Origin of the sequence: Brevibacillus dissolubilis (genome assembly GCF_006170445.1) — a bacterium.
Lineage (GTDB): Bacteria > Bacillota > Bacilli > Brevibacillales > Brevibacillaceae > Brevibacillus_B > Brevibacillus_B dissolubilis.
Window position 1 is genome coordinate 229,654 of the sequence record NZ_VCNA01000003.1, and the last position, 114,975, is coordinate 344,628.

Genomic DNA, 114,975 nt, shown 5'->3' on the forward strand with positions numbered 1-114,975 from the left:
CGTTGTACTACAACCATGAGTACCATGATTCGATCCTGATGGCGATCCTCGAAGATGAGTACCGGACCTTACATAAAAAGAAGGTCTAAGAACATAGAAAAAAGACGCCCATGATGATGGCGTCTTTTTTTGGTATATCTTGCGCTGGTGAGCGCTGTATTAATAGAGCTTGGTGTCTGGTCCGATGTTCTCCAACTTTTGTTTGACAGCTTGGAGGAAACGGCCGCAGACGAGACCGTCGAGTACGCGGTGGTCTAAGGAGAGGCAGAGGTTGACCATAGAGCGGACTGCGATCATGTCGTTGATTACCACTGGGCGCTTGACGATGGACTCTACACTGAGGATCGCTGCTTGTGGAGCGTTGATGATCGGCGTGGACATGACAGAGCCGAAAGAGCCCGTGTTGTTAACCGTGAACGTACCGCCTGTCATGTCATCCATAGTGAGCTTGCCTGCACGGGTGCGGGCTGCGAGATCTTCGATAGATTTGGCGATACCGTAGACAGATTTTTGGTCAGCATCTTTGATCACTGGTACATACAGAGCGTCGTCTGTTGCTACCGCGATGGAGATGTTGATGTTTTTCTTCACGATGATTTTATCGCCAGCCCATTGGGAGTTGAGCATTGGGAATTCTTTGAGCGACTCCACCACGGCTTTGATGAAGAACGGCAGGAAGGTGAGGTTGACACCTTCTTTTTTCTTGAACTCGTCTTTGACACTGCTGCGGTAGTTGACGAGGTTGGTTACGTCTACTTCGACCATGGTCCAAGCGTGTGGTGCTTCGTGCTTGGATTGTACCATGCGGTTGGCGATGGTTTTGCGGATTGGTGTCACTGGGATCACCTGGTCGCCTGTTGCCACTGGGATGTCGTAGGATACGTTGGCTGCCGGAGTGCTTGTAGGCACTTGTGCCGCCGTTACGGTTGGAGTCTGGGTCACTTGAGCAGCTGCTGGTGCTGCTTGTGGTGCTGGTGCTTCCGCCACTGGTGCAGGAGCCGCTGCCGGAGCCTGACCGCCTGCATCAATGATTGCCTGCACGTCTTTACGGGTCACACGGCCTTCTGCGCCGGTACCTGCTACACGGGACAGGTCGATGTTGTGCTCTTGTGCGAGGCGCATAACAGCTGGGGAATAGCGTTGTTTTGGTGCATCGCCCGCTGCTGGTGCAGGGGTGCTTGGAGCTGCTGCTTGTGGAACTGCGGCTGCTGGAGTTGCCGCTGGTGCAGGAGCTGCCTGTGGTGCTGGCGCTGCTGCCGGAGCAGGTGCGGATGCGCCGCCTTCTTCTTCGATATACAGAATCAGGGTGCCGACTGCTACTGTCTCCCCTTCTGCGACCACGATTTGGGATACGCGTCCGGATACAGTGGAAGGCACTTCTGCGTTTACTTTATCGGTGGTGACTTCTGCGAGTGGATCGTACTTTTTCACGACATCGCCTACGTTGACGAGCCATTTGGAGATGGTACCCTCGGTCACACTCTCCCCGAGTTGGGGCATAAGCACTTGTGTTGCCATGATTATATCCTCCTAGCTAGTGATTAAAAGAGTGCGAGTTCACGCATTGCTTCCAGAACTTTTTCCGGAGTGATCATGAAGAATTTTTCCATTGGCGGGCTGTATGGCATCGCTGGTACGTCCGGACCGCAAAGACGTCTTACTGGAGCGTCGAGGTCGAACAGGCAGTTTTCTGCTACGATTGCTGCTACTTCACCGCCGATACCGCCTTCTTTGTTGTCTTCATGGATGACCAGCACTTTTCCTGTTTTGGAAGCGGCTTGGATGATCGCATCCTTGTCGAGCGGATACAGGGTGCGCAGGTCGAGGACGTGTGCGCTGATGCCTTCTGCAGCGAGCTTCTCTGCTGCCTGCAGGGCGAAGTGCAGGGTCAGACCATAGGAGATGACAGTGATGTCTGTACCTTCGCGCTTCACGTCCGCTTTGCCGATTGGCAGGACGTAATCGGTATCAGGTACTTCGCCTTTGATCAGACGGTAGCAACGCTTGTGCTCGAAGAACAGCACCGGGTCGTTGTCGCGGATCGCCGCTTTGAGCAGACCTTTGGCATCGTATGGTGTAGATGGTGCTACGATCTTGAGACCTGGTGTGCTGTTAAACATTGCCTCCACAGATTGGGAGTGATACAGCGCACCGTGTACACCGCCGCCAAAAGGAGCACGGATGGTAATTGGGCAATTCCAGTCGCCTGCAGAACGGTAGCGCATTTTCGCTGCTTCGGAGACGATCTGGTTGACTGCTGGCATGATAAAGTCCGCAAACTGCATCTCTGCGATTGGACGCATCCCTACAGCTGCTGCACCGATTGCCACACCCGCGATCGCGGATTCAGCCAGTGGTGTATCGATAACGCGTTCTTCGCCGAATTCTTCAATCAAACCCATGGAGGCACGGAATACGCCCCCGCGTATCCCTACGTCTTCCCCTAAAAGGAAAACGCTCGGATCGCGGCGCATCTCTTCACGCATCGCCAAGGTAACTGCTTCGATAAAGGTCATGACTGCCATGTTCTCTTACCCCCTAAGAACCGTATACGTGATCTAAAGTAGACTCTGGTGTTGGATATGGAGCATTCTCCGCGTAATCGGTAGCTTCATCCACTTCCGCCTGTACTTTTTGGAGTACTTCTTGCTCAGAAGCATCGTCCATCAAGCCGACAGATTTGAGATAGTTCGCAAACTGGATGATTGGGTCTTTCTTCTTCGCTTCTTCCACTTCTTCACGGGAACGGTACACACGGTCATCGTCGTCGGAAGAGTGTGGAACAAGACGGTACATGACCGCTTCGATCAGGGTTGGGCCTTCGCCGTTACGGCCGCGCTCAACCGCTTCTTTGACGACACGGTACACTTCGATAGGGTCGTTCCCGTCGATGCTCACGCCTTTGAAGCCATAACCGATGGCACGGTCTGCCACGGATTCACACGCCAGCTGCTTGCTGAGTGGGACGGAGATCGCGTATTTGTTGTTTTCGCAGAAGAAGATAACCGGGAGCTTGTGTACACCCGCGAAGTTTGCGCCTTCATGGAAGTCACCTTGGTTGGAGGAACCTTCACCAAAGGAGGTGTAGACCACTGGGTTCTTCCCTGTCATACGGCCTGCAAGCGCGATCCCTACTGCGTGTGGAACCTGCGTGGTAACCGGGCTGGAGCCTGTGAGGATATTGAATTTTTTACCGCCGAAGTGACCAGGCATCTGGCGTCCGCCGCTGTTCGGATCTTCTGCTTTGGCAAAAGCGGTCAGCATGGTATCGCGCGCTGACTGTCCTGCTACGAGAACGATTCCGAGGTCACGGTAGTATGGGCAGAAGTAGTCTCTGCCGATTTCAAATGCGAAGGCAGCGCCGACTTGAGCAGCTTCCTGACCTTGGCAGGAGATGACGAACGGTACCTTGCCCGCACGGTTCAGCAGCCATTGGCGCTCGTCAAGCTTGCGTGCCAACAGCATGTAGTAATACATATCCAACACTTGCTGATCGGTAAGTCCGACCGCTTCATGACGTTTGGTTGACATGGGGTAGCCTCCTTAGTGGACGTGTGTTTTAGGCATGAATCGCGAGGCCGTCTACCGCGAGAGCAGCTTCGCCGATTGCTTCTGAGAGGGTTGGATGCGGGTGGATGGTGTGGCCGATCTCCCATGGAGTCGCATCCAGCACCTTCGCGAGTGCCGCTTCGGAAATCATGTCGGTCACGTGTGGGCCAATCATGTGGACACCGAGGACATCGTTTGTTTTTGCATCTGCGACAATTTTGACAAAACCGTCATTTTCACCGGCAACGAGTGCTTTACCAAGTGCCTTGAAGCTGAATTTGCCGACTTTGACATCAAAGCCTTTGTCTTTGGCCTCTGCCTCGGACAGACCGATGCTTGCGATCTCTGGGCGGCTGTAGGTGCAGCGTGCCACTTTGGTGTTGTCGAGCGGGTGAATATTCTGACCTGCCATATGTTCAACAGCAAGGATTCCTTCGTGAGCAGCGACGTGGGCCAGCTGCATGCCGCCGATGACGTCACCAATCGCGTAGATGTGGCCTTCTGCCGTTTGGTAATTCTCGTTGACGACGACGAATCCGCGGTCGACTTTCACCTCTGTACCTTCGAGACCGAGGTTTTCGGTGTTTGGCACACGGCCTACGGATACGAGCATTTTTTCAGCGGTGAAGGTCTGCTCAGCATCGCCTACTTTTGCCTTGACGGTTACTTGACCGCCTTCGGTAGAGACGGTGTCAGCCAGTACGCCTGCACCTGTGACGATTTTGACGCCGCGTTTTTTGAGCAGGCGGGTCATTTCTTTGCTGATCTCTTCGTCTTCGGTCACGAGGATGCGGTCTGCATACTCTACCACTGTTACTTCTACGCCAAAATCGTTAAACATAGAAGCCCATTCGATCCCGATTACACCGCCGCCGACGATGATGATCGATTTTGGCACCTCGGTCAATTCAAGTGCTTCGTCGCTGGTCATGACATATTGACCGTCGACTTTAAGCCCTGGAAGAGTGCGTGGACGGGAACCCGTCGCAATCATGAGAAAACGTGGAACGATGATTTCTTGCTCACCGTCTGGAGTCTCGATGCGGACAGCACCAGCCTGCGGGGAGAAGATGGATGGACCCATGACACGGCCAAAACCTTGGAAAATCTTGATTTTGCCCTTGTTCATCAGGTATTGCACGCCTTTGTGCAGAGTGTCGATGATGCCTTGCTTACGCTGTTGCACGCGGGAGAAGTCAAGACGTACGTTTTCAGTGAGTACGCCGAATTTTTCGCTTTCCAGAGTCGTTGCATATACTTCTGCACTGCGCAGAAGCGCCTTGGAAGGGACGCAACCGCGGTGCAGGCAAGTTCCGCCTAATTTATCTTTTTCGACGATCGCTACAGACATGCCGAGTTGGGCTGCGCGAATCGCTGCCACATAGCCGCCTGTACCTCCGCCGAGAACAACGAGGTCAAATTCTTGGGACATGATAGACATCTCCTTGTTTTACGATTTGCTAAGATAGTTCCACGATTGAAAGCGCATTTTCAATGATTCGGGTCTGTTCCGTGTGGATTGGATAGCCGCCCACATCATGAAACGGGATGTGAAGAGACTCTGCAATATCATAACCCAGCTTGACGGCCGTCTGATTGTGGCAGAACTCTCCATCCTCGTAGCAAAAAGCGATCACCGCATCCAGCTTGCAGAGGTTGATCCCTGTGTTGTGAAGGAGATCGAGGAGTAGGTTTTTTCCTGTAGAAATATCAACCTTCTCCTCGATCAACACCCTGGCATCGTCTGAGACGATCACATCCAAGTGGGTGCGGGCCGCTGTTATGAGCAGGAGGCGAATATGTTTGCGCATCACCATAACTCCTCCCTCCTCATCCGTTCAAACGTTGGTTAACAGCTTATCTGGAAAGAGCAGATTTTGGGTTGAGCAAGAATTTATTGCGGGATTTCGCTACGCGGGCAATACGTTCTTCTGCCATGCGGTCAGCCGCTACATAAGAAGGAACGCCGTCACGCTCGGAAATCTCATACACCTTCAAAATGGAATCGTAGATGGTATCTACTTTTTTCAGAGCGCGTTCGCGGTTGTAGCCTTGGAGCTCGTCGGCTACGTTGATCAGACCGCCTGCGTTGATTACATAGTCTGGTGCGTAGATGATGCCTTTTTCATGGATGATATCGCCGTGGCGCTCTTCTTTGAGCTGGTTGTTCGCTGCACCGGCGATAACGCGTGCTTTGAGGAGCGGAATGGTGTCGTCGTTGATGATCGCACCTAGCGCGCATGGAGCAAAGATGTCGCAATCTACGCTGAAGATTTCATTGACGCCCACAGCTTTTGCACCGAAGTCTTCGACAGCGCGGTTCACGTTGTCTTGGTTGATGTCGGTGACGATCAGGTGTGCGCCTTCTTCGTGGAGGTGTTTGCACAGGTTGTAGGCTACGTTACCTACGCCTTGCACCGCTACCACTTTACCGGACAGATCATCTGTACCGTATTGCAGTTTTGCTGCGGCTTTCATCCCTTTGTACACGCCATATGCAGTGACTGGAGATGGGTTGCCGGAGGAGCCGAATGCCGGGGATACGCCTGTGACGAAATCGGTCTCCATATGGATGAGGTCCATATCTGCTACAGTGGTTCCTACGTCTTCTGCTGTGATGTAACGACCATTGAGGCCTTGAATGAAACGGCCAAATGCGCGGAACAATTCTTCGCTCTTGTCTTTTTTCGGATCACCGATGATTACGGTTTTACCTCCACCAAGATTCAAGCCGGCTGCTGCTGCTTTATAGGTCATGCCGCGCGCGAGGCGCAGAGCATCAATAATCGCGTCTTCTTCGGAAGCATACGTCCACATGCGGGTACCACCCAATGCTGGACCCAGCGTTGTATCGTGAATGGCGATAATGGCTTTGAGGCCGGAAGTTTCATCTTGGCAGAATACCACTTGTTCGTAATCGTATTTTTGCAGGTAATCGAAAATTTTCATGAGAAAACCCTCCCGTAACAAAAGCTTAGTTGAAATTGTCAGCGTCCAGTGATCTATCTTGCCTAGTTTTTACTGGAGTACCACTGCCTATGTACATATGCAAAAGCCGTGCCAACTCGAAAAAATGATGAAAGCGCTTTATTCCCTTTACCCCGGCAACGTATTTCACGAAAAATGCGTGCAAGTTTTTGCATGGGTACGCAAAAGTTTGCACGCAAGAATTTGCACGCTACGAAATGCCGGTTTGCTGATCTATCCCTAGTTTATCCATTTTATAATATAAATTACGCAACGAGATTCCGAGTTTTTTGGCGGCATCTGTCCGATTGCCCTTGGCTGCGGTCAGTTCACGGATGATGTGTGCACGCTCTGCTTCCTCCACTACTTCCTTGAGCGAGCGGCCCGGTTCGCCTGGTGCCTCCTGATGTGTTGTCGCCTGCGGTGTGACTGACTTGGCTGTCAGCGGTGGCAGATGGCTTGGGAGAATGACTTTTTCGGTATATTTCATATGAATGATGGCTCGGCCCAGCACATTCTCCAGCTCACGTACGTTGCCCGGCCATTGGTAATCACACAGGATTTTCAGTGTATCTGGCGACAGCTCGTCAACACTTCGGCCATACTCGAGATTATACTTGCGCACGAGGTGCAGGGAGAGTGCACGGATGTCCTCGCTGCGCTGGCGAAGCGGCGGGATGTGGATGGGTACTACATTGAGACGGTAGTACAGGTCTTCGCGGAACTGACCGGATTGAATCGCCGACTCCAGATTGACGTGAGTAGCCGCAATGACACGGACATCGATTGGGATTGCCTTGGTGCCGCCGACGCGGAGGATTTCTTTTTCCTGCAGGACGCGCAGAAGCTTGACCTGCATGCCCATCGACAGCTCCCCGATCTCATCGAGGAAAATCGTACCGCCGCTAGCCTCTTCGAACAGACCCCGCTTCCCACCGCGCTTGGCTCCGGTAAAGGCCCCTTCCTCGTAGCCGAACAGCTCACTCTCAAGCAATGTCTCTGAGAGGGCGGCACAGTTGACGCGGATAAACTGGTTGTACTTGCGGGTGCTTGCATTGTGAATCGCATGGGCGAACAGCTCTTTTCCTGTGCCGGATTCTCCGCGCAACAGGACGGTTGCTGGCGTGAGCGCCGCTTTTTTCGCTTGCTCGGCGGCTACCTTCATCGGTTCGCTCTCGCCGATGATTTCGTCAAACGTATATTTGGCCTCAAGGGTACGGATGATCCGTCTGGCCTTCTCCAGCTCCTCGGACAGCATCTTGAACTCAGAGATATCGTGGATAACCCCGACACTCCCTTTCAGCTCGCCGTTGACAAGGACAGGCGCTACATTGACCACGACGTCTTTTTTCATCGGGCCCAGCTTCATGCGGACACCGCGTACCGGCTTTTTGGTATGCAGGACCTGCATGTGCATACTCTCGCCTTCACTGATGTCAACGGTGGCAGGCTTGCCGATCACATCCTCGGGGCTAAGTCCGGTAATCCGTGTATAGGCCGGGTTGATCAAAAGACCGATCCCGTTGCCGTCCACGACCGAGATCGCTTCATCTGATGATTGCAAAATCCCCTGCAGCATGGACTGCAATTCGTTGAGGTCTGTCACTTGATCGACCAGTGCCATGATCTCGGTGATATCGCGGAAAATGGCAACCGCTCCGATCACATCGCCCATTTCGCTGATAATCGGGACTCGGTTGGTGATGATACGGGTTTTGTTGGGGAGTTCCTGCTCTTGGTTGAGTTCGGGCTGTCCTGTCTGAAGTACGATGTGCAGGCGGGTGTTGGCGATGCAATTGGCTGCTTCTTGGCCAAGCACATCTTGGGCTTTGACACCCATCAGGCGTTCTGCTGATTTATTAAAAAGTGTGACGATCCCCTCCTGATTGACCGCGATCATCGCGTCATGGGTGGAGTTGAGCATCGTGTCGTATTCGTGCTTGCTCCGGCTCAGCGTGTTGATCAGTTGGTCGCGCTCGGCAATCAGCTTCATCACCAGGCTGGTAAACGTACCTGGGATCAGCACCGTCTTATCCGCTTTGCGTGCCATGATATCATCGTAAGTCTCCCAATGTCCGGTCGCTTCTAAGATGATATCGATGTCTTGGGTCAAGTAAGGCGCATAGTCGCTCCCCACTTCAATCCCCATCAAACGGGCAAGCCGGATCCCCGGAGCATCCGGGTTATGATCGATCACGGCAACGACTTGAATTCCGTCGAGATTGTGCATCACTTCAAGCAGCGTCGAGCCACCCTTCCCCGCTCCGACAATCAGCAGTCTGTGCATGTATGTCTTATCCCCCTTACGTGCGGCATGTCGAAAGTCTCTCCCCATCCTTTTTATTGTATCGGAATTTCGCGGTTGGACAAGAGTGTCGCTATGCTTTATGATGAATGGGGAGTTTTTGCAAAAGGACGTGACATACAAATGTTAGGACAAAAGATTGTGGCCTTGCTGATCATGGTGATCCCTGCCGCGATTGCGATGTATGGGGTGAAGCTGATCCGCGATGCCTTTTACGCCTATTTTAATCCGGACGTGCAGACGATTTTATATGGAGATATCATGCTGGGTCTTGTGCTGTTCATCGTACCTGTGCTGTTCATCGGGGGGTTCGTGCTGCATCACGACCGCAAACGGAACCGGGTACAGCCACGGTTTATGAAGCGTGATCCGGAAGATGATGATGACGAAGACTAGATATTTGTGATAATGGTCGATTTACTCTCTTCATGAATTTAACAATAAGAAGAGTAAATGAAGGTGATCTCTCATGCAAAGGCGTTGCAGATGTTGTGAGTACCGCATGTCTCGAATGCCACAGATGCGACAAAGACCCGATCACTCGACAGAGTGTATGTCGTTGTTGTTCATGGTTTTGTCCGAGACCAATCGAAGAATAACTTACTTGAAAAGCCACCCGATTCGTCTGGGTGGCTTTTACATGTTATCCCGTGCCCTCCCCCACTCATCCAGACGATTCAGCCATGCCGTCGATCGGATCACACGCGAGAATGAGACCTTTTCCGCGACGAGATGCAGGAGGACAAACAAAGCGACAACCGTGAGTTTAATCGGGAGCGTACAGCTTATAACCAACGTGTACCCCGTCAAAAACCCAAGCGCATTGGCCCCTGTGTCACCCAGCATCACCTGCCCCCGTGCATCGTAGGGAAAATAGAGCAGGGTGGCGATCATAACCGGCAGGAAGAATCCCCAAACCATCGGGTAAAAAAAGAGAGGGGTGGTGAACAGCACCGCGACCATAATTAACCAAAAGACTTTGATCGCACGGGTGGGACGCAGGTCGAACAAGTTGATCAGGTTGGTGGATAAAGCGATCAGGGCTGCATTGGTGAGAAGCTGGAGCAATAAGTGGATATTCGAATCTGTAGCCCCCGAGCCTGTGTCGGTCTTCATTTCGGGATAGGTCAAGACTCCCCCCACTGTCAATGCCACCACTCCCACCCCGACTGCTTTGACCAGTCCACTCGTCAGGCGTTTATCCCGGAAAAAGATACCGAAGTGTCCGCGAAAGCCTTTGACTGCCTTATCCGTGGAGAGGTCATCGTACCATCCGATCAGAGCGGTGCAGAGGAGTCCGGGCAGGAGCGTGAATAGGACTGACGACATCATCATGTTCCCTATCAAGTTGACCACTAAAGCCACCATCAGCACCGACACCGCCATATTCCCCACCAGCAACAATCCCGCCGCTGTCGGAATCCGCTCCCCTCGGTAATTTTCCCGCACCATGCCGATGTGTACCAGCTTTTTCATCCCCAAATGGAATGTGAAACGATGCACCAGAACAGGGACCGCAACCGCGACCACCAACAGCGGTAACGTGTGTACCAGATTCACCGGCTCAAGCATCTCCAACACCCCGCCATCTGAGATTCTACCACTCATCCGCTCCTCACCAGCTCTCCCGCCATTTCCGCGACAAGGCTCGTCCGATCGCCACGAACTCTTTTCCCCGATGCATAAAGCCGTGCAGGTCATTGCCTGTCTGGCGATGCGAGAATTCAACGGGAACCTCCTGCACCTTGTACCCCGCGCGCAATACATCCACCGTCAGCCCCACTTCGATCCCGAAGCCATGATCCAGCGTCCCCACCTGTGCCAGCACTTCACGGCGAATTGCGCGTTGACCGGAGAGCGGTGCAGACGGTGTGAAGCCGGTCAGCATTTTGATCCCGTGGCGGGCGAGTCCTTTGGCCAAGCCGAAGCCAGTCCTCTGCTTAGGACGCGGAAAAGCAGCGATCGCCATGTCGCAATGCCCTTCCAGCACGGGAGTTACCAACCGATGGGCTTCTGCCGCCGTCTCTTTGAGATCACCGTCTAACAACAGCAAGACTTCCCCGCGTGCGAGCCGCCAGCCGATCTGAAGCGCTGTCCCTTTGCCGTAATTCTGCGGCAGAGAGCAGACATGGTCTGCATAGCGCTTGGCGAGTCTGACGGTATCATCCTGGCTGCCGTCATCGACCACGATCAGCTCGTCACACGGCACCGCACGCCGCACTGCCTGCAGAGTCGCTTCGATGTTGGCTGCTTCATTGTATGCAGGGATGATCACACTAACTTTTTTCATGCTCCCACCTCGTTTCTTTGATCAAGAGCTGCACATTCTCCAGCAGCTTCCACTGTTGGGAGGGTGAGTTGGGGACCGTCTCAATATGCACCCATTTGGATTCGTCCGGGAGCATCCCCAGCCACTCCGGCTTTTGCCTGCCAAAAATCAAAAGCGGCATCCCCGCCTTAGGTGGTTGATCCGTAACTGTCTGCATGGTGATCCCGATGGTGTCAAACAGCCGCTCCACCTTGCCCAGCTTCACCCCTTCGGCACGCCAGACCGCGACACTCTGTCCGTGCAGATCGTCTGCATAGCGCGTGGTCATCAGGTGCAGCACTTCGTTGTTGTTCTGCTCTACTTCCACAATCAGCTGATTGATCTGTTGCTTCAGCTCGCTGTTGCTTTTGAGCGCTTTGTCATATTTTTGTTCCATGCTAAGCAAAAATTCCTGCTGCGTACCGGCAAGCCATGACTGCCCGGCTGTACCCCCGAGCAGAATCCCGACCCCCAGCGCCAGAAAAATCGCTGCGATGGTGAGCAAATGATAGCGAAAATGAATCATCGTCTCCCCCTGATCCGCTAGAATGGAAAGCTTTTGAACTGCATCCACAGCATCTGCATGACATGACGCGTGACCGGATTCACCGCAATGATCGCGATGATCGGAGCCAGCATCGCCGAGGTGAGCATCGCCCAGATGTTCCACGTAAGACGCGGCTGATAAAGCTGGCTGACCCCTTTGGCATCGATCAGCTTAAGCCCGATCTTCGTTCGGACCAACAGCGTACTCGCCATCCCCTTGCGCCCTTTTTCGAGAAAATCAATCATATTGGTGTGCGTCCCAATCGTTACGATCAGCTGGGCCTCCTGCTCATACGCAAGCAGCATCGCCACATCCTCACTCGTTCCCGGGGCAGGCAATAAATGATAGGGGAGTCCCAGCTCCTCCATCCGCAACTGTCCCGGCGCCCGTCCATCCGGGAAGGCATGCACCACAATCTCTCCACCGCACTGAAGCGCCCAGTCTGAGATACTGTCCATATCCCCAATAATCACATCCGGCACATAACCAAACTCCAAAAGCGCATCCGCTCCCCCGTCCACCGCAATCAGCACGGGTCGGTACTCACGGATATAAGAGTGCAAGGTCTTCAAATCCTCACGGTAATGCCTGCCGCGCACGACCACGACGACATGCCTGTCCCGCATGCTCGTCCTAAACTTGAGCGGAGGCATCGGACGCAAGAACAGATCCTTCTCCTGTCCTGCGTAATGAAGCGTATTATCAATAAACTCTGATAGCGTCGCATCCAGTGTAGCGCAGGCCATCTGCCATTTGCGGTCAGCTTCTGCCTGGCCGAGCAGGGACAACCGGGCGATTGGCTGCCAGCCCTCCGTCGTTTTCATCAAGAGCGAGTTATCTGTGATCATCACCTCGATGCCATCTGAGAGACTCATCAGCGCATCTGGTTCTGCACTCACCACCTCGTAGAGCGGCACGCCTGCCTGCAGCAGCTTTTTTGCGCCCATCGCCGGATACGCCCCACTCAAAAAAGGCACCGTATTAATCACCGCACCCACCCGTGCCTCCAGAAGGGAATCAGCCGCCACTTCATCTACATCAGCATGGGCCAGCACGGCAATCTGTCCGGGGCGCAGACGCTTGCAGAGTTGTTTGGTCTTGCGGTCTACGACAATCACAGCCTGATGGGATGCACCAGTGTCGGCACGTTTTCGTTTGAACAGCAACAATCCCACCTCCATCTGCTAGTATGGCAATTGTTGGCGGGAAACATGCGGGTTTTTTGCATACGAAAAAGAGACTGCGCCCCAAAGTGGCACAGTCTCTTGATTGCATCCGTTATCAAATTGATGACTTATTTCCCGGTCAGACCAAATACAAACAGAATCAGGTAGTCAGCAAACAGGAAAATAGCCAATGATACTGCACTGAATCCGACAGCAAATGTATTTTTCACCTTCATGGAACGGACGAGGCCCCAAGCGATGAATACTGTACAAAGCAGCATGATAATGTTCATAACAACCATCTCGCACAACTCCTTTCCTTACATAAGAACTCTCTTACTAGGATAACTATGGCACTTTTCATTATATAGCCTACCCAAATGTGAAACAAGTCATAAAACAAATGTGACAACCGAATTCACAATTGGGCATATTACACCGCAGCCGACTCTTCTGGAACCGGGTCTGGCCGGACGAGAATCTTCTTCTCCCAAGCCCGACTCTTCCAACGCCAGTACATGAGAATCCCGCGCAGCCACTCATCTGTCGCAAAGGCAATCCAGAAGCCGAGCAGTCCCATATTCATATGAATCCCGAGGAAATAGCCAAGCGGCACACTGACGCCCCACATCGAGAGAATCCCCATCACGACCGGGAATTGCGCGTCACCTGCCGCACGCAGCGAAGCGATCACCACGATATTAAACGTCCGTCCCGGCTCCAAGATGATACAGAACAAAAGCAGGCTGACACCCGCCTCGATAATCGCCTGATCGCTCGTGAAGATCCCCAACAGATCACGGGCAAAGAATGCCATCACACAGACACACACGACGGTGACCATGAAGCTGATCCGCAGGCTTCGCATCAGCTGCTGATAGGCTTCTTCTATTTTCCCAGCCCCGATCAGCTGTCCGACCATAATCTGCGTCCCGACACCCAACGAGAGTCCGCACAGCATGACGAAGTACATAATATTGAGCGAATAAATGCGGGTCGCTAAAGCAGACGTACCCAAGAGCGCAATCATCGTCGTACACATCAACTGGCTGAGCTGATACGACAGGTTTTCCCCGGCACCTGGTACGCCGATTTTGAGAATGTCTTTGACATACTTGATTTGAATCCGGAAATAATCCTTTACTTCTACCGTAAAATTGACGCGACGGTACATAATAAACAGCATCACGCCAAAAGCCAGCGCACGGCTGACCGCAGTCGAGATAGCCACACCTGTCACACCAAGCTGCGGCACTCCCATCACGCCAAAAATAAACAAATAGTTCCCGACGACGTGAATCACGTTCATCCCAAGCGACACCAGCATCGCATCACGCGTAAATCCAACAGAGCGTACCACCGCCCCTGCTGTATTTAAGAGCGCTTGGAAAAACAAGGTCGAGCCTACAATCAACAGGTACGCACTGGCATACTCCATCAGCTCCGGCTTGACGTTCATCATGCCCAACAGATCTTCGCGGAACAGCACCATACTCAAGCTGATCAACAGGCCGAAGAGCAAGTTCATTGAAAGTGAAATCGCTGTGATCTGCCCTGATTCGGCATACTTGCGGGCACCTGTATACTGTGCGACCAACACTCCCGTCCCTTGGCTGACAAAGGCAAAAATCATCAGACAGGCCGCCACCAGCTGATTCGCCACCCCGACAGCAGCTACCGCCTCGTCTGAGATATGGGCCAGCATGAACGTATCGGCTGTCCCCATCAGCATATGGAGGAAAAACTCAATCGCAATTGGCCAGGTCAGCGCAAACAGACTCATTCGTTTGACCGCTTGATCAGCATCAGCTTGGGTCAACTCAACCATCTCCCTCGTTCTATCTGAATCTTTCTTTTTATTCGGCTATTGTATACCTCTGTCTGTAAAAGTTCAACAACCGCCAAAAGCATATGCACATCGGACACCTTGCATACCGTACATACCAGCTCACAAGCGCTCTGATGTAATATCTGCCATCCGTTCCCCGATAAAAAAACCTGTTGTTCAGCCACAGGAGCACTGAACAACAGGTTCTGATGCATATCACACGTCCCCGATACCGGACGGTGTATATAATTTTTGCAAAAGCAGCGTAAATCCTCCGATGGCTACGGCATTAGGTCCCAATGTGGAGACAACGATCGTCAGCTTCTCAAGCGCTTGTCCAAAAGCCTTCGCTTCGACGGTATCGATAAGCGATGAGACGACGTGCTCCCCATGCCGGATCACCGAACCACACAGAATAATCCGCTGCGGACTCAGCATATGAATCAGATTGGTGAGCGCCGTGCCGAGATAGCCCCCTGTCGCCTTCAAGATATCCAAGGCCAACGGGTCACCGGCATCGGCCGCCGAGTAGATGAGTTCATAGGTCAGGTCAGCCGCCTTGCCGTTTTCCAGCCATTCGGTGAGAACGCTTACGCGACCTTCTTCGATGGCCTGCCTCGTGCGTCTGATGACCGCCTGTTTCGAGACGAACATATCCAGACAACCACGGTTGCCGCATTTGCACTGAGGCCCGTCATAATCGATGGTGACATGCCCAAGCTCCCCTGCAGTGAAAAAAGAGCCGTGGTACACCTTTTGATCCAGTACGATTCCTGCACCGATCCCTGTCCCTACACTGATGCAGACAAAATTAGGGATATTTTGTCCCTGACCAAACCAGCTCTCTGCCAGCGCCAAGGCCCGTACATCATTTTCCAGTTCGACCGGAATACCAAACCGGGCTTCCAAAGCCGCCTTGATCGGAACATCACGGAAGTTCAGCTTCAGCCCGTAGACCAGAACACCCCGGTCTCTGTCGATTAAACCCGCCATCCCGACTCCAATCCCGAGATATGACCTGGCTTCTGATTTCGCTTTGACCGCTTCCACTGCCTGAACCAGTAATTCGATATAATCATCGGCGGTGACCTGCGGCGGTACTTGAATCTGTGCTTCTCCGGTTATCTTTCCATCCAGTGTGGCTGTGACCGCAGAGATTTGGGTAATCCCCGCATTCAGGCCGATCAGATGATAGGCACCGGGATTAATGGTTAACAGGATTGGCTTGCGCCCCCCTGTCGAGTCCCCCCGTTTACTTTCTACTACCAACTTCGCCTCCAGTAATTCCCCGACAATATTGGTCACTGTCGGAGGTGTCAGCTTGGTCAGCTTGGCAATTTCTGCCCGCGAAATAGGCTCGTGCAGACGGATGACATTAAGTATGGTTGATTTATTGACTGACTTCATCCATTGAAAATTACCGATTTGCATCAATCGGACTCCTCCCTGTACTGCCCCAATTTCTCTTTACCTCTATCTCTACTTTATCTCTTATCTCTCTTTATCTCTATCTGTCTTTTTTTATTTTGTTATTTTTTTTTATTTTTCTCTGATCAAAATATCTGGACGTAAGTAATCCTTCCCATTTTTGCTGATCAAAATCGACGGCCATTCACCGGTATGGGTCAAGATCTCATTCTCCCCATCGCCTACCAGCATCGTATCCTCGGTCTTCACTCCATATACTGCTGGATTCCACGCAAAGGCCTGATTCACCTGCACGCGGCCTGTCGATTGGTAGTTGGCATGGAACTCACGGGCGGCATAGCCCGTCGGCCCGCCTTGGTTCAGATAGCGCCAGTCGTATGGATAGCCCGCCTCCCGGTATGCTTGAATCCCCTTGGCAAACACATCACGGATCAACCGGCCCGGACTGGTCGCCGCGAGAAAACCGACCTCAATCTCCGCCAGCTTCTTCCTGTTGACCAACAGCTCCGGCGACAATGGCCCGAAATGAACCAACCGCGTCACATTCGCGTGTAATCCTGCCTTTTCAGCACTGAGGGAAAGCATGGCATATGTATCGAGTTGCTTGTCCGTTGCTACCGGATTGCGGTAGCGGTAGATCCGCTCATCTGTAGCGATCTGCATAACACGCGGCGTGATACCGAGCCGCCAGACCTTTTCAGCCAGACGTGCCTGTATCTCATATTCGGTCATGCCTGGCTCCAACTCACGGCAGACATCCTCCACCGTCTTGGCCACCATCTGGCATAAATCCCGGTATCGGTTCACCTCATCAGGTGATAGCACATAAGTAGTCTCAGCCAGCTCCGTACCCAAATCCACCGTATCTTCCAAATCGATCAACGATGTCGGCAGATCCAGACCGATACTTTTTCCCTTGCACAACTGCTGGATGGCTGCATCATTGCCTTCATACCACTCCGGCGTGATCAGGGTGCAACTCACACTACCGTCATAAAACACCTCCCTCTCCATTCTGACTGCATCCATCCTATTGCTGATACAATACACCTCTTCCGGCAAAATTAAAAGATCTGCCACACCAAATTCAGTCGATTTTCCGTCTTGATTGTCCAATCCCCCCGTCAACCAAGAGAAGCTGCGCCGTCTACGCAATAAGATTCCGTCCAGCCCATGCATCTCCATGAGATCGCGTATAATGGTAACCCGCTCCTTAAAAAACTTCCCTTCTCTCATCCAACCTTTATCTCCTTTTCAACAAAACTTCATACTAATGTAAATATTTCGTTATTAACATATTAAATCACTTTTTTAACATGGTAAAGGGAGACAGCCTGCGCTATCTCCCTTTTTTTCAAAAAAATCACTTTTTTCTGCTATCCACATCGTCCAACGGTCTTTCCTGACGATTGGTTCCCCCTTGGACAGATGATCCCCGATACAGCTTAGCATATGCTTCCATTTCGCGTCACTTCGCTCATGCAGGTCCGAGCTTCCAGTCCGCCCGCGCAGATCATCAGTCAGCAGGTCAACCACTGAATATCGCTGCCAAAATTCCCAAACAGCACATTCTACAATGTTAGAAAATCTAGTGCTTCTAGTACATAACAAAGCCGTTGTACCTCCTCTGACTTCGGTCTGCGCAAAAATCCCCACGTCCAGCAAGCGTAGAAACACTCAAACAGATCGCCGAACCGCTCCTATTCGTCCCACTCCATGAATTCGAGACGGTTGCCCCACGGATCATCGGCAAAAAAGCGCTTTCTTCCTTCAATTGCATTGTCTTCTTTTACCTTCACACCATTCTTGACCAGCCGCTCCATCAGTGCAGTCAGATCGTTGACCACGAAGGCTGGGTGAGCTTTTTTCGCTGGCTGGAACATATCTTCCACCCCGATATGTATTTCTTGCTTACCTGCCTGGAACCAGCAGCCACCGCGCTTGCGCAGCTCCTCCGGTTTGGGGATCTCCTCCATCCCGAGCAGGCTGCCGTAAAAAGCACGTGCCTGTTCTTCACAGCCAACAGGGGCCGCTACTTGCACATGATCTATACCAACAAATGTATGGCTCATTTGTCTGACCTCCTATAATTAGACTATACTTTACCATTATAAGATGGACTAGTGTATAAATGTAAAGAAAGTTAGCTCAGGACGACAATAAAATCGCACAGGAAGATGCGTCGTGCCCAAACCTCTGGTGGTATAGACCATCATCTGCGTCTCCTGCACCCGTTGCAAGCCGTCAGGAAACCGATCCGCATTCGGGGGCAGCACCAGATGACCGATCAACGGCAGACGCACCTGCCCGCCATGACTATGCCCGGAGAGCTGCAGATCAATCTTGTGCTCCAGTGTCTCCAATGCGAAGTTCGGCGCATGGGAGAGCAGGATTTTGCAGCCGTCTAGAGGCACACCCTCGGCCGCCCTGACGATATCAGGCGTGCTCATCGTCATATCCTCTACACCGAGCATGTAGAGCACATCACTGCCCCGCCGCACCACGGCATGCTGGTTCCGCAGTACCTGAAATCCGGCCTTCGTCAGATGAGCCGCCACCAGCTCATCATCCCTGTAATAATCATGATTGCCAAGCACCGCAAACTTCCCCAGTGGAGCATGGAGCTTACGGAGCAGCTCCACGGTCTCGTCCATATGATCCAGTTCGTTATCAACCAAATCCCCCGTAAAACAAATGATGTCAGGCTTAAAATGATTGATTTTTTCCATTTCACGCGAAAAATGTTGCGGTTCATAAAAAAATCCCATGTGTAAATCGCTGAAATGAGCTAATTTTAGCCCCTTATATTCCTTTGGCAGACGCGGAAGGGCCAGCTTGATCTCGTTGATCTCCACCCAAAACCGTTCCTTCGTAAAGCCGTAGGAGCCGGCCAACACCGATGAGACAGATGCCATCGCTGTTCCCAAGATCCCTTTTTTGAGGAATTTTCTGCGGCTCATTCTGGTCTTCCAATGCTCTTCCCGCATGCCCCTACACCCCGATTCGCTCCGTTTGTCTTTTTTTACCTTCCCTAATAAATACACCATCACACAGCAAAAAAGCAAGTCACGGCACACTATGCTGTGACTTGCTTCTGACTGTATTCTGACTTGCTTTCTTGGCTGGTACATCTTCCCTTTTTGCTATTTTATCGTATAATGGGGATAGGAGTTCCGTATGGGGTCTCCACCATTTTTTGTGAGGAGCGTTCCTGTGGCTTGGCGGTTGGAGGAACGTTCTTTTTTTCTTTTTCAAGCATGCGACGACAATATTCATCATATTCATCAGGAGCGAACTCATCTGGCCAGATTAGCATCATCTATCACCTCCTTTAGTGACCTATGTGTATTACCGCTGTTTTTACTTTATATGCGATTTAGAAAATTTTGCTGAAAAAATAAACTTAAATTAATGGAAATCGGTGGGTGGCGCCGGAGAGTTGCCGTCTGTCCCGGTTTGGTGGAATAATGATAAAGGATAGTTCGAAGAAGCTTTTATTACGGGCTTAGCTATGAAGTTAAGTACTACCGAACCCAACTATCCTTGACTCACCCTAACTCATCCAACGCCACCGCTCCTCCTGCCACCCCACCATATTCCTACCAACAACATTTTTTGAATATACAGAAAAAAACGATGTCGAGATGACATCGTTTTTTCGTTCTTCCCTATGTTGTTTCAAGCAGATCGCTTCTTACCGCAGGCCATGCAGCGGCTTCCTACCAGCTTTCACCAAAAATGTCTTGTTTCACAGTTGGTGCATTAACAGAAATACCACCGCTGATGACGGATACGATCAGCGCGAAAGTAAGCACGAACTTTTTCATCATGATTCCTCCCATCCTATGATTTCGTGACAAAATATCACAGAATAATTGCCAGAACTTATCTTAACACATCTGGCACATTTTTCAATACAGCTAACATTAATATTCATCGAGTTAACAAATGAAACGGGGCATGATATAAAAGCAATTCATTTTCAAGGAAGGTGGGATTCGCATGTCCAAGCAAAATGGCGTGAAAAACGAAATGGGCCGCGAGGAGAACCCTTCGCAAACCCGTGCTTCTACGACCCTGAGCAAAGAAGATGCAGCGCTGTCCAAGATGGAGCGCAAGGAACGTAATAAAGAATACTAATTCATTTCGGGGAGGCGATTCTTTTGCAAGGTTATGACCCAAGGTTCGCCCAATACCAAGAGCAGTTCCGCATGCACCATCAACAGGCGGAGGCTCACCGCAGACAGGCAGAATCACATCGTCAACAGGCCGACATCCACGAACGTCAGGCACAGGTACATGAGCAGCAGGCCCTGATCCTCAAGCAAGCCTGCGAGCAGCGCCCGATCTCTGCAGCACGCGCTCAGGCGATTGTGGTGCAGCCACAAGTGGCGACGATTGTACCATCTGTCACAGTGACAACACCGATGATGGTGTCTCGCTCTGTCGAGGAGTACCATCCATACGACACCCAGCACGTTGCCAATGAAGGGTATGTATCAGACGCTGCACTTGCTTTCCGTGGCCGCGTCCTGAAATAACCAGTTGCTCCAGACAAAAAAATACCCCGCCAGTCTGCGTAGTTTTGGGCGGGGGTGCAAGATTCTCGGGCTGTTTCATTGTCGTATGTTAGGGTTCTAAAAAAATTCCCTACCCCCAACCGAACCATCTTCGGGGGAGGGAAAGCATTTCGTCCGTGACGTACTGTGTGCAAACACGCTGTACAGGAACGAGCTTCTGTGATTATCATACTTGTTTTTGTCCGAAAAGTATGTAGGGGGTTACAGGGTCTGTTACCAAGGATTCTGTTTCCATTCGATGAGGACAAAAAAATTCCCCGCCAGTCTGCGAATTTTGGGCGGGGAAGGTGCAATGGATATCGGACTATCCGTGATTAAATATACTCATTTTCGACACAAAGCACAAACGTAATTACTGGTTCAACTCGGAGACCAGTGGAAAAAAGAAAGGTGGTCGATCCAACATGGAGAGCACAGAAAAATTCGTAGATAAAATTCAAGACTGGCAAGCACAGGATAAGAAAAACAAGCAGCACCAAGGCAGTGGCAACCAATCCCACGCGCTCCCAAGCAAAGGCAAATAAACAACGTAATAGCAATAGCCCCGCGCTCACGGCTCAGACAGCCGGCAGGCGGGGCTATTTTTCACGTTTTATCCGGTCGCTCCGACATAAACTGGAGCAGACGATGCCTGCAGATCCATCAGTTCCTCACGCAGTCGCATCGGATAGAGCCTCACCTTCATGAGATCCGCGAGCGGCAGCCATTCCACCCCAACCATGTTCGGGTCGGGGACATTGCCTGTCGTTGCCTCCTGCCCTTCCTTGAGCGTGCAGAGGAAAAAGATCTCGATCTGGTGCAGCTCGCTTAATTCACCCGTCTCGTAATGCTGGTTGCCGATGAACTCGCGCACGAAGCGCAGCTCACCTACCTCCACCTCGATCCCCGCTTCCTCCAGGCACTCACGCCGAACGGTGTCAGCCAGATTTTCTCCAGGTGCTTGTCCTCCACCAGGCACCGTATAGAAGACTTCATTTCCATCGTTATATGTAGACACAAGAATATGATTGTTCTGAATCACAATCGCTCTCGCTGCCGTCCGAAGCTTCACAGCAAAAACCCCCTCATTCTTGACTGGTCTCGTTATTATAGATGAATCGCTCCAAAGAAAAAAGAGCGGAAATCCCGCTCCTTTTGTTGCATGCTCTATCTCTCTCCCTGACCTTGGTCTTGAGAGTTGTTGTCAAGTTCCATTTGGGTGAGCATCTGTTTCAGTTTCTCTGTCTGCACCTGATAGTCCTTGACCACCTCGGTGAGTGCGCTGACCGATTCATGCATGTTCTGATCATTGCTGATGTGGTCAATCGCCTTATGCAAATGTTGCATTTTGTCTTCTGTTATGCGTAACATATCGACGAGTTGCATACCATTCATATCAATCACCTCTGGACTTTTTCTTTAGTTTGTCCGGGATCAGGGGTAGATTATTCTTGTGGGTAAACTGGATTTCCCCCTCTTCATCTTATAAAATGAATTTGTGATGTCCAATCACGTTTTATCGGACGTTCCCTGTATCTTGGCGGATGGGGGAACGTCTTTGTTTTTGGCGAGTCGCTTGATTCCAACCCGCAATAGCCGGATCGCCTGCTCTGCTTGGCGCTCCAGACGGGTCAGATTCCCGTAATGACTCGCTTGTGAAGCCAGTTGTTTCATGTCTGCAAGTGCAAGCTGGAGCTCTCCTTTGGCAAAATAATAACGGGAGCGCGCCTCAATATAGCGCATGGCATACGGCTGCCGCTCAAGCCCAGAGGCCCCTGCAAGGCCGTCCAACTCCACCTGATGGGTCTGGATGAACGCATCAGCCTCCGCGGTCCGTTCGTCCCGCAGAAGGCACTCCAGAGCGGCTGGGTACATCTCGTCCTTCTCCTCCATGCTCTCGGCCCAGACAAGCCCTTTCTCGATGTACGGGTACTGTCCCTTGGAGATCAAGGCAAACCACTTCTTGCCCTCCGCGATCCGCCCCCACTGCTCCCCGAGGATCGACAATTGCTCGATAATCTGCAGACTCTTGAGATAGTCCCCTTTAGCCACAAGCGCATCAATCTGGTAGGTCATCGCCTCACCCAATGCATCCTGCCGGTTGGTCTTTCGTGCGAGGTGTTCATATGCATAGGCGAAATCCAGCAACCGCCCCCACTCTTCAAACACCAAAAACATCTTCAATGCCTGCCGATACCCTTCAAACCGTAAATTGACCGGCTCCCTCCTGCTGGTCTCAACCAAATCCCCCTCAAATTCATACTCCTCTGGCAACTGATTCAGATACTCCAACAGCTGATACAAGGCTTCCCGCCCCTGCTCTCTGACATTCTTATCACGCACGATCATAAACCTGCGGTAATGCGCGATCGCCAAGCGAGCTGATCGGCGGTTGTCGAGCGAGATGATCTTCTCATAATAAGCCAAGGAGTAATCGAGAAACCTAGAATGGTACAGTGTCTCTGCTATGTCGAACAGGATCGTCAAAATTTTGCTTGATTCTTTGTCTTCGAGCAATAGATTCATCAGTCTCCCAATGGTCGCATTTTTGCCGATCTCCAGGCATCTGTGTACGAACTCGCCCAATTTGCCCGGCCGAAGCCGCCCAAGATCATTGCAGCACTCCGCGATAAAATAGTCGTAAAAGTGCCCGATCGGCAGTTCCAGCGCGGCTGTGATGACGTCTAATTGATGGAGTCGAAAAGTCTGCTTATTATTGAGAATATTGCTGATGGTGACACGGTCTATTCCGCTCATCTCGGCCAAATCCTTGCGTCTCAACCCCCTAAGGCTAAGCAGGTTCTGTATGTGCTGGCGCATCTCGATTCGGACGGGTTGGGGATCAAATATCGCAATCAATTCGGTCATCCCTCCTTTACAAGTATTGTAAAGGCAGTTGCGAATAATCGGATGACTGAGTTTTATAACGAAATATGCTTTCTGTTGTAAATAGTTAAAAAAATAAGAGCACTCTGTTTGATCAGAGTGCTCTCGTTTGGTGGGGCTTTTGGGTGGTTTACTTGGTTCTACCAGCCTGGACCGAAATCATCAGGAGACACGGTGGACACTACAACCAATAAAGTTAGTACCCAATACATAAATTTACTTTTCATAATGGAAAGTCACCTCCTTTTACGTGCAACTTCACCACTTCTTGTTGCTCTGTTGTAGTAAATTGTCTGTTTTCTAAGAAAAGATACAAACATTTTTTCATTAGGTTATAGTCATTTAACTTCTCAGCAATTTCTATCGCCTGTAATAAGTCGCTAACCGCTTGTGTTCTCTCATCAATTCGTAAAAGGTAAACAGCTTTAAGATAATAAAAATGTAAATACTGTTTTAGTAAAATGAGATCGTTTTGATTAAAAGGACTCATGTATTCACTGATGTCTGCTAAAAATTCCCCTGCTTCTTTCAGCATATTTGCATTAAGATAGCTACTCATGATTGGCCTAACTGCATTTTGTCCAACTTTTAGTCTCTTTGCGTAAGCGATTAGTTCCGGGACATAATGTGTTTCCCCACGGTCAATCAAATAAATTAAACGGTTGCCAATAGCATAGTCTCTAAACTCAAGATTAATATTTTCATATTGATAAGTTAATCGAATAGCCTCATCGAAATCCTTTTTCCTATGAACTGCGAAACCCAGATATAAAAGGCCGTAACCGTACATTTCCTCGTTGTAACCATACGTGACCTCAATCAGACCCCTTGCCATCCTTCTTAGACGATCCCAATCTTCTGTCACATAAGAATATTTAGCCAACCAAAAATAAGCCTCGATCTTCCATTCCCTCGTCGGCAATTGCTCTACATGCCGTTCCAAGTCAATAGAAGGCTCGTACGCTTCGCGGATGTTGCTTTTCATGATCAAAAAATATTTGAAACAGCTTAGGGAGTAATGATCAGCCAGCAGATTCGTCTCCTCCTGAATTACCCTCCGATACAACACCTTCGCCGCCTCAAATTTCTGTTTTTCATAAAGCTCTTCAGCTATGTCGTATATGATTCGAATATTCTTTTTAGAAATATCAAGCAATTCAGACAATAGAGGATTTGCGAGTTCCATATAGCCCTTCGAATAGCTTGTGATGACAAACTCCCTCGCCCTGTCCAGCTTCAGCTTGCGGGTATCTGCATCAGCCTGGTAGCACTCCCCTATATAATGACGGTAGAAATCCTCTTCCGGCAGCTCCAGAGTACCGATGAGAGCATCAAGTTCCTTTAACCGGATGGATTGTTTATTATTCAAGATCTTGCTGAATGTCGGCTCCGTAAGCTGAATCCGACCCGCAACTGCCTTCGACGATAGCCCCGATCCGGCAATACACTCTTGAATCCGCTGCCTCAGCTCCACCCTGGCCTTTCTGTAATCAAACTCTCCCATACAACTATCACCTTCAATATACACCTTTTTCTTTTATTTTACATCACTTAAATCATTTTTCGTTATAAAAAATCACAAAACTTTTCATAAAGTGAAAATCCTTAGTAGAACCTGATGCTTGATCAAACAAAAAACATCCCCCTGCCCGATGCCGATAACAACGGCGCAAGGCAAAAGGATGTTCCGTTTCAAAGAGGCTTCATTTAAAAGGATCGTCCGTTCAAAAGCACGATAAGCTTTTCATCCGTCCGCTTTTGCACTGTTCTCAACCATTACTCCGTCAGGATAAAATCAGGCCGCACCATATAATCATGCGGGTACAAATCCTGATTGGCGGTCAGAAAGGCTTTGATCATGCCCGTCCGGTACTTCTCATCCACCTGCACAATCACAAAAGAATCGTGCTCATCGGTCAGCGGATAGATCACATTCTGGTGGTCAAACACAGCCCGTGCCTCGTCAAACGTATACATCTGAAGCAGCTTGGAATGCCAGAGAAGCTTATAATATCGAAACACATCATCATGAATGATACGCAGCAGACGGTCTTTGCTCAGGTCCAGTTCGATCCCGATCAGATAACCATGCTCATCCATATCATTTTCATACTCCGCATCAATCTCCCCGATGTCCAGTGCCTTCGCGTAGGTGATGTCGGATTGCCTCATCTTTTCCAGATAGGAGACCACACCCACCGTCCTGAGCGGCTCGATCCGGAGCAGATGAGGATCAGCGATGTAGGTGAGGAGATCGTTCTGTTTTTTATGGTACTTGTCCGTGGTCTGCTCGGATGGCGGCTGCAGATAGATATAACCCATGTCACTACTCGCATCGCAGGTAATCAGAATGGTCGACACCCCCTTCATCCCCAGATCAAAAAACAAAAAACGCCCCGATACCAGTAGTATGAGCGTCCTAGTGTGACTTTATTGGTCTATGTAGGTAAAATGGTTGCGCTGGAGATGAAAATATAAACGAGAATGGCAAACGCTACCGACAGCATCATCATGCCGGCGACTACTCCGTAAAGGGATTTGGAGAGGTGGGTAGAGCGCTGGCCGTTGCCGAGCAGGGCCAAGCTGAAAAGCACCCAAATGACGCCAGAGAGGACTTTTACAGCAACTGTGAAGAAGAGATCCTCGGCTTCTGGATCGATGAAGAAGATATAGAAGGCATCGAGGAAAAAGAAAATGGAGATCAGTAGGGTGATGACGCCTAGAATGCGGCGCTTTTTGGGGGTTGAGGGGTTTGGCATGGTTCTAAAAGCTCCTGATAGGTCATTTGTATTAGGTACATAGTCATAATTATATCAGGTAATATTTGTGATTAATAGTTATAAATTATGATGAATGGGCAATTTGATCTACTAAAAGTATATTTTGTAAGTTATTAGGAATATCAGCTCAATCCATCTAATACTATATACCCGCTCCATCGAAAGAAAAACCCTTCTGATCCAATTATCTTTACACCGTCGGATCAGAAGGGTTCATTCGTATTCAAATGCCACTCCTCATGCTTCCGGTTAGAGGAGATCAGATCTCCACTACTAGTAACTACGATCTGTCTATATGCCGTTTGTTCTTCATCAGTTTCAAAGTACCATGTTTTCAGGTCCGAACCGCTAGTGAGATCAAATCTAAGATATTTCAATTTTTGTCCCCCCTATTCCTTGATAAATGTTGCCTTGTTGCCAAGTTCAACATCTGCTGTTTTCCATCCGACAAACTGACAGGATCGTGTAAAAACACAAATGAAAAGGTAAACCTTTGTTCCGCTTATTCGTAGATATCTAATAAATAGAATAATGTGGAGGAGGATAAAATGAAAGCAATCGTATACACCAAGTACGGTCCCCCCGATGTTCTTCAGCTGCAAGAGGTAGAAAAACCTGCTCCAAAGGCCAATGAAATACTCGTAAAAATAAAAGCGACCACCGTCACAGCAGGAGATATCCGGTCACGTAGTTTTACCGTTCCCCGCTCGGTTTGGCTGCCGGCCCGAATCACACTTGGTTTTCGACAACCCAAAAAAGCAATCTTGGGGATGGAGTTAGCCGGGGAGGTTGAGTCAGTAGGTAAAGATGTCAAACGGTTTAAGAAGGGTGATCAGGTGTTTGCCGCATCCTTGGTCGGTTTTGGTGCATATGCCGAGTATAAGTGTCTGCCTGAAGATGGACCCGTATCGATTAAAGCCTCCAATATGACCTATGAGGAAGCCGCTGCCATTCCCATTGGAGCACGCACGGCCTTGTTTTTTCTTCAAAAAGCTAATATTCAGAGTGGGCAAAAGGTACTTGTCTACGGGGCTTCAGGGAGCGTAGGAACTTATGCCGTACAGATTGCAAAGTACTTCGGCGCAGACGTCACAGGGGTATGCAGCACCGCAAATGTTGAGTTGGTTAAATCTCTGGGCGCCGATCAGGTCATTGATTACACTGTAGAAGATTTTTCGAGTACAGGCGAGACTTATGATGTGATCTTTGAAGCGGTCAACAAGAGTTCGTTTTTAGCTTGTATGAAATCGTTAAAGCAGGACGGTACCTATATCAATGTCACTGAGCCGTTACCAAGTCTTCAAATGCTCTGGATCCAATTGACAAGCAGCAGGAAAATCATTTTGTCCCGCAATTCACCTGAAACTGCCGAAGCCTTGCATTTCCTCAAAGAACTTGTTGAGGCTGGGAAGTTAAAGGTTGTCATAGACCGAGCCTATGCGTTGGAAGAGATCGTGGAAGCTCATCGATATGTGGAGAAAGGACACAAGAAGGGAAATGTCGTCATAACGGTGGAACATCACAACTAAATCCTAGCCCTCATCCACAAAAACAAACACACGGTAAACGAAATGTTTATCGGGTGTTTGCTTTATAGCTATTATTGATTTGAAAATCGTTTTATCGGCTTTCCGTAACGTATACGAATATAATTCCAATTCGAGAAAACCTTACTGCCCCTACTCTCAGCTAATATTCGCCTCAGTCCGTAACTGACCTGTCCCTATCAAATTCCGGGGATTCTTTTTTTGAATAGAACTTTCCTGTTTCATTGCCCTTTTTTTGTAGTTAGGTCTTTACACCTGTCATGCATTTCTTATCATGAATACCATATGACCATATGACCAAACCCCCAAAGGGAGGTATTCCATTGTGAACAAAAACGAGAAACCGCTCGACTTGGTTGACCTGCAAGTTTCTTTGTACAGCCAACAGATTGAAAGAGCCATGCAAGATGTTGAACAGGCCATTGAGCTTTTGCAAAAACTGAATGTAACGAATAGTCTGCAAACCCTTCAAGCAAAACTGAAAGAACTGGAAGCCCTGAAACCAAATTTGAATCCACCTGTGGATGAACAAGAAAAGGAATCTAAAACCGAAACCGAGTAATTGGTATCCACCCAAAAGGAGTGAGAATATATGTCTGACGCTCACCCGCATGAATCGTTACGAGGAACAGATGACGTTGGTGAACATGTTTGTGGAACGGAAGCCCGTGGCAGCGAACCTACAAATTCCACATCAATAGATGGTGAACATGGTTCAGATGGTCTTCCCGGTCAACCTGCCACGCTTGCTTCACAGCTTGGCCCTACTCTCCCAGATTCCATCGGTGGAGAAAGTATGGACCTGACGATCAAACATTTGCTCCAACGAATTTTCAAATCATAGTTTTCAAATAGATCCTACGGGGTGAAAAGAGATGACTTATTCAGATCATCATTATTATTCGTATAAGAAACCATGTTGTGATAAGGATAAGCACAAAGACAAAGATAAATGCGTGGAACAAGAAATCGAGGATAACCAAATAGGTGGCAATGGTGCCTTTGGGGGTGAAGGCGGCGAGGGCGGAGATGCTCAGGGCGGGATTGCTCACGGTGACCCAGGTTTCGGTGCCCCTGCTACTGCGGGTGATTCTGGCTCTGGGGGCGAGGGCGGCGTTGCCACCAGCGGTGATGCGAATGGTGCATCCGGTTTCGGTGCCCCCGCTACTGGGGGAGGATCTGGCTCTGGGGGTGAGGGTGGAGTTGCCACTGCTGGTAATGCGACTGGTGCATCCGGTAGTGGTGCCCCTGCTACTGGCGGGGCTGGCGGTAACGGTGGAAATGGCGGAAGTGGTGCCGTTGCTGTTAATACGTCTTCAGCGGTTGCCACAGGAGTAGGTTCGGATGCAACAGCAAGCGACAACTCTTCACAAGGTGGTAATGGTGGTAACGGCGGGAATGGCGGCAACGGCGGAAGCACCGGCAATGGTGGGAATGGCACCAGCCATACAGGCAACGGTGGAACAGCTACTGGTGGGAATGGTGGCAATAGCGGTAACGGTGGCAGCACTGGCGATGGTGGTGATGGCACCAGCAACACAGGCAGTGGCGGCGAAGCTACTGGCGGGGCTGGCGGCGACACTGGTGCCGGTGGAAGCACCGGCAATGGCGGTAACGGAACAAGTAATACCACCAATCATGGCGATGCAACCGGCGGCGATGTTGGCAATTCCGGTGATGGCGGTGACGGCGGCGACGGTGAGGCAGAAAACGATAACTAGGGTATCTCGTTCATACTGGGAGGGATCGAGTTGGATCAGCCATTTGAATCAGATAAAATAAGAGGCTCCTCAACCGCTCATTCAACAGCTTTTGGTGGAACTGGCGGACAGGGTGGAGCTGGCGGTCATGGCGGTCATGCACTAAATATCACTTATACGGATAACTACTCCCTGCTCATGCTGGCCTATACCTATCTTTTATATCAGGAGAAAAAGAAGTACGATCAAGCTTCTGCATCAACAGACCTTCTCATGCATCTGGAAGCTCTTATCCAGGAAGAAAGAAGTTATCGGCAGGAGTTTTTAAAAACGATACGATCTGTGCAGAGAATTTCTAATAATGAATAGGCAAAAACCCCTTGAGTTTCTCCGCTCAAGGGGTTTTCTATTGTTACATTTGAGTTTAGATAATCCGCCTAAATCCGCAGCTTATCCGCCACCATCGCGATAAATTCACTGTTCGTCGACTTTGCCTTGGTATTGCTCACCGTATACCCAAACAGGCGGATCAGTCATATCAAGGGTTTTGAGCTTCTTGGAAATTTTACCACCAAGACCAGACAGGTGATACTTATCGGTTTCTGATTCAAAAGTTAGTTGGTAAAATTGTTTTCGATACTTAGTATAACACCTTACGTCCTCGATTCAATACCTTGAAGTAGTGCCACATCTGAATCAGGTTTCTCGATAAAATGAATTCAATAACTTTCGTCATAGCTGGCTAATGTTTTTTAGATAGATTATTGGAAGCTGAGTACAGCATGAAGTTTTCAATCTGAAATGCAAAATTGGTCATAAAAAAACACTCCTTATCCATCGGTCTTTTCCAAAACCGATAAATAAGAAGTGTCAGTTGGTATCAATCATCAAAATTTATCGCTAGGCAATAGAAGTTTATTGCTAAAATCGTATGATTGTATATCATTCCCAAGATGTCTTAGCCCTTGATACGCCTACTCTCAGCTAATCTTCGCCTCAATCCGCAGCTTATCCGCTACCATCGCGATGAACTCACTGTTCGTCGGCTTCGCCTTGGTATTGCTCACCGTATACCCAAACAGGCTGGAGATCGAGTCCAGATTCCCGCGCGACCAGGCCACTTCAATGGCATGACGAATCGCACGCTCGACGCGTGACGCTGTGGTATTAAATTTCTTCGCGATATCCGGGTACAATACCTTCGTGATCGATCCGAGCAGCTCTACATCGTTATAGACCATCGTGATCGCCTCACGCAGATACAGGTAGCCCTTGATGTGCGCCGGTACGCCGATTTCGTGGATGATGTTGGTGATGCTTGCGTCCAGATTGCGTCCTTTGATCGCCATACTTGGCTGAGACGGAGCCTTGATGATCGGGGTGAATTGGGTACGGGAACCGATGATCTGGCGGATGCGCTGGGCCAGGACGTCCATGTCAAATGGTTTCAGAATATAGTAAGAAGCACCGAGCTCTTGTGCTTTTTTCGTTACATCTTCTTGACCGAAGGCGGTCAGCATAATAATTTTCGGTTGCGGGCTGAGACGCATTGCTTGGATTTGCTCGAGGACAGCCAAACCGTCTAGATGTGGCATGATGATATCGAGAATAATGACATCAGGAACACTCTCTTCCAGTATGCGCAATACGTCATTACCGTTGTAAGCAACACCAATCACCTGCATATCGTTCTGGGTGTTGATATACTCCTCTAAAAGGGTGACAAATTCACGATTATCATCTGCTAATACAACACTAATTTGACTCAATTCCGCTCCTCCTTACGAACCTGCTTCTTATGTTATTCAAGCTTCGACCAATTTGCTGTATCTTCTCAGGTGTAAACATCAACTTTTTCTTATGTGAAAATAATTCGACAAGCAGAATGTAACTCCTGCCAATGGCGAAACATTGAACGTTAGAACCGTTATTTCGACAAAAAAAATCTCAAGGGAGCATCAGCTCGCCTTGAGATCGTTTTTCTTGACATCGACACCGGCATCTTGGAGCATCCATTCAATGAAGCATCCGTAGCCAGAGGTCGGGTCATTGACGAAAACGTGGGTGACCGCACCTACAACCTTCCCATCCTGGATGATCGGGCTGCCGCTCATCCCCTGTACGATTCCGCCTGTCTTCTCCAGCAGACGCTTGTCCGTGATCTTGATGATCATTCCTTTTGTCGCTGGGAAGTGCTGCTTGACCACATTGACGATCTCGATGTCAAATTGCTCTACCTTCTGTCCGTCGACGACGGTGAAGATTTTGGCCGGGCCTTCTTTGACTTGTTCGGCCAGGGCGATCGGCATCGGTTTTTGGGTGAAGTTGAGCTTGGGGTTCTCCTTCATTCTGCCGAAGATGCCAAACGGGGTATTCTTTGAGATCGAGCCGAGGGTTTCACTTTCGTTATAAAAGCGGGCAAATTTTTCTCCCGGATTGCCGCTTTCTCCTTTTTCAATCGAGGTGACACTGGCTTGGACGATCTGACCATCGCCTACCACGATGGCTTGTCCTGTATCTACGTCGGAGATGACGTGCCCCAGTGCGCCGTATGCCCCGGAATCCGGCTCGTAAAAGGTCAAGGTGCCGACACCTGCTGCGGAATCCCGTATGTAGAGACCCATGCGGTACTGCTGATCCTTGGTATCCTTCGCCGGAGAAAGCGTAAGAGACATTTTTTCTTTGCCACGTACGACGAGAAGCTGAATCGGTTCTTTCTTGGTACCCGCTTCGTTCACCATTTTCTTCACATCGTTCATGTCATTGATATAAAGATCGTTCATCTTGATGATCATATCACCGACATGGACTCCTGCGGTTTCGCCTGGTGATGTCTTTTCCTTGCCCGTATCCACCAAATGATGACCCACTACCAAAACGCCAGCCGTCTGCAGCTTGACACCGATGGATTGCCCACCCGGAATCACGCGAAGGTCGGGGAGAACATTCACTTTCATCTCTTTAATAGGAATGCCTGCCCATTTGACGGCCAGATGCGCCTCCCCTGCACGACGGGGCTCCACCGAGACAGGCTGGCTCAAATCGACGTTCACTTCGCGGGCTTCTGTGCCGTTGACGTGCAGAATGTCCGGGTTACTGTTGACCAATGTCCCCATAACCGGCATGGACAGGTTGAGTTGTTGCAGGGACCCTTCGAAAATACGGAGTTCCTTTGGAATTGAGGCTAATTCGTGAAAGGGGGTCGAACTGACTGTTAACGCTGTGATGAGTAATAGCAGACATCCTATCCACTTTCTGATTTGTTGACGGATCATGCAACCACTCCTACATTCCCTACCTACACCTACGGCTACACCTCCACTTACTGTATCTATAGAGTTACCTGAGATGCTATGGATTATAACTGAAATGTACCGATTGGATGAGTTTCCCGCCCATTTTCCCGAGAAACAGAAAAAAAGAGAGGAATCATCCCCTCCTCCGCTTCGCTTGCAAAGCATTAATGAACACCAAACAAACTGATCGTGTATATAAATGCCTATAAAGTTCCTAATGTAAAGAGGCGAATCATATTATGGCTGTCAATATTGATTACACATCTCCATCCGCTCAATACGCATTTGACGTAAATACCAGCACGTTGTTTAAAAAGGATAACAATAACTACATTAATGTTTTAGGTGTTCAGCAATTAAATACATTAGACAATGTGTCTCTGTTGGACATTTTCCTCAGTAATCATAATATTGTAGAACCACACTATCACCAAAATGCTGCTGAGCTGGTCTATTGTATTTCGGGTGCTGTCACGGTATCGATCCTAAACCCTTTTACGAAATGTATTTTGAATTACTCAATTACTCCCGGTCAAGTGGTTAACGTTCCACAAGGTTGGTGGCATTATGAAATGGCTACTGCTGACAATACTCATCTTTTAGCCATTTTTAATGCGCCAACACCAGAGGTGATTCTAGGTTCAGATATTTTAAAATTTACTCCCGCGAATATTATGGCATATACGTACTGCATGGATGAACATACATGGAAGCAAGCAATTGCACAAGTAAAACCGTCAACCTATATAGGTCCCTACGCTGACTGCCATCGGATCAATCAGCATTTCGCTCAGCAGTATTCGAATCAAGTTTATCAACAACGATACATGCAACCATATGTTCAGCCATATTTTCAGCCATACCAACAGATTCCTTACATGCCTCAGTATCCGCAATATTGAGGTTATGCACATGTTTACTCCCTTTTCCACATTTATTAGGGAATAGTTATCCCTTTCATGGACATAAGGAAATTCATAACTTACAGTGTCGAAAAAAGAGGGGGTGAGGATAGAAGTCCACTATTCTCTTTCGGTCTTGTTACATCCATTACCGCAACCTGTCCACAAAGCGAAGAACCAAGAATTTGTACAGGCGGAGTTTCAGGTACTTTTTTCTTCTGCATCTGTTGTGATGACAATTTTAAGAAGTGACAATGAATTGCCGTCGGAAAATACAACAAAACTCCCTCCGTTGCGTAAACAGGAGGGAGTTTGTGTTTAGTCTGATGAGGAAGGCTACCCCTCCTCATGTGTGAAGCATGTGTGATGCACGTCTAGGCACTGATATCTTTTCGCTCGCGGCCCAGCATAATCATCTCACGGGCATGCTCGCGTGTCTTCTCAGTCACTTCTGCACCGCCCAGCATACGAGCCAGCTCGTTGACGCGTTCGTCTTCGTTCATCAGGGTGATGCTGGTCATGGTCTCGTCGCCATGCACTTGCTTTTGGATGTAAAAATGCGCGTCAGCCATGGAAGCCACCTGCGGCAAGTGCGTGATGCAGAGCACTTGGCGGTGTTTGCCGACGGCGGCCAGCTTCTCCGCGATGGCTTGAGCCGCCCGTCCACTGACACCGGTGTCCACCTCGTCGAAGATCAACGTGTTGACCTGCTCCGTCGTGGCGAGGATCGTCTTGATCGCCAACATCACACGGGACAGCTCACCACCAGACGCGATCTTGGTGAGGGGACGCATCGGCTCCCCTGGGTTTGGGGCGATCATGAACTCGATGGTGTCGATCCCGGATGAGTCGACATGGGTCTTCACGCCGTCCACCTCGATACCGCGCTCATCTGGTGTCTGATTGACCGCGATGGCAAAGCGGGCCCGCTCCATGTGCAGATCTTTTAGCTGCTCTTCGATTGCCTGTGCGAGCTGTAAGGCCAAGTCGCGGCGCTTCATGCTCAGCTCCAAGGCTTCGATGGCAAGATCGGCGGCGATTTCCTGACGCTTTTTATCTAATTGTTGGAGACGGTCGTCATAGTGCTGGATTTCGTCCAGCTCGTCTTGGATCGTCGCCGCATACTCTAAGATTTCGTCAACGGTTTTGCCGTATTTACGCTTCAGGCTTTGGATCAGGTCGAGACGGCGCTCGGTTTCTGCCAGTTCAATCGGGTCGAAATCGAGTGAATCTTTCATCTGACGCAGGCGGGATACGACCTCTTCGGTGTGATAGTAGGCGGTCTCGACCGCTTCTACAATCGGCGCTAAGTTTTCGTCGTATTGCAGGGCCCGCTCCAGCTCGCCCATGGCATGACCAAGCCAGTCCAAGCCGCGCTGATCTCCATACAGAGCTTTGTAGGCGTCTTGGACAGAAGAGAATACCTTTTCGATATTGTTCCACTTTTTCCGTTGGGCGAACAGCTTCTCATCTTCCCCCGGCTGCAGGGCTGCATTCTCGATTTCGTTGAGCTGGTAGCTTAACAGGTCGAGGCGCTGTACGAGTTCACGCTCGTTTTTCGCCATGCGGGCAAGGTCTTGGCTGATTTTGCGGTAAGAGGTGTAGAGTGTGCCGAATTCGCGCTTGGTCTCCTCCAGCTGCTTCTCGCCGTACGCATCCAGCCAGCGGATATGCTTGTCCGACTGCATCAGGGCGGCGGCGTCATGCTGTCCGTGGATGGTGACAAGCCATGGGCCTAATTCACGCAGCATAGCGAGCGTGACCAGCTGTCCGTTGATGCGGATGATGCTTTTGCCCTGCTGGGTGATATCGCGGCGCACGACGATCATGCCGTCCTCTACCTGAATCCCGAAGGTCTCCAAGATCGAGACGGCTGGATGACCGGATTTGACTTCGAACAATCCTTCCACCTCTGCCCGCTTTTCTCCATAGCGGACAAAATCAGTCGAGGCCCTATCCCCTAACAAGAGACCCAGTGCATCGATCAAGATGGATTTCCCCGCGCCGGTCTCCCCGGTCAAGATATTGAGTCCTTGGCGAAACGAGACGGTCGTCTGCTTGATGATAGCAAAATTCCGGATGGTAAGTTCAAGCAGCATCCTGTTTTCCTCCTCTACAGCATATCCAAGAAACGTTCTGTCACTTCCGTGGTCACGTCTCTGGAACGGCAGATGATGAGGATGGTGTCGTCACCGCAGATGGTACCCAGCACCTCTTGCCACTGCAATTTATCCACGAGCGCACCGACAGCATTGGCGTTGCCCGGCAGAGTCTTTAAGATGATGAAATTCTCAGCATGGTCGATGCCGACAAACGAGTCAACGAGCACGCGGCGAAGCTTTTGCGTCGGGTTGAACTTCTGGTCGGTTGGAATCGAATACTTGTAGCGGCCATCCGCCATCGGAACTTTAATCAGATGAAGCTCTTTGATATCACGGGATACGGTCGCTTGTGTAACACTGTAGCCTGCTTCGCGCAGTCGGTCTACCAGTTCGTCTTGTGTCTCGATATCGTTATTGGTAATAATCTCACGGATTTTGATATGGCGTTGCCCTTTATTCATTTCGTTACTCCCATTCACCTTGAAGTTTGGTTCTGATTAGTTCAAAAAAATTGCCTTGCTTCCACTTGATCAGTGGTGTCACATGCTTCGATTTGCTGACGAAAATCTCATCGCCGCCTTCCAGACGATACCCGAACTGTCCGTCAATGGAGAGACCGATTTCCTGATGAACGGCATCCACCTCGATGCGGATCACCTGATCAGCCGAGAATACCATCGGACGGGCTGTCAACGAGTGCGGGGCGATGGGTGTCAGCAGGTTCATATTCACATTGGGAGCTACAATCGGGCCGCCCGCAGACAAGGAATACGCTGTAGACCCGGTCGGACTGGAGACGATCACACCATCTCCGCTGAACGTGGCTACATAATGATCATCCAGATAGACCATGCATTGAATAATCCGGCAAAAAGACCCTTTGGTGATGCCGATATCATTCATCGCGGTGTAGGTCGCAAGCAGCTCGCCTTTTCTCACCAGTCTGGTCTCCAGCATGCTTCGTTCTTCGATATGATACTCACCCGACAACAGATTATCGACGGCTTGTTCCAGGTTATCCGGTTCTGCCTCCGACAAAAAGCCGAGTGTGCCTACATTGATCCCCAAAATCGGCAGAGAATTACCCGCGAGCTGTCTGGCGATCCCAAGTAAGGTACCGTCACCGCCCAACACGCAGACGAGATCCACCTGCTCCTGGAACTGCGCAATCGCACAGGCCAGATCATTTCTGCCAAAGGTAGGCGCCAATGCTTCATCCAGCACGACGTTGGCCCCTTTTTCTTCTAACAGATGCAAAAGTTCACGAGCCACAATGCGTGCTTCCGGCTTCCCTTTGTTCGCTACGATTCCTATCGTTTTCAAAGCGCGCCACCCCCAGAATGGTTCTGGTTAAAATCATTGATTATACAATTATACAGCTTTCCTTGCATAGAAAAAAGCTTCAAGAGGCGGAAATTTTGCCCTTGAAGCTTATTTTTGTCCTACATATCGGATTACTTGAGAGATTGGTGGGCTTGTCCGACGATTTCATTCACCCATGGAAGCCACTCCGGTTCATCTGAGGTTAACGCAGGGGCTTCTTTTTTCAAGTGCATCAAAAATTCGATATTGCCCTCGCCACCTGTAATCGGGGAGAAGCTGATCCCTGCAACCGTGAATCCAAGTGTGGACGAGAAGCTGGCAATCTGGGTAAGCACCTGCTTGTGAATCTCTGGATCGCGGACGATGCCGTTTTTACCGACGTTTTCTTTTCCTGCTTCAAACTGTGGCTTCACGAGTGCCAGTACGTCTCCGCCGTCCTTGAGGAAGCGGTAGAGGACTGGCAGAATCAGCTTGAGCGAGATGAAGGAGACATCGATCGAAGCGACATCCGGTTTTTCATGGGTAAAAGCATCCGGGTCGAGATGGCGGAAGTTGGTGCGCTCCATGACGACGACGCGCTCATCCTGGCGCAGCGTCCAAGCCAACTGGCCGTAGCCCACATCAATCGCGTAGACCTTGGTTGCCCCATGCTGGAGAGCGCAATCGGTGAAGCCACCGGTCGATGCGCCGATATCCATCATGATGCGTCCGTTCATGTCGATGCCAAAGGTCTTGAGTGCTTTCTCCAGCTTAAGACCGCCACGGCTGACATACGGGTGGATGTCGCCCTTGACCGTGATCGCTACATCCTCTGGAAACTTGGTTCCCGGCTTGTCGCACCGGTCACCTGCCACCAAGACAAGACCTGCCATGATCGCACCTTGCGCCTTGGCACGAGTCTCGAAGTGGCCTTTTTCTACAAGCAGAACATCTAATCGTTCTTTCTTCATATGGTTATGCCCTCTGTTTGTTTGCTGGGTAAAATGCGCGGGCGTGAGAAGCGATCATCTCGGCGGTGAGGCCGATCTCTTGACGCTGTTCGTTCACGCTGCCGTGCTCGACGAAATAGTCTGGTACGCCGACCATCTGGACGTTGACGTTGTATCCGGCCTGTGCGTAGAATTCCAACACCGCACTGCCGAAGCCGCCCATGATGGAGCCTTCCTCGACGGTGATGATGTCGTAGCCTTCTTTTGCCAGACGGGTGAGCAGCTCTTCATCCAATGGCTTACAGAAGCGGGCGTTGACGAGCATCGGTTGGTACCCTTCCGCTTTGAGCAGGTCAACCGCTGCTTCTGATACATCCATAATATGTCCAAATGAAAGGATCGCCACGCCTTTGCCTTCTTGGACAATTTCGGATTTACCGATTGGGAGCACTTGCAGCTCAGCATCCATCGGTACACCGCGTCCGTTGCCGCGTGGATAGCGGTAGGCGATTGGGCCGTCATTGTAGGCGGCGGCGGTTTTCATCATATGCTGCATTTCGTTTTCGTCTTTTGGAGCCATGATGACCATGTTCGGGATGCAACGCATGAAGGAGATGTCATAGACACCTTGGTGGGTCTCCCCGTCTGCACCAACCAAGCCTCCGCGGTCAACGGCAAATACGACATTGAGCTTTTGACGGGCGACGTCGTGGATCAGCTGGTCATAGGCACGCTGCAGGAAGGTCGAGTAGATCGCGAGCACCGGCTTAAAGCCTTGTGTGGCTAGACCTGCGGCGAACGTACAGGCATGCTGCTCGGCAATCCCTACGTCAAACATACGCTCTGGGAATGCTTTTGCATATTTAATGAGACCAGAACCGTCCGGCATGGCAGGTGTAATCGCTACGATGCGGTTATTTTCCTCGGTCAGGCGAATCATCGTGTCCGCAAAAACCGATTTGTAGGCAGGTGCCGTGCTCGCTTTTACTTTGAGCGGCTCACCTGTTTCGATTTTGTAGGTGTCGATGCCGTGCCACTTCATCGAGTTCTTCTCGGCTGGCTCGTAGCCCTTACCCTTCGTGGTGATGACATGTACCAGTACTGGGCCTTTGGTGTGGGAAGCCGTACGGAATGCTTCGAGCACCAGTTCCATGTTGTGACCGTCAATCGGTCCGATATAGGTGAAGCCCAGCTCTTCAAAAAGAACACCGGAGACGAGCATATACTTCATGCTGTCTTTGAAGCGGTCTGCCAAGTGGAGGAGCTTTTCACCCACGCCTGGGATGGCTTTGAGGATATGCTCGATCTCGTCCTTGGCGCGGTTGTAGGTGCTGTCGGTACGCAGCTTGCCCAGATAGTTGTGCAGAGCGCCGACGTTCGGTGCGATCGACATCTCGTTGTCATTGAGGACAACGATGACGTTTTTCTTTTCGTGACCGATGTGGTTCAGCGCTTCCAGCGCCATCCCGCCAGTCAGTGCACCGTCCCCGATAATTGGGATGACGTGGTTTTTTTCTCCCTTGAGATCGCGGGCTGCTGCCATCCCCATCGCGCCGGACAGGGATGTGGAGCTGTGACCGGTCTCCCAGACATCGTGCGGGCTCTCTACCATTTTCGGGAAGCCGCAGAGTCCTTTATATTGTCGCAGTGTCGGAAATTGTTCTTTTCGCCCAGTCAGGATCTTATGTACATACGCCTGATGTCCCACATCCCAAAGAAGCTTGTCTGTTGGGCTTTCAAACAAATAGTGCAACGCAATCGTCAATTCAACAACTCCAAGATTGGAGGCAAGATGTCCGCCTGTTTGTGACAGATTTTCTATGAGGAATTGGCGAATTTCATTGGCCAGTTGTGGAAGCTCGCTCGGTTGTAGCTTTTTGAGGTCTTCTGGGCTATTAATGTTTGTAAGTAACACACTAACCCCTCGCTTTCGGTAAGCCATCTGCTGTATAACAGATCGCTTATAAAAAAATGCATGTAAACGCATTATATACGACTTGCGTAAAAAACTCCACTTTCATTGTGAAAAATGCTTCACTCGGACTCGTTAGTATAAAAAGCTTCCCTATTTTCATGCTTTCGTGAGAAAGCGAGAGGGACACCTGTTTTCCAGTCGCCTTTCCCCCTCTTGCGAGGGGCCGGTCTCCTTCCAAACAGATGTCCCTCTCGCTTTACGCGGTGGTTGTGGGTAGCGGGAACGCTTTTTACCAGATGAGTGCTCATTCGTGATGGGTAAAGAAAAAAGAAAGTGAAAAGCGTTGTGATTCCAGCTTTTAGGAACTCCGTTACTGTTACTTATTCCGTGCCATCACATAATCCGCAAGCGGGATCAAAGCCGAATTCCCCATCCCCGCCTCGGTGATCAGCGTTTTCGCGTCTTCAATCAGTTGTCTGAGCAGCTTTTTGGATTGCTCCAAGCCGAGAAGAGACGGATAGGTAGCTTTTTGACGTTCGCCGTCGCTGCCTACGGCTTTGCCGAGGAGGGCTGCGTCGCCTTCGACGTTGAGGATGTCGTCTTGGATTTGGAAGGCTAGGCCGATCTTGACGGCATAGTCGTGGAGGGCGCGGAGCTGGTCTTCGCTGGCCTCGGCTAAGTAGCCGCCGCCGAGTAAGGAGGCGACGAGGAGGTCCCCGGTTTTGTGGAGATGGATGTATTCGAGCTGTTCAAGGGAGAGGGCTTGGCCTTCGCCTTCGATGTCAGCCATTTGGCCGCCTACCATGCCGGGAGCACCTGCTCTTTTGCTCAGTTCGGTGATCAGGTTGACGATGGTGGCTGGTTTGACGTCAGGGTGCTGCTGGTAGCTCTCCGCGATATAGCCGAACGCGCGGGTCAACAGGGCGTCACCTGCGAGGATTGCGGTCGCTTCGCCATAGACTTTATGGTTGGTCGGCTTGCCCCGGCGCAGATCATCATCGTCCATGGCAGGCAGATCGTCGTGGATCAAGGAGTAGGTATGGATCATCTCCAACGCAACAGCGTATGGGATGCCGCGCTCGATTGGCTGTCCGAGCGCTTCCAAGGTAGCCAGAACGAGGACGGGACGGAGGCGTTTACCGCCAGCCAACAGAGAGTATTTCATCGATTCGTACAAATTCACAGGCACGCCCTCTTTTTCGAGGCCGGCCACCAAGTGTGATTCGACGAATGCTACTTTTTCTTCTAAATAGGCTTGAAAGGTCATGCTCATGCTTCGTCTTCCTCCAAGCGGAAAGGCTGTTCCACCATTTTGCCCTCTTCTTCCAAGAGCTGGGTGACCTGCGCTTCGATGGCGTCAAGCTTCTTGCCACAGTAGCGGGACAGCTTGATACCTTCTTGGTACAGCGCGATGGACGCCTCGAGTGGAATATCTCCTTCTTCGAGTTGGCGCAAGACCTCCTCCAAGCGTTGCATGGCTTCTTCAAATGGAAGCTCCAGTTCTTGCTCTGTTTTCCTACGAGCCATCTTGGTTTTCCTCCCGTATCACTTCTTTTACATGGGTACGGACTTGTCCGTCTGTTAATCGTATCATGAGCTCATCGCCTGGGACAATCTGCTCCGTGCTTTTGATCAGCGTATCGTCCAGGTAGGTCAGCGAAAAGCCGCGCTGCATCACCTTGAGCGGGCTTAGGGCGTCTAATTGGGCGATCAGGCTGAGCCACTCTTTGCGCGTGGATTCGGTGCGGCGCTTCATGACCTGTGTGAGGTCTGCGGTCAGACGCGTGAGCTGGCCACGTCCTTCGCTTACTTTTTGCTTGATCCGATAGCGTGTCAGGCGGTTGGTCAAATCTTCGGTACGCTGTTGTTTGCGCGTCACGACCTGCTTCATCGCTTGGCGCAGACGGCTATGCAGGTCATCGAGACGCTGCTGCTTCTCTTCGATACGGCGGGTCGGCTGGCGCAAACCATATGATTGCTTCAGTCGCTCTAAACGTCTGCGCTGCTCGCTGATGTTGCCATGCAGGGCACGATGCAGACGGTGCTCCAGCTGCTTGGTGCGCTCCACCCACTCCAGATAGTGTGGGACGGCAAGCTCTGCTGCTGCCGTCGGAGTGGCCGCGCGTACATCTGCGACGAAATCGGCAATCGTATAGTCGGTTTCGTGACCAACAGCCGAGATCACCGGGATGGTAGATGCAGCGATGGCACGGGCCACCTGCTCTTCATTGAACGCCCAGAGCTCTTCGATGGAGCCTCCGCCGCGCCCGACGATCAGCACGTCGATGTCCACCACCATATTCATCCGGCGAATTGCGCGGACGATAGAGGTCGGAGCCTCTACACCTTGCACGACAGCCGGGTGGATGATGATCTGGGTCTGTGGGTAGCGTCGCTTGATGGTTGTGATAATATCGCGGACGGCTGCACCAGTAGGCGAGGTAATCACCCCGACTTTTTTCGGAAAGACAGGCAGTGGACGCTTACGCTCAGGGGCGAACAGCCCTTCTTGCGCCAACTGTGCTTTCAACTGCTCAAAAGCAAGGTACAGAGATCCGACACCGTCTGGCTGCATCTCCTTCGCGTACATCTGATACGCACCGTCCCTCTCAAACACAGAAATGGAACCACGCACGAGTGCCTTGGTTCCATCCTTTGGGATGAATTTGAGGAAACGGTTATAGGAGGCAAACATCACGATTTTGATCCGTGAATCCTTGTCCTTGAGCGTGAAGTACATATGCCCGCTCGTGTGGTGCGTAAAGTTGGAAATCTCGCCGCGAATCCACACGTCCTCAAGCACACTGTCCCGCTCGAGCACACGCTTGATATAGCGTGTCAGCTCTCCTACGGACATTACCTCAGTAGGTTTCATCGATTATCCCTTCATTCCGTTTAGGATCGGTGAGTTACGTTTTTTGGCTGATTCGATTGTGTTAGCCAGAAGCATCGTGATCGTCAGCGGGCCGACACCGCCCGGTACTGGTGTGATGTAGCTGGCCACTTCTTTTACTTCGTCAAATACGACATCGCCCACTAATTTTCCTGTCGGCAGTCGGTTGACACCTACGTCGATAACAACGGCACCCGGCTTCACATGCTCTTTGTTGATCACATGCGGCTTACCGATTGCTACGACAAGGATGTCGGCCTGACGGGTCATCTCAGCCAGATCAGGTGTGCGGGAGTGGCAGATCGTCACCGTCGCATTTTCCTGGAGCAGGAGCATCGCGACAGGCTTGCCGACGATATTGCTTCGACCGATCACCACGGCATGCTTGCCCTCGATCTGGGTGCCGGTACGCTTGATCATCTCGATAATCCCATGTGGGGTACAAGGTAAAAAAGCATCCTCACCAATCAGCATGTTGCCGACATTGACCGGAGTGAAGCCGTCCACATCTTTTTCAACGGCAATCGTATCGATCACGGCGCTTTCACTGATATGTTTTGGTAAAGGTAATTGCACCAAAATCCCATCAATGTTCGGTTTTTGATTCAGTTCGCGTACGATTTGGAGCAATTCCTCCTGTGTGATAGAGGCATCCTTGCGAATTAACTCTGAATAGATCCCGACCTCTTCACAGCCTTTGACCTTGCCTTTTACATACGACTCTGAGGCAGGGTCTTCCCCGACCAAAACAACGGCCAAACCAGGCTCAATCCCTTGTTGTTTCAAGCTTTCAGCCTCTTGCTTGAGTTCCTTGCGAATAGTGGCAGCAAGTGCCTTACCGTCGATAATGTGTGCAGTCATGAAAGTAATCCCCCTCGTTCCGATTCCTGTTACCATTAGTTTATCGGAAAAATAGGTATGCTGTAAAGCCGAAATTTCATCTAGCCCATACTTTTTAATGTTCGGGTTTTGTGTTGCATCCAGCCCAACATCGCCACTCCATAGGCATTATCACCGGTATAAGCCAGTTCACAGAAGTAGAGCTTGGCACGTACAGCCGGATGTTCCAGGCGTTTGATCAGACGTTCACGTATGTATTGATTGGCTGCGACGCCGCCGACGATCAGGATTTCCTTGCCTACTCCTGCTTCGACTGCGTTGCGCAACGCTTTTTCCAGCGTATTGGCGATGCATTGCTCGGTGGCGCGGGCGATCTCGCTGTGCGGGACTTTGCCTTGTGCGATGGCACGCAGGAGCTGTGCTTCCGGGCCTGAAAAGCTGAAGGTCAGACCGTTGACAGATGACGGCACACGGAATTCCTCGCCGCTCCCCTGCTTAGCCAACTCCTCCAGATACGGCCCTGCCGGAAATTGCATCCCCAGCGCCACACCGATGCGATCGACCAGTTGACCCGCGTGCAGGTCGATGGTTCCGCCGATTTTTTCAATATAATAGCCATGCTCGTGCCGCTTGCAGGTGAGGATTTCGCTTGTGCCGCCGGATAGGTGCACCGCGAGGAACTCATCTGCCTGTGGCCGCTCTTCTGCCGTATATTCCCCAGAGGCGATATGCATCTCCTGATGTGTCGTCAGGTAATACGGCACTTTGAGAAACACGGATAAAGATTTGGCCAATCCTTCGCCCACTTTAAAGACAGGCATGTAGGATTGATCCACCGGACGCGGTTTTTCCGAGGCGCAGATGCCTACGACCTCCCACTCGTCCATGCGGAGTTGATCGCTTAATTCCGGCAGGTTCATCACATGCTGAAAGACGGCTTCCGATTGCTGCAAGCCTCGTTTGCCCTCTTTCACTTTCAAGAGACGCTTGGCTTCCGCAACAATCTCGCCGTCTTCCCCCACTAGACAAAGCGATGTACGGTAATTGCTTGTATCGATGCCTAACATGACCTTTTTCATCGGATCACCTTATTTTTCACAGAACGGCTTAGCTTTCGGTTGTGGTGGCCCCTGCTTGCAGGTAGGCGGAAAGCACTCCGTTGATGAATTTGTAGGATTGCTCGTCACTAAACAGTTTAGCCAATTCTACGGCTTCATTTAACACGACGCGATCCGGAGTTGCTTCATCAAACATCAATTCGTAAAAAGCGAGACGCAGTACAGAGCGGTCTACGTTGGCAATGCGGTCCAGCTTCCAATTGCGCAGATACTTCTGGATCTCCGCGTCGATGGCCGGCAGATTCTCCAGGGTACCATGAACCAGAGAGAGCAAAAACTCCGTGGACTCACCCGTGCTGTCTTCCATCACCATGTCAATCGCATCCGGCAGCTGAACTTCTGCCACATCCAATTGAAAAAGAATTTGTACTGCTTTTTCTCGTGCAATTCTGCGTTTCATCACTCGTCACCTACTATTTAAATTTACCTGGTAAAATGCGGTCTAGGATTTCAGTTAAATCCTCTTTGTGATCCAGTTTACGACCGATGTAGCAGCCCGTCCCAACAAAGACGACAAACACCAGTGTATCCCAAAATCCAGCAAAAAGATAGATCAGCCCGAACAAAAAACCTGCGAGCCCTCCTAGTAGTTTACCCTTATGTTCCCTCATTATCTCCCACTTCATTGATTTCTCACCCTTTAGTCAAGACGTCTGTTCGCCCGTACAACCGGCTGCTCATGTCCAGTGACGACTTCAGAGACAACCACGGTGACTTCTGCGATATCTACACCAGTGATGGCCTCTACCTGGTTTTTCACCTCGTATTGAAGGGCTTGCGTCATTTGAGGGATGGAAGTCTCACCGTCCGTGGTGACGCGGAGAATGATCGTATTGCGAGTCTGATCACTTTTTACTTTGGTAACCAGGCCTTTGACGCCGTTTACTTTTTTGGCGGTACGCTCAGCGATGGCGCGGATCGTCTCCAGACTGATGTTGACCACACCGTATTCATTGCGCTGATAAATCCCCTTCTCTTCACGAGAGCGGCGGAAAGAGAACGCACTCAGGAAGAAACGGAGACTGATGATCAAAAAGATAATCGCCACTGCCAGATACGGGATATTGACACCTGTGTTGTATAAAAGATTTTCCAACGTGGACAGGACATATTCAGCCGGAATCAGATAGACCATCACTCCGATGACATAGCCAGAGATTACGATCAAGGCCAAGCTGTAAATGGTCAAGATAAAGCGGTCAAACAGATTCACAGTTTCACTCTCCTTTATGTGGAAAAATGCCCCCAAAATATCGGGGGCATCTTTGTTACGTTTTATCGAACCCGTTGGAATTCTTCCGTAATCGCAATCGGAGCCGTCTGTGGCTGCGGAGCTTTCTCTTCCGCTTTGAGCTCTACGTCCACGATATGTACGTTGACCTCCACAACAGACAGACCTGTCATGGTTTCGATCGCATTGCGTACACTATCTTGAATATTGCGGGCAACTTCTGGAATTCGATGTCCGTATTTCACGATGATGGAAACATCAACCGCTGCTTCACGAGAACCCACTTCAACGCGCACACCACGTGCTACGTTTTTGCGTCCCAGTCGTTCTGCGATATCACCGACGATCCCGCCGCTCATGTGGGCTACACCCTCCACTTCGGCTGCGGCCATACCAGCAATCACTTCTAAGACTTCGGGAGCGATCTGGACTTTCCCAAGCTCTGTTTTTTCCGCTTCTGGTCCAAGTTTTTCCACTATTCGCACCTCCCACTAGGATTTACACCTCATTATAGCAATACGGCTGGTGTTTTTCAAACATCTTCCTACTCACCAAGCTTGAGATCGTAGGTTTCGAGGAATTTGGTGTCAAAGTTACCGGAGAGGAATACCTCATGCTCCAAAAGTTTCAAGTGGAACGGGATGGTGGTATGGATCCCCTCGATGGTGAACTCGGACAGGGCACGCTTCATCCGCTCGACGGCCTCGGTACGATCCTTACCCCACACGATGATTTTGGCGATCATGGAATCGTAGTGTGGTGGGATGGTGTAGCCTGGGTATGCCGCAGAGTCGATGCGGACACCGTAGCCGCCCGGTGCGAGGTAGTTTTGGATTTTGCCTGGAGACGGCATGAAGTTCTTGACCGGATTCTCCGCATTGACACGGCACTCGATGGCCCAGCCGTTGAGTACGATATCCTCTTGGCTAAAGGACAGGCGCTCGCCTGCTGCTACGCGGAGCTGTTCCTTGATCAAGTCGATGCCAGTTACAAGCTCTGTCACCGGATGCTCTACCTGGATACGGGTGTTCATCTCCATGAAGTAGAACTTGCCGTGCTTGTCGAGCAGGAATTCGACTGTACCTGCACCATGGTAGTTAACCGCTTTAGCGGCTGCTACTGCTGCTTCCCCCATCGCGCGGCGGGTCTCTTCGGAGAGAGCCGGTGATGGGGCTTCTTCTACGAGCTTTTGGTGACGGCGCTGAATGGAGCAGTCACGTTCCCCTAGATATACTGTATTCCCGAATTTGTCCGCCATGATTTGAATTTCTACGTGGCGTGGGCCTTCGACGAATTTTTCGAGGTAGACACCAGCGTTGCCGAATGCGGTTTTCGCTTCGTTCTGCGCTTGACGAATCGCTTTTTCGAGGTCGGCATCGTCTACTGCGACACGCATCCCGCGTCCGCCGCCGCCCGCTGTCGCTTTTACCATAACCGGATAACCGATATCGTGTGCGACTGCGATGGCGTCTTGGATATCATCGATCAGACCTTCTGTACCCGGTACACAAGGAACACCTGCTGTTTTCATGGTGTCCTTCGCAGTGGACTTATCACCCATCTTAATGATGGATTCTGGGTCTGGACCGATGAAGGTGATGTTGCAAGCGGCACAGATTTCGGCGAAGTCAGCATTTTCCGCCAAGAAACCATAGCCTGGGTGAATCGCGTCAGCACCTGTTTTGGCTGCGACGCTCACAATATTTGCCATGTTGAGATAGCTGTCTTTGGAAGCAGTCGGCCCGATGCAGTACGCTTCATCCGCCAGCTTGACGTGCAAGGCGTCGCGGTCTGCTTCGGAAAATACCGCTACCGTCTGAATCCCTAATTCGCGGCAAGCGCGAATGACACGTACGGCAATCTCTCCACGGTTGGCGATGAGAACCTTATGGAACATCTCGATACCCTCCCGTATGATTAGACTCTAACAAGGAAAAGAGGTTGGCCGTACTCTACCAATTGGCCGTTCTGAACCAACACCTCAACGATTTCACCGTTTACTTCTGCTTCGATTTCGTTGAAGAGCTTCATAGCTTCTACGATACATACCACTTTGTTCGCAGTTACGCGATCACCTGGCTTCACGTAAACAGGTGCGCTTGGTTCTGGAGAAGAGTAGAAGGTTCCCACCATCGGGGAAACAATCTTATGTAAAGACGGGTCATCAATCGCTGGTTTTGCTGCTGGTGCCGCTACTTCTGCTGCAGCAACTTGTACCACTGGAGCCGGAGCCGCAACTGGCGCTGGTGCTGCAACTGCTGCCGGTGCCGCAACTGCTTGTACCACTGGTTCAACTGGCAGGGCGATTCCTGTCTCCACGACAGCGCCGCCGTTTTTCTTGATGGACATTTTGGCACCATCGACTTCGAGTTCGAATTCTTTGATGGTAGATTGGTCAATGAGCTTAATCAGTTCACGAACTTCATGGATCTTGAACACAATTGAGCACTCCTTCGCGTTATGTTTTTTTCTCTTTTTTTTAAAAAAATACACTGGCAAGGTTACGAAGTATGAGAGCGTTTCCTTACAGGCAACATTTTCATGGTAGCCTTTTTTCCCTGAACACGTCAAGTTAAGGATTTCTTTTTGATCTTCATTATAGTAGGAAAATGATTCCTTTTTCAACAATTTACGATATATTCTGCGAAAACATTTTTGGGTTATATATATAGTGTTTATGTTTAAATCATATTGAAAAGAATGAGGCCCCCGAACCTGTTTTTCGAGGGCCTTTATTGCTATAGTCTTACGGATTGGGCTTAAGGCTTGAAGCGGACTGTGACATCTTTACCAGAAACACCCATGTGTTGCTTCGTGAGTGCGATGATGTCTACGACTTCTTTGGAAGTGAGTTTGTCTTTTTGTACGACAACATCTACCTTGCTGTCCTGCATGTAAACGACACAATCTTTGTAGCCGTTTGCTTTGATCAACTCTTCGAGCGCAAGCGTTTTGGTTTCCACTTGGGAGAGCTCTTCATGCTTCGCTTTTGCTTCGGCTACCGCTTGCGGAGTAGCTTCGCCGCTGGTCATGATCTGCATTTGCTCGTCTTTTTGCTGTTGGGTCATCGCTTCACGCTTGAGCTTGTAGCCTTGGAAGTAGTCAGCAGATGGAGTTGGTGCGTTGACCGCTGCGGCTTCTTCGGTAGTGGTTGCGTCTTTTGCGCCAGTGTTCTGGCCTTCGACTGGAGTCGCTTCTGGTGTCGGCTGGTCGGTCTGCTTGGAGTCTACCTCGATGCCCATGAGCGGTTCGAGAGTTTTGGATTCTTCGCTGACGGCTGGCATCTGCTCGTTCGGGCCTTTTACCATGTAGTAGCCGGAGAGTACCACCATCACAGCAAGCATTGTGAGAAGCCATACGGTTTGTTTACGCAACATCATTGTCATTACCTCCTATTTTTTCGGTAAGATTGAGATTTTATAGGCTGGGACTTCCAGCACTTTTTGTACAGCGTCGGTGATCCATGCTTTGACTTGTATGTTCTCAGCCCCCTTCGCCACGATCAGAACCCCTCGTACCTTGGGTTTCATCGTTTTTACCACCACCGGCTGTTGGCTTTTGCCTCCATCGATGACGACTACCTTTTCATTGCGGGATTGATCGTTCTGATCGCGGGTCGCCTGGTTTTTGTCCACCTCTTTGGTGGTTGCCTGACGGCTGTCGCGGTCTTTTTCAACGACAATCTCCGGTGTGGAATCCAGATTGACCATCACCTCCACCTGACCTACACCAATCACGCTTTCGAGGATTTCGGCGAGCTGGGTTTCGTAGGTGTTTTCGTATTCGCGCATGGTATCTTTGCTGATGGAGCCGCCGAGGACCGGTGCTACGTTGGCCGTGCCGTTGCCTGGGTCTTGCTGATTTTCGGCGGCGGGTGGTGTGAAGTCGCTGCCTAAGGTCTGATCAGGCTTGACGGTGAGGAAATCGGTGAAGATCATCAGGGCAAGCCCGATGCCCAGTGCGAGGATGAGATAATGCATGGGCCGAAGCTTCGGGGGCTCTCCCCCTGATCCACCTGAGCCTGATCCTGCGGTTGCACCTTTTGAACCACTGCTTTTCGCTGATTTGCTGAGAATGTTTTCTAACCATTTCGTCAACATGCTCTACCTCCTTTCCACGTGTTATTGGCGTGCCATTGATCCGTCGTCATGGGTGACACGAATCTGGCTGGGTGACAGCTGCCACTCCCGGGCGATGTGGTCGGCAATCTGGCGGTGGAGCGGGTCTGTCGGCTGGGTCTGGGCGGGGATGGCTTTCGGTTCTTTGTCCGTACTGGACGAATCTGGGTTGATCTCGATGGTGACAGGCTCGATTGGCTTGATCGGGGCTTGGGTGGATTCTTGGGTGGTTGTGGCTGCTTCGTCCTGTGGGCTGACGGTGAGGGTGATCGCTTGGATCGGGTTTTGACCGGGGTCTGGTGGTACTCCCTCTTTGGGCTGGTTCAGGCTGATCTGGACATCGGCGAGTTCGACGCCGAAGTTCTGCTGGACCATCACGCGGAGTTCTTTTTCCATCTGCCGGGTGACGTAATCGTTCATCTGGGTGTCTTGCTGGGCGATCAGCCTGTTGGCCAGGTCGTTCCACTTGAAAGGCTCTGGCTGCTTGACCGAGGAGTCGTCGAACTGGTACTGGCTGATCTTGGCTGCCATCTCGTCCGGCGAGATGCTGAATACGGCAAAAGCAGGACTGATGATGGTCAGCAGGATGATGAGGCCCATCACCATTTTGACGTAGCGTTGCAGGCTGGTATTGGGCAGGATGAGGTCGAGAAATGCGGCGAGGAGGACGAGTAAGATGATTTTTTTCAACCATAAGATAAGCCATTCCATCTGTTATTCACCTACCGAACCATAAGCGATATATTGCCTGCGGCGATGATGATGGTGATCGCCAGAAAGAACATCAGACCGACCGTTGCCAGGGCAGCGAAGACGAACAGTAGGCTTTTGCCGATGGTGCCAAGCGCGGAGATGATCGGGCTTGACCCGAGCGGCTGGAGAATTGCGGACGAGAGATTATAGATCATGGCAAGCACGAGGATTTTGATGGCGGGAAAGGCGCAGAGGATCAGGAGGATGATCACGCCTGCGAGACCGACCGCGTTTTTGACTAAAACAGAGGCGCTGACGACGGTATCGGCGGCATCGGAGAACATCCGGCCCACCACAGGGACGAAGTTGCCGGTGACGTACTTGGCGGTGCGCAGTGTCACCCCGTCGGCCAGTGCCGTCGTCGTGCCCTGAATGCTGATCACCGCCAAAAAGATCGTCAGAAAGGAGCCGAGTGCGCCCATCGCCACATTGCGCAGCAGGTTGGCAAGCTGTGTCACCTTGTACCGCTCGGAGAACAGGCTTGCGATGGAGAGCATGGCGGAGAGGAACAGCATCGGGAAAATCACGGTGGAGATGACGATGCCGCTGATGTGGATCATGAACACGATCATCGGGTGAAACATCGCCGCTGATGCGATACTGCCCGTGGAGGCAAGTAATGCCAGCACCAGCGGAATCATCGCCAGCATGAAGTCTGACATGTCGGTGATCGCATCTTTGGCATAGGTGATGGCGACATGAAAGCTGTTCATCGCAAGCACCATCAGCACCAGATAGGTGATCGAGTATGCGACGACGGAGACGGTGTTGCGTTCAAATGCGTTTTGCATCGTCTCCAGGATCATCGCAAACACGGTGATGACGATGATCGAGCTCAGCAGCTTGCCGTTCATCAGGATCTCGTGCAGGAAGAACTGGAGCAAGCCTTTGAGCATTCCAGAGAGTGTGAACTGTCCGTCCTGCATCAGCAGCTGGATAAAACCGGGCTGCTGAAGGTCGGGCAGGTAGCCTTTGTACTCGCGGAGTGTTTTCTGCCAGAACTCTTCGATATGATCGAGCTGCAGATTCTCCGCCTGCATCTGGACCAACTCGTCCATCGGGTGAAACGTGGACGTCGGTTCGGCTGTGGTTACGGTGACGGGTTCGGCGGCCAGACTGGCATCGGCGGCAGTCGTAAGCGTGAAGATGAGCACGATCAGGGTGAGGATGCGTGCCACGTTTCGTCCCCCCTTTGGAACCTTTTACGCAGGTAATAGGTTGATCACAGTTTCGATGATGATTTGGATGATCGGTACGGCCATAACGAGGATGAGGACTTTGCCCGCCAGCTCGATTTTGGATGCGATGGCTCCTTGTCCGGCGTCGCGGGTGATCTGTGCACCGAATTCGGCGATGTAAGCGATCCCGATGATTTTGAGGATCGTTTCGAGAAAGACCATGTTGAGGTCAGCTTGTACGGCTAATTTTTCTAAGACACGGATGACGTCAGAGATTTTGCCTATCAGAAAGTAAAAGATCAGGATGCCGCTGACAATCGCAATGAGGAACGCAAACAGCGGCTTTTGTTCCTTAATGACCAAGGCGAGGATGGTTGCAACGATCCCAAGTCCGACGATTTGGACGATTTCGTTCATATCCGCTACCCCTCCTAGTTAAAAAGGAACACTCGTTTAACCTCTGTGAACAAATCGCCCAGGTAATGTGCCACCATGTAGAGGACAAGAATAAAGCCGACCAGCGTCATCCACTGTGCGACATCCTCTTTGCCCGCCGCTTTGAGTACGGTGTGCATGATCGCTACGATAAACCCGACCCCGGCGATTTGAAAAACGGGAGTCAAGTCAAAATCCACGTTTTACACCTCGCTTTTAGAACATCAGAATGACAACCAACAGACCGCTTAAAAACCCTAAGCTTCGATACATCCGCTCGTAGCGGCCTTGCTCGTCCCGCGCTTCCGTCTCCAAACTTCGCAAGTGGCTCATCGCCAGCTGCAAATGCTTTTTCTGGTCCTCCCGGTCGGAGTTGCCGAGCACGTATCCAAGGCTCATCAGCACCTCCTTTTCCGATGGCTTCATCGCGGTCCCTGACCAGTGACGGTCGATCGCAGCCTGTATGGAGGATTGGGTGGATTGTCCATTCGGAGAGGCCAGATTCTCGCTTGCGGTGTTAAAAATGCGGCCCAGCTCTGGCGGAAGGCGCCGACCCAGCTTGTCGAAGGCTTGCTTCAAGGGAGTGGCTCCGTACAGGATTTCGGTTTCGAGCAGCTGAAGGGCTAAAAGCAGACCACGGATTTGCAGGGTGCGCTGATTAAGCTGACGACCCATATAGAAACCGGCCATGGTAGCGGACAAAAGGACGATGACAGCACCGATCAGCTTCAGCATGGGAGCTGCTCCTTTTGGGACATTTGCGTCTGGGGCTTATCAGGAGGTTGGTTCCTGCTTTGATCCAGCGGTTTTTGCATCAGGTTGTAACGCTCATCGTAGATGCCGTGGATCGTCCCCACTCCCCTGCTTCGTCCCATCACGATATAGCGTTGAAAAGCTCCCTGCTGGATCAGCTTCCCAAGACCTGGGCGGCGGGAGATGTCAGCGAGATCGATGCCGTGCGCGGAGCAGATGACCGATACCCCCGCATGAATCGCTTCCCAGATCGCTTCGCTGTCCTCTGGCCGTCCGATCTCGTCCACAATGATCACATCAGGTGACATCGAGCGGATCATCATCATCATTCCGACCGCTTTGGGGCAGGCGTCCAGCACATCGGTGCGCGGTCCGACATCCCGCTGCGGCACCCCGTTGAGACACCCTGCTAACTCGGAGCGTTCGTCCACAATTGCTACTTTGCGGCTGGATGAGCATTCATTGCCATAGCTGATCGAGCGGGCCATATCGCGAAGGAGCGTCGTCTTTCCACACTGCGGCGGTGAGATGATCAGGGTGTTGAGTATCCTCCCCCGCTCGTACAAGTAAGACAGCACGGGTTTCGCGACGCCTCTCTTTTCTTTGGCGATACGTATATTAAAGCTGGTGATATCGCGGATTCCTTTGACCTCGCCTCGCTCCATCACGACCTTTCCAGAGATGCCGATTCGATGGCCTCCCACGATGGTGATGTACCCCCGCTTCAGCTCTTCTTCTAAGGCGTAGAGGGAGTGCTGGCTGATCTGGTTGAGCAGCTGACCCGACAGTTCTTCGCGGAACACATAGCCTAGGCGAAAATTCGTTGTGATCTGACCAGCCTCCGTCAAAAAATGATTCTGCTGACCAAACCGGATCTCCACCGGAAGATTCTGCCTAAGCCTGATCTCCTCCACGTTCTCTCTAATATGAATTGGCAAGGCGGACAGGACGCGGCGCAATGCTTGCGGCAAGATTGAGTCGATTTCGTTCATTGACTTCCCCCACTTTGTCCTACTCAGACTTCAGACTTACATCATCCTATGCGGACAAGGGGGTGGATTATGACAAGCAGTTTTTGCGGGGTTGGAAAAGAGCCGGGGGCAAGCTGCTCCGCCTCCTTACAATCCCGCAAGTGTGTGGTGACTGCCCGCCAGAGAAGAGAAAAGGACTTGATCGGGTCAAAAATTCCAAAGAAGCCGATCCAAGCGTAGCGTTTGCCCCTTAGCGGCTCGAAGAGGCGTGTTGTCCTTTTCTCTTCTCTGACTGGGTCGGATTGTAAAAAGGCTCACAGCTTGCCCCCGGCTCTTTTCCAGCCAACTGTTGTTTCATATGAGGAAAAAAGAATTAAGTGAGAGCTGAATCAGTGAAGCGAAACATATCAAGAAGCGTTGTCTAATGAATAAATGTTGGTTGTCAACAGTTATTTGGCCCTTACTTATACGTTTCGATTTCGAATCTTCCGAAGCTACGAATAATTACACATCATTATTTCTTTATATTTATATAGAAGAGACGGACAGCTGCACCAAGAGAGTGGGGATGATCTGTTTGTAAGGAGACCGGCTGAACGAAGTGAGGGAAAGGCGACTGGAAAACAGATCATCCCCGCTCTCTTGCGCCCCCCTCCAAGCTCCTACCGGAGCCACAAAAATAAAAAAAGCTGCCGACAGTAATCATCGGCAGCCTGCAAAACGATTCAAAGAATATTCTACGTCGGATTAATCGGCTCCGTCCCACCATGATTCGGCTCAATCACATAGTGATGATACCCCTCTTGATCGGTCCCCTCATGCAGGAACACCACTTCACGGCAGGTCGGGCATTCGATCTCATAAGAACGGTCGAACGACACGTCATCACGGCTGTCTCGTCCGCGAACATGACGGGACTCATACACATAAGCGTCCTCGCTGTCGTCGAGATCATAGTAATGCTCACCATCTTCATCGACGAGATAATACTCTTCACAATCATCATCTACATCTTCGTAGAGATCATCATCCTCGTCATCGTAGAGGAGATACTCCATGTCGCTGAGGTCCTCGTCAACCGCCTCTACATAATCCTCTACCTCATCTACACGGGTATGTACCGATTTCAACTCAGTGCTCACCTCGTCGAGCAGATCGATTAAATCGACGAGAATTCGGTTTTCCATGCTGGTTTGATCCAAGTCCATACCGTCGATTACGCCACGCAAATACGAAATTCGCTTATCCAGATGTTCCATCAGTACCCCTCCTCGCAGATTTACAAAAGTATTTTGCCCACGAAGAGACATCTTACAAATGGAAAACCCATCCAAGTGAACAAAACATCTGTTCACCCGGACAGGCTCTCATCCAAAAAGCTTAAAATCCACGCTGATATTGTACCGGAACGCTTTCCTTGTTATTCTCCAACGCAATCTGGGCATGCAACGCCCAGTATGGATCACGTAGCAGGACACGGGCGAGGCTGATCAGGTCGGCCCGGCGGTTCTGCAGAATTTCTTCTGCCTGCTCCGGCGTTGTGATTTTGCCCACTGCTGCGGTTGGAATATCAGCCCCATAGCGGATTTTTTCAGCGAGCGGCACTTGGTAGCCCGGATAGTCGGTGATCGGATACGGTACGACCGCCCCAGAGGAGACATGGATCAGATCGACGCCCAGCTCTTTTAACAACGCGGAGAAAAAGACATACGCCTCAATGTGGTTGCCCCCGTCGGCATACTCCTCAGCAGATACTCGGACGAACAGCGGCCCGTCCCAGACTTCCTTTACAGCGAGTACTACTTCTTTTAACAGACGGAACCGGTTCTCATGCCCACCGCCGTATTCATCTGTGCGCTGGTTCGCAAGCGGAGATAAGAACTGGTTGATCAGATAGCCGTGTGCGGCATGGATTTCGATACAGTCAAAGCCTGCTTGCTTGGCACGCTCGGCTGCTTTGGCGAAGCTTCTCACGACACCGTGAATCTCATCGCGGCTAAGCTCCTTCGGCACGCGGTAACGATCAGAAAAAGCAATCGGGGACGGTGCAACCGGTGTACCCTCAGCCTCTGATTTGCGTCCGGCATGGGCCAGCTGAATACCGATTTGGGTACCATGCGGCTTTACCAGCTTGACCACCTCGGAGAGTCCTGCTACATGCTCATCATCCCAGATCCCCAAGTCATGATCGGAGATACGCCCGTGAGCTTCCACCGCTGTCGCCTCGACGATGATCAGACCGACACCACCCACTGCACGGGTCGCATAATGTACCTTGTGCCAGTCATTGACACGGCCCTGCTTGTCTGCTGAATACATACACATCGGTGCCATTACGACACGGTTTTTCAGTGTCATACCGTTTATCTTAACTGGTTCAAACAGCTTGCTCATCTCTTACTACCTCCCCATCCTATGTAAAACTTTGGTACTCTCCTCATTGTATCCAATCTCTCGATCAAATGAAAAGTGCACAAGTATAGCGAAGTGTAGGACAAAAAAAAGAAAAGACACCCGATTTTAAGCTTTCGGGCGCCATTTCTTTGACTCGTCCCAGTGACCATTTCAGCTGATTGTTTCAGCTGAAATTTCATCCGACCCTCACTGCTGCGAGTCACATCTTCCAGCCTTATTTTCACAAGCCTTCCCCTACTTCCCCCTGACACCGATGAAAATACACGCGATCCCCGCGAAAATCCAGAACATTTTCCCCATACTCAGGCGATCCGACATACCCAAGAGACCGATGGTGGTCGTCGTCAACAGCACGAGCGGTCCCACCAGCGCTAGACCCGAGTTGATCACCAATGCCTTCTCCACCGAATTGAACCTAAGGATCAGAAGTGCCGCGAGAATCTCTATGGTCCCTGACATGATGCGCAATGACGCCATGCCGATAATGGCTTTTTCAAACATGCGTGTCCCCTCCCCCTACACTTTATGCCAGGTCTTGTCTAAATAGTCTCGTCCTGACACAAAGTAAGATGGGCTTTTCCATCAAAAGCGTCCGGCGAACTCCGCGCATACCCTATAGCAAATGCCTAGGAAATGGGGAGAAACAGATGATTCCTACTGACACCTCTTTTTGGCCGTCGAATTGGCTCGACCCTTCATGGGAACGTACCGATAAGCCTCGGACGCAAGGGATTACGATGGTCATTGACAAGGGCCTCGGCATCCGTGCTTTTGATGACTTACTCGCTACTGCCGCTTCTTATATAGATGTCTATAAACTTGGCTTTGGCACCTGTGTGCTCTATCCACTCGATATCCTGCAGCAAAAAATCAGCATGGCCCGCGAAAACGGGATCAAGATCATGCCGGGCGGTACTTTTTTTGAAGTGGCCCACACCCAGTCACCATTAGAGACGTATTTCGCCCGCCTCAAGGCACTGGGCTTCAATGCCATTGAAATCTCTGACGGGACCCTGCCGATCAGCAAGGAAGAACGGCTCCGTGCGATTTCCCTCGCAGCCGAAGCGGGCTTTCACGTCTTCTCCGAATATGGCAAAAAGGCTAGTGATTTCTCCGCCGACAAGGAACTCCTGCTCGAAACCCTGCATGAAGATATCGACGCCGGTTCCGAATACGTCATCGTCGAAGCCCGCGAAAGCGGCAATGTCGGCATCTACAACAAGCAAGGCCAGGTGGATGACACCTTCCTCCTTGAAGTCACCAGAGAAGCAGGAGAGCTAGCCAGCCGTCTGATCTGGGAAGCTCCGCAAAAGGAACAGCAGGTCGCCATGCTCAACACGCTGGGATACTCGACCAATCTGGGCAATATTGCCCCAGCGGATCTCATCTCGCTTGAAGCCCTACGCCGTGGTCTGCGGGGAGACACCGCCGCGCTGATCATCTTGGATCGGGGAAAATCCACATGCGAATAGAGCTGGTTCCCACCGTCGAAGAAATCCTGCACGAACAAATCTTTAACCGCACGGTCGTCGTCATTGATGTGCTGCGGGCTTCCAGCACGATTGTAACGGCACTCGGCCACGGATTTTCCCACGTGATTCCGGTAGAGACCATCGGCCAGGCCAATGCGCTTCGTAACGCTGACAGCCTGCTTGCCGGTGAGCGCCACTGCAAAAAAATCCCGGAGTTCGACTTCAACAACTCACCGACCACGATCATGAAAGGCGACTACACCAACAAGCACCTGATCCTCACCACCACCAACGGCACACGCGCGATCCAAAAAGCAGAGCGGGCCAACCACCTGATGATCGGCAGCTTCCTCAACGCCACCGCCTGTATCAAACACGCGCTTACCCAAAAGCTCGACATCACCCTCTATTGTGCCGGCACACGCCAGGAATTCGCCTTAGAAGACGGTCTTGCCGCCGGTTACATGGTACACAAAGCCAAGCAGCTTAACCCGCACATCCACACCTGCGACCTCGCCGAAGCACTGGAAAAAAGCTATCTCTACCTCGCTGACAGAATGCCTGACCAGCTGATGCTGACCACCACAGGCAGACGGCTCGTGCAGCATAATTTTGTAGAGGATATCCTGCATTGCGGCAAGATCGATCTGTATAATCTTGTCCCCGTGATCAAGGAAAAACGCATACTCCCCCACCTTGTCTCATAAAACTGAAAGGAAGACACTGGGACAGGGGTTCGATCGATCATGAATATGATGTCTGGAGAGGTCATGCTGGTCATTCTGATTGTGGTGGGTCTTGTCGGACGCTCCCCGATCATCGCGACCGCGGCCAGCATGCTCCTCGTATTGAAGCTAACGTCATTGGAGCGTTTTTTTCCTACTGTAGAGCGTCGGGGTCTGGAGTTGGGTCTGTTGTTTTTGACCATCTCCGTACTGGTTCCGTTCGCCAATGAAAAAGTCTCGATGAAAGACATCACCCCCCTTTTCACCACATTGGTCGGTGTACTTGCGCTGACAGGCGGGGCTTTGGCCACCTGGATGAACGGAAAAGGCTTAGACATTCTTCGCACAGAGCCTCACCTGATTGTCGGCTTAGTGATTGGCTCCATCATCGGGATCGTCTTCCTGCGCGGTGTTCCTGTAGGGCCTCTGATGGCAGCTGGCATTACCGCTTTTCTGATGAAAGTGATCGAGTTATTCACGAAATCTAACTGATTTTGTCAACCAGTGTAATTTTTGGTTGACTTATTTTTTTATAAGAAGGTAGTATCATATCAAGGAGGGAAAATAGCCCCATGATGAAAATGATGCTATCCAGTCTAAGCCGTAAAGAACAGGCCCACGTCACCCGTCTTACCAGACATTTGACTGCTTACATGTTGGAGCATTACCGTCATCAACCAGAGTTTGACCCCAGCCGTTTTCCCAGTATCGCTCTGTGCTGCGCGGTTGAAAATCCGGAACTTCCTCTTTCAATGTTAGAAGATTTCGTCAAAATCGGGGTCTGGATTTTTGATTTCGATTCAGCACTTGACCAGCGGCGCTTCAGCAAGAGCGAATTGGCTAAGCGTCTCAAGCAGTTCGAGCAGATAGTCCGTGGCAATCCGTCAGCAGGCATACCCGCAGACCCTTACGGACGGGCGCTTGCCGATCTCACCCTCAATCTTCGCAATAAGCCCCTCTTTACCTCCTTGGAATACATATGGCAACATACCTACCTCCGCATGATTGATGCGATGCTGTTTGAGATCGCCGAGGACGGCAAGCCGCTGACGTTGGAGACGTACCTTGACCGGAGCACCTTCAGTATCGGGCTCCCGTTCTATGTGATCAGTACATGGATTTTGCGTGATGATGCCACCGCTCTCCTCTGCCAAAGTGATCTCTTGGAGATGCTGACGGCGGCCAGCACCTGTATCCGCCTCGCTAATGACCTGCAATCCGCCGATCGGGAACGTCTCGAAGGCAAGATGAATTCGCTTTTTATAGAAGAATCCAAAATGCTTGCAGCCGGTCTTGACCCGGATTCCGCCCGTGAGCAAAGCCGGCTGAAGATCCAAACCCTCTTGGATCAACACATGGTGAACTTTCAACAATTCTGCGACGACCGCATCCCGCATAAAAAATCACTGCGCCGCCTGACACAGTTCGTTGTCGGTTTTTACCGGCATTATGATTTTCACTCCGCCCCTGCGATCCATGAGCAAAAGCAGGACGGCAACTCGGAACAGGAGCCGGAGCCGAGACGGAACCATAAGGATCATTGTATCGCACCCATTCCATAACAAAAAGACATGCCACCTGATGCGGGGCATGTCTTTTTACTTGGATACTTATACCTACGTATGTTGACGCTGTTACGCGCGGGACACGTATGCTTGGGTACGGGTGTCGATGATGAGTTTGTCGCCTTCGTTTACGAAGAGCGGTACGTTTACGATGAAGCCGGTTTCGAGGGTAGCTTTTTTGGTTGCACCAGTAGCGGTGTCACCTTTGATACCTGGTTCGGTTTCGGTAACAGTCAGCTCAACAGAGTTAGGAAGCTGAATTCCGATGGTTTCACCGTTGTATTGCATGATTTGCACGTTCATGTTCTCTTTCAAGAAGTTGAGCTCGTGCTTGATTTGATCATACGTGAAGGTGAGTTGCTCGTAAGTTTCGGTGTTCATGAAGGTATAGTCATCACCTGTCGCATAGAGGTATTGCATGGTGCTGGTCTCGATGCGGGCAGGGTTTACTTTTTCACCACCGCGGAAAGTCATCTCGGTTACGTTTCCGTTACGCAGATTGCGAAGTTTGGAGCGTACGAACGCAGCGCCTTTCCCTGGTTTTACGTGTTGGAATTCAAGTACTGTAAAGATGTTGCCATCTACTTCGATTGTTAAACCCGTACGGAAATCGTTTACTGAAATCATGATAAGCCTCCTAATCAATTAACCATGTAACATAGCCATAAATTAGTATAAATTAGACTGACAAAATGAGCAACTCTTTCGTTGACTTGGTCAGAATCTCGATACCATTCTCCGTGATCACCACGTCGTCTTCGATACGCACACCACCGAGGCCGCTTACATAGATCCCCGGCTCAACGGTTACAACCATACCCGGTTCGAGGGTGACTGGTACCGCTGTTGCAGAGAGATTTGGCAGCTCATGGACATCGACACCCAGACCGTGGCCGGTAGAGTGACCGTATTCTGCACCATAGCCTGCATCCGTAATGATATCACGGGTCAGCGCGTCTGCGTCTTTGGTATTCACGCCTGGCTTGAGGTTGTTGACACAATTCAGCTGTGCTTGGAGGACGATATTGTAGATCTCTACCATTTTCGGATCTGGCTCACCCACTGCAAAGGTACGGGTAAGGTCTGAGTTGTAGCCCTTGTAGGCTGCACCAAAGTCCAAGGTAACCATGTCGCCTTTTTCAATCACTTTTTCACTGGCGCGGCCATGTGGCAGTGCGCCGCGATGACCGGAGGCAACGATGATATCGAAGGCTGCTCCGGTCGCCCCTTGCTTGCGCATGAAGAATTCCAGTTCCATCGCGACATCCAACTCGCGCATGCCCGGCTTTATGTAGGTAAGGATATGGGAATACGCTTCATCAGCGATACGAGCTGCTTCACGCATGATCGCCAGCTCTGCTTCATCTTTATAAGTACGGAGGGTTTCGATCAGGCCAGTGGTTGGAACCAGCTCGATGCCGTCGAAGGCGTTGCGCCAGGTTTCATAGGAAGCCAGTGAGATGTGGCTTGCTTCTACGGCCAGCTTTTTCACACCCATGCGCTTTAATTCTTCATAGAGGGTAGGTACGTTGCGGCGGTCGTTGTTGACTACTTTGAAGCCTTTTGCTTCATCCGCAGCTTGATCGGTATAACGGAAATCGGTGACAAACACCGCTTCATCCGCTGTGATCAGCACAGAACCTGTAGAGCCGGTAAAACCGCTGACATAAGTACGGTTGACGGGATGCTCGGTGAGGAAGGCGTCAGCGCCCTGCTCACGGAATGCGTTTCTCAGCTTATCGATACGTGGATTCATGATAGACCTCTCCCTTATTCTCTCGTCTGTTTACGATTGAGCTTTGGCGGTACTAAGACGGCGGACCAGTGTGCGCAGGGCCCATTCATAGCCATCAGCGCCAAGACCTGTGATCTGACCGACTGCAATCGGAGCGATCACAGAGATCTGGCGGAATTCTTCGCGGGCATGGACGTTGGAGATATGCACCTCAATCGTCGGAATCCCAGTCGATGCGATCGCATCACGAATTGCATAGCTGTAATGCGTAAAGGCGGCCGGATTGATCACCAGACCATCGTGGACGCCCATCGCCTGCTGAATCGTCTCGACCAATTCACCTTCAAAGTTGGATTGCTTATGCTCGATCTTAACACCGAGCTCCTGTGCGACGTTTTCCAACTTGGCTGTGATATCTGCCAGCGTCTGACTACCATAGATGTGCGGTTCCCGTTTTCCCAGCATGTTTAGGTTAGGACCGTTCAGCACCAGAATGGAGATCATGCTTTCCCCTCCAGAAAATGAGTCTTCTCCTCATTCTACCACAGGAAGCAAACGCCTGCACAGGTCAACCAATCAGGACAGCTACTCTTCGCCGTACGCCTCTGCCGAGATCGTCATCGCGATGAACATCCCAAGCGTGATGAACCACAACAGCTCGGTGCTGAGTGTATCATAGCTCCACATCCCCATCCGAAAAAACAGACCAAACGGCACAAACAGCACGAGGCCGTACAGGATACCGATCCACCACATTTTCACTTTGGACAGAAGCAGTTTATACACAGCCGCCGCTACGAGAATCACCCCGAACAGCATAATCGCCCCAATCGCGACACCGGCTCTGGTATCTTCCCCAGCCATCCCCAGCAACGGACGTGAGAAGACACGCACCCCGTACGGCGTAAAACTAAAGAAAAATGAGATCAGTCTAAGGAACCCCCAGATGACTGTCCCCCAGAATGCGATCTGAAACACGGTATTCCAGCTGACTTCTTGGGGCTGTACTTCACCTTTGTCCCCAAAACGATGCCTTACATCTGTCGTCATCATTGATCACCTCCTCCGTAGTATGCACGGATGATGAAAAAGTAATGTCGCCCATGATCTACTTGTAGCAGGAGAATTGCCTTTTGCGTTAAAATAGTAAGATATAAGGAGTGTGATCAAAATGACGCAAAAAGTTCCAAGCTATGGTGGACAAGCCGTCATCGAGGGCGTCATGTTTGGCGGCTCTAAAGTTACGGTGACCGCCATTCGCAAAAAAGACCAAGAGATTGAATACTTCGAAGAATTGCGCAAGGAGCGCAAATGGGTGAATAACTTAAAGAAAATCCCGTTTTTACGCGGTCTCGTCGGATTGGTGGAGGCGAGTGCGAACGGAGCGAAGCATTTGAATTTTGCCTCTGAGCAATACAGTCAGGAAGCAGGAGAAGAGTCTGCAGGCCCGTCCAAGCTGACACTGGTGCTGGGTGTGGCAGTCGTCGGTGTGCTCTCCTTCATCTTCGGGAAGCTGATGTTTACCGTGCTGCCTGCGGTGATAACAGATGCATTCTTTAACCAGTGGGTTCCGCGCGGTTTCGCTTCCAACCTGCTGGAGGGTGGGATCAAGACGATCCTGCTGTTGGGTTATATCTATGCGATTGCCCAAGCGCCATTGATCAAACGTCTGTTTCAATACCATGGTGCTGAGCATAAAGTGATTAACGCGTTTGAAGCTGGGGTAGAATTAACAGTAAAGAATGTGCAAAAATTTTCCACCCTGCATTACCGCTGTGGTTCCAGCTTCCTGATTTTCACTGTGCTGGTTGGTGTTGTGGTCTACTCCCTGTTTGATTACAACACCATGTGGGAACGTGTCGTTCAGCGTATTATCCTGTTGCCTCTGGTCATCGGCTTATCATATGAGGTGCTTCAGTTCACCAACAAGCTGCGCGATATTCCGGTGTTGCGTTTCCTCGGTTATCCGGGCTTGTGGCTGCAAAGAGTCACCACCCGTGAGCCGGATGATACCCAAGTGGAAGTAGCGATCGCCTCTTTTAACAAGATGCGTGAGCGCGACGATGAGCTCAAGCTCCAACCCACTTTGAATGCGACTGGATAACGCCTGGTTTTTGCACTCCATCCAAATGAGGTGAGGTCCGATGAAAACCCGCATTCATCCTCTCGTTCTTGCCGTGATCATTCTTGGGGCGATCGGTTTTATCGTATCGCTTGTGAACAATCCGGTGTACGTGATTCTGACGATTGCGCTGACTGTTCTTGTTGTGTATCTGATCAGCAACTATCTGCGTACGGGCCGCCTGCTGCCACGGTTCTCTGCCCCCTCTTCCTCTACAGCCAGACCGAACAAGACCCAGACGAAGAAAAGCAGCTCTGCCACCCGCAAAAACATTCCGTTCACGGTCATCGAGGGCAGCAAAGGCAAATCAGGCAAATCCAATGACAAAGATTCCAAACCCAAAATCTATCACTGACATACAAAAAACGGTTGCCCCACGAAATTGGCGGGCAGCCGTTTTTTGTTAGGATGGTCACTTCACTTTACATCTATGTTGCCGGACGTTTGGTGCTGGTCTGCTCTTCAACCAGGTGTACCCATCCATTACTCCATCTGGCGGTACTCTTTGACATACGCCTCAAAATCCCAATGGTCTAAAAACTTCCCCGCTGCTTCCCTGCCAGATTTCCAGAGAGCATCACGGGCAGCTTTATCCAGTCCAAAGTCCACCAGCTTCACGCCCAGCGTCGGAATGAAGATCGTCCGGATCGCACTTGATTTTTTGATAAAAAAGCGGTCGTGGGCCTCCAGCAGCGTGGTAATCAACTCACGGGTATAGCTGTACATCCCAAGTATCTTCGCCGGTGGCTTCGTGTACCCCTCCCCGCTCAGCCGAAACCCAAAGGTGGGCCAGCGCGGTGTGGTCGGCACATCAAACAGCCAGACCGGGAAGTTGCTTAACAAGGCCCCATCGACGATCATATACGGAGTCTTTTTGTCGTAGATCAAGGTCGGTTGAAAATAGTAAGGAATCGACGCACTCATCCGCACCGCTCTGGCAATCGGAAAATAGTTAGGATCGATCCCGAAGTCCTTCAGATCATCTGGCAGGATCAGCATGCGCCCTCCTGTAATATCAGAGGCAATGAGTTTGAGCTTGTCAGCGGGCAGATCGCCGAACGTACGGATTCCTTTTTTCCGCAAAAACTCGTCGATCATCCACTCCACCGGATCGCTCGGATAGACTCCTTTATAAAGCAGCACGCTGGCCATATGACCGATCAGGGGCAGCTTGCCTACACCCGTGCGTTTGATTAGATTCGTGAAATCATACTCATAAAAAACATCCCACAATTCCTTCCCCGTATACCCTGCCGCCAACAGACTTGCCGTGATGGCCCCTGCAGACGTACCCGCGAGCCGCTGCCACTCATACCCGCGCTCCTCCATCTCCATCACAGCCCCTGCAAACGCAAGCCCCTTAATCCCGCCACCTTCAAAGACAGCATCCGCTTTCACGGTCCCTCCCCCTCTCCCCTTTTCCCCCATAGTAGAATGTAGAGAATAGGCAGGATGTCTTATGACAAAAAGAGCTTTATGCCTGTCATATCATGGTGAATACAGGATCGAGGAACCTCTGATTGATTTAGAAAGGCAGGTGGCTGAAAATGCGGATAACTGGAGTGTAGCCATGGGTGACAAGGCAGCATTACGGGGATTGAGAGTCGTACGGTTCGTTTTCGGTTTGTGTGTATCATTTTTTGTTTTTTGTGGATGTTCGGCTGCTGGCAGAGTGAGAGGATGATCTGTTTGTAAGGAGACCGGCTGAACAAAGTGAGGGAAAGGCGACTGGAAAACAGATCATCCTCTCACTCCTCCCGGAGTGTGATCCAAAGCTAATGCCAAAATAAAAAGCAGACACCTCAATGTGCCTGCTTCCGGTCTATACCTCTGGGTTGGTCTCCAGTTCTTGTTCTTCTTTTTGCTCCAGTTCATCCTTGATCCGGTGAAGGTCTTCGATCCGGGCAGCATCTGCTTTGAAATACTGCACCAGGTATTCGATGCTGGTCAAAGACTCCCAACTCAGATGATGCTCGATTCCCTCTACGTCTCTATAGATGTGTTCTTCATCGACACCGATGATGCGCAGGAAATCCTCCAATAAAGCGTGGCGGCGAACCAGCCGCTTGCCTACTTTTTTGCCCTTCGGTGTGAGTACCAGACCGCGGTACTTCTCGTACACCAAGTAGTTGTCCTTATCCAATTTTTGTACCATTTTGGTGACAGAGGAAGGATGGACTTCCAGAGCCTCGGCGATATCGGAGACGCGTGCATATCCTTTTTCATCGATCAGGCTATAGATTCGTTCGAGATAGTCTTCCATACTCGGAGTTGGCACTGTCATCCCTCGTTTCCAGCATAAAATTCCCCGTAAAAAAAGCACGTGAAACCATCATACCTCGGAACAAGGGTAAGTTTCAAGCCCGGGAGTGATAAAGTTTATCATTGCTGCACTTGTTATGTCAATCGCTTCACAAAGTCGACCAAATCAGTGCCGAGCGCCTCAAAACGGGCTTGCAGCTTTTCGTCTTTGAGCTTTCCTGTCTCATCAAACGCCATGTAGGAGCTTGACACAGACGGGCTGGATGGGAGCGGCCATGCGTGCAGATTGCGCATGATCATCTGCAGGGTGTTGGTCGTGTTGGTGGCGCCCATAGAGCCTCCGGCGACACCGAGGATGGCGACCGCTTTGCCTTGGAGGATACGGCCGGAGAGGAAGTCAATGGCGTTTTTCACAGCGCCGGTCATGTTGCCGTGGTACTCAGGAGAGCCGATCACCAGACCGTCTGCTTCTGTTACTTTGCGTATGAATTCATGTACTTGCTCAGGATATGTGGTTGCATCTTCGCGGTCATCGTAGATGGGCAGGTTGATGTCACCCAGATGAATCAATTCAGTCTGTGCGCCTGCACGCTTCGCTGCTTCGAGGACGATGTTGACTGCTTGTTTGGTGGTGGAGCCTTGACTCATGCTTCCGGAAATTCCGACTACTTTCATACCATTCACCCCATGGAGTTATTTGTTAGTGATGCTGTTGATGCTATTATATCCCATTATTTATACTTAGTAAACAAAAATGTTTCGTATATTTTCTTCGCACCCTTAGTTCTGAACTCCTGTGCCAAGCTCATACACTTGTACCATGATGGAAAAAGGATGATGAACCATGAAACACGAGACCTTGCGTGCCGCTGCCCTCTTTGCCTTTTCCATGCTGGGGCCTGCTTATCTGAGCGGGTTTGAGTGGTTGCGGTTCTTTTCTTACTTCGGCACCTGGGGCTCAATCGGACTGATCGTTGCGGTCGCGGCGCTGGTCTGGATGCAGCTGGGCCTGGCCCGGATTATGGCACAGCATCATCTGCGCTCCCTGCGAGACCTGTTCGGCGTCCTGATCGGGCCGCTGTCCGCCTCCAGCATGCATCTGCTCTATATCATTCTGCTGCTTGGCATGAGCGGGCTGATCATCGCACAGGAGGCCGTGCTGCTCAGTCAGATGACACCGCTGTCGATCACGGTATCGGTCTGTATCGTGGCTCCACTGGTCTTTTTGGCAGCCGGGCAGACTTGGGGCCGGTTGGGCATACTCGCTATGGGCGTATTGGGACTGGGGAGTCTCTATCTGCTGCTGCAATTCTTCTCGCAGTCACATGTACCGATGCCAAGCCTCCTCTATCAGATGAACGCCAAATGGCTGTGGCATGCGCTCTTATTTATCGCCCTGCACGGTTTTCTCAGCCTGCCGGTACTGGTGTCCATCGTCTCCAAAACCACTGATCAGGCTTTGGTACCGCGCGGGATTGTGCTTGGCGGGGCTGTGTTTGGTGTCATTGCACTTGCCGTTCATTTTTCCATCCTCTCCCATTGGCATGATGTCCACAACAGCAATCAGCCTTTGATGCAGATTCTCACCCAGATGTTTCCCTTTGGCACCTATACCTACGGGGTGACGGCTTTGTTGACCGGGCTGCTTGGTGTGGGATTGTGGCATTATGGCTTGGCGGCACCGATTGTCGAAGAGTTCGAGCTGCGCCAAAGCGCGGTACTCTTGGTGCTGATGCTCGGCAGTCTGCTCTTTACCGCTGTGGTTCTGTGGAGCCCGTGGCTATCTATGGTCATCTACTCGTCGCTTACGTACACAGGTCTCGCCCTTCTTGGGATGTTCCTCCTCTATCTGTATCGCGGCAGACAAAAACCCTCGGACTAACTCCCTGTTTTGGGAGTGTCGAGGGTTTTTCCTTGTCTTGCAGCCTATTCTGCAATCGGCAGGGTGATGTGGACGGTCGTGCCGATGCCCACTTCGCTGTCGATTTTGATCGTGCCGTTGTGGTTTTCGATAATCTTGTAGCTGACCATCAGGCCAAGACCTGTCCCTTTTTCCTTGGTCGTGTAAAACGGTTCGCCCAGCTTCTGCACCCGCTCACTGGAAATCCCACAGCCCTGGTCGATGAAGCGGATCTTCACGCGTCTGGTCGACTCCGCTCCGATGCAGATGCGGATATCACCGCCGTCCGGCATGGCTTCGATCGCATTTTTGAGAATATTGATAAATACTTGCTTGAGCTGGTTCTCTTCGCAGACGATGGACGGCAGGCTGCCTTCCCCGTGCTCCAGCAAGATATGTACATTATTCATCAAGGCCTGTGACTCCAGCAAGGTGATGACACTGCCCAGCAGGCTGCCAAGCTCCCGTTTTTGAAAATGAATCGCCTGCGGCTTCGCCAGAACAAGCAGTTCACTGACGATAAAATTAATCCGGTCCAGCTCTGAGAGCATAATGTCACAGTACATCGAGTTGCTGACGTTCTGGGTATGCAACAGCTGGATGAAGCCGCGCAGGGCAGTCAGCGGATTGCGGATCTCATGGGCGATCCCGGCTGCCAGCTGTCCGAGCATCGAGAGCTTATCGGAATTGCGCAACAGCTCTTCGGTACGCTTGCGCTCGGTGATGTCACGCCCGACCAGCACGAAGCTCTCCACCTCGCCGACAGCATTGGTGATCGGCATGCCCAATGCTTCGAGCAGAATCCAGTTACCGTTACAATGCTGATAACGCAGCTCGATTAAAGCGGGTGAGTTTTCCACTACCATCTGCCCGAAACGCGCCTTGACCGGCTCCACATCGTCCGGATGCACGTAGCTAAAGGTGGACTGGCCCTCGAATACCTCTGGTGTAAACCCGAGCAGCTGCTTGTGAGACGGTGACGCATAATGCACCGTTCCATCCAGTGCGACCAGACGGATCAAGTCAGACATATTATCAGCAATCAGACGGTATTTGGCTTCGCTCTCATGCAGTGCCTCTGCCAATCGGCGGTACCGCTCCTCGCTCTCCTGCAATGCCTGCATGGAGCGCTTCTGATCCGAGATATCGCGGATGATACCCGATATGGCCACCACTTCCCCGACGGCATTGCGGATGGGCGACATGGTGAGCGAGATATCGATACGGGTGCCGTCTTTTTTCAGCTTGGTCGTCTCATATCCCCTGACCTGGCCCCCGTTGATCACCACCTCGTGCAGCTCGCTGATCATCCGTTTGGACTGCTCACTCTGTAGAGGCAGCTCTTTGCCCAGCAACTCTCCGGTGGTATAACCAAAAATCTGCTCGAATGCATCATTGACCGCCCTGATCTTGCCGTCCAGATCAACGACGACGATGCCATCTGCGTTGTTTTTGAATAAGGATTCCAGCTGCTCCTTGGCCATCATCAATTCTTCCTGTGCCCGGTGCTGCTCGGTCTCATCATAGCCCAAGATGGCAATTCCCTTGCGCCGGCCGTCTGGATAGTAGGTTGGGATTTTGGTGACGGCTAAGTGACGGAAGGAGCCGTCCGGCATGATGAGGGTCTCGTTGAACTGGCAGACCTGGCCTTTTTCCCATGTCTGTTCGTCGCTGGCCGCGCAGGTGAGGAGCGCCTTTTTGAACGGAATCATCTGTACCAGCTGGCTGTCAGTCTTCCCCCGGTAGGGGACGCCATCGAGCTGGAACAGCTGCTCGGCAGCCCGGTTAGCCTCCAGCCATCTGCCGTCTGCATCTTTAAACGAGATGACATTGGGCATCGCATCGATCAAGGCGCGCAGCTGCGCTTCCGTCTGTGTAAGCGATTGTTTCGATTGGATCAGCTCTGCCAGATCCTGCCGAATGTAGCGGTACAGCATCATCACCATGGACAAGAGCAATAACATCTCCACCGTCCAATGGATAAAATCAGCCGCACGTCCCTCCCCCAAGTGTTCCCGGAGCAACAGATGGGTTGTCCACAGCGCGACAGTCGTGATCCCTATAAAAACAGTGGGCACTCTCCAGAAGTTCCACTTTCTCTTGACCTTTTGCACGTTTGCTTCTGTATTCATATAACGCCTCCCCAACAGCCGACGGATCATCTGATCAAATCATCAAAATCTCTTACCTATAAAGTAAAATAGTTCCACAACTTTATCATTTTAACAGAAAACCCCCGGCTGATGGAAGATCAACCAGGGGTTTGCGAGAAGATATCGATCCAAATTTTGATGGTGACGCTAAAAATTAAGACAGCGAGCAGGCTTCTGAGCAGCCGGGCATTGAGTTGACGACCTACCTTGGTGCCAAGCGGTGCTGCGATGATGCTTGTGCCAATCAGAATCAGAGCGTGTAACAGCAGCACGTCACCGCCGATCAGCTTGCCCACCCCGGCACCCACCGAGGATAAAAAGGTGATGGCAAGCGACGAGGCAATCGTGATCCGCGTCGGAATGCGCAGGACAGACAGCATGACCGGAACCAGCAAAAATGCACCTCCGGCTCCGACCACCCCGGAAGCAAGCCCGACGGTAAGAGCCGATCCAACCGCCAAGCCCCTGTTGAAGGTCACCTCGGACAGTGGCAGATCATCCACCCCTTTTTTGGGGATGACCATCATGACAGAGGCGATGCTGGCAAGGATGGCGTACATCAGATTGACGGCCGCAGACGACATCAGACTGCCGCCGAATGCCCCGGTAAAGCTACCGATCAAGACCGCAGAGCCCATCGTGAGCACCAGCCCCGGATGGATCAACCGTTCCCGACGCAGGGACAAGACCCCTGATAATGTGGCGGCAAACACCTGCAGAGCAATCATCCCTGACACCTGATGCGGCGTATAGTGGATCACGCCAAGCGCCGCTGGAATATACAGAAGCATCGGGTAGGTGATGATTGCACCGCCAATCCCTAATAGACCGGACAGAAACGCACCGATGAATCCAATCGCGATTAATGTGAAAAATAATCCTGTTGTCATAGCTCCTCCTCTTCCCGTGAAGAGTGGCTTCTTGTGGGTACGGGACATATGATGAATCAAAAGCAAATATGCATGGACCATTGCAATCTCCATGGTATCAATATGAATCAACTTTTTCTATAGACAGTACTGGACTTTTGCAAAAAATATGTTAATCTTATATCCAAGTAAATGCATAGGAATTATGCGGTTATGAAGGCGGTGACCATTCAGATGCTCCATAAGCTCTTCTCCTTTTTCAAGGAACAATGCCCGCACTGCAAGGCAGAGCTGGTTCTGACAGATGATACGATGACCTGCTGCAAGGAGTGTCCCCATGGGCATTATCGGATTGAGACCCACCCGCATCTGGACGTCCAGATCGAAACTCATCATTACAAAGATGGAGGGTGCTAAATCCGTGAATCCGGACATACCAACAGACCATCCGTGAACAACGATAAGCTGATGATGTGACAGCTTGCGGTGATCCATGGATGGTCTGTTTTTTTATGTGGAGATAAGGAAAGCGCCACCCCCGTTCGGAGGCAGCGCTGGTCAGTGTACCTTACTCAAGAGACTGGTTCGGATCTTCCGCCATATGCTTTTCGGCATACGCGATCATCTTCTTCACCATGTTGCCACCAATCTTCCCCACTTCGCGTGTGGTCATCTCGCCCCAACCCCGCTGCTCGATATCGTCATCGAGACCAAGCTCGTGCGCCGTTTCCATCTTCAGACGGTTCATCGCGTCCTCTGCTTGTGGTACGACCAGGTGGTTTCTGCTCAAGTGGTAACACCTCCTGTGGCTAGTATGAGGATAACTGTCGGGTTTCATGAAAAAGAATCATGATGACGGTTTGGTAAGACCCCGCAGCAGCAGATCGATATGATGATTCATTAATCTTTCTTTGTTGGTGCCGTCCAATTTTTCAAAACTGGTGATTAGCGACGTGACACCATGGATCGAAGCCCATAGGGACTGACTGATAATATACGGATCTTCCTGCACGAAAACACCTTGCTCCACGCCACCGCGGATCGCTACTACCAGCTGGTCGAAGATCTTCAGTCCGCTGTCATCTTCCTTGAGCGCGATATTGATCCGTTGCAGATTTTCCACAAAAATCAGTTTGTAGTAATCAGGCGAATCCAGCCCGAACTGCATGTAAGCCCGGAGTCCTGCCCGAATCTTCCCTATAACATCTGCTCCCTCGTGCTCCGCAATCGCATCGGTGATCGCGGTCATGAATTGAGAGAAGCCTTTTTGCAGGAGATGGCTGAGGATTTCATCTTTATTGGCAAAGTAGAGATAGATGGTCGTGGGCGAATAGTCGATCTGCTGTGCGATTTTACGCATGGATACTTTTTCGTATCCCTCTTCGAGAAAAAGTTGTGTCGCGGCATCAATGATTTTCTTCTTGATCTCCTCAGTTTCTCTTCGCCGTCTTTCAACGTGTCCCATAATGCGTCTCCTTTGTTTCAATAAGGGTGATAATATCTAGTCTCGACTAAATTACCCGTAATAAACCAAAAGAAAACGCTTTTGAGCCTACTCGTCCTTGTTGCGGTCGATAAATTCTTGAATTTTTTTATCCTCCCAATCTTTTGAGAACAGGGAGAAGGTGTTAAATACGCCCATACCGTGGAAAAACAGACCGATAAACCAGCCGCCAAGCGGGTAGATGAACCAGATTTTGTCCGTATCCTGCAGCATATTAACCGTAAACAGCAAGGCATTGACCAGCAAAAAGACGAGCAGGTGGCTGTAGAAGCCTTTTAATTTTTTGACACGGCGCCGGGCTTCTTCGTACTGCGGGTGTTCCTTCATGGACATGGTGGTCTGCACACTCCTTTTTTGGGTGAAATGCTCCTTGTACAACCTATGAGGCAAGCGTCAATTTAGCCCCGTTTTCTTTCATTTCGCTGGGAGTGGTACTATAATCAAATGATCTGCCTTACGCACAAGAGGCGAAATCGTACAGGAATGCGGTGATTTGGTTTGGATTTGGAACTGACGGGAGAGCGAATCATTCCCAACTTAATGAAGCCCTCCAACGGGATGTTGTTGGAGCATCTGGCCCGCTATTATTTTTCTACTCCTTATGTATATGGTCGTGTCCTTGATATTGCCTGTGGGGTTGGCTATGGAACCCAAATGATCGCGAAAAACTGCCGCCTCGAAGCGACCGAGATCATCGGCGTCGACCTGGACCCGGCAAGCATCCGCTACGCGCAGAGCTACTATTATCATCCGATGGTGACCTACCAGGTGGAGGATGCGCTTGACCCACTTTTGCCAGAAAAATTGGGCCAATTCGATACGATCGTCAGCTTCGAGACCATCGAGCATGTCCCCGATGACCGACTGTTTATGAAAAATATTTATGACATGCTCAAGCCAGGCGGCATGCTGGTGCTCTCCTCCCCTTTTGGGCGTGGGCGTGGAATGCAGACGAGTGAGAAGTTTCATGTGCATCAGCTGACACCGGAGGAATTTGCGGAGCTATTTGTCGAGTTTCCGTTCTCTGAAGTGGAGATCTACTACCAGCGGGGCGTGACGATCGAGCCGCCTAGGAAGGATGTACGTTATTTTATAGGCGTAGCCGTATGTAAAAAGTAGACCTGACTCAGAGGAGTGGTGAGGAGGAGATGACCTGTTTGTAAGGAGACCGGCTGAACGAAGTGAGGGAAAGGCGACTGGAAAACAGGTCATCTCCTCCTCATCACTCCGGGTACGCAATCTGCTAATTCTTCATCATGTATAAAAGCACCCACCCCGAGTGAAGACTGATCCTATTTGCTGACTTATCGATTTCTACGTTTCCATATAGGAGGTTCACTTTATGAAACTGTCAGGCAACACCATCCTCATCACAGGCGGTTCCACCGGGATCGGACTGGCCTTCACCGAGCGGCTGCTTCGAGCGGGGAATGAAGTGATTATCTGCGGGCGCCGTGAAGAAAAATTGCGGGAAGTCCAAGACAAATATCCACAAGTCCACATACGAGTATGTGACGTGGCAGAAGAATCCGATCGTCTGGCTCTGTATGAGTGGATCAAAAGCGAGCACCCCAAGACCAATATCTTGTTCAACAATGCAGGGATTCAGCGCCGGATGAAGTTTCTGGAGGATCAGGAGGAATGGAGTGTTAGCCGCCAAGAGATCGTGATCAATCTGGAAGCGCCGATCCACCTCTCCACCCTGTTTCTTTCGCATCTGCTGGAGCAGGAGAATCCAGCGATCATCAATGTGACATCAGGACTCTCCTTTGCCCCGTTGGCGATTGCGGCGATCTACAGTGCGACCAAGGCTGCCCTGCACTCGTTCACCATGTCTCTGCGCCACCAACTGGCAAAGACCAACATACGCGTGATCGAGATCGTGCCTCCTGCGGTCAATACCGACTTGGGCGGTGCGGGGCTTCATACATGGGGTGCCGATGTCAATGAGTTCGCAGATTCGATCATGGCGAGACTGGAAAAAGGAGAGACAGAAATCGGGTTCGGTACCTCCGAAGCAGGCCGACTTGCTTCCCGAACGGAAAATGACGAGCGGTTTGAGCGGATGAATTCTCAATTCGTGTAACGGGAACAGGTACTCCTGATATGGTGTGGATATTCACAACCTCCCGTCAGAGAGCAATAGAAAAAACGGACCCCTTCCGAGCGGAGTCCGTTTTTTTATACCTGCTTGTATTCAAAAAGCCTCTTTTCTGCATATCTGACACAGAACATCGCCAGAAAAAAGATGATCATGCTCAATACAAAATCCATCAGCAGATTCTCTGTCCGTACAATCCCGATGTAGATGAGAAACCGGTTATAGGCGATAAACCAGCCGACAGCAAAATAGGACCATAGCTTACTCAACCGAAACGTACCAATCCCCGCAAGAATCACTCCAAAAAACAATGCCGTCAACGTATTAAACGCACTGCTGTCCCGCCCCATCTGCTCGATCCAATGCACATGAAAGCTCCTGATCTGAAGCACTCCATACAGGCCAATGTTCAACGGAACAAATACCCCATAAAAGACCGACAGCAATGTGCCAAACATCACCCATTTTTCAGGTGACCTCCCAAGACGCTCCCACCAGTGACGGACCACCGGAAAATAAAAAATGAGAATAGGAAACGTATACCAAGGTCTCCACCACATCGGCCTGTAGATATCGGTACTGATAAAAAACACTTCTATCCCGGCAAAACAGGCAGCCAGAACCACACTCCACACCCATTTGCCGCGATACACAATGTACAAAAGAGCGGCACCAGGCAATACCAGCCCATTGACAATGGCTCCGATATGGGAATCATATTTGCCTTTGATGATCCCTGGATCGTATTGGTACGCCTCTCCCCAGACATAGATCATATAATCGAAAAACAGCGTGACACCTGAAACCGCGATGAAGAATACCAGCAAACGGGAATCTCTGGTTTTCCGATAAGCGATGCCTGCATTCACCAGCGTCAGGAGAATCAGAGCGAGATAACACCAGATCCCAAGACTCAGAACGACCACCTCAAAAAGGGATTTGGACTTATTATCCCCTCTTCATCAGGATTTCATCTGCGATCAGCTGATAGGAACGAAGACGCGCCTCATAGCTGTGGGTAATCGTGACCAGCATGAGTTCATCTGCCTGGTACAAGGCTTGGAGCTCTCTTAGCTGTTGTGCCACTTCTTTGGGATTGCCAACCACCATTTTCTTTTTCCGCTCAAGGGTCACGGCTGCATCCTCTGGGGTAAAAGGATACTGCTTGGCTTCTTCTATAGATGGGATACCTGTAGTTGCCTCCCCTTTTGCCAGCTGGATCTGCCAGAGATTAGCGCTTAGAGCCAGCTCCTCTGCTTGCTCCGTTGTCTCGGCACAGATCACGGAGACAGCGACAATGGTTGCTGGTTGCTGCTGTCTCGTACTGGCTTGATACTTCTTCCGGTAGCTCTGCAGGATGGCTGGTCCCTCCCGATCGCTCATGAAATGACCGAAGGCGTATGCCATGCCATTCTCTGCTGCCAGCACCGCACTCTTTTCGCTCGTGCCGAGTATCCAAGGCACTGGCGGCACAGCAGGTACAGGAGAGGCGGACAGGCTGGCATACATATGATCCGCCGGAGTGTCGTTATGTAAAAAATGAAGCAGCTCCTGCACAGACTCAGGCATTTTGCGGACTTGTCCCAAAAAGTTGTCGGTCAGAGCAAGCGAAGCCTCAGCTGAACCGCCCGGCGCTCGGCCAATCCCCAGATCGATACGGCCCGGGAACAGCGTCGCCAGCAGGTTGTAGGTCTCGGCTACTTTATAGGGCTTGTAATTCGGGAGCAGGACCGCGCCAGAGCCGATCCGGATCGTCTTCGTATGTGCTCCGATGTAGCCGAGCATGACCTCGGGGGCGGAACAGGAAAGCCCTGCGATATCATGATGCTCGGCGATCCAGTAGCGGGTATAGCCCAGCGCCTCCCCCAGCTGTGCGAGCTTCATCGACTCTTGCAGGGCCTCTCCCGCTGTATGACCGGACGATACGGGTGATTGATCCAGGATACTCAGCCGCATCTCCTACACCTCGTTAAAACGATCCAGCATCGAAATCGTATCAATCAAATGATTATTAAAGATCTGACGGGCCACCGCCAACAGCTCTATGATCATCGGGTCACGCAGCGAGTAGGTAACCTTGTTGCCGTCCTTGGTTCCCACCACGATGTTTTTGTTGCGCAGGATGGCGAGCTGTTGGGAGATTGCCGAGCCTTCACTGCCGATCAAGGCTTGCAGCTCATTGACATTCTTATCTCCCTCTGCCAGCAGTTCGAGGATACGAATCCGTAACGGATGACCTAATGCTTTGAAAAAATCTGCTTTGAATTGCTGCAACTCCAGATTCAATCAGATATCCCCCATTCTTTCTTTATGATTGTTGTTGGGCGCTTTGCGTGCCTTGATCAGACAGAGCCGTACATTCGCGGAAAGCAAAATGCCTGCACCCTGCACATGTGGTCAAGTCCATCTGGGTGAGGGCAAAATTAATCGCTTCTCCGGTACTGTCGAAAAAGTGCTTACTCCCGATGGTTTCATATAGGCCGGTACGTTGCAAGACTTCCTTGGGCTGGGGTTGAATGCCTGAGATCAAGACGATCCCGCCGTGTTGGTGGACATCCTCTATCACATGCGCCAAATTGGCCTCTCCTGTGGTATCCATAAACGGCACCCGGCTCATCCGCAACAAAAGCATGTGGGGCCGATAGCCGATCGTACTCATGATCGACTGTTCAAACATCGCCGCCGCTCCGAAAAACAGGGCACCCTCCACTGTAAAAATGCTGAGCTGCGGGCAATCACGCCCCTCGGTAACCCGATGAGGTGTGACCTTTTCATGCTTGACAGCAGGATCGGGAAGCACCTTGGCGACGGTCAGAATATCACTCATCTGTTTAACGAACAAAATTACCGCCAGAATCAGTCCGACCTCGACTGCTGTGGTCAGATCGGTAAAGACCGTCAGCAGGAAGGTTAGGAGCAGTACGGCAGAATCGCTTGTTTTCGTTTTGAGGATATGCGCAAATTCTTTGCGTTCACTCATATTCCAGGCGACCAGCATCAGGATCGGAGCCATGCTGGCCAGCGGTATGTGCGAGGCATACGGAGCCAGCAGGATCAATACCAAAAAAACCGTAATCCCATGTATGATACCAGATAATGGCGATCTTGCGCCATTTTTTATGTTTGTTGCCGTACGGGCAATCGCACCTGTGGCGGGAATTCCGCCGAACAGTGGTGTGATCATATTGGCAATCCCCTGCCCGATCAACTCCCGGTTGCTGTTGTGCCTGCTCCCCGTCATCCCGTCGGCCACCACCGCGGACAACAGCGACTCAATCCCGCCCAGCATCGCGATGACAAAAGCAGGGCCCAAGAGCGGCTCCATCCTCTCCCATGTCATGTCTGGGAAATGAAAGCCCGGCAGAGCGCTTGGAATCGGGCCGAACGTAGAGCCGATCGTTGCGACGTTTCCCTCTAACAAAAGGGCTGCGACCACGCTAGACACCACCAGTCCCACGAGCGAACCCGGAATCTTCGGAAAAAGGCGCGGAGTCAGCAGGATCATCCCTAAGCAGATCAAAGCCGTACTCACACTGTAAAGATTCAACGTAGAAATGTGCATCACGATCTCCTGCATATTGGAGAGGAAATCCTCATGCTTCTCAATATCACGAAGTCCGAGGAAGTTGACAATCTGCCCCGAGAAAATAATGACGGCGATTCCGGCGGTAAAGCCAATAGTCACCGGACGGGGGATGAATTTGATGAGGACACCCAGCCTGAGCACGCCCATGAGTACGAGCATCACCCCTGCCATGAAGCCCGCGATCAGCAGATTTTCATAGCCGAATTGCATGACGATGGCGAACAGGATCGGAACAAAAGCACCAGTAGGCCCGCCAATCTGATACCTCGACCCGCCAAACAGAGAAATCAGGATGCCTGCGATAATGGTCGTGTAGATCCCGTACTTCGGATCAACCCCGGATGCAATGGCAAAAGCCATCCCCAACGGAATGGCAATAATCCCCACAATCAGCCCCGAGATGCAGTCCTTTTGGAAAGATTCCATGTTGTATCCTTCAAATCGTCCCGTCCACTTCATGTCGTAACCCTTCTTTTTTCGTATATTTGATTATTTGAATATACGAAAAATGATACATCCATACTTTGTCCAAAGTCAATCGGTAAAGGGTGGAGCCGAACTCATCACGGTTGTATATACCCATACTTTTTCATTGACAAAAATTTATTTATGTGGTATGATTGAATATTTTGCTTTTGACTTTTTCTTTTACAAATAATAGCATATGGAATAGGACATACAGATTTCATCCACTTTTAGGAAAAAGAACTCGGAGGGATAACATGATCGCAACCATAGGGATAAAAATGCTGGAGATTACCGCTACACACTGGAATGGCACGAATACCATCCATCCTACGCTGATCTGGGATGAAAACGAGGCCGTCCTCATCGACGCGGGATATCCAGGGCAGCTGCCATTGATCCGCGAAGCGATGGAGCAGGCGGGTGTGCCTTTTGAGAAGCTGACCCATCTCATCATCACCCATCAGGACCTCGACCATATCGGCAGCATGCCCAACATCATCATCGAAGCCTCCCAGCCGATCCAAGTGCTTGCCAATGAACTGGAAAAACCGTACATACAAGGTGAAAAGCGACTGATCAAGCTGACAGATCAGGCGATTGCCTCCCTGGATTCATTGCCGGATGAATGGCGTGAAGGTGTCCGGCGCCTGTTTATGAATCCACCACGCGCTGATGTGGACCGTGTCGTGACAGATGGGGAACAGCTCCCGTTCGGCGGCGGACTTACGATCATCAACACCCCTGGTCACACGCCCGGTCATATCAGCCTGTACTACCATGCCAGCAAGACCCTGATCGCTGCCGATGCGATGAATGTGGTGGATGGCAAATTGACAGGGCCAGCGCCACAGTATACCTATGATCTCGTGCAAGCAAGAGCCTCACTGAAAAAGCTGGCTGCATACGACATCGAGACGGTGATCTGTTATCACGGCGGAATGTATACAGGTGATGCGAATAAGCGGATTGCAGAGCTGGCAGACGAAGAGTAGGTATACTCCTAGGCCAGTTCAGATATCTAGGAAAAACACGCACCAAAAAGGGGCCTTCGCCTCATTGGTGCGTGTTTTTTTACCGAAATCACGGCATGAGAAAGATTTCCTGCAACAGATCGCTGTGCAGATTGATCAGAGAATTGAATTCTTTCGGCTCCTTCTTGTTCTCTAGATTGGGAAGCTCAATGGTCAGCGTCGTAATACCAGCCCGTCCAGCCGTATCGACAGGCGCCCAATCCCCTAACGAATTACCTTGGACACGTTGCTTCGAGAAGTAACGAACAGTCGTTTTGTTCGTATCCTTGAAGCAGCCCATGTTGCCTCCGAATGGCTGAAGCGACGTTGGAATTTTGAGTGCAGGGAGACGCTTGAGTGCCTCTGCTAGCATGCGGTTGGTCAGCTTGTCATCGAAATCAACCTTATTCTGATCGGTCACCCTCTTGGTCGCAGGATCAATCCCGCGTGGATCAACAAAGATACCTGGCCCCTCGCCTCCACATCCTGTTACTTGATCGGTACCGCAGGGGTGACATGCACTCATGATCTGGTGGGCGTGAATGCTTGCCAGGCGCTCCGGTTGAAAGCGCTCTATGAGCTGGATGAGAATCCGATTCTCCGGCACCATTCGCGTGCTCGTCAAGGAACCACTGGAGATGGTCAACCCCCCCGCCTCCCGAATCATCAGCTCTGGTGCCAGCGTTCCTGTCTGTCCGCGCTTACGTGCCTGACTATAATTCTCGCCAGGCAGCGGGAAGTTTCGGTTGGGTTCGATTTCCCGGCAGACCAAGGAAACATTCGTTTGCTGATTGACTGTTACCTTTTGCAGGCCAAGTCCGCCTGAGACATTGCGGCTTTTGGTGGCTAATGTCCTTGGAAAGAGAACGGGAACAAGGATGGTCGTGAAAAAAGGCGGATTTCCCTTGATAGAGGCGTTCGTGAGTGCTTCCCGAAGGCGTTGGACCACCCGGACTCCCGCAGGCTCACTGCCATGGACTCCACCGATGATTAACGCACGACGCGACGACCTGCCTGGGAAAAAGTAAGCCTTCACAGGGAATTTTTCAAGCTGCTGTTCCGCTGCCATATAGCACTTCACCAGTGGTTTCAAAGCCGCATCTTGGAATGCTACTTCAGGATCAGGATTCGTCAGGATGGCCTCGATATTCCCAAATTCAGGGCACCAGCGGCTTACCGTTGCGCGCTTGACCCTCTCCTCAATCTCCTTCACCGGCCATAACGGTTCCGGACCGAATTTGGCAATGGTTTTGGCCAGCCAGAGGTCATCTGGGAAATTCCCAAATATGCCGGTAAGAAAGGTGTCTACAGCTGAATCGAGCGGATACAGACTGGTTTTTTGCTGACGCAGGAGATCAAAAACCTCTCCCTTGTTCCTACGTTTTTGCCACGTATTTTTCAGCTCCTCAACCAATCGGCTGCTGCTCGGGGGCTGTCCTAATGCTCCTGTGTAGCGAATGTACAAATGACCACTCCCTCACTAAATCAACCGTATGTATTGTTATACCAGTATCGGCCCATCAGCCGCCCGCCCACTCGGGACAGATTCCCATCCTCCTTGATACAACGAATCACAAATTGCACATCGTTGTCTCCATTGAGGCGGATATGGATAGGAAACCCATGAATGCCCCAGGGATTCACAATGTGATCGAGAGCGGCGTAAGGGGATAAGCGTCTCCCGTCGATTCGGATGGACCATTCATAATCAGGCGTGTGAAAGGGATCACCAGCCCGGCTGTTCGTGAAGGCGTACTGGCTGAAGTACACAAGCTGACCACAGTACTCCCGGGGCACTCTGTAACTGGCAAGCACGACTTCCTCATGAAGACGACGGGGGGCCTCTTGGATCGAGGAGTTGTCAAACCAACCCGCATCAGCAGGAATTCCGCAGATGGTACAAGGATTCATGCCAGAATTTTGTACCCCTGTAGGACGAACCATAGCTCAGCCTCCTTGTACAGATTGGCCTGTATGATCTCCTCCACCTCGATCCGCACCGTGGAACGCGGGAGGAACAGCATCGGCTGGGGAAACTCCCGGAACGGGCGGAGACCGTCTCCACGTCCAATCGTTGCGATTTGCAGCAGCTTGTCACTTTGCAGCTCGCGCCCTGTGCCACTGTCGACCAAGGTGTAAAAGAAGAGGAAGTTTTCAGCCGCTTCACTCAGCATTTTGATCTGTTTGATTTCTTCCTCGGGTGTGACAATATGACTGTCAACACCGGATTCGAGATCCTGCCAGAGGGTCGCGTACGCCTTTAAGACAAGACCAAAGCTCATATGGGTAGCAACGAAGGGACCTTCCGTACTAATGTTGATCACTTGCTGCACCCTGGTACCGGGCTTGCCGGTTAAGTTGAATTTGACGATATGGTCAAATGGGATCTCACGCGACATCTGCGCCCCTGTCCCGCGGGTCGGTTCTCTAAATCGGTTCATCTGTACTCACCTCTTTACCAGTGGGGCTTCCAAATATCCGGGGTAGTGACTGGTGTGCGAAACATCGGTGTCGTGGACGGGCGGGTCGGTTCATATCCCAAGAGACCGTTTTTGCGTATCACATAGCCTTCCAGTCCATGTACAGATTCTGCTTCCAATCCGTACATCGGGTCAGCCTCCAAGCCATGCACCGGCTCGGACTCTAATCCATACATCGGATCAGCCTCCAATCCGTGGATCGGGTCGGCTTCCAGTCCATGCACCTGATCGGCCTCTAATCCGTGCATCGGGTCAGCTCCAAATCCATGTACCAGATCGGCTTCTAATCCGTGCATCGGCTCAGCCCCAAATCCATGCATCGGATCAGCTTCTAATCCGTGGATCGGGTCAGCTCCAAATCCATGCATCGGATCGGCTTCCAATCCGTGAATCGGGTCAGCTCCAAATCCATGCATCGGATCGACTTCCAATCCGTGAATCGGATCAGCTCCAAATCCATGCATCGGATCGGCTTCCAATCCGTGAATCGGATCAGCTCCAAATCCATGCATCGGGTCAGCTTCCAATCCGTGAATCGGATCAGCTCCAAATCCATGGATCGGATCAGCCTCCAGCCCATGGATCAGGTCGGCTTCCAGTCCGTGGATCAAGTCGACGTCCAGTCCGTGGATCGGATCGGCGGCAAGTCCGTGCATCGAATCAGCGGCAAGTCCGTGCATCGGGTCGGCTCCTTCCACGCCGTAGATATACCCGTCCAGCCCCAGATAGATCGGTGTTCCGGTTTGGGCAATACCCAGTAATCCAGCACCACGGGCTACATTAATCGCAGTGGCTGCCGCCGGACCTACACCGGGTATGAAAGGAAGCAGTTTGGTTGCTATGGGCAACAGCTTCGGCGCTACATTTTTGGCGACGAACTTCAGCCCTCGCTTCGCCAGCCGCTTCAGCTTACTCCAGAATCCAAGACCATTCCCCAAGCCATCATAGCCTGAAATCCATCCGTAGAGATGTCCACCTGGCCCTTGAACGATCGCTCCCGGATAGCCCACTCCCAGTAACCCTTGGACTTCTGCCGGAGCACCCAGCCCACGCAGTGCAACGGCATCTGGGCGCAGAACGCGCGGCATGGAGGTTACGGCGGGTCTTACGTTTCGTGTATAGAGAGGACGAATCTGTGTGGATGGAGCCGCCGGACGGATCAGAGGCCGCTTCCCACGCCCATAGTGTCTCGGAAATGTATAGGCGCACAGGCGATAGACTCGGCGGCGCAGACGAGAATACGGTGTCCAAGCACCCTTGCGTCTTCCGACAGCGTCAAGACCCTCCACCCAGCCGTAGACACGTCCATCTGGTCCGCTGCGAAGCTCACCTGGTGTGCCAAGACCCATGATTTGTGTGAGATGGTTCATGCTACAACACTCCTTTTTATTGCACATCTCGAGTTAAGTATCCGTCCAGAATCACCCAGATACGAATATCTGTCCGAAACCCGCAGCCACCACTCCAGTTCAGTGCATCCGTCCACGCTTTCGGCCATCCGTACGGCAGATTCAGCTCCACTCTAAAATTCTGCTGGCGATCGATGATGACTGGCTCGGCCAAGCGGAAGGTCGCCACCGGGGTTGGCTCACCGTGCGAAGCCATCGGGAAAACACCCGCACCAGACGGAAACAGGAAGCTCGGAGCTTGAAGCATGGTCTTTTCTCCGACGATCAGGGAGAGGACCGAACTGTATACTAGACTAGACATGAGTTGACGCATCATCGTATCTAGCTGATCAATCGCACAAGACTTGTAATACGAGTTATATCCTCCTTTTTGGTAGGCGCCCGCTTTTTCCTCTTTGCCCGTCTCCTCTGTGAATGGATCTGGCTCATTGACGAGAAAATTCGACTCCGGCACGGTTCCAAACCCAGGTGCCACGATCAGACGCAGGGAGCGTACTTCATAGGTGTTCGTGGAAGGCAGCACAGAGGCCTGATCCATGTTCGTATCCAATTTGGTCTTTCCTTGGATGTCTGTAAAGAAGCGTTTGGGCAGGGGATTGCTAAGCTCCTTTTCCGTAATCGGGTATTTGAAAAGGATGGAGTCATATAAGGGCCAGTGAAGCTTCTCTTGATAATTTTGGACTCTTGACACGAGCAAGTTCCTCCTTTTTGGTGCGTGGATTGTTATCAGTCACATCACGTTGTACATGCAAGAAACGGAGGTTAGGTGAGCATCCATCCTGACTGACTGCGCTCTCTCATTCTGTGATGATCGATCGTCCCTCTCAACGTCGGCGCTACCCTATCATAGTTGTGAATCGGCATCGTCGCCCGTACCACCCATGGTGCCTGCCAGCCCATCGGATATGACATCGTCGGGTCTAGCGCAATCCAGTGGCCCCGTATATACACTTCTAAGTAGACATGGGAAAACAGGTTGGGATTGTTGCGATTGTACCCGGCAACGACGAGCCGTACTGGATGTCCGATTGACTCTAGCATCGAGCCCAGAAGGACTGTCATGTCGTCACAATCACCGATTCGAAGCTGTAAAATACGCAAGGCACTTGTCAGCAATTCCAACCGATAAGGGTCCTTGGTGTATCGAATCTTTCGTTGCACCCATCGGAATAACGTTTCGATTTCTTGCAGATAGGCCTTGGCGGGCACTGCCGCCTGCAACAGAATATCGATGGCGGCTTGTCGCACGTAAAAGTCCCGTGCCCCCTCCCGAATCAAGTGAACCATCAGTTCTAAGGTACGCCGGGTTCCCGCTATTCCGTCGGGCAGCATACCTCGTCGTATGCGCGGGCGGCTGAGAGGAGCTGGAAGGTAACGTTGGGACTTGTTATCATTCATGGTAAAATCAACCTCCAAGTCAAGTTATGCCCATCCAGAAATTCCCGTATTCATTCCCTGGCTTCCCCTTGTGCCCTTCTTGCTTCCAGACAGCTAACTCAATTTGCCCGTAACGACAAAAAGCACCCCCTCAAGCAACATCGGATCAACCAAATGGTTTTTCCGATGTCCACGTAGGGAGTGCTTTTATTATTGAAGAGATCCGTTTTCCGTTAAAACAAAGTGTCCGTTAGTATGGACGATTAGTTGGCTGAATGGATCCCAATGAACTGGTACGAATCTTTTGGATAGAGAGTCCATTGAGAGGTACGGTACATCGTTGTGCCTGCTTTGTATTCCGGTTTGCGAACCATCGTGCCACCGGCAGACAAAAGTTCAGTCGTAGAGGTCGGGTCACCGAGTACATCGATCACTTGTCCATTTTTCTTGATCACATACGCCACCGTACGTTTGCCTGATACATACAAGGGGAGCTCGAAGTTATAGTACCAAGCATTGCTGGCCAGATCAAAGTAATCATAGAAGGTAGACTCAATCGTAACGACAGGCGTGTTAGGATAAATCACGCCTAAATCCTGTGTGATGATACTGACCGATTGAGTAGCTTCCACGTATTGATGCACTTCCAACGTATAGCCACTGATACTGTCCCCTGTACCATTGCCCGCGTAGAAAATCTCAACGGCGATCCGTCCATTCGACCCCACTAGATATTCGGAGAAGAGCGGTGCAGGAGGCGGAACAACCACGGTCGCGGTAAATGTCATGGAAGCCGTACCGCCTTTGCCATCCGATGCCGTAACAGTGACGGTTGTCGTACCGGCAGCACCCGGAGTAAGCACCAGGTTCGAGCCATTCACGACAGCAGATGCCACAGATGGATTGCTGAAGCTAACCGTGTAGGTCAGGGTATCTTGGTCTTCATCCGTGAATCGGCCGGTCAGGTTCAGCAGACGGTCAGCACCACCGAAATTCATCGTTTGTGCAGCAAATGCGGAATTCATCACAGGTGCATGGTTCACAGGCAGTGGATTCACCTGCACAGCAAATGTCGAAGAGACGCTTCCACCCTTACCATCGTCAGCGGTAACGGTAATGTTCGTCGTACCTGCTGCAAGCGGGTTCACACTCAGCGTAGTACCACTCAGTACTGCGGTTGCCACAGACCCATCATCTGCTACTGCGGAATACGTCAAGATGTCACCATCCTGATCGGAGAAGGTGCTGGAGATATCAATCGTAAATTCCCCAGAGCCCTCTGTCACCGTATAGCCGCTGATCCCACTGATGACTTGTGGATCATGGTTAACCGGAGCCGGAGAAGTAATCGTTACGTCAAAGGTTGTAGAGGCTGTTCCTCCGTTGCCGTCATCTGCGGTCAGGGTCACGGTCGTCGTTCCAACCGAGAAGATATCGATGAGGATGAGAGTCCCGGACATGCTCGCTCGAGCTACGATGGTATCACTAGACGTCGCGCTATAGGTGAGGGTGTCCCCATCTTCATCAGCAAACGTATTCGAAATATCTACGCTCATCCCCAAATTAGCAGTGGTCGAGGTCTTGTTGCCAATCGGATTGGCGACCGTCGGCTGATGATTCACCACAGGCGGTATTGGATTATTCACTGTCAAGTCAAACGTCATAGAGATCGGCGGATTGTTGCCGTCATCAGCTGTCAACGTAACCGTCGTCGTTCCGGCAGCTACCGGCTGAATCACCAGACTGTTGCCCGTGATCGTAGCCGTAGCCACGGATGGATCTGCTGTAACGACGGAGTACGTGAGGGCGTCTCCCTCTGCATCGCTAAATGTGTTGGAGATATCGAGCGTAAGATCATTGGCACCGACTGTTGTGGATTGTGCTCCAATCACATTCGCTGCAACAGGCTGTTGGTTCGGCTGAAGGACGGTGGCATTAAAAGTAGTAAATACAGACCCGCCGTTTCCATCATCGGCTGTCACGGTGATCGTGGAGGTACCGACTGCCAACGCGTTCAGCTTCAGTTCGCCTCCAGTGACAGTGACAGCTGCTACCGCTGAATCGCTGGATACTGCTGTGTACGTCAGGCTATCCCCATCCTGGTCTGCAAAACGGTTCGTCAGATCGATGGTCGGGCCTGCTGTTCCGAGCGTCCAGCTCTGTGCTCCGATTACATCTGCCACGGTTGGATCATGGTTCACAGGTGTCGGTACGGTGACCTGGGTCACGGTTACGTCAAATGTCATAGTTGCGGTTCCCCCGCGTCCATCATTAACGGTCACGGTGATTGTGGAGGTACCGACAGCTACTGGTGTGATGTCCAGTTGGCTGCCATTGACAGTGACGGAGGCTACCGCTGAATCGCTCGACACTGCCGTATACGTCAGGCTGTCCCCGTCTTGATCTGCAAAACGGTTGGCAAGATCGATAGATGGCCCAGTGGCTCCAAGCGTCACACTCTGAGAACCGATGGATGCTGTCACCGTTGGATCATGGTTGACTGGAACAGGTACAGGTATGGTGATCTGGGTCACAGTTACGTCAAAGGTCACAGATTCGCTTCCTCCGTGTCCATCATTGGCTGTCACCGTAACCGTAGCAGTACCGACACCCACTGGTGTGATGTCTAGTTGACTGCCATTGACTGTGACGGAAGCTACCGCTGAATCGCTCGACACTGCCGTATACGTCAGGCTGTCCCCGTCTTGATCTGCAAAACGGTTGGCCAGATCGATAGATGGCCCAGTGGTTCCAAGCGTCACACTCTGGGAACCGATGGATGCTGTCACCGTTGGATCATGGTTCTCCGGAACAGGTACAGGTATGGTGATCTGGGTCACAGTTACGTCAAAGGTCACAGATTCGCTTCCTCCGTGTCCATCATTGGCTGTCACCGTAACCGTAGCAGTACCGACACCCACTGGTGTGATGTCTAGTTGACTGCCATTGACTGTGACGGAAGCTACCGCTGAATCGCTCGACACTGCCGTATACGTCAGGCTGTCCCCGTCTTGATCTGCAAAACGGTTGGCCAGATCGATAGATGGCCCAGTGGTTCCAAGCGTCACACTCTGGGAACCGATGGATGCTGTCACCGTTGGATCATGGTTCTCCGGAACAGGTACAGGTATGGTGATCTGGGTCACGGTTACGTCAAATGTCGCAGACACGTCTCCTCCGCGTCCATCATTGGCTGTTACAGTAACCGTAGCAGTACCGACAGCCACTGGTGTGATGTCCAGTTGGCTGCCATTGACAGTGACAGAGGCTACCGCAGAATCGCTGGACACGGCCGTGTACGTCAGGCTATCCCCGTCTTGATCCGCAAAACGGTTGGCAAGATCAATCGATGGTCCAGTGGTCCCAAGCGTCACGCTCTGGGAACCGATGGATACTGACACTGTTGGATCATGGTTCACCGGAACAGGTACAGGTACGGTGATCTGGGTCACGGTTACGTCAAACGATACAGAGATCGTCCCGCCTTTTCCATCAGTAGCTGTCAGTGTAATCGCAGAAGAACCGGCACTTACCGGTGTCAGCTGCAATAGGGAGCCTGTCATCGATGCGGATACCACATTGGCATTACTGGATGCAGCTGTGACTGTCAAAGCATCATTGTCCTGATCGGCAAATACGGCAGAAGTGTCAATCGCTGTGCCAGATGTTCCCACCACCAGTGTCTGATCAGAAGGGCTGGAAGCAACTGTCGGGCTATGGTTCTCTACTTCCACAACCGTTACCGCAAACGTAGAAACAATCGAACCTTTCCCGTCCCGTACAATCATCCGCACATTAGCCGTTCCGATTGCACGTGGAGTCAGTGTGATGATTTTTCCCAAAAGAGTTGCGGTCACTTTGGTCGAGTCGGTGGAGCTGACTGTGATCGTCAGTGGATCACCGTCATTGTCGGAGAAGGTGTTCGTAATGTCGATAGTAACCGGAGTCCCCAGATTCAGGGTTTGTGCCGGAACTGGATTCACTGCAACAGGCAACGAGTTCGCTTTAGCCTTGACCGTCACGGTAAAACTGGTCGAGACGACTCCACCCTTGCCGTCATCTGCTGTGACCGTTACCGTCGCAGTACCTGCTGCTACAGGAGTAATGCTCAGCGTATCACCGCTGATGCCTGCCGACACTTTGCTTGGATCAGATACGGACACCTGAAGGGCAAGCGCATCATTGTCCTCATCGGTAAACAGTGACGACACGGAGACGGATTTCGCACTATCCCCTACTGTTAACGTGAGGTTAGCCAATGCTCCCGCCACGACTGGGGCATGATTGACCGCCGGGGTAACCGGATCGTTATCATCTGACGAACCTCCACCAGTTCCGCCAGACCCGCCCGAATCAGAAGAGCCTGAATCAGATGAACCAGAATCGGTAGAGCCCGTATCGCTAGAACCTCCCGTTGAACCTGAATCCGTGCCAGTCGTCGAACCCGTACCGGTAGAAGGTGTTACCGTGTCCGTGGTTGTTGGCACTGTCCCTGTACTTGGAGTAGTTGTTTGAGTATTTTCAATCGTCTGTTTCTCTACGATAAAATTATCGGCTACCAATGCAACCTGCTGACGGTCTGCCAATCCAGTCGGAGCAAAGCTGCCGTCTGAATTTCCAGACATCAGACCCAATTGATAAGCAACAGCGACAGAATCCCGCGCATACTCGGCGATGGTCGCATAATCCGTAAAGGGCGGAGTGGTCGGAGCTTCCGGCATTTTATAGCCACTTTTCTCCAAGGCACGTACGAAGATCACCGCCATATCTTGACGGGTCATGTCACTTCCCTGCCCGAATACGCCATTACCCATCCCCGCGAAAATACCTGCTTGGGCTGCCGCCTCTACATACGCATAAGCATAGTGCATCGGGGAGACATCCGAAAACGTAGGTGTGCTCGGAGGCTGACTGACATCCAAGTTAAGTGCTTTGGCCATGATAATCGCAAAATCTTCCCGCTTAATACTGCCAGTCGGATCAAACGTCGTATCTGTCTTCCCTTTCAGGATGCCTTGTGAGGCCAACTTAAGAATCGCATCCTTGGCAAAAGAATCCTCTACGTCCGTAAACGCCGTCTGTGCTGACAGATAGGCAGGTGTTGTCCCATAAACAGTTAATCCGGCCAAAAAGCTCAGCAAAAGTCTCCTTGCATTCAACGCTTCTACCCCTTTTCACTTAAATATCTTTGTTTATTATTAAGTAGCCAATTTTATAGTAATTCTAAACCTCATTTTTATCAAATATATTCACTTTTCTTTATCTAGGGATAATTTGGTAAAAATATGAATATTGGAAGAAATGGGTAATCCGAACAAGGATCACTCTTCCAGAAAAATAAAAAAAGACCGAATGAGAGCATCCCTCATCCGGTCTGTAGTCCAATCCCTATGCGGCGTCCGACAGTATTTCTTCCCACCATCACGACGGTTCCTTCGCCTTCTTCACCCGCCGATATTCCTCCTGCAGCTGGCGGGTTTCTTTTTTCTTCGATACAAGCTTGGCAAAACGTGTGCTCTCCTCGGCTTCATGGAGCGAGATGGTATAGAGCGGCATCAGCTTCTTTTTGATCGTCTGAATCATGCTCTGTTGTTCGTCCGTCAAATGCAAAGCCGCCTGCTCGGCTAGAAGCAGGGTCAGGTCGGTGAGCAGATCAAGCTGTGTCTCTAGCGCGTCTAGTATGCGGGCCTGCCGCTTCGGATGCGCTGCAAGGTCTTGGTAGAAGGATTCGACTTCCTCCGGGGTTTGGAAAAATTCGGTCAGCTCCTCCTCCACCTCTTCTCCTGCTTGCTTCTTCTGCAAAAGCTCCTGGCGTCTGGCTTCTCGGCTCTGACGGTTTTCCTCAGCTCGCAGGTGGGCGAGGTCGGTTGTCTTCAATGATCTCATCGGGGTTGATTCACCTCCGTGTCTTTTATTCGAATGAGAATCCGAAGCCGTCGAGTTCAATCGGACTGTGTGAGCCGTTGCCTGACAGCGTGATGCGGATGTTGAGTCCCCATGCGGTTGCTTTTTTGGCTTGGTTGACGAAGGTGTAGTATCCACCGTTTTGGACAACTGAGGTGATATCTTCCCAAGCAGGTGTAGGGTCGAAGAAGTTATTGCAGGCTTCTACTTTTAACGTGGCGGGTTTCTCATCTGTGAACACGACAAAAGGCATCAGATACATATAGTTGGTGCCCTGACTGGACGGGTGCTTGTCCGCGACGGCTTTGAGCCTAAGCTTATGCTTGCCGTAGACGAGATTGCGATATTCGAACACATTGGTAGACCATTGCTGGCTAGAATGATACAGATCGACTTGAGCGATATATTCATTGTCGATGAACACCTGAAACATTCGCTGCTTATTATCTTTGACGCTTGCCACAACGATCGAAGTCCCGGTAAATTCCACTTCGGCTGTGGCACCGTCTTGGTTCGTCCATCTGACTGCTTCTTCCAAGTAGCTCCATGTTCCCGTATACGTTACCTTTGAAGATGCGGGGCTGATCTCCTCCATTCTCCGGGTCACCTTGGGGTAGTTGGTCACGGCATTCATGACCAGACGCTTGGCTGCAGCGCTCGTTTTGATCGGTGGGTTGAGGGTACAGATGAGCTGATCCCCGATGCGCAGCGGCTGTGGATTTTGCCGATTGGAGTTGTACTCTGCGTATGGATATTTACGCCTGAGGTAGTAGCCCGTCCAGTTCGGATCGACATCGATGCGTTCGTATTCTGCCCTGGGGATTTCGATCATGCGGATTTGGGAGTATTGCGTTTTTTGGTTGGCGTACGTCTGGGAGAGATGAAAGATAGCATTGCCGTACGTTCTTCTTCCATTTATCTTGAGCCACAGGGTCTCCCAGCAGTTAGCTCGTTGTAGCGGCCCTCCTTTGACACCGGAGTATTCGATGCAGACATCAGTATGGGTGGATTTGACCTCCGCGAGAATCAGATAATACTTGTCAAAATCCAGCTCCAGCTCTTTTTGCAAGGAATTCTGGGTATTGGAAATGCTGCTTGTGTACTCAATGGTGAATGTGCTATCCGGATGTGCCTTGCTAGAAGTGATAGTATAGCCCGTCTCTGACCCGTACAGCTCAAATCCATAGGCTATATACGGTAGATTGAAATCGTTTGGGTCTGCGATAAAAAGTGTATGGAAGGGTTGCGCATGAGAGTAACCCTTGGGAAGCTGGCTTGCCAGATCCAAAGAACCGACCCGCCAGTACTGTGTGGTCTGGGTGGGCAAGTCGCTCTGCATGGTGTAGCGTACCTTTTCATAGATAGGTACATGGAGGATTTCGGCTGTAATCGATGCGATATCATAGTCCGTGACTTCGTTCTGGGCGGCTCCCTCATCAAACAGAACGACTCTGAGGTCAGAGGTATAGTGCTCGGGAATGACGATATCAATGAAATAATCCATAAAAAACGGTGTGACGAGGATCGGATCGTCCGGGACGATGATGATCGGATCTTCTGGTCTGATGATAATCGGATCGGAGACGACTGGAGGCTCAACGGCTGAGGGAGCCACGATCGATGTTTCCCAGCCTTCCCCCCTCCCGCCATGGATGATGGCTTCAACGGAAGAAAAGTGATCTGGTGTATCCCCCTGTAATCCAAGCATGATCCGTTTGCCTGTCATCAAGCTGTTGACCCGGATGGATGCGGTGATGCGGATGACATCTCCCGGTTGCCAGCCCTTGATGATTTGCCACAGCCCTGTCAGTTCCCCTGTTGTATTTTTGATGTTAATGAAATACTGACCCAGATCCTCCCCCATGCTGTACGATGTCTGATTGTACTCTCTTGTGGACCAGAATGATGCCCAGCCCCCTCCGTCCCGTTCTTCCAAATGAGGGTTCTCCGCCAACTGCTTTCTTCGTCTCACACCCTTGGCTGGAAATGCCGTCCATGTACTGCCGTCATACGCTTCCCAGCCAGCCTGAGTGCTGCGGGAATTGAACTTACGGACTGTGCCTTCAAATCCGTTATTTTCGGCCACCTCCACTTGGAAGTGTTGGTAGTGTCCTTCCGGCTCATGATTGACACTAAACTCAAAAGTAGGTCTTGGACTGACACGACTGTTGGGGACAGGCCCGATCGGAGTGGGAATCTCCGGGCGTGACCCTGTCGTGAACTCCACGGCCGAAGGAGTTGACGTACCATTATACGAATCGGTGGCGATCACCTGCCATGAATACACCTTGCCTGCTTCCAATACACCTGCCGGCACGTCGTAGTAGGAAGGAATGGGAGCGGAGAATGTCTGATCAACCACCGTCACATTGTCCGCTACTCGTCTCACCTTGATCTGGACTTTGGCGATAGAATCCCCGTCCGGATCAACCACCTTGAATAACAGGCGGGGCGTTAACCCCATGAAGCAGGAACCTTGGCCGTATTCTTTCCCGCTGAGATAACAGACCCTCGCCCCCCGGTTGATCGAAAAATAGTACATATCCGTATACGGCGATTCGTAGCCGTATGTATCCCAGACTTTCAGCCGCCATTTGTAGGTTTTGTGAGGCTGAAGTTCAGTGGCTGGATTGGAGTAATATTGGTTCTGACTGATTACTTTGCCCGTGGTAGTGACCAACGAGTTCGTCGCCGCATCATAGATCTCCACCTGATAGGCTTGCTGGCGGTCTCCTGCATCGGGATCAGAGAATGACCATGACATATAGATCGGAATCCAATCTACATTGGTGGGGCTGGTGGATGTTCCGTTCGGACGGAAGATGACTGGTTTATTCGGGGCTACAGCCATCGTCGTGACGGTATTGGCTGCAGAGGTGTTGAGCGTGGCTGCCTGGAGATTCTCTGTATCATCTTGGGTTGTCTCGATCATCACTTGATAGAGCCGGAATTGAATGTGCTGCCCGTCTGCTATCGTGAAAGTAATGTCAGCAACCACAGCACCCATCTCCTGAACCGGATGGAAGGTCACGCTTGGATAGCTGCAGCTCCCGTCGTCCAATAGAGTCGGTGCATGGTTTTGGCTTCGTACGCTTAGCGTGCCGTCAGCGATCTTGAACTCTGCCAGATTGCCGCTCTCCTCCATCAGATAGAGAGATTCGCCAAAAACCACTCCCCCCATCGGCCCTGTCCTGATCATATCCGTGGGTGAGATTGTGCTTACATATTCCCTGCTTTGGCTCCCGCTCCCATCGAGGTATGTCCTGTACAGCTTGCCGCTCTCTTGTTCCAATAGATAGAGCGCGGATGGCTCATACAGACTGGTGATCATCACGTCATGCCCGGATAAATCGGTGATGGCAAAGCGGCTGGTGATCTCCTCTCGTGTATAGGTTCCGACTAACTTCACCGATATCGCCATTGGTCTGTTTTCCCCCCTATCTCAACAAGGCCTTTCCCGTGGCGGTGTCCAGCATCCCTGCTGTAATACTGACCCCGCCTAAATCACGGAAGGTTTCTACATAGATATTGGCGTTGACCCCTGTCAACTCTGCCTTTTTCATCGTCTCCAGCTCCAGTAAGGCGTCGATCAGATTGCGTTCGGTGTTGGCGAGGCGCAAGGTGAGGCTGTTGATCTCGGCGGTCTGACGGTTGATGACGGTCTGCTGCTGTGTCAGCGTGGTTGTGTGGCTGTCGAGCGTGGTCTGATGGCTGGTCAAGCTGGTCGCGTGAGTACTGAGCGTAGTCTGGTGGCTGCTCAAGCTGGCTGCGTGATTATCAAGTGTAGTCTGGTGGCTGGTCAGCTTGGTTTGATGATCGTTCAGGGAGTCCTGGTGGCTCGACAGTTGCGTGGTGTGTCGGCCCAGTTCGCTCTGGTGACTCGCAAGCTGGGTAGCGTGTTGACCCAGTTCGGTCTGGTGACTCGCAAGCTGGGTAGTGTGTTGACCCAGTTCGGTCTGATGGCTCGCAAGCTGCGCAGCGTGTTTCGCAAGCTCAGCCTGATGCCCGTCCAACAGCTGCTGATCGGCATCCAGCTCAGATTGCAGGCGGATGCATTCAGCATTGATCAGGTCAAAATTAGCATTGATCTTCAGTGCCCCACTCATCAGGCTGTCCGGAGCCTGATGGTCGACAGAAATCCGTGCGCGGGTGACTGTCATCCGCCTACACCCCCGTCGCTGTGTAGGATGTGTGCACCATCAGATTGCGTGCTTTTGGCGTGATCATCGGCTCTTGGCTGCTCTGATTGATCCGGATGCGGAGCGTTACGGCTGTGTCCGTCAGATTCTGGGTCACCTTCACCTGCTGGAACTGGCTGTCCACCACCCCTACAATCGTGGGGTCTGCCATCCTGACCCAGATGTCATCACCATCCTCGTCTTTTTTTACGGAATATTCAAACACATGACCCGTACTGGTCGGCGCGTGCAAATCCACATAGATCGTGATCCGGTTAAAAGGCTCACGGTAGGTCATCTGCCTGCTGATATACACCCCATTGGTTTTGCGGGCCATGGAGATCGCACTGAGACTGTTCTGTACAGCCGGAGAGGAACCTGTGGAGAGCAGGGTGGCCCGTATGTGGATGTCGTCGGCGGGCTTGACCAGTTGGGTCACATCCTGCCCGGCCAGCGGGAACCAGGTATTACCGTCCGCCGAGTATTCCCAGCGGATTTCGGAGCGGTGCGGAACCAGTTGATTGGCGGCGAGGATCAGGTGGGTAGCGCTTGTAGCCGTTATTTTATGGAAGACAACGGTGGAGCTTGGATGGAATCTGGCTCCATACAGGCGGAACTTCAGATCCATGTCTTGGTGTGCGGTCCAGGCCGAGCCGTTGGAGGAGGAGAACAAGACACCGATATCGTATGGCTGGCGGGCCACCTGTTTTTTGGTGACGAGATCGGTAGTCGCCATCCGTGCGACGTAGAGCCGGTATTGGCTGGAGGTGGTCAGGACGACGATCGCGTATTCGGTGTTGGCGGCAAGCAAGACCGGGTCAGGAAAAGTGATCTTGGTCGGTACAGGCGTCACGGTCGTCTCGGTCACCTGGGCGAGATTCACCTGCTCGGTCTTGAGTACCTTGGAGGTGAGGACGTTCATCGATGGATAGCCATTGACTACTTGGCGGATCTGCACGGTCACGTCTGCCACCGGGTCTTTGTTGACGAAAAACAGGTCGAGTGCGGTGATATACCGCTCATCGGTGAGCATAAAGGTCTGGGCGAGCGGGTCAATCGGACGGCCCCAGGGGATCTGCCAGAAGGTCTGCTCGATGATCTGTCTGCGCCCGACCCCCACATAGGAAGCCCTTGCTTCATTTTGAATCGTCATGGCGACATGCCTCCTTCTAGGATTCGTTCCAGAATCGGACCTCGCGCGTACCTGCCCGGATGCCGGCTGGAATCGTGAATTTGCAGGTGAGACGGCCCAACCCGTCTGCCCTCACCGTGCCCTTCTGTGTACCTGCTGTGGTTCCCGCGTCAAGCGGTGTGAGGACGACCGGCTTGCCGTCAAAGGTTGCCATGATATTGTCGCTGAACGGCTCAAAGCCCTCGCCAATCACCGCCACATCACGCACACGGATGAACGGAATCTGCTCGTCGAGGATCATCCGGGTCACCGTGCGGCCATTGTTCCACCATTCCAGCCACCAGCCCCAGATGACCTGTGTCACGAAGAACTGCTCCACCCAGATATCGTGGCTTGGAATCAGCCGGATGGTCGCCAGATTGCCGAACACCTGATACGGGTTGATATTCATCGCCTCGGTCGCAAATGGCTGGTCGATCAGCACCTCTTCCTCGTAGCCGATCGTCATCAGCCGCTCGTGGATGCGAACCGTGCTTTTCTCCCCGTCGACCGTAAGCTCGCTCAGCTTCTGTGTCATCGGCAACTGCAAGGTCTTCTCCACCGGGTCAAACATCGCATCAAATCCGGGATGGGTCACATCGGAGCGCTCAAAGTTGGTGAAGTTGTCGGTAAAGATGCCTTTTTTCTGAACGGTCGGATCGGTGTATTGGGCGGCGCGGTCCAAATCGCTTAGGGCTTGGTTGTATTCGGCCCGCTCCAGACGGTCAAGTAGCGAGCGCAGCTCCAGCATGGTGAGGCGCTTTGGCTTGCGGTTGGTCACGATGGCATGATCACTGTTGGCTGGCAAAAAAATCTCGCCCAGCTCTAAGACGTCAGGCGGTGAGGCTGGGGTCGGCGGGTACAGTCCGCTTTGGCCTTGGATCACCTTGATCTCCCCATCTGCGGTCAGGTAGTAGACATCCTTGCGCGGCAGGTAAAAGTCGTAGTCGACGGTGATCGTACAGCCGTGGACTGGCTTTTTTTCACCCAGATCTAAAAATGTCAGCATGCCATTCTCCAGTGTAATGTCGCGTCCGAATACCAGCAGCTTGTTATAGCGGTAGGTCACCTGATAGCTGGTGTTCGCTATCGGTTCCATACTTCCCGTATCCGCAGGAGTCCAGTCCACGTGGTTGCTGGTCAGCTTGTAATCGCGGTTCTTGACGTAGACGGTCGATCCTGTTGTGACGCTGACGATCTCCAGCACCGGGTTTTTGGGCAGCAGATCCATCAGAGAACCCATGCCACGCATGACATTCTCCGTCACTTCGACCAGAGCAGAGACTTGGCCCAGCCTGCTGACTGGTTGGAAGCTTAGTTCGTACTTGCTTACGTCCTTGTCGTAGGTTTTCGGTTCGTTGATGACAGATTGTGTGTCCAAAGCCTTCTCGATCTGGATCCGCATCGGAACCAGCTTGTTGATCTCGAAGCCCTGCACATAGGCACGGCCTGCATCCACCACCAATGTGACATGCTCCTCGTCCTGACCGGCACCGTGCTCGATGAAGCCATCCATGCCCGATACGAGAAAATTACCGCTGGTGTCATAGGTGCGGCGTGCAAGCACAGGAGTGAAGCCTTCCAGTTCAGGCGGCAGCTTGGAGGTGACGAGGATGCCGTCTTCAAGCCGGTACATCATCGTCGCATCGGGATCATTGACAAGCCATTTGGGATCGGCCACCATCCGGTCTGCCCCCGGCATCCCATGGTTGTCATAGCCGACAGCCGGATCATAGAGGGTCGGATCATCCTCGAAGCTGATGTTGCGATACTCGACCGTAAGCCCGATCACCTCTGCCCCGTGTCCGGTGATCGTGAGGGTCGTCTCGGGAATCTCGTGGATGATCCCCTCCAGATAGACGCGCGCGGGGGAGATTTTCAGGCTGGTTTTGGTCGTGTTGATATAGAGCTGACCGCCCTCGATTATATGCCCCGAGCCAAAAATCACGTCGCCCAGCTGCTTGTCCCGATACAGCGAGAGAGACTGCATCTCATTGAGCTCTGCCGACTGCAATCGTCTGCCCCCGACCGCCTGTACCGACACCCAGCGCTTCTTGGGATCAAAACGGTTGTAATAGGTCGCCATGGCATTGCCTCCTTCCTTAAAACTCGATGATAAAATCAACCGATTCCTTTTGCGTGGCTTCACGGGAAATCGGTGTACGGTTATTCATTATGATTAAAAATCCGGGATGGACCACATCGTCCGGGTACAGCACCTGCTTGTTGACGGGAACCTCTGCTTTTTGGGTGAGGCTCACGAAGACACCTGTCTGACGGAAGGTAATAACGGGAAATGTGTCAAAAGAAAGCCAGGCCTGCACATACACCCAGCGGCAGTTCTGCTCGATGCCTTCCTCTTGGCTGATCGGGCGCCACTTCTGTCCGCGCTGCTCAATCGTGCCGTTGTCATCCGGCATGATGAAGGTCAGCTGATCCGCTCGTTTGTAGGCGGCGACCTCCTCGATCTGTGAGCCGAAGTGGACGGCCGGCACCTCCTCCTGTTCGTTCCACGGAGAGGTTTTTCCGACGGCGATGAAGACGCTTCTGTCCCGGATCAGCTGGAGAGCCTCGAAGGTGCGCAGCCCTTTTACATCACAGGTATAACTAGCCATGCTTAGACACCTCCGTCTGTTGGGTGGGATTGGATGGTAGACTGTTGAATCGTAAGCGACTCATCCTCATAGGTGAGCGCATCTGTAAAAAAGAGATTGGGCGACCACCAAGGGTTCCGCCTGTTGGTGTGGCGCTGCAACAGATAATACGTATCGTTGGTCTGGCGGATCACTTGGCGTCCGCTCAGCTCTTCGTGGGTCTTCGCGGGCAGCACGATGCCTGTGAGGACGGTTCGGGTATCGGTTGCGGGACGCCGCTCTACTTCCAGCTTTTCCTGGATCAAGAGGGCGAACAGATAGCGAAACCCGGCCAAGCCCATCAGTCTGACCAAGCCTTTTGCCATCAAAAGGGTCTCGGGTGTGGTGTAGATCAGCGTGGTCAGCGGCATGAATTCACGGCCGTCCGCCATCACACCCGATGCCGAGAGTATGACGCCTTCTTCGGGCATAGAGCGGTAGGTCTCATCGATGCGAATCCCCTGCGCCTGCAGCGTCTCCAGATTCATCGTGCCGGATGAGCGAAGCCGGGCCACCAGCTCTTCGTCGCTCTCGACGCCGAACTCCTCCCGCCACAGATCAATCGATTTATCGCTTAACAGACTGACGAAAAAAGTCTTCCACAGATCGGCATCGACATCCGGCATCTGGGCGCTGACCACGTCCATGATCGCACGAATCTGACGGCTTTCCTGATAATAGACAGGCAGATAGCCCATCAGCTGATCGGTTGAGATCATACGAGGATCACCACCGGATCGATGATGCTGTCATGCTCCAGCTCGATGTTGATGGCAGGCTCGCTGACCGTAGCGTCGGTAGCCCCAGCCTGCACCAGTGCCGAGACGAGCTTGGAGCGGTAGAGGGTCCCCCCTACCTCGATGGTACGGGTGTAGCCCAATACCGCACTGGTCGCTTCAGATGGGCTGAGTCCGATTACACTGATGCGGATCTCGACGCGCTGGTGCTTGAGCTTGCGGACTTTGACATCAACACCGGTCGGTTTTTTCTGATCCATCAGGGTCTGGGCCTGCATCACAAGCTCGTTGAGATGGGTCTCATTACCGCCGATGATCAGATCGACCGTGCCGATTCCTCTGGGTTTATCCAAGGTTTTGGCGTACGTGATCCCCGTGATCGTGAGGGCCCAGCGTACATAGTCAGAGCTGGTACCGCCGTGCTCGGGATTTCGCTTTTGATAGAGAATCCGGTTGCGCAGGCTGGCGTCGCTCTCTTCATCTGTCCCATAGCGCCCCGGCTCTGGATTGGTCACACGGACGACATCTGGATTGGGGTCGAACAGCAGGGTGATTTTGTGCACAGGCACGTTCCCCTCATCCCCTGCCAGCTTGCAGGTCGCCATCACCCGGCCCAGCCCGATGGTAACCTTCGAGCCATTCTCTTCACGGGTGACGCTCGAAAGCGGGCAGTCCAGATCGGTTACATAGGACAGATCGGAGTTGAGCACCCCGACGGTTGTACCTTTGGGCACGGTTTTGCCGGGGGTTCCCGTGAATTCAAGCAGAACCCGGGCGCGGTTGGCCGGGGTACGCTCCAGGCCGTGGTCTTTGGCGATCAGATCGAGGTAGTAGCCCTCTGCCTTAACCGCAAAAGCCTGCTCCAGAATCTCACGGAACTTGCTCTCCTCCATCCACAGCTGCAGGGCGATTGGAGCCAACGCATCATAGATGATCGAGCCTTCCCGCTTGTCGAGTTCATCTGGGACGCGGTCGAGCATCTGCTGTAATTTTTCTTCAAAGGTCTCCAGTCGTTGGAGGGCCATCTAGATCACCTCCTTGTAATGAATAACACCTTCCACGGTATCGACCCGAAAGCTGAGATAGACCTCATCAGCCTCAGCCTTCACCTCAAAATCAGAGACTCGCTCGATCCGGTCATCATAGATCAGGGCCTCTGTCACCATCCGCACGATCTCCGCCCGGATGAACCGCTCCGAAAACCCTCTGCCAAACAGCGACTGAATCTCGCAACCATAATCTGGCGAATAGATCGGGACGTGAAAGCGGATCGTATGAATCGCCTTGGTGATGAACTGCTCGATCGCCTGCCGCCCGTCAATCCGAGCGGTGATCTCCCCCGTCTCGATGTCGAGCTGATAGGTCTTGGATGGCTGCCGTACATTTTCGATGATCTGCGGGAAGACCAGATCCGGCTCCAATGCCATGGTCTAGTCCCCCTTTGCATAGGAGACGACGCGGTCCATGATGAAAAATTTCTGCCCGCCTTCAAATGTGATGACCATCACCTTGTCCCCTTTTTTCAGCTCGTTGGTGTATTCGATCTTGCCTGTGCCTTCTATGAATTCGAAATCCGCTTTGGTCATCGAGATTTCTGTTACATCATGGACATGCGGTACATAGCCGTTGGGTAGCATCCCTACCTTGGGCGAAGCGGTGAGCGGGGCCGAGATCGTGCTCTTCCCCTTCCCCTCCACCTTCATCTCCCGCTTGAACTCCTTGGTCAGATGCTCCGCGACCACAATCAGCTCCTTGGGGATGATCAGCTTGTCATTGCCCTTGAGCTTGATCTTGAGCTCCGGCGGGTCTGACACCACCTCGGCTTCCATCAGGGTGGTTACCTTCATCGTCTGCATCGCCTTGAGGCTGTGCTGTCTGATCATATGGCCAAGTGACATAGACTACTCCCCCTTTCCCTTTGGATTTGTTAGCCTTTCGATTCCTTGGCCTTCACCTGTACTTCGTCCGTCTCTGACAAAGTGAGCGACATCATATGTTTACGCCCGGTGAACGAATGGCTGTCTTCCTCCACGTAGTAGGCTTTCTGGATGTCCAGTTCTTTGACCATCACATAGACAGCCGTCCCTGAGATGACATCCGGTATGCCAAAAATATTGTTAATCGAAAAAGTCCGCTTCTCCCGCCCTTCCTTGGCGAGAATCTGCTTGGCCCGCTCTTGCAGGGTGGCGCGAATGACCTTTTCCTTCACTTTTTCATAGTGTTGCAGGACGCCGAACTTCTTCTGCAATTCGGCGTCCTCTGCGGTAGCGGTGATCGTCTTGGATTCCTCACCAGCCTGCAGCTTGACTTTGGTGACGGTCTCCTCGATCGAGGTCTGGTAGGAGTAATCGACCAGATTGACCCCGTCCTCGATTACCCATTGGATGGTGTTTTTTTCGCGCGGGATCAGGTGTACCTTGCCATCCCGCGAGTAGAAGGCATAGCGCTTGCCTGTCTGCCTGTAGGTGATCTCCAGCGCCTTGAGCGCCATGTCGTACAGGGTATCTCCGTCGAAGATCAGGTACGGAATCACGAACTTGGTATCGTCAATCGTGCCCGCCGGGATGGAAAAGTCACTGCACAGCTTTTGGATGATCTCGGACGCTTTTTTCCCAGTGAACAGCAGGGAGTCGGTGTTCTTGGTCAGGTAGATCATCTGGTCATATGCCGTGATGGCGAGCTTGTCTTTGGAATAATCACAGGTAAAAATGATGCCGCGGAACAGCTCCTGATCACCGAGGCGCAGAATCAGACCATTGCCGTTCTCAGCGGTGATTTTCTGGTGGCTGCCCCGTTCCGTGTTGACCAACTGGACAGCCAGCGTACGTGGAGCCTTGGTGCGTCCGCCCGACCAGTCGACACTCTCAATCAGGTCGGTGATATCGAACGTTTTATCCTTGGTGACGAGGTAGACGGATAACGGTTGGGTTTGGTTCATGGAATCACCAGCACTTGGTTGGGATAGATCGTGTAGGGAGCCTTGATGTTGTTGGCTTGAGCGATTTTCATATGATCGACATTGAGGATGCGCCCGATGACGTAGAGGCTGTCCCCTTTTTTCACGGTATAGGAGCTGGGCTTGGGCCTTTCATTGGGGCGCTGGCCGACCTTGCTCGCGATGACCGTCTTCGTCTCACCGGCGTTCTTCTTCTCCACGACTTGGCGGACTTGGATGTACTTATACTCGCGCAGGGTGATGTCATAGTAGAGACTGCCCACGTCTCCTGCCTGCTCCTTGATATCAAACGTCTCGATGGTGACCGCTATATTGATGTCCATCCCATGGTCGTTGCTGACGATAAAACGGCAGGGCTGGCCGCTTTGTCTCCATTTGGTGATCACGGCGACGGCTGCTTTGGGGTCAGGAATCTCTACATATTTGCAATAAGGCCCGTAATGCTTGGGAAAATGCGAGGAAAAGGAATAGACGGTCAGCACATCGTTTTGGATGATGGAGACCTCACCCAAGCCCTGCACCGATACCGTCTCATTGGCCGAACCATTCTGGATGGACAGCTCACCCGGATTGACGGGGAGCATGATCCATTCGTCGTTATTGTTGTAGGTGATCCAGATATCAACACTCATAGGAACCATCCGCCTCCGTATTGAGATCTTGCTCCAGCCTGCGCACCATCTCATCCATCACTTTCTGGACATCGACGCCTTCGTGGACATGCATCTCCCCGACAAGCTGGGCGATCTGCACGGATTTGGTGTGATTCACCTGTGAGGAGGTGCTTCCTGCACTGCTTAGCATCTGCTGGGTCTCCCCTTGCGAAAACGGGGTGACATCGAGCTTGGATGGCTGTTTGCGTGGGTTGAGCAGTGGATTTACTTCGGTACGGTCTCCGGCGAGAATGGTCGGGATGCCCTGGCGTTTTGGCTGTAGTTTTCGCTGCAGCTGTGGCTCCAATTTTGGCTCCAGTGGCGGATTGACCGAAGCAGATGGAGCGACAGAATATAACGCCGGGGTATAAAGGAGTTCTTGTTGAGCCGTCTGCGTCTGCGTCTGCGTTTGCACTTGCGGAATCGTAAACAGGCTGCCCGTTCCTTTGCCGCTGATGTCCGCGATCTTCTTCTGCAGGGTTTCCTGCGGGCCGGGAGTAGCCGATGCCTGGATGATATCCGCCTCCAGCTTCGCTTTTTTCTCTGCATCCATCTTCTTGCGCATCTCTTCGCCCTTGGGCTTGGCTTTTTGATAATCGAGAATGCCTTCGAAAAGACCTCCGACCAGATTGTCGAGGAACTCATAGATCGACATCGCGATATCGGTCACCAATTCCCAGACAGAGCCCAGCACGCTTGCAAACAGGTTATAGAACGTCTCACCCAGCTTGATTGCCGCGCTGGCAAATCCCTCCTCAAACAGCAGGATGAACGCCTCCACCACACCGACCAACGCATCGAAGACCGCCGTCCCGATTCCCCAGATCGCCTCGAACACGCCAGAGACAATACCCCAGATCCCACCAAAAGTCGCTTTTACCGCTTCCCACAGGAAAGACAGCGCCCCGACAGCGATCGGCATGATATACGTCCATGCGCGGGAGAAGACCTCCATCGCTTTGGGGATTCGGTCTTGGAACCAAGCGGAGACGATTGCGAATTTTTCTTGGAAAAAGGCGACCATCTGATCGAAGTACGGCATCAGATAGTCGATGACCGCCGCTGTTTTCTCGCGGATGCCCCCCCAGTTGTTGACCCATGCTGCCGCCAGCAATCCGATGGCAGCGACGATCCACATGATCGGATTGGTCAGTGCCATGATCACAGCCCCGCCTTTGCCGAAGGCGCCGATCAGCGTCGTGACCAGCCCCACCACCTTGAGGATGACGAACAGGCTGGAGAACGCGGCTGCCACTCCGACGATGATCGGCTTGAGCATGTCGAAGTTGTCGATCAGCCATTTGAAGACATCTCCCACCCGATCCAGCACGGGCATGGCATAGTCTAGGATCACCGCAAAAGCTTGGATCATAAAATCACGCAGCTTCTCGAACCCGCCACCTGACTCGGTCAGCCACTTTTGCAGCTTTTGCAGATGGGGCTTGAGCCGCTCCAAGGCTTTGACACCGGAGTCCTGCAAGGCGACGGACATCCCTTCGTTGATCGATTCCCAGAGCTTCAGACTGGACTGCCCCACTTGCTCTGCTGAGCCTCCAAACTCTATGCTCTCTTTGTCGATTAAGCCTTGGAACCCGATGCCCTTGAAGACATCCTCACTCATTTTCACGCCAAAAGGTTTGAGCTTATCAAACTTCTTGCCGTCTTTCGCTTCTTCGAGAGCGGACAATGCATCCTTGAGCTTTCCGCCTATCGCGGCAGCCATATCTGCGGCGAGCTGCATAATCTTCTTCGCCTGTCCCATATCCCCCTCAGCGAGCGACCATGCACTTAGGCCTCCCTCGGTCATGTCATTGACGCTAAAAGGATTCTTGACCGCCTCTTGCCGCAGCCAACCCATGAATTCCTGAGCGTTCTGCTCGATCTGAACCCCCGCGATCTGCTTGCTCGGGTCCAGACTTTGGTTGGTCTCCTTCATTCGGGAGGCCATCCGGCTGGTCTGCTCCTCCAAAACAGCCGCCGCCTTGATCGTTTTGTCAAACAGTTGGGAAGGTGCGGCACCCAGCGACTTCAGCCACCCCATCATCGAGGTGAGATGTCCGGTCGCCTCCTCCATCATGGTTTTGGGCTTTTTATCCGGTTTGTCCGGGGGTTTGCAGGCACAGGCCGCGGCTACCGCTTTTCCCGCTTCTGTCGGAGCTGCTGCTTTCTTCGCCCTCTCCCCGCCTCGAAGCGTAAAGATCTTTTCACTGAGCCTCCCAGTGAAGCCTGATTTGCCCGTTAGTCCCATCCTGTCTGTCCGCTTGCTGACCGCCCGCGATACCCGACTGAAAAAGCCCATCTGCTTGCCTGCCTGATCCTTTCTCGGTCGGGTTACATCGCGAAAAAATGATCTCGTCTTCGTGATCATCCCGTCTCTGCCTGTAACCCCCATCTGCTCCAGCATTCCGCCTTTACGCGCCAGGTTCTGCGGGCCGAGGATGCCCCAGTTATAGGCTTTGCGAGTGAGGAAGCCTCGCGGGCCCACCAGCTTGGACTTCATCCGTTGGAGTCGGGAGGGCTTTGCATTGGGATTAGGCGGTGCAGTTAATTTGGCTTTCATCCGCTGAAACCACGTCGGTTCGGCATTCGGGTCGAGTGGATCAAGCTTGTCGGGTATGGGTTTTAGGTCAGGTAGCTTGACTTTCGGCTCCCACTTTTTCCACAGCTTAGGAGCAGGCAAGAAGTTTTTTTGAGCATACTCCTTCTCAAAAAAGTTGCGGAAATCAATCAGCGAGTTGACACCCTTGGCGACCAGATCGATGGCTCCTTGACCTGCTTTGACCGCGAGATTATGCCCCCCTGCTTTGGCTTGCTTGGCGAGCAGCTTGGTTTGGTCAACCGCCTTTTTCGCCAGTTCGACCGAGCCTGTCTTGAGCCGTCCTGCTTTATCTTTTGCCAGTACCTTGGCGTAGTTCATGCCTTGGTTGAGGCGTTGGCCTGGCTCGTACATGGTGGTGGCAAAGGTACGGCGCTTTCGTCTCGATGGATTGATGGTTTGGGCCTGCTGGGCTTGTTGGACGGTCTGGGCTGTTGCTTCACCCGCTTTTTGTATAGCGGTTGGGTCTGCCACCGGCTTCATCTCGACGGTTACCGTCAGTGTCCGCTCCAGTTTGGTAAGCTCTCTGAGCATCCGTTTCATGCTGCGTTCCCGCTCTTTAGCGGTAGTGGAGACGCCCGCGGTCAGGATTCGGTTGAACTGATCCGCATACCCCAGTGAGCTTTTCAAGCTTTTTTCGATATTGGACATGTCGAGGGCTTTCAGAGTTGCCATGATTTCACCCCCTTGATCGTAGGGTCAAGAGCGCTGACGCCGTTGCGCCGCCCGCTCAGCCCGTTTCTCCGCCTCGATCTCGACGAACTCGGAGGCGTAGATGAATGCTTTGTGGTAATCGTCCATGGCCCAGAGGTCTTGCGGCAGGACATGGTGCTTCTGCCAGACCCGGTGAGAGATGACAGCATGGTAATCACCACTGTGGATTAGTTTTTTGCGTCATCCACCAGCTCTTCAAAATCGGTGTCAAAGCCGTTGACACGCTGCACCGCCTGCACCAGCTCCGCGTACTCGCCGCCGACACAGAGGATTTCCTTGAGCAGGTCACACGGGTCCACCACACCGTAGCTGGCTAACAGCTCGGCATCCTTGAAGTTGGGAAATACGGTGGATTCGACCGCCAGACGTGCCGCGAAACGTTTCCAGTCGACGGTTTCGCCTACTTTTTTGCCTTTTTTCACCTGTGGGATGGTGCACTCATCTTGCAGATCCTCGATCCGCTTGGTGTCGATCGCCTTCAAGACAAATGGAATCGGATTGCCCTCCTCGTCCACATAGCGCTTGGAGACGATCACTTCCTCGGTAATCACTTGCTTGGCTTTGCCTTTCATGAACATATCCATCGAACGGGTAACAGTCGTCATAACGCAATACCTCCTTAGGAATCATCACAACATCATGAAATCAATCATCAGGGAAAAGAAACGGCACCACATCATCCGTACAAACGGTTACGTGGTGCCTCATCCATCATCGTGCCTGCCGCATCAGCTTGCATCAAAAATCGTCCTTGAGCGACTCTGGAATCTCCGCGCCTTCGAAGGAAAAAGGCAGCTCCTCCTCCAGCGCCTCTCCGTCCACACTGAACTGACCGATCTTGACAGAGTCGATATTGCAGTTGAGCAGGGTGACACGCTCAGTGCCGCGCCCGCTCCCCGGATCATCCAGCACGCCTTGCAGGGTGAAGTAGACTTCTTTTCCACTGTTGGCATACTCCAGCACCATCCGGGTAAAACGGGAGGTGACCTTATACAGCGTGATCGTCCCGGTCCCAGCTAAGCTGGTCGTCTTCTTGCCTGTCCAGCGGTTGCCGAGGATATGCACGTCCACCTTGTTTTTCTCGATCGTCGCCTCGAACGACTTCGCGTAGGCAATCTCTTCCCCATCGAGGAACAGGCGGGCTTCTCGACCGTTAATCGTATTTTCTGCGCGGAATTTGGCCATGGATTATCGCACCTCCACGTTGAAATAGAATTTTTCCATGCTGTCGACCGGCTGTACACCCAGCGTGGCATATACCTCATCGCCGACTGATTTTTCGGTATGGATCGTGAAATCCTTCACAAAATCGACGTTCTGGATCGCTCCGGCATCCTGCAGACTGCGCAGGTATCCGTTGGCCGCCTCTTTGAGCAGGGCTTGTCCGTCGCGGTTGTTGTCCAGCTTGCCGATGTAGTTTTGGTTAACGACACGGGAGAAATCATTGGCGATCGCATCGAGCACGCGGAGGACACGGTTTTTGCTGAAGCGTCCGTTTTTGGTCATGCCATAGGTGACGAGCGAGTTGATATCCTTCTCCACCTTGACCTTGACCCCGTCATGCATAAAAAGAAAGCGTCCACGGCGGAGCGCATCGACGATCTCGCTGTTTTTCATGCGCGGGTTGACGTCGATCGCACCTTCGTACTCACTGTAGGTGTTGGACTGGATGATCGACGCCCCTGCGGTTGCACCTGCCACCCATGCCACCGCATCCTTCGCCGCCAGTGCCACATTGCCGCCAAGGATCACCCCGTTAGCTACATTGACGATTCCTTCGTAGTCGGCATCGTAGTTCGCCATGACGCCTTGGATTTTTTTGCCCTCCTGCTCGCGCATCCGCTTGATGAAGCTGACAAACGAGGTCTTGAGGCTGGCGATATCCGTGTCGTCCTTGTCTGTGCCCGGATCGTTGTCGAACGGATAGGCGATCACGTCAAAATGCTGGGTCTCTGTCGCCGTCAGATACTCGGTGTGATCTAGGACAAGCACGCTGCCATTCGCCGTCTCCCCCGCTCCCAACGTGAAGGTAAGCTTCAGCTCGTCCGTCTCCGGCACAATCCCCGTCCCGGTGAAGGTCACCCAGGCATTGCTTTTCAGCTCAGAGACATTGGTCACCTTTTGCTCATCGACGACACGGCCTTTGAGCAGAGTGCGGACAAAGCGGGGGCCTTTTGCCGATGGGCTCTCGACAGGCGGGGTAAAATCCGGATCAGCCTCTACCTCAATCGCCAGATCTCCGCCGCGTGAACCGCCATAGCGCGCCGTGACGGTTAGAGTGCCGGAAGAATCTGACGCGGTTTTGGTCACCGCTGCCTTTTTCCCTTCGTTGAGCCGATAGATCAGCAGGGTTTTGGCGCGTTTCTTCGCTTCGCGGACAAGCAGCATCTCCGGTTCATTGATGTCATAGCCCAGCTTGTCGTACACATCTGCATCCGTGTCAATCCGCAAAAACGTTTTCGATTCCCCCCAGTTCAAAACCAGTGGCATCGTGACCGTACCGCGCTCACCTGATTTAATGCGTTCAAGCGCTTTTGCCTTAAAATTGATATATAAACCGGCCCGTACCTGCTCTACCCCTTCGATCCAAGTTCCACCTGCCATATGCGTTATACCTCCCTTGTAAGGAATTGTTGAATGAGCGCCCGTGCCTCACTCTTGCTCAGACGCTTTTGTGCCATACCATAGACCGCTCCGTCAAACACCTCAACAGGCACACCGAACAGGTTTTGGCTGGATCGGCGCAGGCTGTCCAAAGTGTAGGTCGGCTCGTCTGCGGCTTGGGCATTTTGCTTGGGGGCTTCGGTCTGCTTCTGCATCGCTTCTTCCTCCTGACGTTGCTTGCGTGGCATCTTACTTCACCTGCTCTTCCACATGTAATGTTTTGATTTTTTCATAGGTCGCGCGTTGGTAGTAGTAACGGTTGCGCCACTTGAGTGTCAACTGGGCAACCCCCTCCTCCACGACCGCGAACTCACTGCCCTCCAGACGCAACACCTCACCCGTGGGCACCTCCCCATCATCCACCAGCGGAATCTGATAACGCGCCGAAGCGATCCGCTCTGCCAGCTCATCTGCAACGGCAAATGCCGTAAGACTGTCCACATGATAGATTCGCAGGGTCAGCGTGACCACCCGCATATAAGTCTGGGTTGTGTCAGGCCGGTCTGAGATCATCGGGGTCGGCACATACAACGCCGGAATCAGCTTGTCTGCCGGAAGGGGGTCCCGGTACAGCGCAGCCTCAAAATGCTGCCTACAAAAATGTACGATCGAAGGTATCTCTTGCACCTGCATCACCTCCCTTTCCCCGTACCTGTCGAATCAAAAAAGCACCACGGCCACCATCCTCTCTTCGGGCCTCACCCCCTCTCAACAGCCCAAGCCACAGCAGGCATAAAAAAACCTCCCGACTCTCTCTGGAGCGAAAGGTTTTTTGCGAATCTTTACTTTTTGAATCTTCACTCTTTTTCCAGTAAAAAACTCCCCCGTTATTGCCTGTTGATAACGCTTTCGTTTTCCTTTTTGTGGAATAGTATCATGATACTAAGGAAAAACCCAAGTTAGGTTCTAGTGAGGCATCATTTGCGTCTATCCACGGTACAAAATTTGCCCAATGAGCGTGAGTAGATGGTAGTGCAACTAACAGCTAAATGATGTGTGCCGCTTTGAGGATGTAAGCCACCGTGTCTACCGCATTCTTTTTGTAGTAATCATAGGTGCTCTTCGGGATGTTCATGATGATTTCGTAGATCAGCTTGTCCTTTTTTTGCTCCAGAAAACACTTGGTCAAAATCGTGCGTCCTTCATCTGAGAGCGCCTTAAGTGCCATATCAATCGCCTTGCAACGGCGTTCGTACTCGGCGATCATCACAGGACGTTCTTCGCGCAGCAGAACGGTATTACCCACGATGTCTCCCTTGTTCCCCCGTCCGTCCAAGTCACTACGGGTTCCCCTGCCTTCCGCATTGGCCCGGTCAAATTCATTGTACTCATCAGCAGGTCGTATCTTTTTGTCCAGAGAAAAAATATCAACGGCCGCTTTCATCATGGGATACGCCTTGAGCAAGTCTCTTGTCCTGGCCCGCTCCTCATCGCTAATCATCAGGTTCATTGCCTGGTTTATCATTGTTTTATCCTCTCCTTTGCGGCGATCCTTTCGTAATCCTCCTCGCTATACTCATTTCGATGCTTCAGACATGTAAACCTTTTCCTTTTATTTATTTTTGTACTATCATCACCTAAGATAACTCCAAAAATAGTACAAGAATCTTTTATCCAATATAAACGCATACAGGTAAAAAATGTATGCGTAATTAGATGCAAAAACACCTCTTGTGACCTAGTTCATTTTTCGTAGAATCAAAAAAACCTTCGTCCAGTGTTGTGTGGGCGAAGGTTTTGCCGGTTGTTACGATTTTTCTATGGGATCTGACTATGCTGACGGAAACACGATCTCTTCGATTTTTTCATCAAAGTCGATTTTGACATCTTGCTCTTCTAGGTACCACATATCATCTTTTTCAATGAAAAAACGGATGTTGTCCAACGTGACCTCCAGTCCGATCTCCTGGGGCTCGTCTTTGCGGATGCCAAGCGAAAAAGCGTTTTTTCCCAAGCCACCATAGCGGGGAAAGATGCGGACAGTATCTCCTGAGCGGAAATTCCAGTCAGATTGAAAATGTTGCAGTGCGGGTTTGGTAATCGTTATATTCATGGTCCGATGACCTCCTGTCAGGCTTGTCGTGAATAGGTAGTGGAGTCACAAATCGATCACCTGTTATTATAGCTTTTGCCTGTTCATTGTCAAACGGGTACGTCCAAACATAATCTATTAGAATAATCCCCGAACATCTCAACCTCCAAATGGAATTTGAGTCGAGCGAAACATGTATGAACAGGAGCAATACTCACTGCCTTCGTGGTGAATGCAGAGAGAATAGCAAGACTGATAAGTGGAGCCACTCTCAGTTTTCACTTTTCGATATAGGTAACACTGTGGAATACTTTACTTCTCTTAATGATAAGTTAGTTTGAATTCGTGATATGCCGAGCCTATTTAATTTTCTTATAAACTTATCCAATTCCTTCCGATCTCTAACAACAACCTTTAAAAGATAATCATATTCTCCTGTTAAACAATGACATTCTAATATTTCTGGCATAGCTTTTAAGGCATTTTCCAAAACTTCCAATTGTTCAGCTTGATGAATATTCGTGCTCATGAAAACGTAGCAAAGTAAATCGAACCCAAGCTTTTCTTGATTTAAGATTGCGACTTCCCTATCGATAAACCCTTCGCTTTCCAATCGTTTTATCCTTGTGTGTGTGGCTGGTGGGGACAAATTTACACGTCTTGCAAGTTCAGCATTACTTAACTGAGCTTCCTTTTGCAATATATCTAAAATTTGAATATCAACATCATCTAAAATTCTGCTTACAAAAGATTCCACGCATGATTCTCCTTTTATCATTATTCGAAATACAGGTTTTATTTCATGCAAACTCTTAATTTTATTCTATAACATTTCACTTTTTGTTTCTATTATTTCAAGTTTTATCGATAACACAAAACGTTATTCTGTAAAACAAATAAAGGTGCTATCATTATTTGTGAATCGACATTCAATATTCTAAATGTCATTGTGCACAATGGCTTCTATCTTTTTCACTCCAACAGTGAAAAATCAAAGGAGCTAAATGATATGGTGAATTTCTATGTTTTATTGCTACTTGTAGCAAGCTTGCTATGGGGAGGAAATTTTGTAGTTGGAAAATCTCTTGTCGGTCATGCTTCTCCGTTGACGTTGACGAGCTTACGATGGATGATTGCTATTGTTTTCCTTCTACCAATGGTATGGTGGAGCGAAAAAAGGGTACTGCCCTCACGAGATGCCATTCTTCCCTTATTTTGCATGGGAATCACAGGTGTTGTTTTATTTAATGTCTTTCAATTTTTAGCATTAGAACGAACAACATCGACTAATGTTGGATTCATTTCTACATTAAATACAATCTCCATTTCCATTTTTTCATTTATTTTTTTACGAGAACGAATCAATAGATTCCAAGTATTTTCAATGATGATTTCGCTTTTTGGAGTGCTTCTTGTTCTTTCGAAAGGAAAGATGAACCTATTACTGTCACTACACTTTAATACGGGTGATTTATGGATGATCGTAGCTGTATTCGTGTGGGGAATATACTCCGTTTGCAGCAGGTGGGCAATGAGAACGACATCACCGTTGATGTGTACATTGTACTCTGGAATATTTGGACTTCTCGTTCTTCTTCCGTTTAACCTCTTTGATTTTACTTTATCCAATATCAATCAATCTTTCATTGAATCTATTTTATATACAGGTGTGATCTCTACTGTCGTTTGTATGGTGTTTTGGAATATTGGCATACAGAAATTAGGTACTACAACATCCGGTATTTTCTTGAATTTCAATCCAGTTTTCACTGCAATTTTAGCGTTTTTATTTATAGGAGAACAACTGTCATGGATACAAGGAATTGGGGGATTCATTGTGATTGGAGGGTGTTATTTATTCTCACACGTTAAAACAAAGGCAATCTCTCAAAACTAATCCATCACACCATTGCCAGGACAAAAAGTCTTCTTTTAATGGTACATCTTCTTTTATGGTACATATCCTCGTCAGTGGTTTTTTAGAGGTTTGGGTCATTTCCGTCGGTTTCAAGTAAACTTCCCCTTCGTTCAATGAGCAAAATAAACAATGAAGGATAACAGAGCCAAAGAAAAAGAGCGGCTTCCTTAGCCGCCCCTACTCATCATACGTTCAAAAAAAGGAGCGGGACTTCACCCGCTCCTTTACTACTTCCGCCAATCCATCTCAACTAGTAGTCTTTCCTGACCAACAGTGAGCAACACTCCACAAGCGTGGTATGAACGCATTGTCTGGGAGCAGAGTCTTTTTTGGTCTGACTGATTAAGCCTTCTCTCTACTCGGCAGATCCAGCCTTAAGCACGAAGTGGCAGACCGTCAATTTTGGAATCGTATAGGTAATCGTATTGTTGGTGATGTTGGTTATCGGCTCACGCTCGGTGATCACAGCGCTGTTGCTGTCAAAGCCAAATACGCGTGCAGAGGTGTAGTTGGTCGTACCGCCGATGTTGAGCACCGCATTCATCTCATGGTCATAGTTCTTGTTGATCACGATCAGATGCAGGTTGTTGTCGCTGTCTTGGAAGACTGAACCGTAGATGGAGCTGTTTTCGATGTCGGTAGTCTCTGCTTTCACCTTGGTATCACCAAACGTGGCGTTGTTACCGTCGTAATTGGTGAACATTTTAAAAGCAGCGGAATGGTATGGTGCTTCCTTCAAGCCATTGACCATTTTCCAGTAGGTGCCCAGATAGACTCCCTCTTTGCCGAAGATCCCAAGCACATCTGCGGTGGCAATCCCGCCGGAGATGTGGTTTTCGCCGCCGTAGTTGTATTCGGTGAAGGCGATTTTGGTTCCTTGGTTATAAGTGTCGATCGATTGTTGCAGACGCGGGATGACTGGCAGGTAGGAGCTGTACCATTGACCGATCCAGCTGTCTTCTTTGTAGCTTGAGTCCCACAGAGAGCGTGGTGCTTGGATACGTGCTTTGTTCGCTGCGATATTATCATTGGAGTTGCTGTCGGTAATACGGACACCGCCCGCAGAAATCTCCGGATACCAGTGGATATCGACCGCATCGAGCAGTCGCTTGCCTTCTTGCAGAGATGCGACACGCAGATTGTCGAGGTAGTAATCGATGTACCAGTCGTAGTTGCCTTTTACATCCTTCCAGTCTGCAGAGCCGTCCATGTCATACATATCGCTGAAGCCGTAGGTGACCGGACCGAACAGCTGTGCATCCGGGTCGACGTTCTTGACTGCTTTTGCCAGATCAATCGATTTATTCAGGACTTCTTCACTGCCTGGTTTTTGCGGGTG

Annotated in this window: 123 protein-coding genes and 1 pseudogene (2 of these 124 cut by a window edge); 25 read left to right on the plus strand and 99 right to left on the minus strand. The window is 51.3% G+C overall.

All coding sequences use genetic code 11. The annotated features are described in order from the left end of the window. Positions 1–89 carry the 3' portion of a GNAT family N-acetyltransferase gene (locus tag FGI41_RS07145; RefSeq protein WP_139489275.1) on the plus strand. The gene continues 487 nt to the left of window position 1, outside the view, so the window shows 89 of its 576 coding nt (coding positions 488–576); the start codon falls outside the window, past its left edge; the stop codon is at positions 87–89. A 70-nt stretch (positions 90–159) separates the two neighbouring features. Here FGI41_RS07145 and FGI41_RS07150 read toward each other — a convergent pair whose 3' ends face one another. From FGI41_RS07150 to FGI41_RS07180, 7 genes are all read right to left on the minus strand, one after another. Then, complete coding sequence (locus FGI41_RS07150; protein ID WP_139489276.1) at positions 160–1,518, minus strand: dihydrolipoamide acetyltransferase family protein; 1,359 nt, start codon at positions 1,516–1,518, stop codon at positions 160–162. Positions 1,519–1,541: 23 nt separating this feature from the next. Next, positions 1,542–2,525, minus strand: coding sequence for an alpha-ketoacid dehydrogenase subunit beta (locus FGI41_RS07155; protein WP_139489277.1), 984 nt, complete (start codon positions 2,523–2,525; stop codon positions 1,542–1,544). A gap of 13 nt (positions 2,526–2,538) precedes the next feature. Further along, a complete protein-coding gene (locus FGI41_RS07160) occupies positions 2,539–3,531 on the minus strand; it encodes a thiamine pyrophosphate-dependent dehydrogenase E1 component subunit alpha (protein ID WP_139489278.1) in 993 nt (330 codons plus the stop codon). Between the two features lie 28 nt (positions 3,532–3,559). Further along, positions 3,560–4,981 carry a dihydrolipoyl dehydrogenase gene (lpdA, locus tag FGI41_RS07165; RefSeq protein WP_139489279.1) on the minus strand — a complete coding sequence of 474 codons (1,422 nt, stop codon included), beginning with the start codon at positions 4,979–4,981 and terminating at the stop codon, positions 3,560–3,562. Between the two features lie 28 nt (positions 4,982–5,009). After that, on the minus strand, positions 5,010–5,366 hold the full coding sequence (locus tag FGI41_RS07170; RefSeq protein WP_139489280.1) for a hypothetical protein: 357 nt from the start codon (positions 5,364–5,366) through the stop codon (positions 5,010–5,012). 40 nt (positions 5,367–5,406) lie between these two features. Further along, positions 5,407–6,498 carry a Leu/Phe/Val dehydrogenase gene (locus FGI41_RS07175; protein WP_139489281.1) on the minus strand — a complete coding sequence of 364 codons (1,092 nt, stop codon included), beginning with the start codon at positions 6,496–6,498 and terminating at the stop codon, positions 5,407–5,409. 229 nt (positions 6,499–6,727) lie between these two features. Then, positions 6,728–8,803: a sigma 54-interacting transcriptional regulator gene (locus FGI41_RS07180; RefSeq protein WP_139489282.1), complete on the minus strand. Its 2,076-nt coding sequence runs from the start codon at positions 8,801–8,803 to the stop codon at positions 6,728–6,730. Between the two features lie 141 nt (positions 8,804–8,944). Here FGI41_RS07180 and FGI41_RS07185 point away from each other — a divergent pair, with 141 nt between their 5' ends. Further along, on the plus strand, positions 8,945–9,217 hold the full coding sequence (locus FGI41_RS07185) for a DUF2627 domain-containing protein (protein WP_139489283.1): 273 nt from the start codon (positions 8,945–8,947) through the stop codon (positions 9,215–9,217). 240 nt (positions 9,218–9,457) lie between these two features. On the opposite strand, the gene FGI41_RS07190 is transcribed toward FGI41_RS07185, so the two are convergent. From FGI41_RS07190 to FGI41_RS24805, 11 genes are all read right to left on the minus strand, one after another. Then, positions 9,458–10,429 (minus strand): UDP-N-acetylmuramyl pentapeptide phosphotransferase, encoded by a 972-nt coding sequence (locus tag FGI41_RS07190; RefSeq protein ID WP_139489284.1) that lies wholly within the window; start codon positions 10,427–10,429, stop codon positions 9,458–9,460. Positions 10,430–10,436: 7 nt separating this feature from the next. Next, a complete protein-coding gene (locus tag FGI41_RS07195) occupies positions 10,437–11,111 on the minus strand; it encodes a glycosyltransferase family 2 protein (RefSeq protein ID WP_139489285.1) in 675 nt (224 codons plus the stop codon). After that, positions 11,098–11,655 carry a copper transporter gene (locus tag FGI41_RS07200; RefSeq protein WP_139489286.1) on the minus strand — a complete coding sequence of 186 codons (558 nt, stop codon included), beginning with the start codon at positions 11,653–11,655 and terminating at the stop codon, positions 11,098–11,100. The genes FGI41_RS07195 and FGI41_RS07200 overlap by 14 nt, the downstream gene beginning before the upstream one ends. A 17-nt stretch (positions 11,656–11,672) precedes the next feature. Beyond that, positions 11,673–12,842 (minus strand): putative cytokinetic ring protein SteA, encoded by a 1,170-nt coding sequence (gene steA, locus FGI41_RS07205; RefSeq protein WP_368656625.1) that lies wholly within the window; start codon positions 12,840–12,842, stop codon positions 11,673–11,675. Between the two features lie 128 nt (positions 12,843–12,970). Then, the gene (locus FGI41_RS07210; protein ID WP_139489288.1) at positions 12,971–13,144 is read right to left on the minus strand and encodes a DUF2759 family protein; all 174 of its coding nucleotides are present in this window, start codon (positions 13,142–13,144) and stop codon (positions 12,971–12,973) included. A gap of 131 nt (positions 13,145–13,275) precedes the next feature. After that, on the minus strand, positions 13,276–14,661 hold the full coding sequence (locus FGI41_RS07215) for an MATE family efflux transporter (protein ID WP_255298361.1): 1,386 nt from the start codon (positions 14,659–14,661) through the stop codon (positions 13,276–13,278). 225 nt (positions 14,662–14,886) lie between these two features. After that, positions 14,887–16,101 carry an ROK family transcriptional regulator gene (locus FGI41_RS07220; protein WP_139489290.1) on the minus strand — a complete coding sequence of 405 codons (1,215 nt, stop codon included), beginning with the start codon at positions 16,099–16,101 and terminating at the stop codon, positions 14,887–14,889. 108 nt (positions 16,102–16,209) lie between these two features. Further along, positions 16,210–17,334, minus strand: coding sequence for a M24 family metallopeptidase (locus tag FGI41_RS07225; RefSeq protein ID WP_139489291.1), 1,125 nt, complete (start codon positions 17,332–17,334; stop codon positions 16,210–16,212). 464 nt (positions 17,335–17,798) lie between these two features. After that, positions 17,799–18,170, minus strand: a complete 372-nt coding sequence (locus FGI41_RS07230; protein ID WP_139489292.1) for a VOC family protein — start codon at positions 18,168–18,170, stop codon at positions 17,799–17,801. A 48-nt stretch (positions 18,171–18,218) separates the two neighbouring features. Next, positions 18,219–19,058, minus strand: coding sequence for a metallophosphoesterase (locus FGI41_RS07235; protein WP_176560168.1), 840 nt, complete (start codon positions 19,056–19,058; stop codon positions 18,219–18,221). 188 nt (positions 19,059–19,246) lie between these two features. Continuing rightward, complete coding sequence (locus FGI41_RS24805) at positions 19,247–19,417, minus strand: hypothetical protein (protein ID WP_176560169.1); 171 nt, start codon at positions 19,415–19,417, stop codon at positions 19,247–19,249. A gap of 683 nt (positions 19,418–20,100) precedes the next feature. Here FGI41_RS24805 and FGI41_RS24810 point away from each other — a divergent pair. The 3 genes from FGI41_RS24810 to FGI41_RS07245 all read left to right on the plus strand — a co-directional run bounded on the left by FGI41_RS24810 (position 20,101) and on the right by FGI41_RS07245 (position 21,202). After that, positions 20,101–20,238 (plus strand): hypothetical protein, encoded by a 138-nt coding sequence (locus FGI41_RS24810; RefSeq protein WP_176560170.1) that lies wholly within the window; start codon positions 20,101–20,103, stop codon positions 20,236–20,238. Positions 20,239–20,261: 23 nt separating this feature from the next. Next, positions 20,262–20,639, plus strand: a complete 378-nt coding sequence (locus tag FGI41_RS07240) for a hypothetical protein (RefSeq protein WP_139489294.1) — start codon at positions 20,262–20,264, stop codon at positions 20,637–20,639. A gap of 443 nt (positions 20,640–21,082) precedes the next feature. Then, entirely contained in the window at positions 21,083–21,202 is a 120-nt protein-coding gene (locus FGI41_RS07245) for a DUF4023 family protein (protein ID WP_139489295.1), read from the plus strand. Between the two features lie 68 nt (positions 21,203–21,270). On the opposite strand, the gene FGI41_RS07250 is transcribed toward FGI41_RS07245, so the two are convergent. The 6 genes from FGI41_RS07250 to FGI41_RS07275 all read right to left on the minus strand — a co-directional run bounded on the left by FGI41_RS07250 (position 21,271) and on the right by FGI41_RS07275 (position 26,302). Continuing rightward, a complete protein-coding gene (locus FGI41_RS07250) occupies positions 21,271–21,729 on the minus strand; it encodes an NUDIX domain-containing protein (RefSeq protein ID WP_176560171.1) in 459 nt (152 codons plus the stop codon). A gap of 95 nt (positions 21,730–21,824) precedes the next feature. Continuing rightward, positions 21,825–22,052 (minus strand): hypothetical protein, encoded by a 228-nt coding sequence (locus FGI41_RS07255; RefSeq protein ID WP_139489297.1) that lies wholly within the window; start codon positions 22,050–22,052, stop codon positions 21,825–21,827. Positions 22,053–22,166: 114 nt separating this feature from the next. Beyond that, positions 22,167–23,525: a helix-turn-helix domain-containing protein gene (locus FGI41_RS07260; protein ID WP_139489298.1), complete on the minus strand. Its 1,359-nt coding sequence runs from the start codon at positions 23,523–23,525 to the stop codon at positions 22,167–22,169. A 241-nt stretch (positions 23,526–23,766) separates the two neighbouring features. Next, a complete protein-coding gene (locus FGI41_RS07265; protein WP_139489299.1) occupies positions 23,767–25,047 on the minus strand; it encodes a helix-turn-helix domain-containing protein in 1,281 nt (426 codons plus the stop codon). Between the two features lie 272 nt (positions 25,048–25,319). After that, the gene (locus FGI41_RS07270; protein ID WP_139489300.1) at positions 25,320–25,904 is read right to left on the minus strand and encodes a hypothetical protein; all 585 of its coding nucleotides are present in this window, start codon (positions 25,902–25,904) and stop codon (positions 25,320–25,322) included. A 77-nt stretch (positions 25,905–25,981) separates the two neighbouring features. Further along, on the minus strand, positions 25,982–26,302 hold the full coding sequence (locus FGI41_RS07275) for a hypothetical protein (protein ID WP_139489301.1): 321 nt from the start codon (positions 26,300–26,302) through the stop codon (positions 25,982–25,984). Between the two features lie 569 nt (positions 26,303–26,871). Here FGI41_RS07275 and FGI41_RS07280 point away from each other — a divergent pair. The 5 genes from FGI41_RS07280 to FGI41_RS07300 all read left to right on the plus strand — a co-directional run bounded on the left by FGI41_RS07280 (position 26,872) and on the right by FGI41_RS07300 (position 29,939). Beyond that, the gene (locus FGI41_RS07280) at positions 26,872–27,852 is read left to right on the plus strand and encodes an NAD(P)-dependent alcohol dehydrogenase (RefSeq protein WP_139489302.1); all 981 of its coding nucleotides are present in this window, start codon (positions 26,872–26,874) and stop codon (positions 27,850–27,852) included. Between the two features lie 343 nt (positions 27,853–28,195). After that, positions 28,196–28,432: a hypothetical protein gene (locus FGI41_RS07285; protein ID WP_139489303.1), complete on the plus strand. Its 237-nt coding sequence runs from the start codon at positions 28,196–28,198 to the stop codon at positions 28,430–28,432. A gap of 30 nt (positions 28,433–28,462) precedes the next feature. Further along, entirely contained in the window at positions 28,463–28,714 is a 252-nt protein-coding gene (locus tag FGI41_RS07290; RefSeq protein ID WP_139489304.1) for a hypothetical protein, read from the plus strand. 112 nt (positions 28,715–28,826) lie between these two features. Further along, positions 28,827–29,591: a hypothetical protein gene (locus tag FGI41_RS07295; protein WP_139489305.1), complete on the plus strand. Its 765-nt coding sequence runs from the start codon at positions 28,827–28,829 to the stop codon at positions 29,589–29,591. Between the two features lie 30 nt (positions 29,592–29,621). After that, the gene (locus FGI41_RS07300) at positions 29,622–29,939 is read left to right on the plus strand and encodes a hypothetical protein (protein ID WP_139489306.1); all 318 of its coding nucleotides are present in this window, start codon (positions 29,622–29,624) and stop codon (positions 29,937–29,939) included. A 68-nt stretch (positions 29,940–30,007) separates the two neighbouring features. Here FGI41_RS07300 and FGI41_RS07305 read toward each other — a convergent pair. The 3 genes and pseudogenes from FGI41_RS07305 to spoIVB form a co-directional block, all read right to left on the minus strand. Next, positions 30,008–30,094, minus strand: a pseudogene (locus FGI41_RS07305) (sporulation initiation factor Spo0A C-terminal domain-containing protein); the annotation flags it as partial. Positions 30,095–30,550: 456 nt separating this feature from the next. Further along, on the minus strand, positions 30,551–31,339 hold the full coding sequence (spo0A, locus tag FGI41_RS07310; RefSeq protein ID WP_139489307.1) for a sporulation transcription factor Spo0A: 789 nt from the start codon (positions 31,337–31,339) through the stop codon (positions 30,551–30,553). Between the two features lie 189 nt (positions 31,340–31,528). Beyond that, positions 31,529–32,845, minus strand: a complete 1,317-nt coding sequence (gene spoIVB, locus FGI41_RS07315) for a SpoIVB peptidase (RefSeq protein WP_139489308.1) — start codon at positions 32,843–32,845, stop codon at positions 31,529–31,531. A gap of 260 nt (positions 32,846–33,105) precedes the next feature. Between spoIVB and FGI41_RS07320 the strand changes: the two genes are divergently transcribed. Continuing rightward, positions 33,106–33,768 (plus strand): cupin domain-containing protein, encoded by a 663-nt coding sequence (locus FGI41_RS07320; RefSeq protein WP_139489309.1) that lies wholly within the window; start codon positions 33,106–33,108, stop codon positions 33,766–33,768. Between the two features lie 374 nt (positions 33,769–34,142). Here FGI41_RS07320 and recN read toward each other — a convergent pair whose 3' ends face one another. From recN to spoIIIAA, 24 genes are all read right to left on the minus strand, one after another. Next, positions 34,143–35,867, minus strand: coding sequence for a DNA repair protein RecN (gene recN / locus FGI41_RS07325; protein WP_139489310.1), 1,725 nt, complete (start codon positions 35,865–35,867; stop codon positions 34,143–34,145). Positions 35,868–35,881: 14 nt separating this feature from the next. Beyond that, the gene (ahrC, locus tag FGI41_RS07330; RefSeq protein WP_139489311.1) at positions 35,882–36,331 is read right to left on the minus strand and encodes a transcriptional regulator AhrC/ArgR; all 450 of its coding nucleotides are present in this window, start codon (positions 36,329–36,331) and stop codon (positions 35,882–35,884) included. Positions 36,332–36,335: 4 nt separating this feature from the next. Continuing rightward, positions 36,336–37,193: an NAD(+)/NADH kinase gene (locus FGI41_RS07335; protein WP_139489312.1), complete on the minus strand. Its 858-nt coding sequence runs from the start codon at positions 37,191–37,193 to the stop codon at positions 36,336–36,338. A gap of 131 nt (positions 37,194–37,324) precedes the next feature. Then, complete coding sequence (locus FGI41_RS07340; protein ID WP_139489313.1) at positions 37,325–38,143, minus strand: TlyA family RNA methyltransferase; 819 nt, start codon at positions 38,141–38,143, stop codon at positions 37,325–37,327. 4 nt (positions 38,144–38,147) lie between these two features. Next, positions 38,148–40,037, minus strand: a complete 1,890-nt coding sequence (gene dxs / locus FGI41_RS07345) for a 1-deoxy-D-xylulose-5-phosphate synthase (protein ID WP_139489314.1) — start codon at positions 40,035–40,037, stop codon at positions 38,148–38,150. A 376-nt stretch (positions 40,038–40,413) separates the two neighbouring features. Next, positions 40,414–41,310, minus strand: coding sequence for a polyprenyl synthetase family protein (locus tag FGI41_RS07350; protein WP_139489315.1), 897 nt, complete (start codon positions 41,308–41,310; stop codon positions 40,414–40,416). Then, positions 41,307–41,564 carry an exodeoxyribonuclease VII small subunit gene (gene xseB / locus FGI41_RS07355; RefSeq protein ID WP_139489316.1) on the minus strand — a complete coding sequence of 86 codons (258 nt, stop codon included), beginning with the start codon at positions 41,562–41,564 and terminating at the stop codon, positions 41,307–41,309. The genes FGI41_RS07350 and xseB overlap by 4 nt, the downstream gene beginning before the upstream one ends. Further along, the gene (gene xseA, locus FGI41_RS07360) at positions 41,554–42,912 is read right to left on the minus strand and encodes an exodeoxyribonuclease VII large subunit (protein ID WP_139489317.1); all 1,359 of its coding nucleotides are present in this window, start codon (positions 42,910–42,912) and stop codon (positions 41,554–41,556) included. Before xseA ends, xseB begins: the two co-directional genes overlap by 11 nt. Positions 42,913–42,915: 3 nt before the next feature. Further along, complete coding sequence (gene folD / locus FGI41_RS07365) at positions 42,916–43,791, minus strand: bifunctional methylenetetrahydrofolate dehydrogenase/methenyltetrahydrofolate cyclohydrolase FolD (protein ID WP_139489318.1); 876 nt, start codon at positions 43,789–43,791, stop codon at positions 42,916–42,918. Between the two features lie 80 nt (positions 43,792–43,871). Continuing rightward, the gene (locus tag FGI41_RS07370) at positions 43,872–44,849 is read right to left on the minus strand and encodes a tRNA (adenosine(37)-N6)-threonylcarbamoyltransferase complex transferase subunit TsaD (protein ID WP_139489319.1); all 978 of its coding nucleotides are present in this window, start codon (positions 44,847–44,849) and stop codon (positions 43,872–43,874) included. A gap of 28 nt (positions 44,850–44,877) precedes the next feature. After that, positions 44,878–45,288: a transcription antitermination factor NusB gene (gene nusB, locus FGI41_RS07375; RefSeq protein ID WP_139489320.1), complete on the minus strand. Its 411-nt coding sequence runs from the start codon at positions 45,286–45,288 to the stop codon at positions 44,878–44,880. 13 nt (positions 45,289–45,301) lie between these two features. After that, complete coding sequence (locus tag FGI41_RS07380; RefSeq protein ID WP_139489321.1) at positions 45,302–45,514, minus strand: DUF2273 domain-containing protein; 213 nt, start codon at positions 45,512–45,514, stop codon at positions 45,302–45,304. Between the two features lie 14 nt (positions 45,515–45,528). Further along, entirely contained in the window at positions 45,529–46,101 is a 573-nt protein-coding gene (gene amaP, locus FGI41_RS07385) for an alkaline shock response membrane anchor protein AmaP (RefSeq protein WP_139489322.1), read from the minus strand. A 62-nt stretch (positions 46,102–46,163) separates the two neighbouring features. Continuing rightward, positions 46,164–46,595 (minus strand): Asp23/Gls24 family envelope stress response protein, encoded by a 432-nt coding sequence (locus tag FGI41_RS07390; protein WP_139489323.1) that lies wholly within the window; start codon positions 46,593–46,595, stop codon positions 46,164–46,166. 68 nt (positions 46,596–46,663) lie between these two features. After that, on the minus strand, positions 46,664–48,016 hold the full coding sequence (gene accC, locus FGI41_RS07395; RefSeq protein ID WP_139489324.1) for an acetyl-CoA carboxylase biotin carboxylase subunit: 1,353 nt from the start codon (positions 48,014–48,016) through the stop codon (positions 46,664–46,666). 20 nt (positions 48,017–48,036) lie between these two features. Then, complete coding sequence (gene accB, locus FGI41_RS07400) at positions 48,037–48,558, minus strand: acetyl-CoA carboxylase biotin carboxyl carrier protein (RefSeq protein ID WP_139489325.1); 522 nt, start codon at positions 48,556–48,558, stop codon at positions 48,037–48,039. A 320-nt stretch (positions 48,559–48,878) separates the two neighbouring features. Beyond that, complete coding sequence (locus tag FGI41_RS07405; RefSeq protein WP_139489326.1) at positions 48,879–49,499, minus strand: SpoIIIAH-like family protein; 621 nt, start codon at positions 49,497–49,499, stop codon at positions 48,879–48,881. 12 nt (positions 49,500–49,511) lie between these two features. Beyond that, positions 49,512–50,099: a stage III sporulation protein AG gene (gene spoIIIAG, locus FGI41_RS07410; protein ID WP_368656648.1), complete on the minus strand. Its 588-nt coding sequence runs from the start codon at positions 50,097–50,099 to the stop codon at positions 49,512–49,514. Between the two features lie 141 nt (positions 50,100–50,240). Next, a complete protein-coding gene (spoIIIAF, locus tag FGI41_RS07415; RefSeq protein WP_139489328.1) occupies positions 50,241–50,948 on the minus strand; it encodes a stage III sporulation protein AF in 708 nt (235 codons plus the stop codon). Between the two features lie 11 nt (positions 50,949–50,959). Beyond that, entirely contained in the window at positions 50,960–52,159 is a 1,200-nt protein-coding gene (gene spoIIIAE / locus FGI41_RS07420; protein WP_438358010.1) for a stage III sporulation protein AE, read from the minus strand. 33 nt (positions 52,160–52,192) lie between these two features. Continuing rightward, on the minus strand, positions 52,193–52,585 hold the full coding sequence (gene spoIIIAD / locus FGI41_RS07425) for a stage III sporulation protein AD (protein ID WP_139489330.1): 393 nt from the start codon (positions 52,583–52,585) through the stop codon (positions 52,193–52,195). 14 nt (positions 52,586–52,599) lie between these two features. Then, the gene (spoIIIAC, locus tag FGI41_RS07430) at positions 52,600–52,803 is read right to left on the minus strand and encodes a stage III sporulation protein AC (RefSeq protein ID WP_139489331.1); all 204 of its coding nucleotides are present in this window, start codon (positions 52,801–52,803) and stop codon (positions 52,600–52,602) included. 16 nt (positions 52,804–52,819) lie between these two features. Further along, positions 52,820–53,338: a stage III sporulation protein SpoIIIAB gene (gene spoIIIAB, locus FGI41_RS07435; RefSeq protein ID WP_139489332.1), complete on the minus strand. Its 519-nt coding sequence runs from the start codon at positions 53,336–53,338 to the stop codon at positions 52,820–52,822. Then, entirely contained in the window at positions 53,332–54,348 is a 1,017-nt protein-coding gene (spoIIIAA, locus tag FGI41_RS07440; protein ID WP_139489333.1) for a stage III sporulation protein AA, read from the minus strand. The genes spoIIIAB and spoIIIAA overlap by 7 nt, the downstream gene beginning before the upstream one ends. 69 nt (positions 54,349–54,417) lie before the next feature. Between spoIIIAA and FGI41_RS24815 the strand changes: the two genes are divergently transcribed. After that, a complete protein-coding gene (locus FGI41_RS24815) occupies positions 54,418–54,567 on the plus strand; it encodes a hypothetical protein (RefSeq protein WP_176560172.1) in 150 nt (49 codons plus the stop codon). Positions 54,568–55,064: 497 nt separating this feature from the next. Here FGI41_RS24815 and FGI41_RS07445 read toward each other — a convergent pair whose 3' ends face one another. From FGI41_RS07445 to FGI41_RS07455, 3 genes are all read right to left on the minus strand, one after another. Then, complete coding sequence (locus FGI41_RS07445; protein ID WP_176560173.1) at positions 55,065–55,586, minus strand: CD1247 N-terminal domain-containing protein; 522 nt, start codon at positions 55,584–55,586, stop codon at positions 55,065–55,067. A 121-nt stretch (positions 55,587–55,707) separates the two neighbouring features. Further along, on the minus strand, positions 55,708–56,721 hold the full coding sequence (gene namA, locus FGI41_RS07450) for an NADPH dehydrogenase NamA (protein WP_139489334.1): 1,014 nt from the start codon (positions 56,719–56,721) through the stop codon (positions 55,708–55,710). Positions 56,722–56,976: 255 nt separating this feature from the next. Further along, positions 56,977–57,243, minus strand: coding sequence for a YqhV family protein (locus FGI41_RS07455; RefSeq protein WP_139489335.1), 267 nt, complete (start codon positions 57,241–57,243; stop codon positions 56,977–56,979). A 146-nt stretch (positions 57,244–57,389) separates the two neighbouring features. Between FGI41_RS07455 and comA the strand changes: the two genes are divergently transcribed. From comA to FGI41_RS07475, 4 genes are all read left to right on the plus strand, one after another. Beyond that, positions 57,390–58,214 (plus strand): phosphosulfolactate synthase, encoded by an 825-nt coding sequence (gene comA, locus FGI41_RS07460; RefSeq protein ID WP_139489336.1) that lies wholly within the window; start codon positions 57,390–57,392, stop codon positions 58,212–58,214. After that, a complete protein-coding gene (locus FGI41_RS07465; protein ID WP_139489337.1) occupies positions 58,205–58,921 on the plus strand; it encodes a 2-phosphosulfolactate phosphatase in 717 nt (238 codons plus the stop codon). Before comA ends, FGI41_RS07465 begins: the two co-directional genes overlap by 10 nt. A gap of 45 nt (positions 58,922–58,966) precedes the next feature. Continuing rightward, a complete protein-coding gene (locus FGI41_RS07470; protein ID WP_139489678.1) occupies positions 58,967–59,431 on the plus strand; it encodes a DUF441 domain-containing protein in 465 nt (154 codons plus the stop codon). 80 nt (positions 59,432–59,511) lie between these two features. Next, complete coding sequence (locus tag FGI41_RS07475; protein ID WP_139489338.1) at positions 59,512–60,501, plus strand: terpene synthase family protein; 990 nt, start codon at positions 59,512–59,514, stop codon at positions 60,499–60,501. Between the two features lie 72 nt (positions 60,502–60,573). On the opposite strand, the gene efp is transcribed toward FGI41_RS07475, so the two are convergent. The 4 genes from efp to FGI41_RS07495 form a co-directional block, all read right to left on the minus strand. Then, positions 60,574–61,131, minus strand: a complete 558-nt coding sequence (gene efp / locus FGI41_RS07480) for an elongation factor P (protein WP_139489339.1) — start codon at positions 61,129–61,131, stop codon at positions 60,574–60,576. 52 nt (positions 61,132–61,183) lie between these two features. Continuing rightward, the gene (locus FGI41_RS07485; RefSeq protein WP_139489340.1) at positions 61,184–62,260 is read right to left on the minus strand and encodes a M24 family metallopeptidase; all 1,077 of its coding nucleotides are present in this window, start codon (positions 62,258–62,260) and stop codon (positions 61,184–61,186) included. A gap of 30 nt (positions 62,261–62,290) precedes the next feature. Next, positions 62,291–62,743, minus strand: a complete 453-nt coding sequence (aroQ, locus tag FGI41_RS07490) for a type II 3-dehydroquinate dehydratase (protein WP_139489341.1) — start codon at positions 62,741–62,743, stop codon at positions 62,291–62,293. An 81-nt stretch (positions 62,744–62,824) separates the two neighbouring features. Further along, positions 62,825–63,292, minus strand: coding sequence for a YqhR family membrane protein (locus tag FGI41_RS07495; protein ID WP_139489342.1), 468 nt, complete (start codon positions 63,290–63,292; stop codon positions 62,825–62,827). A 118-nt stretch (positions 63,293–63,410) separates the two neighbouring features. Between FGI41_RS07495 and FGI41_RS07500 the strand changes: the two genes are divergently transcribed. Together FGI41_RS07500 and FGI41_RS07505 are read left to right on the plus strand one after the other, a co-directional pair. Beyond that, positions 63,411–64,343 carry a DUF1385 domain-containing protein gene (locus FGI41_RS07500; protein WP_139489343.1) on the plus strand — a complete coding sequence of 311 codons (933 nt, stop codon included), beginning with the start codon at positions 63,411–63,413 and terminating at the stop codon, positions 64,341–64,343. A 40-nt stretch (positions 64,344–64,383) separates the two neighbouring features. Beyond that, positions 64,384–64,716, plus strand: a complete 333-nt coding sequence (locus FGI41_RS07505) for a hypothetical protein (protein WP_139489344.1) — start codon at positions 64,384–64,386, stop codon at positions 64,714–64,716. A gap of 128 nt (positions 64,717–64,844) precedes the next feature. Here FGI41_RS07505 and FGI41_RS07510 read toward each other — a convergent pair whose 3' ends face one another. From FGI41_RS07510 to FGI41_RS07520, 3 genes are all read right to left on the minus strand, one after another. After that, positions 64,845–65,759 carry a patatin-like phospholipase family protein gene (locus FGI41_RS07510; protein ID WP_139489345.1) on the minus strand — a complete coding sequence of 305 codons (915 nt, stop codon included), beginning with the start codon at positions 65,757–65,759 and terminating at the stop codon, positions 64,845–64,847. Between the two features lie 424 nt (positions 65,760–66,183). Then, positions 66,184–66,645 (minus strand): transcriptional regulator MntR, encoded by a 462-nt coding sequence (gene mntR / locus FGI41_RS07515; RefSeq protein ID WP_255298362.1) that lies wholly within the window; start codon positions 66,643–66,645, stop codon positions 66,184–66,186. Between the two features lie 113 nt (positions 66,646–66,758). Further along, positions 66,759–67,298, minus strand: a complete 540-nt coding sequence (locus FGI41_RS07520) for an NADPH-dependent FMN reductase (protein ID WP_139489346.1) — start codon at positions 67,296–67,298, stop codon at positions 66,759–66,761. 169 nt (positions 67,299–67,467) lie between these two features. Here FGI41_RS07520 and FGI41_RS07525 point away from each other — a divergent pair, with 169 nt between their 5' ends. After that, a complete protein-coding gene (locus FGI41_RS07525) occupies positions 67,468–68,505 on the plus strand; it encodes a hypothetical protein (protein ID WP_139489347.1) in 1,038 nt (345 codons plus the stop codon). A 44-nt stretch (positions 68,506–68,549) separates the two neighbouring features. On the opposite strand, the gene FGI41_RS07530 is transcribed toward FGI41_RS07525, so the two are convergent. Next, complete coding sequence (locus FGI41_RS07530; RefSeq protein WP_176560174.1) at positions 68,550–70,655, minus strand: PAS domain S-box protein; 2,106 nt, start codon at positions 70,653–70,655, stop codon at positions 68,550–68,552. A 119-nt stretch (positions 70,656–70,774) separates the two neighbouring features. Beyond that, positions 70,775–71,566, minus strand: coding sequence for a sulfite exporter TauE/SafE family protein (locus FGI41_RS07535; RefSeq protein ID WP_139489349.1), 792 nt, complete (start codon positions 71,564–71,566; stop codon positions 70,775–70,777). Between the two features lie 192 nt (positions 71,567–71,758). Between FGI41_RS07535 and FGI41_RS07540 the strand changes: the two genes are divergently transcribed. Beyond that, the gene (locus FGI41_RS07540) at positions 71,759–71,962 is read left to right on the plus strand and encodes a hypothetical protein (protein ID WP_139489350.1); all 204 of its coding nucleotides are present in this window, start codon (positions 71,759–71,761) and stop codon (positions 71,960–71,962) included. 151 nt (positions 71,963–72,113) lie between these two features. Here FGI41_RS07540 and FGI41_RS07545 read toward each other — a convergent pair whose 3' ends face one another. The 3 genes from FGI41_RS07545 to FGI41_RS07555 form a co-directional block, all read right to left on the minus strand. Next, positions 72,114–72,335, minus strand: coding sequence for an alpha/beta-type small acid-soluble spore protein (locus FGI41_RS07545; protein ID WP_218015219.1), 222 nt, complete (start codon positions 72,333–72,335; stop codon positions 72,114–72,116). Between the two features lie 57 nt (positions 72,336–72,392). Further along, entirely contained in the window at positions 72,393–73,010 is a 618-nt protein-coding gene (locus FGI41_RS07550; protein ID WP_139489352.1) for a TetR/AcrR family transcriptional regulator, read from the minus strand. Positions 73,011–73,097: 87 nt separating this feature from the next. Then, positions 73,098–73,382 (minus strand): 2TM domain-containing protein, encoded by a 285-nt coding sequence (locus FGI41_RS07555; RefSeq protein ID WP_139489353.1) that lies wholly within the window; start codon positions 73,380–73,382, stop codon positions 73,098–73,100. Between the two features lie 207 nt (positions 73,383–73,589). On the opposite strand from FGI41_RS07555, the gene FGI41_RS07560 reads away from it, so the two are divergent. Both FGI41_RS07560 and FGI41_RS07565 read left to right on the plus strand, forming a co-directional pair. Next, a complete protein-coding gene (locus tag FGI41_RS07560; RefSeq protein WP_139489682.1) occupies positions 73,590–74,168 on the plus strand; it encodes a class I SAM-dependent methyltransferase in 579 nt (192 codons plus the stop codon). A 223-nt stretch (positions 74,169–74,391) separates the two neighbouring features. Then, a complete protein-coding gene (locus tag FGI41_RS07565; RefSeq protein WP_139489354.1) occupies positions 74,392–75,135 on the plus strand; it encodes an SDR family oxidoreductase in 744 nt (247 codons plus the stop codon). A gap of 95 nt (positions 75,136–75,230) precedes the next feature. Here the strand turns inward: FGI41_RS07565 and FGI41_RS07570 are convergent, their stop codons facing one another. The 4 genes from FGI41_RS07570 to FGI41_RS07585 all read right to left on the minus strand — a co-directional run bounded on the left by FGI41_RS07570 (position 75,231) and on the right by FGI41_RS07585 (position 79,195). Then, positions 75,231–75,977 (minus strand): hypothetical protein, encoded by a 747-nt coding sequence (locus FGI41_RS07570; RefSeq protein ID WP_139489355.1) that lies wholly within the window; start codon positions 75,975–75,977, stop codon positions 75,231–75,233. Positions 75,978–76,098: 121 nt separating this feature from the next. Further along, the gene (locus tag FGI41_RS07575; RefSeq protein WP_139489356.1) at positions 76,099–77,106 is read right to left on the minus strand and encodes an LLM class flavin-dependent oxidoreductase; all 1,008 of its coding nucleotides are present in this window, start codon (positions 77,104–77,106) and stop codon (positions 76,099–76,101) included. 3 nt (positions 77,107–77,109) lie between these two features. After that, the gene (locus FGI41_RS07580; RefSeq protein ID WP_139489357.1) at positions 77,110–77,436 is read right to left on the minus strand and encodes an ArsR/SmtB family transcription factor; all 327 of its coding nucleotides are present in this window, start codon (positions 77,434–77,436) and stop codon (positions 77,110–77,112) included. Between the two features lie 22 nt (positions 77,437–77,458). After that, positions 77,459–79,195, minus strand: coding sequence for a SulP family inorganic anion transporter (locus FGI41_RS07585; protein ID WP_139489358.1), 1,737 nt, complete (start codon positions 79,193–79,195; stop codon positions 77,459–77,461). A 263-nt stretch (positions 79,196–79,458) separates the two neighbouring features. Between FGI41_RS07585 and FGI41_RS07590 the strand changes: the two genes are divergently transcribed. After that, a complete protein-coding gene (locus FGI41_RS07590) occupies positions 79,459–80,196 on the plus strand; it encodes an MBL fold metallo-hydrolase (protein ID WP_139489359.1) in 738 nt (245 codons plus the stop codon). A gap of 88 nt (positions 80,197–80,284) precedes the next feature. Here FGI41_RS07590 and FGI41_RS07595 read toward each other — a convergent pair whose 3' ends face one another. The 20 genes from FGI41_RS07595 to FGI41_RS07690 form a co-directional block, all read right to left on the minus strand. Continuing rightward, positions 80,285–81,679: a M14 family metallopeptidase gene (locus FGI41_RS07595; protein ID WP_139489360.1), complete on the minus strand. Its 1,395-nt coding sequence runs from the start codon at positions 81,677–81,679 to the stop codon at positions 80,285–80,287. A 20-nt stretch (positions 81,680–81,699) separates the two neighbouring features. After that, positions 81,700–82,158 (minus strand): hypothetical protein, encoded by a 459-nt coding sequence (locus FGI41_RS07600; RefSeq protein WP_139489361.1) that lies wholly within the window; start codon positions 82,156–82,158, stop codon positions 81,700–81,702. Continuing rightward, on the minus strand, positions 82,122–82,655 hold the full coding sequence (locus FGI41_RS07605) for a hypothetical protein (protein WP_139489362.1): 534 nt from the start codon (positions 82,653–82,655) through the stop codon (positions 82,122–82,124). The genes FGI41_RS07600 and FGI41_RS07605 overlap by 37 nt, the downstream gene beginning before the upstream one ends. 14 nt (positions 82,656–82,669) lie before the next feature. Continuing rightward, positions 82,670–84,064, minus strand: coding sequence for a hypothetical protein (locus FGI41_RS25380; RefSeq protein ID WP_255298363.1), 1,395 nt, complete (start codon positions 84,062–84,064; stop codon positions 82,670–82,672). Between the two features lie 16 nt (positions 84,065–84,080). Next, complete coding sequence (locus FGI41_RS07615; RefSeq protein WP_139489363.1) at positions 84,081–84,794, minus strand: hypothetical protein; 714 nt, start codon at positions 84,792–84,794, stop codon at positions 84,081–84,083. A gap of 71 nt (positions 84,795–84,865) precedes the next feature. Then, complete coding sequence (locus tag FGI41_RS07620) at positions 84,866–85,351, minus strand: transglutaminase-like domain-containing protein (protein WP_176560175.1); 486 nt, start codon at positions 85,349–85,351, stop codon at positions 84,866–84,868. Positions 85,352–85,743: 392 nt separating this feature from the next. Next, positions 85,744–90,639 (minus strand): S-layer homology domain-containing protein, encoded by a 4,896-nt coding sequence (locus FGI41_RS07625; RefSeq protein ID WP_139489365.1) that lies wholly within the window; start codon positions 90,637–90,639, stop codon positions 85,744–85,746. 262 nt (positions 90,640–90,901) lie between these two features. Continuing rightward, a complete protein-coding gene (locus FGI41_RS07630; RefSeq protein WP_139489366.1) occupies positions 90,902–91,366 on the minus strand; it encodes a hypothetical protein in 465 nt (154 codons plus the stop codon). Positions 91,367–91,391: 25 nt separating this feature from the next. Beyond that, positions 91,392–94,805: a glycoside hydrolase family 78 protein gene (locus FGI41_RS07635; protein ID WP_139489367.1), complete on the minus strand. Its 3,414-nt coding sequence runs from the start codon at positions 94,803–94,805 to the stop codon at positions 91,392–91,394. Positions 94,806–94,821: 16 nt separating this feature from the next. Next, complete coding sequence (locus FGI41_RS07640; RefSeq protein ID WP_139489368.1) at positions 94,822–95,544, minus strand: hypothetical protein; 723 nt, start codon at positions 95,542–95,544, stop codon at positions 94,822–94,824. 4 nt (positions 95,545–95,548) lie between these two features. Next, positions 95,549–96,715, minus strand: coding sequence for a hypothetical protein (locus FGI41_RS07645; RefSeq protein ID WP_139489369.1), 1,167 nt, complete (start codon positions 96,713–96,715; stop codon positions 95,549–95,551). Between the two features lie 16 nt (positions 96,716–96,731). Beyond that, positions 96,732–98,819, minus strand: a complete 2,088-nt coding sequence (locus FGI41_RS07650; RefSeq protein WP_139489370.1) for a DUF4815 domain-containing protein — start codon at positions 98,817–98,819, stop codon at positions 96,732–96,734. Between the two features lie 16 nt (positions 98,820–98,835). Then, on the minus strand, positions 98,836–99,348 hold the full coding sequence (locus FGI41_RS07655) for a BW3TFN family phage tail fiber component (RefSeq protein ID WP_139489371.1): 513 nt from the start codon (positions 99,346–99,348) through the stop codon (positions 98,836–98,838). A 2-nt stretch (positions 99,349–99,350) separates the two neighbouring features. Beyond that, positions 99,351–100,085: a hypothetical protein gene (locus tag FGI41_RS07660; RefSeq protein ID WP_139489372.1), complete on the minus strand. Its 735-nt coding sequence runs from the start codon at positions 100,083–100,085 to the stop codon at positions 99,351–99,353. Beyond that, the gene (locus tag FGI41_RS07665) at positions 100,082–101,128 is read right to left on the minus strand and encodes a baseplate J/gp47 family protein (protein WP_139489373.1); all 1,047 of its coding nucleotides are present in this window, start codon (positions 101,126–101,128) and stop codon (positions 100,082–100,084) included. The genes FGI41_RS07660 and FGI41_RS07665 overlap by 4 nt, the downstream gene beginning before the upstream one ends. After that, positions 101,129–101,530, minus strand: a complete 402-nt coding sequence (locus tag FGI41_RS07670; protein ID WP_139489374.1) for a DUF2634 domain-containing protein — start codon at positions 101,528–101,530, stop codon at positions 101,129–101,131. Between the two features lie 3 nt (positions 101,531–101,533). Continuing rightward, positions 101,534–102,001, minus strand: coding sequence for a DUF2577 family protein (locus FGI41_RS07675; RefSeq protein WP_139489375.1), 468 nt, complete (start codon positions 101,999–102,001; stop codon positions 101,534–101,536). Positions 102,002–102,030: 29 nt separating this feature from the next. Then, positions 102,031–103,041 (minus strand): XkdQ/YqbQ family protein, encoded by a 1,011-nt coding sequence (locus FGI41_RS07680; protein WP_139489376.1) that lies wholly within the window; start codon positions 103,039–103,041, stop codon positions 102,031–102,033. After that, positions 103,038–103,691 carry a LysM peptidoglycan-binding domain-containing protein gene (locus tag FGI41_RS07685; RefSeq protein WP_176560176.1) on the minus strand — a complete coding sequence of 218 codons (654 nt, stop codon included), beginning with the start codon at positions 103,689–103,691 and terminating at the stop codon, positions 103,038–103,040. The genes FGI41_RS07680 and FGI41_RS07685 overlap by 4 nt, the downstream gene beginning before the upstream one ends. Next, positions 103,681–106,983 carry a phage tail protein gene (locus FGI41_RS07690; protein ID WP_139489378.1) on the minus strand — a complete coding sequence of 1,101 codons (3,303 nt, stop codon included), beginning with the start codon at positions 106,981–106,983 and terminating at the stop codon, positions 103,681–103,683. The genes FGI41_RS07685 and FGI41_RS07690 overlap by 11 nt, the downstream gene beginning before the upstream one ends. 12 nt (positions 106,984–106,995) lie before the next feature. On the opposite strand from FGI41_RS07690, the gene FGI41_RS07695 reads away from it, so the two are divergent. Beyond that, on the plus strand, positions 106,996–107,193 hold the full coding sequence (locus FGI41_RS07695) for a hypothetical protein (RefSeq protein ID WP_139489379.1): 198 nt from the start codon (positions 106,996–106,998) through the stop codon (positions 107,191–107,193). Here FGI41_RS07695 and FGI41_RS07700 read toward each other — a convergent pair. The 8 genes from FGI41_RS07700 to FGI41_RS07735 form a co-directional block, all read right to left on the minus strand. Continuing rightward, a complete protein-coding gene (locus tag FGI41_RS07700) occupies positions 107,190–107,627 on the minus strand; it encodes a phage tail assembly chaperone (RefSeq protein ID WP_139489380.1) in 438 nt (145 codons plus the stop codon). The genes FGI41_RS07695 and FGI41_RS07700 overlap by 4 nt on opposite strands. A gap of 133 nt (positions 107,628–107,760) precedes the next feature. Further along, positions 107,761–108,207, minus strand: coding sequence for a phage tail tube protein (locus FGI41_RS07705; protein ID WP_139489381.1), 447 nt, complete (start codon positions 108,205–108,207; stop codon positions 107,761–107,763). Between the two features lie 3 nt (positions 108,208–108,210). Further along, on the minus strand, positions 108,211–109,626 hold the full coding sequence (locus FGI41_RS07710) for a phage tail sheath family protein (protein ID WP_139489382.1): 1,416 nt from the start codon (positions 109,624–109,626) through the stop codon (positions 108,211–108,213). 5 nt (positions 109,627–109,631) lie between these two features. Continuing rightward, a complete protein-coding gene (locus FGI41_RS07715) occupies positions 109,632–109,874 on the minus strand; it encodes a YqzN/YkzM domain-containing protein (RefSeq protein ID WP_139489383.1) in 243 nt (80 codons plus the stop codon). Between the two features lies 1 nt (position 109,875). Next, a complete protein-coding gene (locus FGI41_RS07720) occupies positions 109,876–110,313 on the minus strand; it encodes a hypothetical protein (protein WP_139489384.1) in 438 nt (145 codons plus the stop codon). A 358-nt stretch (positions 110,314–110,671) separates the two neighbouring features. After that, the gene (locus FGI41_RS07725) at positions 110,672–111,151 is read right to left on the minus strand and encodes a hypothetical protein (protein WP_255298364.1); all 480 of its coding nucleotides are present in this window, start codon (positions 111,149–111,151) and stop codon (positions 110,672–110,674) included. 306 nt (positions 111,152–111,457) lie between these two features. After that, complete coding sequence (locus FGI41_RS07730) at positions 111,458–111,739, minus strand: HesB/YadR/YfhF family protein (RefSeq protein WP_139489385.1); 282 nt, start codon at positions 111,737–111,739, stop codon at positions 111,458–111,460. 250 nt (positions 111,740–111,989) lie between these two features. Next, the gene (locus FGI41_RS07735; protein WP_139489386.1) at positions 111,990–112,475 is read right to left on the minus strand and encodes an Lrp/AsnC family transcriptional regulator; all 486 of its coding nucleotides are present in this window, start codon (positions 112,473–112,475) and stop codon (positions 111,990–111,992) included. A 252-nt stretch (positions 112,476–112,727) separates the two neighbouring features. Between FGI41_RS07735 and FGI41_RS07740 the strand changes: the two genes are divergently transcribed. Then, positions 112,728–113,615, plus strand: coding sequence for a DMT family transporter (locus tag FGI41_RS07740; RefSeq protein ID WP_139489387.1), 888 nt, complete (start codon positions 112,728–112,730; stop codon positions 113,613–113,615). 376 nt (positions 113,616–113,991) lie between these two features. On the opposite strand, the gene FGI41_RS07745 is transcribed toward FGI41_RS07740, so the two are convergent. Continuing rightward, positions 113,992–114,975 carry the 3' portion of a glycoside hydrolase family 44 protein gene (locus FGI41_RS07745; RefSeq protein WP_139489388.1) on the minus strand. The gene runs 2,610 nt beyond the window's last position, so only the last 984 of its 3,594 coding nucleotides appear in the window; its start codon lies beyond the right edge, outside the window — the gene reads right to left on this strand; the stop codon is at positions 113,992–113,994.

Coding starts and splice junctions, on each gene's coding strand:
- FGI41_RS07150 (WP_139489276.1), bottom strand. CDS start 1,518: ATGGCAACACAAGTGCTTATGCCCCAACTCGGGGAGAGTGTGACCGAG.
- FGI41_RS07155 (WP_139489277.1), bottom strand. CDS start 2,525: ATGGCAGTCATGACCTTTATCGAAGCAGTTACCTTGGCGATGCGTGAA.
- FGI41_RS07160 (WP_139489278.1), bottom strand. CDS start 3,531: ATGTCAACCAAACGTCATGAAGCGGTCGGACTTACCGATCAGCAAGTG.
- lpdA (WP_139489279.1), bottom strand. CDS start 4,981: ATGTCCCAAGAATTTGACCTCGTTGTTCTCGGCGGAGGTACAGGCGGC.
- FGI41_RS07170 (WP_139489280.1), bottom strand. CDS start 5,366: ATGGTGATGCGCAAACATATTCGCCTCCTGCTCATAACAGCGGCCCGC.
- FGI41_RS07175 (WP_139489281.1), bottom strand. CDS start 6,498: ATGAAAATTTTCGATTACCTGCAAAAATACGATTACGAACAAGTGGTA.
- FGI41_RS07180 (WP_139489282.1), bottom strand. CDS start 8,803: ATGCACAGACTGCTGATTGTCGGAGCGGGGAAGGGTGGCTCGACGCTG.
- FGI41_RS07185 (WP_139489283.1), top strand. CDS start 8,945: ATGTTAGGACAAAAGATTGTGGCCTTGCTGATCATGGTGATCCCTGCC.
- FGI41_RS07190 (WP_139489284.1), bottom strand. CDS start 10,429: ATGAGTGGTAGAATCTCAGATGGCGGGGTGTTGGAGATGCTTGAGCCG.
- FGI41_RS07195 (WP_139489285.1), bottom strand. CDS start 11,111: ATGAAAAAAGTTAGTGTGATCATCCCTGCATACAATGAAGCAGCCAAC.
- FGI41_RS07200 (WP_139489286.1), bottom strand. CDS start 11,655: ATGATTCATTTTCGCTATCATTTGCTCACCATCGCAGCGATTTTTCTG.
- FGI41_RS07210 (WP_139489288.1), bottom strand. CDS start 13,144: ATGGTTGTTATGAACATTATCATGCTGCTTTGTACAGTATTCATCGCT.
- FGI41_RS07220 (WP_139489290.1), bottom strand. CDS start 16,101: ATGCAAATCGGTAATTTTCAATGGATGAAGTCAGTCAATAAATCAACC.
- FGI41_RS07225 (WP_139489291.1), bottom strand. CDS start 17,334: ATGAGAGAAGGGAAGTTTTTTAAGGAGCGGGTTACCATTATACGCGAT.
- FGI41_RS07230 (WP_139489292.1), bottom strand. CDS start 18,170: ATGAGCCATACATTTGTTGGTATAGATCATGTGCAAGTAGCGGCCCCT.
- FGI41_RS07235 (WP_176560168.1), bottom strand. CDS start 19,058: ATGAGCCGCAGAAAATTCCTCAAAAAAGGGATCTTGGGAACAGCGATG.
- FGI41_RS24805 (WP_176560169.1), bottom strand. CDS start 19,417: ATGATGCTAATCTGGCCAGATGAGTTCGCTCCTGATGAATATGATGAA.
- FGI41_RS24810 (WP_176560170.1), top strand. CDS start 20,101: ATGTCCAAGCAAAATGGCGTGAAAAACGAAATGGGCCGCGAGGAGAAC.
- FGI41_RS07245 (WP_139489295.1), top strand. CDS start 21,083: ATGGAGAGCACAGAAAAATTCGTAGATAAAATTCAAGACTGGCAAGCA.
- FGI41_RS07255 (WP_139489297.1), bottom strand. CDS start 22,052: ATGAATGGTATGCAACTCGTCGATATGTTACGCATAACAGAAGACAAA.
- FGI41_RS07260 (WP_139489298.1), bottom strand. CDS start 23,525: ATGACCGAATTGATTGCGATATTTGATCCCCAACCCGTCCGAATCGAG.
- FGI41_RS07265 (WP_139489299.1), bottom strand. CDS start 25,047: ATGGGAGAGTTTGATTACAGAAAGGCCAGGGTGGAGCTGAGGCAGCGG.
- FGI41_RS07275 (WP_139489301.1), bottom strand. CDS start 26,302: ATGCCAAACCCCTCAACCCCCAAAAAGCGCCGCATTCTAGGCGTCATC.
- FGI41_RS07280 (WP_139489302.1), top strand. CDS start 26,872: ATGAAAGCAATCGTATACACCAAGTACGGTCCCCCCGATGTTCTTCAG.
- FGI41_RS07290 (WP_139489304.1), top strand. CDS start 28,463: ATGTCTGACGCTCACCCGCATGAATCGTTACGAGGAACAGATGACGTT.
- spoIVB (WP_139489308.1), bottom strand. CDS start 32,845: ATGATCCGTCAACAAATCAGAAAGTGGATAGGATGTCTGCTATTACTC.
- FGI41_RS07320 (WP_139489309.1), top strand. CDS start 33,106: ATGGCTGTCAATATTGATTACACATCTCCATCCGCTCAATACGCATTT.
- recN (WP_139489310.1), bottom strand. CDS start 35,867: ATGCTGCTTGAACTTACCATCCGGAATTTTGCTATCATCAAGCAGACG.
- ahrC (WP_139489311.1), bottom strand. CDS start 36,331: ATGAATAAAGGGCAACGCCATATCAAAATCCGTGAGATTATTACCAAT.
- FGI41_RS07340 (WP_139489313.1), bottom strand. CDS start 38,143: ATGAAGAAAGAACGATTAGATGTTCTGCTTGTAGAAAAAGGCCACTTC.
- FGI41_RS07350 (WP_139489315.1), bottom strand. CDS start 41,310: ATGAGCATGACCTTTCAAGCCTATTTAGAAGAAAAAGTAGCATTCGTC.
- xseB (WP_139489316.1), bottom strand. CDS start 41,564: ATGGCTCGTAGGAAAACAGAGCAAGAACTGGAGCTTCCATTTGAAGAA.
- xseA (WP_139489317.1), bottom strand. CDS start 42,912: ATGAAACCTACTGAGGTAATGTCCGTAGGAGAGCTGACACGCTATATC.
- folD (WP_139489318.1), bottom strand. CDS start 43,791: ATGACTGCACACATTATCGACGGTAAGGCACTTGCTGCCACTATTCGC.
- FGI41_RS07370 (WP_139489319.1), bottom strand. CDS start 44,849: ATGAAAAAGGTCATGTTAGGCATCGATACAAGCAATTACCGTACATCG.
- nusB (WP_139489320.1), bottom strand. CDS start 45,288: ATGAAACGCAGAATTGCACGAGAAAAAGCAGTACAAATTCTTTTTCAA.
- FGI41_RS07380 (WP_139489321.1), bottom strand. CDS start 45,514: ATGAAGTGGGAGATAATGAGGGAACATAAGGGTAAACTACTAGGAGGG.
- accC (WP_139489324.1), bottom strand. CDS start 48,016: ATGTTCCATAAGGTTCTCATCGCCAACCGTGGAGAGATTGCCGTACGT.
- FGI41_RS07405 (WP_139489326.1), bottom strand. CDS start 49,499: ATGATGTTGCGTAAACAAACCGTATGGCTTCTCACAATGCTTGCTGTG.
- spoIIIAG (WP_368656648.1), bottom strand. CDS start 50,099: ATGCATTATCTCATCCTCGCACTGGGCATCGGGCTTGCCCTGATGATC.
- spoIIIAF (WP_139489328.1), bottom strand. CDS start 50,948: ATGGAATGGCTTATCTTATGGTTGAAAAAAATCATCTTACTCGTCCTC.
- spoIIIAD (WP_139489330.1), bottom strand. CDS start 52,585: ATGAACGAAATCGTCCAAATCGTCGGACTTGGGATCGTTGCAACCATC.
- spoIIIAB (WP_139489332.1), bottom strand. CDS start 53,338: ATGCTGAAGCTGATCGGTGCTGTCATCGTCCTTTTGTCCGCTACCATG.
- spoIIIAA (WP_139489333.1), bottom strand. CDS start 54,348: ATGAACGAAATCGACTCAATCTTGCCGCAAGCATTGCGCCGCGTCCTG.
- FGI41_RS24815 (WP_176560172.1), top strand. CDS start 54,418: ATGACAAGCAGTTTTTGCGGGGTTGGAAAAGAGCCGGGGGCAAGCTGC.
- FGI41_RS07445 (WP_176560173.1), bottom strand. CDS start 55,586: ATGGAACATCTGGATAAGCGAATTTCGTATTTGCGTGGCGTAATCGAC.
- namA (WP_139489334.1), bottom strand. CDS start 56,721: ATGAGCAAGCTGTTTGAACCAGTTAAGATAAACGGTATGACACTGAAA.
- FGI41_RS07455 (WP_139489335.1), bottom strand. CDS start 57,243: ATGTTTGAAAAAGCCATTATCGGCATGGCGTCATTGCGCATCATGTCA.
- comA (WP_139489336.1), top strand. CDS start 57,390: ATGATTCCTACTGACACCTCTTTTTGGCCGTCGAATTGGCTCGACCCT.
- FGI41_RS07465 (WP_139489337.1), top strand. CDS start 58,205: ATGCGAATAGAGCTGGTTCCCACCGTCGAAGAAATCCTGCACGAACAA.
- FGI41_RS07470 (WP_139489678.1), top strand. CDS start 58,967: ATGATGTCTGGAGAGGTCATGCTGGTCATTCTGATTGTGGTGGGTCTT.
- FGI41_RS07475 (WP_139489338.1), top strand. CDS start 59,512: ATGATGAAAATGATGCTATCCAGTCTAAGCCGTAAAGAACAGGCCCAC.
- efp (WP_139489339.1), bottom strand. CDS start 61,131: ATGATTTCAGTAAACGATTTCCGTACGGGTTTAACAATCGAAGTAGAT.
- FGI41_RS07485 (WP_139489340.1), bottom strand. CDS start 62,260: ATGAATCCACGTATCGATAAGCTGAGAAACGCATTCCGTGAGCAGGGC.
- aroQ (WP_139489341.1), bottom strand. CDS start 62,743: ATGATCTCCATTCTGGTGCTGAACGGTCCTAACCTAAACATGCTGGGA.
- FGI41_RS07495 (WP_139489342.1), bottom strand. CDS start 63,292: ATGATGACGACAGATGTAAGGCATCGTTTTGGGGACAAAGGTGAAGTA.
- FGI41_RS07500 (WP_139489343.1), top strand. CDS start 63,411: ATGACGCAAAAAGTTCCAAGCTATGGTGGACAAGCCGTCATCGAGGGC.
- FGI41_RS07505 (WP_139489344.1), top strand. CDS start 64,384: ATGAAAACCCGCATTCATCCTCTCGTTCTTGCCGTGATCATTCTTGGG.
- mntR (WP_255298362.1), bottom strand. CDS start 66,645: ATGACAGTGCCAACTCCGAGTATGGAAGACTATCTCGAACGAATCTAT.
- FGI41_RS07520 (WP_139489346.1), bottom strand. CDS start 67,298: ATGAAAGTAGTCGGAATTTCCGGAAGCATGAGTCAAGGCTCCACCACC.
- FGI41_RS07525 (WP_139489347.1), top strand. CDS start 67,468: ATGAAACACGAGACCTTGCGTGCCGCTGCCCTCTTTGCCTTTTCCATG.
- FGI41_RS07530 (WP_176560174.1), bottom strand. CDS start 70,655: ATGAATACAGAAGCAAACGTGCAAAAGGTCAAGAGAAAGTGGAACTTC.
- FGI41_RS07535 (WP_139489349.1), bottom strand. CDS start 71,566: ATGACAACAGGATTATTTTTCACATTAATCGCGATTGGATTCATCGGT.
- FGI41_RS07540 (WP_139489350.1), top strand. CDS start 71,759: ATGAAGGCGGTGACCATTCAGATGCTCCATAAGCTCTTCTCCTTTTTC.
- FGI41_RS07550 (WP_139489352.1), bottom strand. CDS start 73,010: ATGGGACACGTTGAAAGACGGCGAAGAGAAACTGAGGAGATCAAGAAG.
- FGI41_RS07555 (WP_139489353.1), bottom strand. CDS start 73,382: ATGTCCATGAAGGAACACCCGCAGTACGAAGAAGCCCGGCGCCGTGTC.
- FGI41_RS07560 (WP_139489682.1), top strand. CDS start 73,590: ATGAAGCCCTCCAACGGGATGTTGTTGGAGCATCTGGCCCGCTATTAT.
- FGI41_RS07565 (WP_139489354.1), top strand. CDS start 74,392: ATGAAACTGTCAGGCAACACCATCCTCATCACAGGCGGTTCCACCGGG.
- FGI41_RS07575 (WP_139489356.1), bottom strand. CDS start 77,106: ATGCGGCTGAGTATCCTGGATCAATCACCCGTATCGTCCGGTCATACA.
- FGI41_RS07585 (WP_139489358.1), bottom strand. CDS start 79,195: ATGAAGTGGACGGGACGATTTGAAGGATACAACATGGAATCTTTCCAA.
- FGI41_RS07590 (WP_139489359.1), top strand. CDS start 79,459: ATGATCGCAACCATAGGGATAAAAATGCTGGAGATTACCGCTACACAC.
- FGI41_RS07600 (WP_139489361.1), bottom strand. CDS start 82,158: ATGGTTCGTCCTACAGGGGTACAAAATTCTGGCATGAATCCTTGTACC.
- FGI41_RS07605 (WP_139489362.1), bottom strand. CDS start 82,655: ATGAACCGATTTAGAGAACCGACCCGCGGGACAGGGGCGCAGATGTCG.
- FGI41_RS25380 (WP_255298363.1), bottom strand. CDS start 84,064: ATGAACCATCTCACACAAATCATGGGTCTTGGCACACCAGGTGAGCTT.
- FGI41_RS07630 (WP_139489366.1), bottom strand. CDS start 91,366: ATGAGATCATTGAAGACAACCGACCTCGCCCACCTGCGAGCTGAGGAA.
- FGI41_RS07635 (WP_139489367.1), bottom strand. CDS start 94,805: ATGGCGATATCGGTGAAGTTAGTCGGAACCTATACACGAGAGGAGATC.
- FGI41_RS07640 (WP_139489368.1), bottom strand. CDS start 95,544: ATGACAGTCACCCGCGCACGGATTTCTGTCGACCATCAGGCTCCGGAC.
- FGI41_RS07645 (WP_139489369.1), bottom strand. CDS start 96,715: ATGACGATTCAAAATGAAGCAAGGGCTTCCTATGTGGGGGTCGGGCGC.
- FGI41_RS07650 (WP_139489370.1), bottom strand. CDS start 98,819: ATGGCGACCTATTACAACCGTTTTGATCCCAAGAAGCGCTGGGTGTCG.
- FGI41_RS07655 (WP_139489371.1), bottom strand. CDS start 99,348: ATGGCTAGTTATACCTGTGATGTAAAAGGGCTGCGCACCTTCGAGGCT.
- FGI41_RS07660 (WP_139489372.1), bottom strand. CDS start 100,085: ATGATCTCAACCGATCAGCTGATGGGCTATCTGCCTGTCTATTATCAG.
- FGI41_RS07665 (WP_139489373.1), bottom strand. CDS start 101,128: ATGGCCCTCCAACGACTGGAGACCTTTGAAGAAAAATTACAGCAGATG.
- FGI41_RS07670 (WP_139489374.1), bottom strand. CDS start 101,530: ATGGCATTGGAGCCGGATCTGGTCTTCCCGCAGATCATCGAAAATGTA.
- FGI41_RS07675 (WP_139489375.1), bottom strand. CDS start 102,001: ATGTCACTTGGCCATATGATCAGACAGCACAGCCTCAAGGCGATGCAG.
- FGI41_RS07680 (WP_139489376.1), bottom strand. CDS start 103,041: ATGAACCAAACCCAACCGTTATCCGTCTACCTCGTCACCAAGGATAAA.
- FGI41_RS07685 (WP_176560176.1), bottom strand. CDS start 103,691: ATGAGTGTTGATATCTGGATCACCTACAACAATAACGACGAATGGATC.
- FGI41_RS07690 (WP_139489378.1), bottom strand. CDS start 106,983: ATGGCAACTCTGAAAGCCCTCGACATGTCCAATATCGAAAAAAGCTTG.
- FGI41_RS07700 (WP_139489380.1), bottom strand. CDS start 107,627: ATGACGACTGTTACCCGTTCGATGGATATGTTCATGAAAGGCAAAGCC.
- FGI41_RS07705 (WP_139489381.1), bottom strand. CDS start 108,207: ATGGCCAAATTCCGCGCAGAAAATACGATTAACGGTCGAGAAGCCCGC.
- FGI41_RS07710 (WP_139489382.1), bottom strand. CDS start 109,626: ATGGCAGGTGGAACTTGGATCGAAGGGGTAGAGCAGGTACGGGCCGGT.
- FGI41_RS07715 (WP_139489383.1), bottom strand. CDS start 109,874: ATGCCACGCAAGCAACGTCAGGAGGAAGAAGCGATGCAGAAGCAGACC.
- FGI41_RS07725 (WP_255298364.1), bottom strand. CDS start 111,151: ATGATAAACCAGGCAATGAACCTGATGATTAGCGATGAGGAGCGGGCC.
- FGI41_RS07730 (WP_139489385.1), bottom strand. CDS start 111,739: ATGAATATAACGATTACCAAACCCGCACTGCAACATTTTCAATCTGAC.
- FGI41_RS07740 (WP_139489387.1), top strand. CDS start 112,728: ATGGTGAATTTCTATGTTTTATTGCTACTTGTAGCAAGCTTGCTATGG.